Annotated in this window: 112 protein-coding genes, 1 tRNA gene and 1 pseudogene (2 of these 114 cut by a window edge); 60 read left to right on the top strand and 54 right to left on the bottom strand. The window is 63.3% G+C overall.

Annotation, left to right across the window (positions count from 1 at the left end):
- Positions 1-752, bottom strand: partial view of a LysR family transcriptional regulator gene (locus L6637_RS27705; protein WP_237872609.1) — the 5' portion only. The gene continues 232 nt to the left of window position 1, outside the view; the window shows 752 of its 984 coding nt (coding positions 1-752); its start codon is at positions 750-752; the stop codon falls past the left edge of the window.
- A gap of 127 nt (positions 753-879) precedes the next feature.
- Here L6637_RS27705 and L6637_RS27700 point away from each other — a divergent pair, with 127 nt between their 5' ends.
- Both L6637_RS27700 and dctA read left to right on the top strand, forming a co-directional pair.
- Positions 880-1,953 carry a 4-oxalomesaconate tautomerase gene (locus L6637_RS27700; RefSeq protein ID WP_237872606.1) on the top strand — a complete coding sequence of 358 codons (1,074 nt, stop codon included), beginning with the start codon at positions 880-882 and terminating at the stop codon, positions 1,951-1,953.
- A 52-nt stretch (positions 1,954-2,005) separates the two neighbouring features.
- Positions 2,006-3,391, top strand: coding sequence for a C4-dicarboxylate transporter DctA (gene dctA, locus L6637_RS27695; protein WP_237862912.1), 1,386 nt, complete (start codon positions 2,006-2,008; stop codon positions 3,389-3,391).
- 67 nt (positions 3,392-3,458) lie between these two features.
- Here the strand turns inward: dctA and L6637_RS27690 are convergent, their stop codons facing one another.
- Positions 3,459-5,348, bottom strand: coding sequence for an AsmA family protein (locus L6637_RS27690; RefSeq protein ID WP_237863343.1), 1,890 nt, complete (start codon positions 5,346-5,348; stop codon positions 3,459-3,461).
- Positions 5,349-5,641: 293 nt separating this feature from the next.
- Between L6637_RS27690 and L6637_RS27685 the strand changes: the two genes are divergently transcribed.
- From L6637_RS27685 to L6637_RS27675, 3 genes are read left to right on the top strand one after another with little or no spacing between them, the layout of a single operon-like run.
- Complete coding sequence (locus tag L6637_RS27685; RefSeq protein ID WP_237862911.1) at positions 5,642-6,379, top strand: CoA transferase subunit A; 738 nt, start codon at positions 5,642-5,644, stop codon at positions 6,377-6,379.
- The gene (locus tag L6637_RS27680; RefSeq protein WP_212298191.1) at positions 6,379-7,029 is read left to right on the top strand and encodes a CoA transferase subunit B; all 651 of its coding nucleotides are present in this window, start codon (positions 6,379-6,381) and stop codon (positions 7,027-7,029) included. Before L6637_RS27685 ends, L6637_RS27680 begins: the two co-directional genes overlap by 1 nt.
- Positions 7,030-7,051: 22 nt before the next feature.
- A complete protein-coding gene (locus L6637_RS27675) occupies positions 7,052-7,687 on the top strand; it encodes a GNAT family N-acetyltransferase (protein WP_237862910.1) in 636 nt (211 codons plus the stop codon).
- Positions 7,688-7,716: 29 nt separating this feature from the next.
- Here L6637_RS27675 and L6637_RS27670 read toward each other — a convergent pair whose 3' ends face one another.
- The 3 genes from L6637_RS27670 to L6637_RS27660 all read right to left on the bottom strand — a co-directional run bounded on the left by L6637_RS27670 (position 7,717) and on the right by L6637_RS27660 (position 10,098).
- Positions 7,717-8,592, bottom strand: coding sequence for a formylglycine-generating enzyme family protein (locus L6637_RS27670; protein ID WP_237862909.1), 876 nt, complete (start codon positions 8,590-8,592; stop codon positions 7,717-7,719).
- Between the two features lie 51 nt (positions 8,593-8,643).
- Positions 8,644-9,741 carry a copper-containing nitrite reductase gene (nirK, locus tag L6637_RS27665; protein ID WP_237862908.1) on the bottom strand — a complete coding sequence of 366 codons (1,098 nt, stop codon included), beginning with the start codon at positions 9,739-9,741 and terminating at the stop codon, positions 8,644-8,646.
- Positions 9,742-9,891: 150 nt separating this feature from the next.
- Positions 9,892-10,098, bottom strand: a complete 207-nt coding sequence (locus L6637_RS27660; protein WP_237862907.1) for a hypothetical protein — start codon at positions 10,096-10,098, stop codon at positions 9,892-9,894.
- 160 nt (positions 10,099-10,258) lie between these two features.
- Between L6637_RS27660 and hemN the strand changes: the two genes are divergently transcribed.
- Entirely contained in the window at positions 10,259-11,611 is a 1,353-nt protein-coding gene (gene hemN, locus L6637_RS27655) for an oxygen-independent coproporphyrinogen III oxidase (protein ID WP_237872604.1), read from the top strand.
- Between the two features lie 73 nt (positions 11,612-11,684).
- The gene (locus L6637_RS27650) at positions 11,685-11,882 is read left to right on the top strand and encodes a DUF1858 domain-containing protein (RefSeq protein ID WP_237862904.1); all 198 of its coding nucleotides are present in this window, start codon (positions 11,685-11,687) and stop codon (positions 11,880-11,882) included.
- An 84-nt stretch (positions 11,883-11,966) separates the two neighbouring features.
- Here the strand turns inward: L6637_RS27650 and L6637_RS27645 are convergent, their stop codons facing one another.
- On the bottom strand, positions 11,967-12,677 hold the full coding sequence (locus L6637_RS27645; protein WP_237872602.1) for a Crp/Fnr family transcriptional regulator: 711 nt from the start codon (positions 12,675-12,677) through the stop codon (positions 11,967-11,969).
- A 130-nt stretch (positions 12,678-12,807) separates the two neighbouring features.
- Between L6637_RS27645 and L6637_RS27640 the strand changes: the two genes are divergently transcribed.
- Both L6637_RS27640 and L6637_RS27635 read left to right on the top strand, forming a co-directional pair.
- Entirely contained in the window at positions 12,808-14,019 is a 1,212-nt protein-coding gene (locus L6637_RS27640) for an NnrS family protein (protein ID WP_237862902.1), read from the top strand.
- 106 nt (positions 14,020-14,125) lie between these two features.
- Positions 14,126-14,443, top strand: a complete 318-nt coding sequence (locus L6637_RS27635) for an antibiotic biosynthesis monooxygenase family protein (protein ID WP_041953739.1) — start codon at positions 14,126-14,128, stop codon at positions 14,441-14,443.
- A 13-nt stretch (positions 14,444-14,456) separates the two neighbouring features.
- Here L6637_RS27635 and L6637_RS27630 read toward each other — a convergent pair whose 3' ends face one another.
- Positions 14,457-15,494 carry an AraC family transcriptional regulator gene (locus tag L6637_RS27630; RefSeq protein WP_237872600.1) on the bottom strand — a complete coding sequence of 346 codons (1,038 nt, stop codon included), beginning with the start codon at positions 15,492-15,494 and terminating at the stop codon, positions 14,457-14,459.
- Between the two features lie 200 nt (positions 15,495-15,694).
- Here L6637_RS27630 and L6637_RS27625 point away from each other — a divergent pair, with 200 nt between their 5' ends.
- On the top strand, positions 15,695-16,315 hold the full coding sequence (locus L6637_RS27625; RefSeq protein WP_237872598.1) for a response regulator transcription factor: 621 nt from the start codon (positions 15,695-15,697) through the stop codon (positions 16,313-16,315).
- Between the two features lie 189 nt (positions 16,316-16,504).
- Positions 16,505-18,184: a mucoidy inhibitor MuiA family protein gene (locus tag L6637_RS27620; protein WP_237872596.1), complete on the top strand. Its 1,680-nt coding sequence runs from the start codon at positions 16,505-16,507 to the stop codon at positions 18,182-18,184.
- Between the two features lie 245 nt (positions 18,185-18,429).
- Here the strand turns inward: L6637_RS27620 and L6637_RS27615 are convergent, their stop codons facing one another.
- The 5 genes from L6637_RS27615 to L6637_RS27595 form a co-directional block, all read right to left on the bottom strand.
- Positions 18,430-19,401 (bottom strand): MBL fold metallo-hydrolase, encoded by a 972-nt coding sequence (locus tag L6637_RS27615; RefSeq protein WP_237872594.1) that lies wholly within the window; start codon positions 19,399-19,401, stop codon positions 18,430-18,432.
- Between the two features lie 131 nt (positions 19,402-19,532).
- A complete protein-coding gene (locus L6637_RS27610; protein ID WP_237863342.1) occupies positions 19,533-20,375 on the bottom strand; it encodes a carbohydrate ABC transporter permease in 843 nt (280 codons plus the stop codon).
- A gap of 52 nt (positions 20,376-20,427) precedes the next feature.
- Positions 20,428-21,384 carry a carbohydrate ABC transporter permease gene (locus tag L6637_RS27605; protein ID WP_237862897.1) on the bottom strand — a complete coding sequence of 319 codons (957 nt, stop codon included), beginning with the start codon at positions 21,382-21,384 and terminating at the stop codon, positions 20,428-20,430.
- A gap of 130 nt (positions 21,385-21,514) precedes the next feature.
- Positions 21,515-22,858, bottom strand: a complete 1,344-nt coding sequence (locus L6637_RS27600; protein ID WP_237872592.1) for an ABC transporter substrate-binding protein — start codon at positions 22,856-22,858, stop codon at positions 21,515-21,517.
- An 89-nt stretch (positions 22,859-22,947) separates the two neighbouring features.
- Positions 22,948-23,991 (bottom strand): C-terminal binding protein, encoded by a 1,044-nt coding sequence (locus L6637_RS27595; RefSeq protein WP_237872590.1) that lies wholly within the window; start codon positions 23,989-23,991, stop codon positions 22,948-22,950.
- Positions 23,992-24,252: 261 nt separating this feature from the next.
- Between L6637_RS27595 and L6637_RS27590 the strand changes: the two genes are divergently transcribed.
- Entirely contained in the window at positions 24,253-25,938 is a 1,686-nt protein-coding gene (locus tag L6637_RS27590) for a methyl-accepting chemotaxis protein (protein WP_237862894.1), read from the top strand.
- 76 nt (positions 25,939-26,014) lie between these two features.
- Here L6637_RS27590 and L6637_RS27585 read toward each other — a convergent pair whose 3' ends face one another.
- Positions 26,015-26,950 (bottom strand): DMT family transporter, encoded by a 936-nt coding sequence (locus L6637_RS27585; RefSeq protein WP_237872588.1) that lies wholly within the window; start codon positions 26,948-26,950, stop codon positions 26,015-26,017.
- 93 nt (positions 26,951-27,043) lie between these two features.
- Between L6637_RS27585 and L6637_RS27580 the strand changes: the two genes are divergently transcribed.
- Positions 27,044-27,445: a DUF1330 domain-containing protein gene (locus tag L6637_RS27580; protein ID WP_237862892.1), complete on the top strand. Its 402-nt coding sequence runs from the start codon at positions 27,044-27,046 to the stop codon at positions 27,443-27,445.
- Here L6637_RS27580 and L6637_RS27575 read toward each other — a convergent pair.
- Both L6637_RS27575 and mgtA read right to left on the bottom strand, forming a co-directional pair.
- Positions 27,432-28,373, bottom strand: a complete 942-nt coding sequence (locus L6637_RS27575; RefSeq protein ID WP_237872586.1) for a DMT family transporter — start codon at positions 28,371-28,373, stop codon at positions 27,432-27,434. The two genes, L6637_RS27580 and L6637_RS27575, sit on opposite strands and share 14 nt — an antisense overlap.
- 130 nt (positions 28,374-28,503) lie before the next feature.
- Positions 28,504-31,002, bottom strand: a complete 2,499-nt coding sequence (gene mgtA, locus L6637_RS27570) for a magnesium-translocating P-type ATPase (protein WP_377803183.1) — start codon at positions 31,000-31,002, stop codon at positions 28,504-28,506.
- 193 nt (positions 31,003-31,195) lie between these two features.
- On the opposite strand from mgtA, the gene L6637_RS27565 reads away from it, so the two are divergent.
- The 5 genes from L6637_RS27565 (at position 31,196) to L6637_RS27545 (ending at position 37,519) form a co-directional block, all read left to right on the top strand.
- Complete coding sequence (locus L6637_RS27565) at positions 31,196-32,464, top strand: efflux RND transporter periplasmic adaptor subunit (protein WP_237862890.1); 1,269 nt, start codon at positions 31,196-31,198, stop codon at positions 32,462-32,464.
- Positions 32,461-33,687 (top strand): ABC transporter permease, encoded by a 1,227-nt coding sequence (locus L6637_RS27560; RefSeq protein WP_237872585.1) that lies wholly within the window; start codon positions 32,461-32,463, stop codon positions 33,685-33,687. Before L6637_RS27565 ends, L6637_RS27560 begins: the two co-directional genes overlap by 4 nt.
- The gene (locus L6637_RS27555) at positions 33,680-34,363 is read left to right on the top strand and encodes an ABC transporter ATP-binding protein (RefSeq protein ID WP_237862888.1); all 684 of its coding nucleotides are present in this window, start codon (positions 33,680-33,682) and stop codon (positions 34,361-34,363) included. Before L6637_RS27560 ends, L6637_RS27555 begins: the two co-directional genes overlap by 8 nt.
- Positions 34,364-34,617: 254 nt before the next feature.
- Positions 34,618-35,910, top strand: a complete 1,293-nt coding sequence (locus tag L6637_RS27550) for an adenylosuccinate synthase (protein ID WP_237862887.1) — start codon at positions 34,618-34,620, stop codon at positions 35,908-35,910.
- A gap of 37 nt (positions 35,911-35,947) precedes the next feature.
- On the top strand, positions 35,948-37,519 hold the full coding sequence (locus tag L6637_RS27545; RefSeq protein WP_237872583.1) for a hypothetical protein: 1,572 nt from the start codon (positions 35,948-35,950) through the stop codon (positions 37,517-37,519).
- Positions 37,520-37,595: 76 nt separating this feature from the next.
- Here L6637_RS27545 and L6637_RS27540 read toward each other — a convergent pair whose 3' ends face one another.
- On the bottom strand, positions 37,596-37,868 hold the full coding sequence (locus L6637_RS27540; RefSeq protein ID WP_237862885.1) for a hypothetical protein: 273 nt from the start codon (positions 37,866-37,868) through the stop codon (positions 37,596-37,598).
- A 270-nt stretch (positions 37,869-38,138) separates the two neighbouring features.
- Positions 38,139-38,375 (bottom strand): hypothetical protein, encoded by a 237-nt coding sequence (locus L6637_RS27535; protein WP_237862884.1) that lies wholly within the window; start codon positions 38,373-38,375, stop codon positions 38,139-38,141.
- 144 nt (positions 38,376-38,519) lie between these two features.
- Between L6637_RS27535 and L6637_RS27530 the strand changes: the two genes are divergently transcribed.
- Positions 38,520-38,945 (top strand): DUF5413 family protein, encoded by a 426-nt coding sequence (locus tag L6637_RS27530; protein WP_237862883.1) that lies wholly within the window; start codon positions 38,520-38,522, stop codon positions 38,943-38,945.
- A gap of 60 nt (positions 38,946-39,005) precedes the next feature.
- Positions 39,006-39,545, top strand: coding sequence for a DUF4112 domain-containing protein (locus L6637_RS27525; protein WP_237862882.1), 540 nt, complete (start codon positions 39,006-39,008; stop codon positions 39,543-39,545).
- 117 nt (positions 39,546-39,662) lie between these two features.
- Here the strand turns inward: L6637_RS27525 and L6637_RS27520 are convergent, their stop codons facing one another.
- From L6637_RS27520 to msrA, 4 genes are all read right to left on the bottom strand, one after another.
- Complete coding sequence (locus L6637_RS27520) at positions 39,663-39,956, bottom strand: hypothetical protein (protein WP_027560969.1); 294 nt, start codon at positions 39,954-39,956, stop codon at positions 39,663-39,665.
- Between the two features lie 212 nt (positions 39,957-40,168).
- A complete protein-coding gene (locus L6637_RS27515) occupies positions 40,169-40,333 on the bottom strand; it encodes a DUF3309 family protein (RefSeq protein WP_035731827.1) in 165 nt (54 codons plus the stop codon).
- A 105-nt stretch (positions 40,334-40,438) separates the two neighbouring features.
- A complete protein-coding gene (gene msrB / locus L6637_RS27510; RefSeq protein WP_237862881.1) occupies positions 40,439-40,858 on the bottom strand; it encodes a peptide-methionine (R)-S-oxide reductase MsrB in 420 nt (139 codons plus the stop codon).
- Positions 40,859-40,888: 30 nt separating this feature from the next.
- Positions 40,889-41,590, bottom strand: a complete 702-nt coding sequence (gene msrA, locus L6637_RS27505) for a peptide-methionine (S)-S-oxide reductase MsrA (RefSeq protein ID WP_237862880.1) — start codon at positions 41,588-41,590, stop codon at positions 40,889-40,891.
- A 246-nt stretch (positions 41,591-41,836) separates the two neighbouring features.
- On the opposite strand from msrA, the gene L6637_RS27500 reads away from it, so the two are divergent.
- On the top strand, positions 41,837-43,519 hold the full coding sequence (locus L6637_RS27500; protein WP_237872582.1) for a caspase family protein: 1,683 nt from the start codon (positions 41,837-41,839) through the stop codon (positions 43,517-43,519).
- 135 nt (positions 43,520-43,654) lie between these two features.
- On the opposite strand, the gene L6637_RS27495 is transcribed toward L6637_RS27500, so the two are convergent.
- The 6 genes from L6637_RS27495 to napE all read right to left on the bottom strand — a co-directional run bounded on the left by L6637_RS27495 (position 43,655) and on the right by napE (position 49,024).
- Complete coding sequence (locus tag L6637_RS27495; protein WP_220003245.1) at positions 43,655-44,770, bottom strand: ATP-dependent DNA helicase; 1,116 nt, start codon at positions 44,768-44,770, stop codon at positions 43,655-43,657.
- Between the two features lie 89 nt (positions 44,771-44,859).
- Positions 44,860-45,501: a NapC/NirT family cytochrome c gene (locus tag L6637_RS27490; protein ID WP_237862878.1), complete on the bottom strand. Its 642-nt coding sequence runs from the start codon at positions 45,499-45,501 to the stop codon at positions 44,860-44,862.
- Positions 45,498-45,968: a nitrate reductase cytochrome c-type subunit gene (locus L6637_RS27485; protein WP_237862877.1), complete on the bottom strand. Its 471-nt coding sequence runs from the start codon at positions 45,966-45,968 to the stop codon at positions 45,498-45,500. Before L6637_RS27485 ends, L6637_RS27490 begins: the two co-directional genes overlap by 4 nt.
- Positions 45,965-48,478, bottom strand: coding sequence for a nitrate reductase catalytic subunit NapA (napA, locus tag L6637_RS27480; RefSeq protein WP_237872580.1), 2,514 nt, complete (start codon positions 48,476-48,478; stop codon positions 45,965-45,967). Before napA ends, L6637_RS27485 begins: the two co-directional genes overlap by 4 nt.
- 19 nt (positions 48,479-48,497) lie before the next feature.
- On the bottom strand, positions 48,498-48,812 hold the full coding sequence (locus L6637_RS27475; protein ID WP_237872578.1) for a chaperone NapD: 315 nt from the start codon (positions 48,810-48,812) through the stop codon (positions 48,498-48,500).
- Positions 48,813-48,838: 26 nt separating this feature from the next.
- The gene (gene napE / locus L6637_RS27470) at positions 48,839-49,024 is read right to left on the bottom strand and encodes a periplasmic nitrate reductase, NapE protein (protein ID WP_027532529.1); all 186 of its coding nucleotides are present in this window, start codon (positions 49,022-49,024) and stop codon (positions 48,839-48,841) included.
- 213 nt (positions 49,025-49,237) lie between these two features.
- On the opposite strand from napE, the gene L6637_RS27465 reads away from it, so the two are divergent.
- From L6637_RS27465 to L6637_RS27445, 5 genes are all read left to right on the top strand, one after another.
- Complete coding sequence (locus tag L6637_RS27465; protein ID WP_237872576.1) at positions 49,238-50,347, top strand: AraC family transcriptional regulator; 1,110 nt, start codon at positions 49,238-49,240, stop codon at positions 50,345-50,347.
- A gap of 80 nt (positions 50,348-50,427) precedes the next feature.
- Entirely contained in the window at positions 50,428-51,666 is a 1,239-nt protein-coding gene (locus tag L6637_RS27460; protein ID WP_237872574.1) for an acyltransferase family protein, read from the top strand.
- 69 nt (positions 51,667-51,735) lie between these two features.
- Positions 51,736-52,941, top strand: coding sequence for an LLM class flavin-dependent oxidoreductase (locus tag L6637_RS27455; protein WP_237872572.1), 1,206 nt, complete (start codon positions 51,736-51,738; stop codon positions 52,939-52,941).
- 83 nt (positions 52,942-53,024) lie between these two features.
- Complete coding sequence (locus L6637_RS27450; RefSeq protein WP_237872570.1) at positions 53,025-53,807, top strand: helix-turn-helix transcriptional regulator; 783 nt, start codon at positions 53,025-53,027, stop codon at positions 53,805-53,807.
- A gap of 202 nt (positions 53,808-54,009) precedes the next feature.
- The gene (locus L6637_RS27445) at positions 54,010-54,720 is read left to right on the top strand and encodes a hypothetical protein (RefSeq protein ID WP_237862870.1); all 711 of its coding nucleotides are present in this window, start codon (positions 54,010-54,012) and stop codon (positions 54,718-54,720) included.
- Positions 54,721-54,838: 118 nt separating this feature from the next.
- Here L6637_RS27445 and L6637_RS27440 read toward each other — a convergent pair whose 3' ends face one another.
- Positions 54,839-55,075, bottom strand: coding sequence for a DUF6894 family protein (locus L6637_RS27440; protein ID WP_237862869.1), 237 nt, complete (start codon positions 55,073-55,075; stop codon positions 54,839-54,841).
- Positions 55,076-55,198: 123 nt separating this feature from the next.
- A complete protein-coding gene (gene rpsU, locus L6637_RS27435) occupies positions 55,199-55,492 on the bottom strand; it encodes a 30S ribosomal protein S21 (protein ID WP_237872568.1) in 294 nt (97 codons plus the stop codon).
- A 438-nt stretch (positions 55,493-55,930) separates the two neighbouring features.
- Here rpsU and L6637_RS27430 point away from each other — a divergent pair, with 438 nt between their 5' ends.
- From L6637_RS27430 to L6637_RS27420, 3 genes are all read left to right on the top strand, one after another.
- Complete coding sequence (locus L6637_RS27430) at positions 55,931-56,140, top strand: cold-shock protein (RefSeq protein ID WP_237862867.1); 210 nt, start codon at positions 55,931-55,933, stop codon at positions 56,138-56,140.
- A 97-nt stretch (positions 56,141-56,237) separates the two neighbouring features.
- Positions 56,238-56,480, top strand: a complete 243-nt coding sequence (locus L6637_RS27425) for a transcriptional regulator (protein WP_237862866.1) — start codon at positions 56,238-56,240, stop codon at positions 56,478-56,480.
- Between the two features lie 37 nt (positions 56,481-56,517).
- Positions 56,518-56,733: a hypothetical protein gene (locus tag L6637_RS27420; RefSeq protein ID WP_377803182.1), complete on the top strand. Its 216-nt coding sequence runs from the start codon at positions 56,518-56,520 to the stop codon at positions 56,731-56,733.
- Between the two features lie 39 nt (positions 56,734-56,772).
- Here the strand turns inward: L6637_RS27420 and L6637_RS27415 are convergent, their stop codons facing one another.
- Positions 56,773-56,955, bottom strand: coding sequence for a hypothetical protein (locus L6637_RS27415; protein ID WP_237862864.1), 183 nt, complete (start codon positions 56,953-56,955; stop codon positions 56,773-56,775).
- Entirely contained in the window at positions 56,952-57,197 is a 246-nt protein-coding gene (locus tag L6637_RS27410; RefSeq protein ID WP_237862863.1) for a hypothetical protein, read from the bottom strand. The genes L6637_RS27415 and L6637_RS27410 overlap by 4 nt, the downstream gene beginning before the upstream one ends.
- An 848-nt stretch (positions 57,198-58,045) precedes the next feature.
- Between L6637_RS27410 and L6637_RS27405 the strand changes: the two genes are divergently transcribed.
- The 4 genes from L6637_RS27405 (at position 58,046) to L6637_RS27390 (ending at position 61,462) form a co-directional block, all read left to right on the top strand.
- Positions 58,046-58,219 carry a DUF3606 domain-containing protein gene (locus tag L6637_RS27405; RefSeq protein ID WP_237862862.1) on the top strand — a complete coding sequence of 58 codons (174 nt, stop codon included), beginning with the start codon at positions 58,046-58,048 and terminating at the stop codon, positions 58,217-58,219.
- Between the two features lie 78 nt (positions 58,220-58,297).
- Positions 58,298-59,104 (top strand): transglutaminase-like domain-containing protein, encoded by an 807-nt coding sequence (locus tag L6637_RS27400; RefSeq protein WP_237862861.1) that lies wholly within the window; start codon positions 58,298-58,300, stop codon positions 59,102-59,104.
- A gap of 1,484 nt (positions 59,105-60,588) precedes the next feature.
- The gene (locus tag L6637_RS27395; RefSeq protein WP_237872566.1) at positions 60,589-60,789 is read left to right on the top strand and encodes a hypothetical protein; all 201 of its coding nucleotides are present in this window, start codon (positions 60,589-60,591) and stop codon (positions 60,787-60,789) included.
- A gap of 436 nt (positions 60,790-61,225) precedes the next feature.
- Positions 61,226-61,462, top strand: a complete 237-nt coding sequence (locus tag L6637_RS27390; protein ID WP_237872564.1) for a hypothetical protein — start codon at positions 61,226-61,228, stop codon at positions 61,460-61,462.
- A 10-nt stretch (positions 61,463-61,472) separates the two neighbouring features.
- On the opposite strand, the gene L6637_RS27385 is transcribed toward L6637_RS27390, so the two are convergent.
- Positions 61,473-62,528, bottom strand: a complete 1,056-nt coding sequence (locus tag L6637_RS27385) for a LacI family DNA-binding transcriptional regulator (protein WP_237872562.1) — start codon at positions 62,526-62,528, stop codon at positions 61,473-61,475.
- Between the two features lie 148 nt (positions 62,529-62,676).
- Here L6637_RS27385 and L6637_RS27380 point away from each other — a divergent pair, with 148 nt between their 5' ends.
- The 13 genes from L6637_RS27380 to L6637_RS27320 all read left to right on the top strand — a co-directional run bounded on the left by L6637_RS27380 (position 62,677) and on the right by L6637_RS27320 (position 76,767).
- Complete coding sequence (locus L6637_RS27380) at positions 62,677-63,918, top strand: ABC transporter substrate-binding protein (RefSeq protein ID WP_237872560.1); 1,242 nt, start codon at positions 62,677-62,679, stop codon at positions 63,916-63,918.
- A gap of 76 nt (positions 63,919-63,994) precedes the next feature.
- The gene (locus L6637_RS27375; protein WP_237872558.1) at positions 63,995-64,873 is read left to right on the top strand and encodes a carbohydrate ABC transporter permease; all 879 of its coding nucleotides are present in this window, start codon (positions 63,995-63,997) and stop codon (positions 64,871-64,873) included.
- Positions 64,870-65,754, top strand: a complete 885-nt coding sequence (locus L6637_RS27370; protein ID WP_237862855.1) for a carbohydrate ABC transporter permease — start codon at positions 64,870-64,872, stop codon at positions 65,752-65,754. The genes L6637_RS27375 and L6637_RS27370 overlap by 4 nt, the downstream gene beginning before the upstream one ends.
- Before the next feature lie 6 nt (positions 65,755-65,760).
- The gene (locus L6637_RS27365) at positions 65,761-66,846 is read left to right on the top strand and encodes an ABC transporter ATP-binding protein (protein WP_237872556.1); all 1,086 of its coding nucleotides are present in this window, start codon (positions 65,761-65,763) and stop codon (positions 66,844-66,846) included.
- A gap of 31 nt (positions 66,847-66,877) precedes the next feature.
- Complete coding sequence (locus tag L6637_RS27360; RefSeq protein ID WP_237872554.1) at positions 66,878-67,639, top strand: sugar phosphate isomerase/epimerase family protein; 762 nt, start codon at positions 66,878-66,880, stop codon at positions 67,637-67,639.
- A 20-nt stretch (positions 67,640-67,659) separates the two neighbouring features.
- Entirely contained in the window at positions 67,660-68,829 is a 1,170-nt protein-coding gene (locus L6637_RS27355; protein WP_333909354.1) for a Gfo/Idh/MocA family protein, read from the top strand.
- A 75-nt stretch (positions 68,830-68,904) separates the two neighbouring features.
- Positions 68,905-69,960: a sugar phosphate isomerase/epimerase family protein gene (locus L6637_RS27350; RefSeq protein WP_237872552.1), complete on the top strand. Its 1,056-nt coding sequence runs from the start codon at positions 68,905-68,907 to the stop codon at positions 69,958-69,960.
- Between the two features lie 13 nt (positions 69,961-69,973).
- Positions 69,974-71,149, top strand: coding sequence for a Gfo/Idh/MocA family protein (locus tag L6637_RS27345; protein WP_237872550.1), 1,176 nt, complete (start codon positions 69,974-69,976; stop codon positions 71,147-71,149).
- Positions 71,150-71,346: 197 nt separating this feature from the next.
- A complete protein-coding gene (locus L6637_RS27340; RefSeq protein WP_237872548.1) occupies positions 71,347-72,822 on the top strand; it encodes an ABC transporter substrate-binding protein in 1,476 nt (491 codons plus the stop codon).
- A 9-nt stretch (positions 72,823-72,831) separates the two neighbouring features.
- Positions 72,832-73,989 carry a carbohydrate ABC transporter permease gene (locus L6637_RS27335; protein WP_237862849.1) on the top strand — a complete coding sequence of 386 codons (1,158 nt, stop codon included), beginning with the start codon at positions 72,832-72,834 and terminating at the stop codon, positions 73,987-73,989.
- A complete protein-coding gene (locus L6637_RS27330) occupies positions 73,986-75,170 on the top strand; it encodes a carbohydrate ABC transporter permease (protein ID WP_237872547.1) in 1,185 nt (394 codons plus the stop codon). The genes L6637_RS27335 and L6637_RS27330 overlap by 4 nt, the downstream gene beginning before the upstream one ends.
- A gap of 4 nt (positions 75,171-75,174) precedes the next feature.
- Complete coding sequence (locus tag L6637_RS27325) at positions 75,175-76,257, top strand: ABC transporter ATP-binding protein (protein WP_237872545.1); 1,083 nt, start codon at positions 75,175-75,177, stop codon at positions 76,255-76,257.
- Positions 76,258-76,386: 129 nt separating this feature from the next.
- The gene (locus tag L6637_RS27320) at positions 76,387-76,767 is read left to right on the top strand and encodes a GNAT family N-acetyltransferase (protein WP_237872543.1); all 381 of its coding nucleotides are present in this window, start codon (positions 76,387-76,389) and stop codon (positions 76,765-76,767) included.
- A gap of 17 nt (positions 76,768-76,784) precedes the next feature.
- Here the strand turns inward: L6637_RS27320 and L6637_RS27315 are convergent, their stop codons facing one another.
- From L6637_RS27315 to L6637_RS27305, 3 genes are all read right to left on the bottom strand, one after another.
- Complete coding sequence (locus L6637_RS27315; protein ID WP_237872540.1) at positions 76,785-77,348, bottom strand: ATP-binding protein; 564 nt, start codon at positions 77,346-77,348, stop codon at positions 76,785-76,787.
- Positions 77,345-79,078 carry a serine hydrolase gene (locus tag L6637_RS27310; protein WP_237872538.1) on the bottom strand — a complete coding sequence of 578 codons (1,734 nt, stop codon included), beginning with the start codon at positions 79,076-79,078 and terminating at the stop codon, positions 77,345-77,347. The genes L6637_RS27315 and L6637_RS27310 overlap by 4 nt, the downstream gene beginning before the upstream one ends.
- 390 nt (positions 79,079-79,468) lie before the next feature.
- Positions 79,469-80,359 (bottom strand): alpha/beta fold hydrolase, encoded by an 891-nt coding sequence (locus L6637_RS27305; protein WP_237872536.1) that lies wholly within the window; start codon positions 80,357-80,359, stop codon positions 79,469-79,471.
- A 493-nt stretch (positions 80,360-80,852) separates the two neighbouring features.
- Here L6637_RS27305 and L6637_RS27300 point away from each other — a divergent pair, with 493 nt between their 5' ends.
- A complete protein-coding gene (locus tag L6637_RS27300; RefSeq protein WP_237872534.1) occupies positions 80,853-81,836 on the top strand; it encodes a transglycosylase SLT domain-containing protein in 984 nt (327 codons plus the stop codon).
- Between the two features lie 12 nt (positions 81,837-81,848).
- Here the strand turns inward: L6637_RS27300 and L6637_RS27295 are convergent, their stop codons facing one another.
- Together L6637_RS27295 and L6637_RS27290 are read right to left on the bottom strand one after the other, a co-directional pair.
- Positions 81,849-82,970, bottom strand: coding sequence for a tetratricopeptide repeat protein (locus tag L6637_RS27295; protein ID WP_237872531.1), 1,122 nt, complete (start codon positions 82,968-82,970; stop codon positions 81,849-81,851).
- Positions 82,971-83,003: 33 nt separating this feature from the next.
- Positions 83,004-83,324, bottom strand: coding sequence for a hypothetical protein (locus tag L6637_RS27290; protein WP_237872529.1), 321 nt, complete (start codon positions 83,322-83,324; stop codon positions 83,004-83,006).
- A gap of 227 nt (positions 83,325-83,551) precedes the next feature.
- Here L6637_RS27290 and L6637_RS27285 point away from each other — a divergent pair, with 227 nt between their 5' ends.
- Together L6637_RS27285 and L6637_RS27280 are read left to right on the top strand one after the other, a co-directional pair.
- On the top strand, positions 83,552-84,718 hold the full coding sequence (locus tag L6637_RS27285; protein ID WP_237872527.1) for a cytochrome P450: 1,167 nt from the start codon (positions 83,552-83,554) through the stop codon (positions 84,716-84,718).
- 245 nt (positions 84,719-84,963) lie between these two features.
- Complete coding sequence (locus tag L6637_RS27280) at positions 84,964-85,545, top strand: flavin reductase family protein (protein WP_237872525.1); 582 nt, start codon at positions 84,964-84,966, stop codon at positions 85,543-85,545.
- 13 nt (positions 85,546-85,558) lie between these two features.
- Here L6637_RS27280 and L6637_RS27275 read toward each other — a convergent pair whose 3' ends face one another.
- Positions 85,559-85,942, bottom strand: coding sequence for a hypothetical protein (locus tag L6637_RS27275; RefSeq protein ID WP_128949975.1), 384 nt, complete (start codon positions 85,940-85,942; stop codon positions 85,559-85,561).
- A gap of 201 nt (positions 85,943-86,143) precedes the next feature.
- Between L6637_RS27275 and L6637_RS27270 the strand changes: the two genes are divergently transcribed.
- Positions 86,144-86,302 (top strand): hypothetical protein, encoded by a 159-nt coding sequence (locus L6637_RS27270; protein WP_237863369.1) that lies wholly within the window; start codon positions 86,144-86,146, stop codon positions 86,300-86,302.
- A gap of 133 nt (positions 86,303-86,435) precedes the next feature.
- On the opposite strand, the gene L6637_RS27265 is transcribed toward L6637_RS27270, so the two are convergent.
- The 9 genes from L6637_RS27265 to L6637_RS27225 all read right to left on the bottom strand — a co-directional run bounded on the left by L6637_RS27265 (position 86,436) and on the right by L6637_RS27225 (position 96,159).
- Positions 86,436-87,584: a M20 family metallopeptidase gene (locus L6637_RS27265; RefSeq protein ID WP_237872523.1), complete on the bottom strand. Its 1,149-nt coding sequence runs from the start codon at positions 87,582-87,584 to the stop codon at positions 86,436-86,438.
- Positions 87,585-87,809: 225 nt separating this feature from the next.
- Positions 87,810-89,195, bottom strand: coding sequence for a sigma-54-dependent transcriptional regulator FlbD (gene flbD, locus L6637_RS27260; RefSeq protein ID WP_237862834.1), 1,386 nt, complete (start codon positions 89,193-89,195; stop codon positions 87,810-87,812).
- Positions 89,196-89,246: 51 nt separating this feature from the next.
- Positions 89,247-89,597, bottom strand: a complete 351-nt coding sequence (fliN, locus tag L6637_RS27255) for a flagellar motor switch protein FliN (RefSeq protein WP_237862833.1) — start codon at positions 89,595-89,597, stop codon at positions 89,247-89,249.
- 3 nt (positions 89,598-89,600) lie between these two features.
- Positions 89,601-90,221, bottom strand: coding sequence for a FliH/SctL family protein (locus tag L6637_RS27250; protein ID WP_237862831.1), 621 nt, complete (start codon positions 90,219-90,221; stop codon positions 89,601-89,603).
- Positions 90,221-91,315, bottom strand: a complete 1,095-nt coding sequence (fliG, locus tag L6637_RS27245) for a flagellar motor switch protein FliG (protein ID WP_237862829.1) — start codon at positions 91,313-91,315, stop codon at positions 90,221-90,223. Before fliG ends, L6637_RS27250 begins: the two co-directional genes overlap by 1 nt.
- 14 nt (positions 91,316-91,329) lie before the next feature.
- Entirely contained in the window at positions 91,330-92,943 is a 1,614-nt protein-coding gene (fliF, locus tag L6637_RS27240; protein WP_237862828.1) for a flagellar basal-body MS-ring/collar protein FliF, read from the bottom strand.
- A 192-nt stretch (positions 92,944-93,135) separates the two neighbouring features.
- Positions 93,136-93,411, bottom strand: coding sequence for a CtrA inhibitor SciP (gene sciP / locus L6637_RS27235; RefSeq protein WP_002714638.1), 276 nt, complete (start codon positions 93,409-93,411; stop codon positions 93,136-93,138).
- Between the two features lie 377 nt (positions 93,412-93,788).
- Positions 93,789-94,508 (bottom strand): flagellar hook assembly protein FlgD, encoded by a 720-nt coding sequence (locus L6637_RS27230; protein ID WP_237872520.1) that lies wholly within the window; start codon positions 94,506-94,508, stop codon positions 93,789-93,791.
- A gap of 13 nt (positions 94,509-94,521) precedes the next feature.
- Positions 94,522-96,159 (bottom strand): flagellar hook-length control protein FliK, encoded by a 1,638-nt coding sequence (locus L6637_RS27225; RefSeq protein WP_237872518.1) that lies wholly within the window; start codon positions 96,157-96,159, stop codon positions 94,522-94,524.
- A gap of 362 nt (positions 96,160-96,521) precedes the next feature.
- Between L6637_RS27225 and mnmA the strand changes: the two genes are divergently transcribed.
- The 6 genes and pseudogenes from mnmA (at position 96,522) to L6637_RS27195 (ending at position 100,711) form a co-directional block, all read left to right on the top strand.
- The gene (gene mnmA, locus L6637_RS27220) at positions 96,522-97,703 is read left to right on the top strand and encodes a tRNA 2-thiouridine(34) synthase MnmA (RefSeq protein ID WP_237862824.1); all 1,182 of its coding nucleotides are present in this window, start codon (positions 96,522-96,524) and stop codon (positions 97,701-97,703) included.
- 21 nt (positions 97,704-97,724) lie between these two features.
- Positions 97,725-98,363 (top strand): class I SAM-dependent methyltransferase, encoded by a 639-nt coding sequence (locus L6637_RS27215; RefSeq protein ID WP_237872515.1) that lies wholly within the window; start codon positions 97,725-97,727, stop codon positions 98,361-98,363.
- Between the two features lie 128 nt (positions 98,364-98,491).
- Positions 98,492-98,854 (top strand): hypothetical protein, encoded by a 363-nt coding sequence (locus L6637_RS27210; protein ID WP_237863339.1) that lies wholly within the window; start codon positions 98,492-98,494, stop codon positions 98,852-98,854.
- Positions 98,855-99,084: 230 nt separating this feature from the next.
- Positions 99,085-99,161 (top strand) — tRNA-Met (locus L6637_RS27205).
- A 117-nt stretch (positions 99,162-99,278) separates the two neighbouring features.
- Positions 99,279-99,477, top strand: a pseudogene (locus L6637_RS27200) (VOC family protein); the annotation flags it as partial.
- A gap of 112 nt (positions 99,478-99,589) precedes the next feature.
- Complete coding sequence (locus L6637_RS27195) at positions 99,590-100,711, top strand: metallophosphoesterase (protein ID WP_237872653.1); 1,122 nt, start codon at positions 99,590-99,592, stop codon at positions 100,709-100,711.
- Positions 100,712-100,800: 89 nt separating this feature from the next.
- Here the strand turns inward: L6637_RS27195 and L6637_RS27190 are convergent, their stop codons facing one another.
- The 7 genes from L6637_RS27190 to L6637_RS27160 form a co-directional block, all read right to left on the bottom strand.
- The gene (locus L6637_RS27190; protein ID WP_237872513.1) at positions 100,801-101,436 is read right to left on the bottom strand and encodes a response regulator; all 636 of its coding nucleotides are present in this window, start codon (positions 101,434-101,436) and stop codon (positions 100,801-100,803) included.
- A gap of 166 nt (positions 101,437-101,602) precedes the next feature.
- Complete coding sequence (locus tag L6637_RS27185) at positions 101,603-102,232, bottom strand: response regulator (protein WP_237863337.1); 630 nt, start codon at positions 102,230-102,232, stop codon at positions 101,603-101,605.
- Between the two features lie 48 nt (positions 102,233-102,280).
- On the bottom strand, positions 102,281-103,525 hold the full coding sequence (locus L6637_RS27180) for a sensor histidine kinase (protein ID WP_237872511.1): 1,245 nt from the start codon (positions 103,523-103,525) through the stop codon (positions 102,281-102,283).
- Positions 103,526-103,882: 357 nt separating this feature from the next.
- Positions 103,883-105,145: an arginine deiminase gene (gene arcA, locus L6637_RS27175; RefSeq protein WP_237872509.1), complete on the bottom strand. Its 1,263-nt coding sequence runs from the start codon at positions 105,143-105,145 to the stop codon at positions 103,883-103,885.
- Positions 105,146-105,170: 25 nt separating this feature from the next.
- Complete coding sequence (locus tag L6637_RS27170; RefSeq protein ID WP_237872507.1) at positions 105,171-106,604, bottom strand: basic amino acid/polyamine antiporter; 1,434 nt, start codon at positions 106,602-106,604, stop codon at positions 105,171-105,173.
- A 143-nt stretch (positions 106,605-106,747) separates the two neighbouring features.
- The gene (locus L6637_RS27165; protein WP_237872504.1) at positions 106,748-109,810 is read right to left on the bottom strand and encodes an efflux RND transporter permease subunit; all 3,063 of its coding nucleotides are present in this window, start codon (positions 109,808-109,810) and stop codon (positions 106,748-106,750) included.
- The gene (locus tag L6637_RS27160; protein WP_377803180.1) at positions 109,807-110,862 is read right to left on the bottom strand and encodes an efflux RND transporter periplasmic adaptor subunit; all 1,056 of its coding nucleotides are present in this window, start codon (positions 110,860-110,862) and stop codon (positions 109,807-109,809) included. The genes L6637_RS27165 and L6637_RS27160 overlap by 4 nt, the downstream gene beginning before the upstream one ends.
- Positions 110,863-111,222: 360 nt before the next feature.
- Between L6637_RS27160 and L6637_RS27155 the strand changes: the two genes are divergently transcribed.
- The 4 genes in view from L6637_RS27155 to L6637_RS27140 are tightly spaced (each overlapping or abutting the next) and all read left to right on the top strand, a layout consistent with a single transcriptional unit that may run on beyond the window.
- Positions 111,223-111,708: a Na+/H+ antiporter subunit E gene (locus L6637_RS27155; RefSeq protein WP_237872502.1), complete on the top strand. Its 486-nt coding sequence runs from the start codon at positions 111,223-111,225 to the stop codon at positions 111,706-111,708.
- A complete protein-coding gene (locus L6637_RS27150; RefSeq protein WP_237872500.1) occupies positions 111,701-111,991 on the top strand; it encodes an MrpF/PhaF family protein in 291 nt (96 codons plus the stop codon). The genes L6637_RS27155 and L6637_RS27150 overlap by 8 nt, the downstream gene beginning before the upstream one ends.
- On the top strand, positions 111,988-112,281 hold the full coding sequence (locus tag L6637_RS27145) for a monovalent cation/H(+) antiporter subunit G (RefSeq protein WP_237872498.1): 294 nt from the start codon (positions 111,988-111,990) through the stop codon (positions 112,279-112,281). The genes L6637_RS27150 and L6637_RS27145 overlap by 4 nt, the downstream gene beginning before the upstream one ends.
- Positions 112,278-112,501, top strand: partial view of an MnhB domain-containing protein gene (locus L6637_RS27140; RefSeq protein WP_237872496.1) — the 5' end (the start) only. It continues 730 nt past the right edge of the window; 224 of the gene's 954 nt are visible here — the first part of the coding sequence; its start codon is at positions 112,278-112,280; its stop codon lies off the right edge, out of view. Before L6637_RS27145 ends, L6637_RS27140 begins: the two co-directional genes overlap by 4 nt.

Here is a 112,501-nt window from a genome sequence, read left to right as displayed (position 1 = left end):
CCGGCGGCCGGCGTCGCCAGCTTGGGGAGCACGGCGATGCCGAGGCCCGCTTCGACCAGACCGAGCGAACCGGAGAGGTGCGCGACTTCATAGGACCAGTTCAACTGGAGGCCATGTCGCGCCAGCGCATTGTCGATCAACGCGCGATTGCCGCTGTTGCGGCCGACGGTGATAACTCGGTGCGGCGCGATTTCGGGCCAGCTTACCTGTTTGCGCGATGCCAGCGGATGGTCATGGCGGCAGGCGAGGACGAAAGGATCCTCAACGAGCTTCTCGAATTCAATCTCGGCATGTGAGGCACCGATGAAATTGATGCCGAAGTCAACTTCTCCGCGCGCGACCGCTTCCAATCCCTCGTTGGCACCAATGTCCAGAATGCGAACGCGAATGCGCGGATACGCATCGGCGAACCGGCCGATTGCACGCGGCAGGAAGTAGAACACCGCGGTCGGCACCGCGGCGACCGAGACCAGGCCTGAACTCCGCGCTCCGATATCCTGGATGGCGAGCACCGAGGTCTCGAATTCGTCGATGAGCCGGCGCACCTTCGGCAGGAAGTCGCGGCCTGTCATGGTGAGATTGACGTGGCGGGTGGAGCGCTCGAGCAGTGGCGCACCCAGGCTTTCCTCCAGCTTCTGAATGCGTCGGCTGAGCGCGGGCTGCGACAGGTTCAGCGCCCTGGCGGTCCGCACGAAGCTTCCCGTCTCTGCAACGGTGATGAACGCCTTGAGGTCGAGCAGTTCAGCGTTCATGAGCAGGCTCCATTATCTCCATTATACCGATATACGGAATAATACCTCAGATATTTGCATTTCACAAAAGAGTTCTGGCGGAGGATGTTCGGGTTCGAACGAAGATGTCGCCGAACGGAACAATGCCATGAACGATCAGATTGCCATTCCTTGTGTGGTCATGCGCGGAGGGACCTCACGGGGCCCGTTTTTCCTGGCCCGCGATCTTCCGGCCGACCCCGGCCTGCGCGACGCGCTCCTGTTGTCCGTGATGGGAAGCGGGCACGATCTCGGGATCGATGGAATCGGCGGCGGCAATGCGGTTGTCAACAAGGTCGCGATCATTGGGCCGGCATCCGTGCCAGGCGCCGATGTCGACTACCTGTTCGTCCAGGTGCGCGTTCGTGAAGGGATCGTCGATACGTCCCCGAACTGCGGAAACATGCTGGCTGCCGTGGGGCCGTTCGCAATCGAAGCCGGCCTGGTCGCCGCGACCGCAGATCGCACGCATGTGCGTATCCACAATGTCAACACCGGCAAGCTGATCGATGCGACGGTCGCCACCCCCGGTGGGCGGGTCACTTACGAGGGCGAAGCGCGAATCGATGGCGTACCGGGGACCGCCGCGCCCGTCGAACTGTCGTTCCCCAACGCGGCGGGCGCGCGCACTGGCCGCCTGCTGCCGACCGGACGGCCGGTCGACAGCATCGGAGGGATCGATGTGACCTGCATCGACGCTGCGATGCCGGTCATGCTGGTCCGCGCGGCGGATCTGGGATGGACCGGTCGCGAGGCGCCCTCCGACTTCGCCGACAGCAGCTTCCGCGCGCGTCTCGAAAGACTGCGTATCGAGGCCGGGCGTCTGATGGGTTTTCCAGATTCCGCGAACATGGTGATTCCGAAGCCGGTTCTGATTGCGTCTGCCGGCGCCGCGACCCTGAACACCCGGTACTTCATGCCCCATGACTGTCATAGCGCGCTGGCGGTGACCGGCGCTGTCGCGATCGCGACTGCATGCGTGACACCCGGAACGATCGCCGCAGAGATGGTCGGACCGCTGGCGCCGCCGGTGCCGATCACGCTCGGCCATCCCTCCGGCCAGCTCGTGGTTCGGCTGGAGCCCGGGCCGGTCGCCCGGGTGCAGCGGACAGCCCGGCGGATCTTTGAAGGGCACGTCTTTGCCCGCCGGTCGCACGTGCCTCATGCGGTGCTGGCGGCCTGAAACCTGCCGCCTGCGAAGCCATCAAGAAAATCAGAACATGGGAGAAACGAGAATGCAGATGCAAGCAATGGTTGGGCCCGGGCACAGCGAGGCACGAAAGCCATTCTATCGCATACTCTACGTTCAGGTGTTGATTGGCGTCATGCTGGGCGTCCTCACTGGTCATTTCTGGCCGGAATTTGGCGCCGCGCTGAAGCCCCTCGGAGACGGCTTCGTCAAGCTCGTCAAGATGATGATCGCACCGATCGTGTTCTGCACCATCGTCAGCGGCATCAACAGCATCAGCGATTCCCGCGAGGTCGGTCGCACCCTGGTGAAATCCATGGCGCTGTTCTATCTGCTGACCGTGCTCGCCCTGCTGGCCGGACTGATGGCTGTCTCGTTGATCCAGCCGGGTGTGGGCATGCATGTTTCCGTCAGTACGCTGGATCCGTCGGTGGCTGCGAAGTTCACCAAGCAGGCAGCTGCGACCGGATTTGCGGACTTCATGCTGCACATCATCCCGCATTCGTTCTTCGGAGCGTTTGCGGATGGCGAGGTGCTGCCGGTCCTGCTGATCTCCATCCTGATCGCCTTTGGCTTAAGCCGTGCGGGCGACGGAGGTGCTGCGGTGACAAAGGCGGTCGCCTCGTTCTCGCACGTGCTGTTTGTGTCCTTCGGCTTCATCATGAAGCTTGCGCCGCTCGGGGCCTTCGGCGCCATGGCATTCACGGTGGGCCGTTACGGCGTCCGTTCGATTGGCTCGCTCGGACTGCTGATCTTGACGTTCTATGTCGCCTGCTCCGTCTTTGTGGTCGTCGTGCTCGGGACGCTGGCGCGGCTGAACGGCTTCAGCCTGTGGAAGACGATCCGCTACTTCAGGGAAGAGTTGCTGATCGTGCTCGGCACGTCCTCGTCGGAGCCGGCGCTGCCTGGCGCGCTGCGCAAGCTGGAGCAGCTCGGATGCCGGAAAGGCGTGTCAGGGCTCGTGCTGCCGATGGGCTACTCCTTCAATCTGGACGGCAGCGCCATCTATCTCACCCTGGCCTCCATCTTCATCGCGCAAGCCTGCGACATTCACCTGTCATGGGGGCAGATCGCGGCGATGCTCGGACTGATGCTGCTGACGTCGAAAGGAGCGGCCGGTGTCACCGGCAGCGGCTTCGTCGCGCTTGTGGCGACCCTCTCCGTCATGCCCGATTTGCCTGTGACCGGCGTGGCCCTGCTGGTCGGTATCGACCGCTTCATGTCGGAAGCGCGGGCGCTGACCAGCATGATCAGCAATTGCGTCGCAGCCATCACCGTTTCGCTGTGGGAGGACGCCTGTGACCGCGAGGTGTTGGCTCGTGAACTGGGGCAGAGCGGCAGTGTGGAGATTGCGGCCGGGACGAAGATCGCCGGGGCAACAGTGATCCGGGACCACAAGAGCTGGATTTCGACGACGCAATCGGCGGCCTGACGGCGCCTTTGGATCAAGTCGGACGCAGTACGCGATCTGGCCCCTCAGGACCAGGACCTCGATCACTCTAGTTAGACTTGGCGTTGTCCTTCGCGTTCTCCGCCGTCGGCGATCCCTCGGGCGCCTGCCGCTTGCCGCCGGTGATGCGTTGCTTCAGGAGGTCGAGGAAGGGTGATGCCGCTGGCGACTGGCGGATCAGGGCTTCGGGGTCGGGGAAGATCAGCGGATCGTCCCAGGGACCCTGCACCATGAAAGGCAGCTGAAAGCCGGACGTTGTGTTCAGGCTCGCCACACCTTTCATGTCGTATTCGCGCGTCGGCACCGACGCGGTGCCGGTCAGCGTGATCTTTGCCGCAGGCCCTTCGATGCGGATGTCCTCGGCGGTGGCGATGCCGTCGGCGAATTTCACCGAGATGGTGAGGTTGTCGTACGGCGTCGTACCGCTGCGGAAATTGCCGCCGCCGGACAGCGGCCGGCGCTCGAGCCGTTTCAGGAGCTGCTCGGCATTGAAGCCGGAGATGGCGCCGTCGTGCCCGATCACGCTGGCGGTGCCGTCGAGCGATTGCACGAGGCCAAACGGGCTCGAGCCGGAGGCCATGAGGGACACGTTGATGTTGCCGCGGCCAGACAGCTTGTTGAGGCCGAACAGCTCGGTAGCGCAGGCCTGAAGGTCAACGTCGGCGAACTGGAATTGCGCCTTGATGTCGGCGACCGTGTCGGAGCGCGAGATGCCGAACGAGCCCTTGGCGATGCCGCCATAGACCTGGGCCTCGCCGACCGAGAGCGCCAGCGTGCCGTTGCGCAAATTGGCGCCGATCGCGGTGCGGCCGAGCTTGGTCGGGCCGACCGTCAGCCTGGCTGCCGAGAGGCGCATGTCGAGGTCGGTGCTCGACAATCCGTTGAGATCGAACAGCTGCCTGTTCCAGTCGCGCGCGCCGCTCGCGAGCAGACGGAAGGTGGAGATATAAGGCGTGAAGTCGAGTGCGTCGGCGGCCAGCGTCGCCTGCAGAGTCTGCCGGCCGTTATTGGCATAGGTCATGACGCCCTCGGCGGTGTTGCCGTCGAGCTCGACATTGACGTTGGTCAGCGCGATCGAGGCGCCAACGACATTGGCGCGCGCCTTCAGCGCGAAGCGGCCGAAGCCGCCGCTGCCGGGCGGCGGCTGGCCGGTCCAGCGCAGCGCGTTGCGCAAGGACGGGCTGTCGATGGTGAGCGTGCCCTCCATCATCGGGCTAGTGCGGTTGGCGACGCTGCCGTCAAAGGCGAGTTTGAGCGGTGCACTGGCGATCCGCGCCTTCAGGCCGGAGCGCTCGCCCGAGAGCGCCGCGACGAAATCGGCAAAACTGATCGAGCCGTCGACGCGTTCGCCGCGCCAGTCGAACTGCCCGGTTGCGGCGAAGGAGCGCGAGATCGAGGGCCAGGCCAGCGACAGGTCGATGTCCTCGAACTTCTCCGTGGCATTCGTGGCGACGTCCATATAGTCGAGCAAGCCGTCCTGGATCCTGATCTCGGAGAATGAGACCTGGTTGTCGGCGCCGGGCTTCATCGTTCGCGCAATGGTCTGGATGAACGGTGTCCAGTTGCTCTCGCCGTCCGGCTTCAGGCTGACATGGATGTGCGGCCGCAGCAGTGTCAGGTCGGCGATTTCGAACCGTTGCAGCAGCAGCGGCAGTAGCCGAAGATTGGCGGTGAGCACGTCGACATGGAGCGCGGGGTCGGCGGTGCCGCCGCCCTTGAGACCGACGTCATGGAAGGAGATGTAGCTCGCCGGCAATACGGAAATGTCGATATTGCCCGCCACGCTGAGCTCGAGTCCGGTGACGTCGCGGATCTGCGCTTCGACTGCCTTGCGCAACGCGTCGCGGTTGATGAGCCAGGAGGTCGCGATCAGGGCGATCAGCACGACGCCGAGCAGCGCCGCAATCGGCGTCCCGAGGCGCTTCATTCCTTGGGCCATGGTCAATGGCATGTCCTGATCGGGTTGGTCGCTTGAGCCGGAAAGGCGGGCCGGGAAACCTGCGCGCCCCCGCCAAGATCCTGTCCAAGTCCTGTTATGTTAAGTGCCGCAACTTGATGGGTTTTCTTGTCGCTTTCAAGGCCGCGGACGGTTCTGCCCACGGCGTGGGCAGCTTCTAGCACCGCCCCTCGGAACGGAGAACCCCGTATCATTGACGGCTTCGGACGATTTCGCCTAATAATCGCCGCCAATAAGGGCGCTGCGCCTCTCAGGTTTAAGTCGAGGGTTTTTGCATGAACAAGGTCTATCCCGACGCCAAGTCGGCGCTCGAGGGCGTTCTGAAGGACAACATGATGATCATGTCGGGTGGCTTCGGCCTCTGCGGCATCGCCGAATCGCTGTCCGATGCGATCCGCGACTCCGGCGTGAAGGGTCTGACGGTCGTCTCGAACAATGCCGGCGTCGACGGCATCGGGCTCTCGCGCCTCCTGGAAACCCGCCAGATCAAGAAGATGATCTCGTCCTATGTCGGCGAGAACAAGCTGTTCGCCCAGCAATTCCTCGCCGGCGAGCTGGAACTCGAATTCAACCCGCAGGGCACGCTGGCTGAGCGCATCCGCGCCGGCGGCGCCGGCATCCCGGCCTTCTACACCAAGACCGGTGTCGGCACGCTGATCGCCGAAGGCAAGGAAGTGAAGGAGTTCGACGGCGAGAAGTACCTGATGGAGCGCGGCCTGTTCGCCGACCTCGCCATCGTGCACGCCTGGAAGGGCGACACCGCCGGCAACCTGATCTACCGCAAGACCGCGCGCAACTTTAACCCGATGATGGCGACCGCCGCGAAGATCACCGTGGCCGAGGTCGAGCACCTGGTTCCCGCCGGTGAACTCAACCCTGATCACATCCACACGCCCGGCATTTTCGTGAAGCGCATCGTCGAGGTCGGCACGGCCAAGAAGCGCATCGAATTCCGCAACACCCGCCCGCGCCCGTCGAGCGCGCCCGCGGCCGGAACAGGAGTAGAAATCTGATGGCCTGGACCCGCGAACAGATGGCCGCGCGCGCCGCGAAGGAATTGCGTGACGGCTATTACGTCAATCTCGGCATCGGTATCCCGACGCTGGTCTCGAACTACATCCCCGATGGCGTCGACGTCAGCCTGCAGAGCGAGAACGGCATGCTCGGCATGGGCCCGTTCCCCTATGAGGGCGAGGAAGATGCCGATCTCATCAACGCCGGCAAGCAGACCGTGAGCGAGCTGCCGTCGACCTCTTATTTCTCCAGCGCGGATTCCTTCGGCATGATCCGCGGCGGCCACATGGATCTGTCGATCCTCGGCGCCATGCAGGTGGCCCAGAACGGCGACCTCGCCAACTGGATGATCCCCGGCAAGATGGTCAAGGGCATGGGCGGCGCGATGGACCTCGTCGCCGGCGTCAAGCGCGTCGTCGTCGTGATGGAGCATTCGGCCAAGGACGGCGCCAAGCTCCTGAAGAAGTGCAATCTGCCGCTGACCGGCGAGCGCGTCGTCGACATGGTCGTGACCGATCTCGCCGTCTTCACCATCGACAAGCACGGGGACGGCGGCATGGCTCTGATCGAGCTCGCCGACGGCGTCACGCTCGATGAGGTCAAGGCCAAGACCGAAGCCGAATTCCGCGTCGCGCTGAAGAACACGTAAGGTCCTGGCAAAGGGGGCGCGCATGACGATACGGTCTGCGCGTCCCGACGATGCCGATTTCATCGCCAGAACCATCCTGCCATCGCAGCGCGGCCACCGGCCGCGCGGCTGGTTCGACATTGCGCTGGGCTGGCCGGAACAGCAGTGCCGCGATTTCATCGCGCGTATCGCGACCGCACAGGCCGTGTCGATGTGGCATTATCAGAACTTCCTGATCGCGGAATGCGATGACAAACCCGCCGCTGCGCTCTGTGCCGTGCCTGCGGCCGGCACCGGCCCGGCGGCGTGGGCTGCGATCGCGGAGGTCGGCGCAGCGACTGGGTTGACTGCGTCCGAGCTGGAGGCCATCCGCCGACGCGGCGCCTATGTCCGGGACTGCTGGGTTCAAGGCGGCGAGGGTGACTGGATGATCGAGCATGTCGCGACCGATCCCGCCTATCGCGGCCGCGGCCTCGTGCAGGCACTGATCGCGCAGGCGCTCGAGAAGGGGCGGACGGCTGGATTTAATCGCGCAACGATCTCGTTCCTGATCGGCAACGAGCCCGCAGAGCGGGCTTATGCCAAGGCCGGTTTTGCCTTTGCGGAAGAGAAGCGAGACCCCGCCTTCGAGGCGATCATCGGAGCGCCCGGATTTCGCATGTTCGCGCGCGCAATTTGACCTCGCTGCGCTCCATCCGGGCTAGGCGGCTACGACCTCGCCCACACTTTGCCCCACCGCGCCGACACGTTCGCCACCCATGACCGCTCCTCGCGGACCAAACGAAAACCGAGATTGGCGGGCGGCACGCCCTGTGCGCAGCCGCCGGCGCGTGCGTCGCGGATGAAGTCGGTGACGTAGGCGCGGTGCGCGCCTTCGGCGATGCGTACGCCGCAATTCACCGTCGGGCGGCCGGCGTTACCTGATGCATCGACGCGCGAGCGCACGAAGCAGGTTGAAGTCCACTCCCAGACATTGCCGGCGACGTCGGACACGCCACGCTCGTTGAGGCCGAACTTGCCGAACGGATAGGCCGTGGTGTCGGAAAGGTCGCGCTCGGATTCGCGCTCGTAGCGGCTGATCCAGCGCTTTGCCGGATTGTCCGCGTCCGCGGGCGCGCCATCGTCCTTGAAGCGCGAGCCCGCCGCAAAAGCCCATTCGGCGTCGCTCGGCAGGCGGTAATGGTGGCCGGTCTTGCGCGACAGCCAGCTCGCATATGCCTGCGCATCGTGCCAGCTCACCTGTACCGCAGGACGGTCGGGCGCAATCGCGACGCCGCGATCAAGCGCGCGGCATTCGCCATCCTGCACGCAAAGCTGGTAGTCGGCCGAGGAGACCTGCTCGCGCATGACATGGAGCGGCTTCGTGAATTGCAATGTGTGCAGCGGTGCCTCGGCCTGCTGCCCGGCGCGGGTGAAATCGCCGGCCTCGCGGTAGGCGAAGCTGCCCGCGGCAATCTCGACGATCGCAGGCTCGCCTTGCGCGTCGTGCGTTGTCATCTCGGAAACCAGTGGCGCAACGGCCAGCGGTCCTGCGAAGCCGGCCGCGCAGGCGAGCAGCAATTTGAGCTTGAATGCAATCAGCATGGTCGTTCCCCGAACGAGGAGGGGCCGGTAACGGCCGGCCCCTTGTCGCCTCTAGTTGGTGCTGGCGGGCGGTATCTCCGCAGGCGCCTTCACCTGGGTCATCAGATCGTCGTTCCACTTGCCCTCGATCTTGAAGTGGGCGGTGGCGCCGAGGTCGGCAGCTTCGATCAGATTATGCGTGACATAGGCGTAGATGCCGGGTTGCAGGAACTTGTACATCGCCGCTCCCGCGGAGCCGCCGCGGATGAACCAGGTCTCGAGCCCGGTCTCCGGCGCATTGGAGAATTTTCCGGTCTCCCAGACATAATCGCCGTGGCCGCCGATCAGGTGCGGACGGCTGTCGCGGTTGGCCTGCGAATGCACGATCAGGACGTTCTCGCCGACATTCGCCGTCAGCGCGTTCTTGCCGGTGAGGGCGCCGACCTTGCCGTTGAACACGACGTGGGACGGGATGAGCTTCTTCATCACCTCTTCAGTGTCGGTGAAGGCTTCGCCCGGCGAGTCGTAGGATTTGAAATTGCCCTTCTCGTCGCGCGGCACGTACATGTCCTGCTCGCCGATATAATAGACCTTGTCGTATTTCAGCGCGTGGCCCTTGCCGTCGTTCAGTCCGTCGCGCGGCAGCACCATCACGGCGCCGTTCATGCCGGAGACGACGTGCCAGGGAATCATCGGGCCGCCGGGAGCGCAGTGATAGACGAACACGCCGGTCCGCGTGGCCTTCCAGCGCAATACGACCTGCTCACCGGGATTGATCAAAGTGAGCGCGGCGCCGCCGAGCGCGCCAGTCGCGGAGTGGAAGTCGATATTGTGCGGCATGGAGTTGGTCGAGGGATTGACCAGCGTCACTTCGACATAGTCGCCCTCATGCACGACCATCAGCGGGCCCGGCATCGAGCCGTTGAACGTCATGGCCTGGAAGGTGGTGCCCTTCTCGTCGATGACGACCTTCTTCTCCTCGATGGTGAGCGTGAACTCCATGATCTTGGGGCCCTGCTTGGTCGCCTGCTCGTGCGCATGCACGAAGGGCGGGGCGACCAGCTCCACCTTCTGCCGCGGCAGGTTGAGGTCGTTGGCGGCGAAAGCGGGCGCTGCCAGCATCAGCGCGGTCGCGGCGGCGCTGATCAATGCGGCTCTGCGGGTAAACATCGGAAGCATCCTTCATCTGAAAAGCGTTTGATGACGGATGCAGTCTGCGCCTGTTGCGGCAATCGTGTTTGCGCTGCGACAAGCTTTTGCCGGATTCGCCTCCGGTGAATCCCTTAAGGGTGGACCGAAGCGCGTAGCTGGATGCGCCGATTAGAGAATCTCGATCGCAATCCAGACGGTACCCCAGACCGCGAGCGACAGCATGGCGAGCACGGCAGCCACGATGACCAGCGTGTGCACGAGACGATTTGCGCCGGCGGTGGGCGCGACGGGGACGGGACGGAAGTCGTCGAAGCGCGGGATGTGGCCACGGATACCGGCTAGCCAGAGAACGAGGTCGAGCGCAAACGACGCCATCGGCTATCTCCCAAGGGGATGATGATTAAACGCCACACTGGTCGCGATCCGGCGCCCGCACTTTGCGCAAGCGCAAGGTCGTCTGGTGGAAAACGGGTCATTCTCTGTATCCAGGGTTGCTGCGGCTGCATGCAGCGTCAATTTTACGAATGGGTAAGATATGAGGACCGACCTCGCGGCGAGCTATGGCGAAGAGAGATTGCCGCGCTACACGAGCTATCCGACCGCCCCGCACTTCTCGCCGGAGATCGGTGCCGACACCTACTCACGCTGGCTGTCCGAGCTTCCCTCAGGCGCCAGTGCATCGCTCTATCTGCACGTGCCGTTCTGCCGCGAGATGTGCTGGTACTGCGGCTGCCATACCCAGATCGTCCGCCGCGATGAGCTTGTCGCTGCCTATCAGCGGACCCTCCTCAGCGAGGTCACGCTGGTCGCTGATACCATCGGCCGCCGCATCAAGGTCGAGCATATCCATTTCGGCGGCGGTACGCCGACGATCATGGCGCCGGAGGCCTTTGCGGAAGTGATGGCAGCGATGCGCCAAGCCTTCTTCGTGCTGCCCTCGGCTGAGATCGCGGTCGAGATCGACCCGCGCACATTGACCGCAGAGATGGTCGAGGCCATGCGGCTCTCCGGCGTCAACCGCGCCAGCCTCGGCGTGCAGAGTTTCGATCCCCTCGTGCAGCGCGCGATCAACCGTGTCCAAAGTTATGAGCAGACCGCCTCCGTCGTCGATATGCTCCGGCAGGCCGGTATCGGGGGAATCAATTTCGATCTGATCTACGGTCTGCCGCACCAGACCATCGCATCCTGCCTGGATACGGTGCGACGCTCGCTCGAACTCGCGCCCGATCGATTCTCCGTGTTCGGCTACGCACATGTGCCAAGTTTCAAGCGGCACCAGCGCATGATCAACGAGGCCCATTTGCCGGACGGTCTCGCACGCCACGACCAGGCCTGCGCCATCGCCAACGCGCTGAAGGAGGCCGGCTACGTGCAGATTGGCCTCGACCATTTCGCAAGACCTGAGGACGCTATGGCCGTGGCCTACGAGCAGGGGACGCTGCGGCGCAACTTCCAAGGCTATACCACCGACAAGGGCGAGGTCCTGCTCGGCTTCGGCGCCAGCGCCATCGGACACCTGCCGCAGGGCTACGTCCAGAACGAGGTGCAGATCGGCGCCTATCAGCAGAGCATCGCAGCGGGTCGCCTCGCCACCGCGAAGGGCTATGGGCTTACGGACGACGACCGGCTGCGCGCTGACATCATCGAACGGATCATGTGCGAGTTCGGCGTCGATCTCGGCGACATCTGCGCGCGCCATGGCGCCGAGCCAAAGGAGATGCTGCAATCGGCGTCGCGGCTCAAGTCGCTGATCTCGGACGGCGTGGTGAGACTGGACGGCGACCGTCTTGCGGTCGCCAACGACTCGCGCTTCCTGGTCCGCAGCGTCGCCGCCGCATTCGACGCGCATCTGGATCCGGGCAAGCAGCTGCACAGCCGGGCTGTGTAGTCGCCAGCAGCTTGCGCTTCAACAAAGAACCTCCGGCCAACCCCGCTATCTTCATGTCGGAACGGAGTTGTCCATGCCCTTCGGATCCGACGATTTGGTCGATGACATCATGCGCACGGCGCCGCACACGATTCGGGTGTTCCTCGCCTTCAGGATGGCCTGTGTCGGCTGTCCGATCGCGACCTTCCACACCGTGGACGACGCTTGCCGCGAGCATGGCATCGACCGCGACAAATTCCTGACCGCGCTGAGCGATTGTGTGCCGGCGTGAAGTGGGTCGAAATCTGCGCCGGGCGCGCGGATGTCGGGTGAGGCAGCGCTTTCGCCGTAAGCGGAAGCGCCCTCACTCCTATTGTCAGGCGGCGCCGCTGTCCGGGCTCCGCTCCGCCAGCACGACAATCTTGTGCGGCTCGCGCAGGATGATGCGCTGCCGGCCGCTCTCGACGAGACCCTGGCTCTCCCAGCCGCTGAGGATGCGGCTGACCGTATGCAACGTAGTGCCGGTCATCTGAGCAATGTCCTGGCGACTGATCGGGAAGTCGATCTCAATGCCATGGTCGAGCTTCTTGCCGGATTGATTGGCGAGCCGCAGCAGCGCATGTGCGACGCGTTGCTCGACCTGCTGGGTCGACATTTCCAGGATACGGGTGTGGCTCTCCTGCAGCCGCTTGCCGACGGTCTGCATTGTGTTGGCGGCAAGCGCGGGAAACCGCTCGACCAGACGCGGCCAGGCAGACGTGGGCCAGATCAGGACGACGCTGTCGTCGACAGCGAGCGCGGTTGCCGGATAGTGCGCAGCTCCGATCGCCATCGCCAGCCCAAAGGTCTCGCCAGGCGCGACATAGCGCACCACGATCTGCTCGCCGGTCGGCGTGGTCTTGGCCGCGCGGACATGGCCATGCAGCAGCAGGAAGAACGACTGTGCGTCTGCGCCCTGCTCGAATATGGCGGTGTTCCTAGGATAGCGCGCAGAGCGGGCCTCGCGCAGGATCTCGTCGAGGTCATCAGGCTTGACGCCCGCAAACATCGGCAAATGCGCAACCAGCGATGTGTCGACTTTGGCCATTCTGCCTCCTTGGCATCAGGGAGTGTGATGGCACCTGCAATCATCAGGCAGTTTGCGATAGCGCAAAAACGCGCCGGCTGCGCAGCAGTATTTTTCCAGACAACGGTCTGAATCTGCTGGAGTTGTCCCCATGGCTGGCGCTCGATCCCGTAATTTCCAGGGCTTTCAGCTGTTTGCGAACAGCTTTCGGCCCTTCTTCCTGTTTGCCGCCATTCAGGCCGCGCTGTCGATCCTGGTCTGGTTGCCCATGTTCTATGGCGAGCTGTCGGTGACGTCAGCCTTCGCGCCGCGGGACTGGCACGTCCATGAGATGCTCTATGGCTTCCTGCCGGCCGTCATCACCGGGTTCCTGTTCACCGCGATCCCGAACTGGACCGGGCGGCTGCCGATCCAGGGCACGTCGCTAGGCGCGTTGGTGGTGGTCTGGCTCGCCGGACGTGCGGCGGTCGTGCTGTCTGCCGAGATCGGCTGGGCGTTTGCGCTTGCCGTCGATGCCGCCTTCCTGGCGCTGGTCGTTGCGGCTGCAACGCGCGAGATCATCGCCGGCGGCAATTGGCGGAATCTGCCTGTCGTGGGACTCGTGATGGTGCTGCTGTCAGGCAATTTCGCCTTCCATCTCGAAGCGCATTTCAGGGGTGCGGCCGATATCAGCATCCGAATCGGCGTCAGTGTGGTCGTGCTGCTGATCTCGCTGATCGGCGGTCGCATCATTCCGAGCTTCACCCGCAACTGGCTGGTCAAGTTCAATCCCGGCCGCGTGCCGGTGCCGTTCGGACGGTTTGACGGCGTGGTGATCGGATTGAGCGCGCTGGCGCTGATGACGTGGATCGTGATGCCGCTGAACACGATAACAGGCGTAGTCATGGCGCTTGCCTGTATGCTGCATCTGGTACGGCTGGCGCGATGGGCCGGTGATCGCACCGCACGTGAACGGCTGCTTGTGATCCTGCATGTCGGCTACGCCTTCGTGCCATCGGGCTTCCTTCTCGGCGCCCTTGCCGGCTTTGGCGTGCTGCCGCCGAGCGCGGGCATTCACGCCTGGATGACGGGGGCGGCCGGAATCATGACCCTCGCGGTGATGACGCGCGCGAGCCTCGGCCATACCGGGCAGGCGCTGACGGCGTCGCCGGCAACACAAGTGATCTATGTCGCGATCATCGTCGCGGCACTGGCGCGCGTCGCTGCCGTGGTTCTGCCCGCACATGGCGACGCGTTGCTGCACATCGCTGCCTGCGGCTGGATCGTCGCCTTCCTGGGCTTTGCCATTGCGTTCGGCCCGCTGCTCGCCGGTGTTCCCCGGCGCGCACTGGCCATCATGGGCGCGGCCGCCCCGGCACGCTGAAATTTGCGCTGCGGCGTAACAAACGCCGTCGTCGATCCGAAGCTTTCATTCGAGTTGCGTCGGCTGTTAGGTTGGCGCGGAAACGCGATTGAGGGATGGACCGAAAATGATCGGCGAAGTCGTTGTGATTGGCGGCCTGAATCTGCGGGATGGCGTTCAGATCGAGGAGTATGATCGACTGGGCGAGCGCATGTACAATATTGTCAGCGGCCTTCCAGGCTTTCTGTCGGTCAAATCGTTCAAGGCCGACGACGGCGAGGAGCTGACCGTGTTTCGCTTTGCTTCGGAGGAGGCGCTTGAGGCCTGGCGCACGCATCCGGAACATATCGAGGCGATGAAACGAGGGCATGCCGAGTTCTACGCCAGCGGCCGCTTGCAGATTTGCAAGGTCATCCGCGAAGTCGGCCCCTTCGAGCATGCCTGATTTGAGTGTGGGCTTAGGCCGCGGACGCTGATGGTGCGTCGGCCGGCCCGGCCGGCGGCCGCATGCCCCTACGCCACTCGGTGATGGTGCAGCCGAAGCGGCCGCGGAACCAGCGGGCCATGGCGCTCTGCGCGGAGAAGCCGAGTTGCGTGGCGATATCCGCCAGCGGCCGGCCGGGGTCCTCGATCAACTGGATCACGAGATCGGCGCGTTGCGCGTCGAGGATCGCCGAGAAGCTGGTGCCTGATGCGGCGAGGTGACGGTGGATGGTGCGGCGGGTGCAGGCCAGATGCTCGGCGACGCGTTCGACCGTGCACTCGCCGTTCGCGAGCAGGCTGCGCACGACCTCGTCGACCTTCTCCTCCCAGCTTGCGGGGCGGTTTTCGATCGCCTCGATTCGCTTGCGTAAGTAGCTCGCGATCAGGGGATGCGCGCTCGGAATCCGGCGCTCCATGTCGTATGCCGACATCAGGATCGCGTCCTCGTCCGCGTTGAAGATCACGCGGCAGCCGAAGAAGTCGCGGTAGCGCTTGCGGTCGTGCGGCGGCGGGTAGTGCAGGTGCACCTCCTGCGGCCGCCAATCGCTGCCGAACAGCGACTGGATGATGCGGTGGACGCTGCCGAGCGCCATGTCGATCGACTGGCGGGGCGCGGTCGGTTGCCGACCGCGCAGGTGCAAGATGATGGTCACGGTCTGCTTGTCTCGGACGATTTCGAGCTTCATGCCGTCGTGATGGACATGGATGAAGCGGGAGAAAGCCTCGATCGCCTCGCCGACCGTCGCCTGTTCGCGTACGATCAGGCCGACCGCGCCGAAATTGGTAAGGCCGCCGCGCTCGGCGAGCCGCAAGCCGAAATCTTCGGCACCGGACTCCGCTGCCGATATCTCAAGCAGACGACGTAGGGCCGGGACCGCAATGGGTGTATCGGGCTTGTCCAGGATGGCCAACGGCAGCCTGACCTTGCGCATCATCTGCCTGGGGTCGAGCCCGACCGACCGGGCGACCTCCGGATAACAGCTCAAGCCTGCGCTGCGAATGAGGTCGGTCATGCGACCCGTTCCTGTCAGCCATTCCCGCAGATGTCCCGAATTGTAAAGTTTCTGTCCCGATCCGTCAAATCCGGGAACCGGGTGGAACATACATAAGGGAAAGCGAAGCACCGGCGTGAATGCCGTGCCGATGCGGCGGGGCGCGATGAGGCCCCCGGCCGTCGCTGACCATTTGACCAAGACATTGCTGGATCGGGATTATGCCGGGGAACATGCTTTCCAAGGGTGAGGTATTCGTCATTGAAACCGACGCCGCCTCTCGCGAACAATTGTCCAACGCACTTCAACAGAGTGCCTATGACGTGATCTGCTTCGCCGACGGCGCGTCGCTGCTGTCGGAAGCAAAGGAGCGGATGCCGGCCTGCGTGCTGCTGGAGATGCCGCCAGATCGCTCCGCGCTCGACGTGCTCAAGCGCCTGCGCGAGGAAAATTGCATGGCGCCGGTGCTGATGACCTCGGCGAACGGCAGCATCGCCATGGCGGTCGATGCCATCAAGAGCGGCGCGGCCGACTTCATCGAGAAGCCCTTCCGTACCCACGATATCGTCGGCCGGATTGACGCCGCGATCGACGAGTCCGCGCAGCCCGATCTGGGCCGGCAGCGTTGGTTGCCCGGGTGCGAACCTCTGACCGCACGCGAAGGCGACGTGCTTGCGCATCTTGCCGGCGGCCTCACCAACAAGGAGGTCGCGCGCCGCATGCATCTGAGCGCGCGCACGGTGGAGGGCTATCGCGCCAGCATTTTGAAGAAGGCGGGCGCCAAGAATGTGACTGATCTGCTTCGCCGCATCTTCGGCCAGGGTTCGCCCAGCCAGGTCTGAAGCTTAATTCCTTAAGCGACGTTGTGCCGCGGCGCGGTGACGCGTTCCGCGGCCACGATGCCGCCGCAGCGGCGCCCAACGGAAACCCCAATCGAACCAGTTCCTTCCCTGCCGCGTCTCACCACGATGGCGTGGCATATTTTCGCGCGTCCGGCTGGCGACGCGGCGATATCGGCAGGGAGAATTGTGATGCGCATCACCGCAAAATGTTTGGCAACGACGAGCCTGGTCCTGGTGACCGCAGCGCTCGCCTCGCCCTCATGGGCCGCCGATGTGGACGCCACATCGGCCATCGACACCGTCACCGTCTATCCTGATGGCGCGACGGTCACGCGCGTGATCGCGCTCGACCTCGCCCCCGGAGACTCGACGCTGGTCGCCAAGGACTTTCCGCTTTCGCTCGATCCGTCCTCCCTCCGCGTCGAGGGCGAGGCTGGCGCCAAGCTCACCATCGGCACCATCGACGCGCGGCCGCCGCGCGCGGCGCCGCCGGTCAATCTGTCCGAACTCGATAAGCGCATTGAGGCGCTCAAGGACGAGCGCGCTGACCTGCAAGGTGCGATCGATGCGGCGGCCGCCCGGCGCAAATTTGCACAGCGCTTTGCCGAAGCCTCTCCCGCCGGCCTCGGCGAGAAAGGCGAGGCGCGCCCGATCACTGAATGGCGCGCGGCGTTCACTGCGGTCGCCGAGGAAGTCGCGGCCGCTGAAACGGCGATCCGTGATGCCGCGCGAAAGCAGCGCGAGATCGATCGTCAGATCGCGCAGCTCGAAGCCGACCGATCGGCCAAGCCGCCGAACAAGCTCGAGGTGCGCATCGACGTCGCCTCGGCTACCGCAACCAAGGCGACGTTGCGCGTGACTTACAACGTCCGCAATGCGCGCTGGCTGCCGCTCTATGATGCCCGGCTCGACACCGGCGCCAAGGACCGCAAGCCGCAGCTCGAGCTGGTCCGCCGCGCCGAAGTGACGCAGTCGACCGGCGAGGATTGGTCAAATGTGACGCTCGGCGTCTCCACCGTCCGTATTGCCCGCGGCGGCAGCGCACCGGAGCTGGGCTCGCTGGTGGCGCAATATCCGCAGGTGCCAAAGCCGCGCGCGCTGGGCTCGGTCGCGGATACCGCCATGCCCGCGGCGGCGCCGATGTTGAGGAAGATGGAGGCGGCACAAGACAAGGAGCAATTTGATCTGCCGGCCCAACGTGCCGACGAACAGCAAGCGGTTGCGGAGATCGGTGACTTCCAGGCGACCTTCAAAATCCCCGGCCGCGTCAGCCTTGGTGCTGCGGAAGGAGCCAAGAGCTTGCGCATCGCCTCGATGAGCGTGCCCGCTGATCTTGCGGTCCGCGCTGCACCGGTGCAGGACCCCACCGCCTTCCTCGAAGCGAGCTTCAAGCAAACCGACGATACGACGCTGTTGCCGGGTAAGGTCGCGATCTACCGTGACGGCATCTTCGTCGGCCGCGGCAAGCTTGCGGGCTCAGCCAAGGACGACATCGTGCGGCTGGGCTTCGGCGCCGATGACAAGGTCAAGGTCGAGCGCGCGGTGCTCAAGCGCAATGAAGGCTCGGCAGGCCTCCTGGTCACGACGTCGAAGACCGACGAGCGCGCGTTCAAGACCACGGTCCGCAACGGCCACGATTTCCCGATTCACGTCGCGATCGAGGACCAGCTGCCGGTCAGCGAGAATGACGAGATCGTGGTGGAGATGCTGCCCGCGACCACGCCGCCGACGGCAAAGGACATACGCGACAAGCGCGGCGTGCTGGAATGGTCGTTTGACGCCAAGCCCGGCGAAGTCCGCGACATCAACTTCGCCTGGCGCGTCCGCTGGCCGAAGGACAAGAGCATGGTGATTGTGCCGTCGGGCTAGGATCTCTTCACCTCGCCCCGCACTCTCATTTGTCACGCCCCGGCTTGATGTTTAGCCCGGAGACATGGCTGACACCTGTTCGGACACATCACTGACAGGTTGGCCATTGGTCAAGCCGGGCGATGACAGCGTGATTGTGCGACGGCTTTCTCACGTCGCCTTCAGGAAATCCGCGACCTCGAGCAGCATGAACTCGTCGTCATCAGCCTCGTTAGGATCGCGCAGGCGCAATCGCGCGCCGCGTCTCACACGCCTTCGTAGACCAAGCGGGTGAAGTAGCCGGGGTCGACGAGGAACTGGCCCCATCTCGCGTCAAACGCAGCCGTCGGCTTGGCGGCGACCGTCTCGTCGCGCGTCTTGCCCTGCTTCTTCAGATTGCCGACATTGTCCCGGATCGCGACGAGCATGTCGCGGAAGTCCTGGAGCTCGGCCTTGTTGCTGACGGGCTTGCCGTGACCGGGGATGATGATGGTTTCATTGTTGGCCATGGCGAGATTGGCATCGGACGCCGCGATCATGCCGTTGATGCTGCCGCCAGTCGAATAGTCGATGAAGGGATAGATGTTGTTCCAATAGGTGTCGCCGGCGTGGAGGACATTGGCTTCAGTGAACATCACCGAGATATCGCCGTCAGTGTGCGCGGGCCCGTAATATTTCAGGGCGATGGAAGCGCCGTTGACCTTGAGGTGATGATCTTTGGAAAAAACCTGGGCCGGGACAGCGTTGGCGGGCAGGGCGAGGAAATTGTAGTCCCAATCCTCGACCCGCTGGACGACGGAAAGGTGCTTGCGGGTATTCTCGTGCGCGATGATGTTCGCGCCTGCCTTGTGCAGCCATTCATTGCCGTCGGCATGGTCGAAGTGCCAGTGCGTGTTGATCAGATGCTTGATCGGCTCATTGCCGAGCTCGCTCAACGCTTTGCTAAGCCGAGGTTGAGAGACGCCGATGCCGGCATCGACCAGAAGCTTGCCGTCGGATCCGGTCAGGACGGCAATGTTGCCGCCGGATCCTTCGAGCACGCTGATATTGTTGCGCAGCTTGTAGGTTTTGATCGGTGACGTCGCCGCGCTGTCCTTGATCAGGCTGACCAGGCCGCGCGCTTCGGCGTAGGCCTGCCGCGGGCTGAGCCATCCCCCGGTTGCCGCGAACGCGGCGCCGCCGAGGCAGCACAGGCAAAAGCCGCGTCGGGACATTGAATGGAGCTTTGGCGATCCCATGCGATGCTCGCTTGCTTGTGCGACGATCTACGGTGCCAAAGATCGACCCCGCCGTATGCGCGGCAAGGTGCGACGAAAGACGTGAGTGGTCTATCAGGATTGCACGGTCGTACGCGATCGCCCGCTGCTCATCATTCCTTCACCGCGCCTGTCAGCGACGACACGTAATAGTCCACAAACAGCGAGTAGAAGATCGCAACCGGCAGGGAGCCGAGCAGCGAGCCCGCCATCAGCGCGCCCCACTGGTAGACGTCGCCGGTGACGAGCTCGGTGAGGATCGCGACTGGCACGGTCTTGTTGGCGCCGCTCTGGATGAAGGCGAGCGCATAGATGAACTCGTTCCAGGACAGCGTGAAGGAGAAGATGCCGGCGGAGATCAGCCCGGGTACGGCAAGCGGCAGCGTGATCCGTCGCAAGATCTGCAGCCGCGTCGCGCCGTCGACCAGCGCGCATTCCTCGAGCTCATAGGGGATCGATTTGAAATAGCCGATCAAGAGCCAGGTACAGAACGGCACCAGGAAGGTCGGATAGACCAGGATCAGCGCGAGCGGAGAATCGAACAGGCCGAACTGCACCACCACGGTGGCGAGCGGGATGAACAGGATCGACGGCGGCACCAGATAGGCGAGATAGATGCCGAGGCCGACATAGGGACTGCCGCGGAAGCGCAGCCGCTCGATCGCGTAGGCTGCCAGCGTGCTCGCGACCAGCGACAGCGTCGTCGCCCCGATCGCAACCATCATCGTGGTCCACAGCCAGCGCGGATAGGCGGTGTCAAACAAGAGATGCTTGACGTGAGCCAATGTCGGCGAGGAGATCCAGAACGGGTTGTGCTCCTTGTAGTTCATTAGCTCCGCGTTCGGTTTGAACGAGGTGATCGCCATCCAGTAGAACGGAAACAGCAGGATCAGCACGAAGCAGCCGAGCGGCAGGTAGATCATCATTAGTCGCCGCAGCCCGGAATCCCAGGCCATGGTCTCTGGGGCTGCTTTCGCGTCGGCGACGGAGGAGGCTGGGGCGACGGCGTCAGTCATTGGCCTCTCCCTGCTGCCATTTGCGGCGCGCCAGGCCGAAATAGGAAAACAGCGTCGCGAACACCAGGAACGGGATCATCGACACCGCGATCGCCGCGCCTTCGCCGAGCTCGCCGCCGGCGATGCCGCGCTGGAACGCCAGCGTCGCGAGCAGATGCGTCGAGTTGCCGGGGCCGCCGCGGGTGATGGCGTAGACCAGCTGGAAGTCGGTGAAGGTGAAGATGATCGAGAACGTCATGACGATGGCGAGGATCGGCATCATCATCGGGAAGGTGATGTAGCGAAAGCGCTGCCAGGCGCTGGCGCCGTCGAGCATCGCGGCCTCATAGAGCGAGGGCGAGATGGTTTGCAAGCCCGCCAACAGCGAGATCGCGACGAAGGGAATGCCGCGCCAGATATTGGCGGCGATCAGCGAGAACCGCGCCGGCCAGGGCGAGCCGAGGAAGTCGATATTGCTGGTGCGCCAGTGCAGCACGTCGACCAGCAGATAGGAGATGATCGAGAATTGCGGATCGTAGATCCACCAGAACGCCAGCGCCGACAGCACCGTCGGCACGATCCAGGGCAACAGGATGATCGCGCGCAACAGGCTCTTGAACGGAAAATGGTTGTTGAGCAACAGCGCCAGCCAGAAGCCGAGCGCGAACTTCCCGAAGGTCGCAATGCCCGTGTAGACCACGCTGTAGAACACCGCGTTCCACCACAGCGGATCGCTGAGCAGATACTGGAAATTATCGAGACCGACGAAGATGCCTTTCTGGCCGATCGTGGTGTCGGTGAAGGCGAGCCAGATGCCGAGTCCAAGCGGATAGGTCAGAAACACCGCGAGCAACCCGATCGCGGGCGCGAGGCACATCACGATCAGGAACGGCTTGTAGTCGAACAGGCGCACCAGCCAGTTCGCCTGCCGCTGGGCCAGCACGGGAGAGGAGAGGGTGGTCACGGACATCAGGGCGTTGTCCTGTTCTTAGGAGTCACTCCGCCGTCATTGCGAGCGAAGCGAAGCAATCCAGTCTGTCTCCGCGGTGAAAGTCTGGATTGCTTCGCAATTTTGTCACGGGCTCCTCGCAATGACGGCCTTACCTCTGCCGCCTAAAATACCGCTTGCAGCGCTGCTCGGCCTCTGCGGCTGCGGCCTCCGGCGTGGCTGCGCCGGTCGCGACCGATGCGCACATCTGGATCAGCACGTAGTCGGCGCTGACCGCACCTGTCGCCGTCGAAATCGGACCCGCATAGCCATCGTAATAAGTGCTGTTCATGGTGTCCTTGAAGATCTTCACCTTGGGGTCCTGCGACCACACGGCGGCGTCGGCATAGGCGGCGAGCGGCTGCGCCCAATAGCCCGAGTTGGCGTTGAGCCAAGGCTCGTACTGATCCTTCTCCAGCATGTATTGCAGGAAGGCCTTCGCCGCATTGGGGTACTGGCTGTGCTTGAACACCATGGCGTTCAGCGTCAGGCCCGCCATTGGGGAGATCTTGGCAACGCCCTTCGGCAGCAATTGATGTTCGGTATCGTCGGCGATTGCCTTGGTCGCCGGATCGTTCTTCAGGGAGAAATAGAGCGAGACGCCGTTGGCGGTCAGCGCGATCTCCTGCGCGGCATAGGCACGGTTGTTGCTGACATCGTTCCACGACGTCGTGCCGGCGATGAAGGTGGGATAAAGCTGCTTGACCCAGTTCAGCGCGGCGATCGTCTCCTTGCTGTTGATGATGACGTTGCCCTCTTCGTCGAGCAGGGCGGCGTTGTGCGACCACAGCGCCCAGCTGGCAAAGCCGTTGCCGTCGCCCTTGGCGTTGCCGAGCGCGAAGCCCGCGGGCTTGCCGGCCTTTTGCAGCTTCTGGCAGAGATCGACGATGCCGGCATGGTCTTCCGGCACCTTGTCGAAGCCGACCGATTGCAGGATCGACTTGCGGTAGACCAGGGGACCTGCGGTGGCGCCGAACGGCAATCCGATCCAGGTGTCGCTCTTGTTCTTCTTGCCGTAACGCTGTGCCAGCGGCAGCCAGCCGCCATATTTCTTGCCGGCATAATCGGCGACGTCGGTCAGCTCGACCAGCTTGTCGATATAGATGTGCGGCGCGTCGGAGAAGCCGATGATGATATCGGGGCCGGCGCCGGAATTGGCTGTGACCGCGGTCTGCTGGGCGATGTCCTCCCAGCCGACGAAATCGACCTTGACCTCGACGCCGGTCTCCTTGGTGAATTTGGCCGCATTGGCGCGGAACACGTCCTCGTCGGCCTGGACGAAGCGGACCGGCCGCAGCATGCGCAGGCTTGCGCCCTTCTCGATCGGCAGTTTCGGAGCGGGGATGTCCGCGGCCTTGATCGCGGATTGAGCGTGCGCTGCAACACCAGTGGCAGCGACCGTTGCAGCGGATAGGCCCAGCGCCAAGGCATCACGACGTGTGATGTCGTTCCTCATCAGTTCCTCCCTGTCATGTTTCCCTTCCCGGCGTTGATCGCCGGTGAAGGGCCGTTTCGGACTTTCGGCGCAATTTCGCGCCGGCCGTCTTAGCTGTTCGGTCCGCGATCCATGCCGACGGGTTGCCAGCGGCGGAGTGCGGTATCTTGCAGCACCGACGGATTGACACAGCTTACCGGCCACATGCCCTGAAGCACCAGTGACAATTCGTAGCCTACGCGGCGCTTGCGCGCCTCGTCGAACCGTGCCGAGGCCGAGGCGACGTGGGCGGTCAGGGTCACGTTCTCCATGCTCAGGATCGGGTTGTTGTGCGAAGGCGGTTCCCTCTCCAGCACGTCGAGGGCGGCGTGCGCGATCCAGCCCTCCTGCAGCGCCTTGATCAGGCTTTCCTCGTCGACCGTGGCGCCGCGCCCGGTGTTGATGAAGATCGAGCCCTTCTTCATCTGCCGGAAATGCTTCTCGGTCAGCATGTGATGCACTTCGGGCCGGGCGGGGGCGTGCATCGAGACGAAGTCGGATTGCGACAGCACCTCGTTCAGCGTCGCCGGGATGACGCCGTGGTCCCACATCAGGGTTTCCTGGATGAAAGGATCGTAAGCCATCATGCGCAGGCCGAACGGAGCTGCGCGCTTCGCAACCGCACGCGCGACGCGGCCGAACGAGATGAAGCCGAGCGTTTGGCCCATCAGTCGTGGAACCTTCAGCAGCGCGGGCCGGCCCTCGGCCCAGCGCCCGGAGCGCACCATCTTGTCCTGCTCGACCAGGCGGCGGAAACCTGACAGCAGCAGCATCATGGCGTGGTCGGCGACTTCCTCGATGAAGGTGTCGGGAATGTTGGTGACGGGAATGCCGCGGGCGGTCGCCGCCTTGACGTCAACGCTGTCGACGCCGACAGAGCCGAGCGTGATGACCTTGCAGCTCTCCAGCGCGTCGATGATGGTCTTGGTGATCGGCATGCCCTTCGCGTAGATCGCGTCGGCATTCTTCGCGGCGGCGATGAACTCGGCCTCGTTGGCCGGTGCCTCGACGATCTCGGCATCGATCGGATCGAGCGCCTCGCGCTCGTACGAATAGTCGCTGCCGGCGACCGTGAAGCTCGCGCCCTTCGGCGTCACCACCCTGTATTTCGGCATTTTCTGCTCCCGATTTTGTTTGTCGGTTCTTGTTGCGACCCGCACCTTCTGGGGGGGCCTTTGCGTCTTTTACGCGAAATCGACGGGAGTGCGTACAATTCCCGGTTGTCGCTCCAGCGATTATTTGCCGTTTTTGCCGGCGTCGTCCGGGCTTCTACGGAGGCCTGTAAGGAACTTGCTAAGGGGTCGCCCCCTAAAGATTGATTCAAATCGATCGATTCACTCGCGCGCCCGCATCCCTTTTTCTCCGGAGCCCATCCCGTGAAGTTGAGCAATTTGAAGATCGTCCCCAAGCTTGGCATCCTTGTCGGCGTCACCTTGTTCGGCCTGTGCATCTCCGGAGTCCTGGCCGGCTACCTGATGAAGCAGGAGATGGTGAGCGCCCGTATCGATCAGACCAAGGCGATCGTCGATCTCGGCCGCAACTACGCGGCTGCGCTGAAGAAGCGTGTCGACGCCGGCGAGCTGACGAAGGACGCGGCCATGGCCGAGCTCCGTCGCTACGGCAATGCGATGACCTACGATAACGGTTCGGGCTATCTGTTCGGTACGTCCTATGACGGCATCACCCAGCTCGCGCCCGATCCGAAGCAGATCGGCACCAACCGCATGGACGTCGTGACCAACGGCCGCAAGCTGTCGGTCGAGCTGATGGAGGGCGTCAAGGCCAACGGCTCGATCCTGCTGTACTATGAATATGTGAAGCCCGGCCAGCCAACGCCGATCCGCAAGATCGGCTACGCGGTGGCCGTTCCCGGCTTCGACATGTATCTCGGCACCGGCGCCTATCTTGAGGACATCGACGCCAAGATGGGCCCGGTCTACTGGCTGCTCGGCCTTGCCGTGCTCGGCATCGTCATCGTTGCCGGTAGCGTCGCCTGGTTGCTCGGTCGCAGCATCAGCCGTCCGCTCGCCTTGCTTGGTGCCCGCATGAAGGATCTCGCCGACGGCAAGCTTGACGGCGACATTCCCGGCGTCGGCCGCGGTGATGAGGTCGGCGCGATGGCTTCGACCGTCCAGATCTTCAAGGACAACGCAGTCCGCATCCGCGAGATCGAGAAGAGCGAGCAGGACGCCAAGGATCGCTCCGCGGCGGACCGTCGTCGCGCGATGGAAGATATCGCCAGCGACTTCGAACGCAGCGTCAACGGCATCGTCCGCTCGGTCTCCTCGGCCGCAGCCGGCATGCAGTCGACGGCGCAGTCGATGACCGCGACCGCCAGCGACGCCTCCTCGCGCGCCGCGACGGTCGGCGCCGCCTCGCAAAAGGCCTCCGGCAATGTCGGCACGGTCGCGGCCGCCGCCGAAGAGCTGTCGAGCTCGGTGACAGAAATCTCCCGCCAGGTGACGCGCTCGACCGAGGTCGCGAGCCGGGCCGTCAGCGACGCCGAGCGCACCAATGCCACGGTGCAGGAGCTCTCGACCGGCGCCGAAAAGATCGGTGAGGTCGTCAAGCTCATTCACTCGATCGCAGCGCAGACCAACCTGCTTGCGCTCAACGCCACCATCGAGGCGGCGCGCGCCGGCGAATCCGGCCGCGGCTTCGCCGTCGTCGCCTCCGAGGTGAAGGCGCTGGCCAACCAGACCGCCAAGGCGACCGAGGAAATCTCCGCCCAGGTCGCGGCGATGCAGACCTCGACCAGCGATGCGGTCGCGGCGATCGGCGGCATCACCCAGACCATCGCCGAGATGAGCGAAATCACCGCCGGCATTTCGGCCTCGATCGAGCAGCAGGGCGAAGCGACCCGCGAGATCGCGCGCAACATCCAGTCGGTCGCGGCCGGCTCGAGCGAGATCAACGCCCATATCGGCAGCGTCACCTCGGCCGCGGAAGCGACCGGCACCGCCGCCGGCGACGTGCTGACCAACGCCCGCGAGCTGGATCACCAGTCCGGCGCGCTGCGCAGCGCGGTGGACGGTTTCCTCGCCAAGGTTCGCGCGGCGTAAGCTTTTCGCGTTGGGTTGTGTTGGGTGGGCAAAGACGCGAAGCGTCGTGCCCACCTTTTCCTTTTGAGGCGCGAAATTACTTCACCGCCGAACCCTGGCGCGAGGCGATGACGACGCCGGCGAGCACCAGCGCGTAGCCGATCAGGTGAAACGGCTGGAGCTTTTCGCCGAGCAGCAGGATCGCCATCGCCGAGCCGAACACCGGCACCAGATGGAAGAACGGCGCGGCGCGGTTCGGCCCGATCAATGCGACGCCGCGGTTGAAGAAGAGATAGGCGAGCGTCGAGGGGAAGATCAGGATCCAGCCGAGCGTCATCAGCGTCACGGTGTCGAACTGCAGCACCCGGCCGCTCCATCCCTCCCAGATCGCCGTCGGCAGCAGTATGAAAGCGCCGCAGCAGGTGGTGAATGACAGGAAAGAGAGCTGATGAACCTTCGGCCGCCGCGGGATGAAGGCGGAGTAGAGCCCGAACGCGACCAGCGAAGAGGCGAACATGATGTCGCCCCGGTTGAACGAGATGCTCGCCAGCGCCGCCAGATCGCCGCGCAGGATGATGATGAGCACGCCGGCCAGCGAGATCGCGATGCCGGCGAGTTGCCCAGCCGTCAGCCGCACGCCAAACAACACCAGCGACCACAGCGCCACGAACAGGGGACCTGCCGACTGGATCAGCAGCGCGTTCAGCGCCTCGGTATATTGCAGCGCCCAGTACGAGATCGCGTTGTTGAAGGCGAAGCCGACCAGCGACAGGAACAGCATCAGCGGCAGGCTCTTGCGCAACGCCGGCCAGTCGCGCTTCAGATGCGGCCAGGAGAACGGCAGCAGGAGAAGGAACACGCCGAACCAGCGGATCGTCGTCACCGTCAGTGGCGGCACATGCGCGCCGACATGGCGGGCGATCACGATGTTGCCGGCCCAGAACAGCGAGCTCAGGCTGAGCAGCAGATAAGGCTGGTTGTTGAGCCAGCTGGCCGGATTGGCGGCGGTTGGCGCGGGCGATGCAATCGTCATTGGCGTCACGCACAACCATGCGCCGGATGGTCGTCATGACACAAGGCCCGCCGCCGCAATGCTACAATGCAGTCAAATCCTGAGGAGGTGCCATTGGCGGTCAATATGTTGAACATCCAGGGCCTGGAAGGGCTCGACCAGCACGCGCCGGTGGTGATGCTGAATCTGATGCGTTTCCACGCCCGTTCGCGCGATGGCGACGGGTCCGGCTGGGATGCCTATTTGCGCTACAGCGCGATCACCGTGCCCATGATCAAGGCGCGAGGCGGCACGCTGCTGTGGACCGGCGAGGCCAAGGCGATCGCGCTCGGCCCGCACGCGGGCAACAAATGGGATTTCGTCGCGCTGGTCTCCTATCCGTCCGTCGCGGCGTTCCTCGACATGATGACGTCGCAAGCCTACGAGCGTGATGCCGATCCGCATCGCGTCAACGGCTGTGCCGAGCATGTGATCATCGCCACGAGCGAGGCGTACAGCAAGTTCAAGGTGAGCTAGTCGCCTGCTTCCGCGATGCCACGAAAACGCCGGACAGCACCAGCGCGAAGCCGATGAAGTGGAAGGCCTGCGGCAGTTCACCGAGGAAGACCATGGCCATGATCGAGCCGAACACCGGCACGACATGGAAGAACGGCGCGGCGCGGTTGGCGCCGATCAGGCGGACGCCGCGGTTGAAGCAGAGATAGGCGAGCGTCGAGGGAAACACCGAGACGTAGAACAGCGTGAGCAGGTTCGGCCCGTCGAGCTTCATGACCGGGCGCGCGGACAATTCCCAGATCTCCAGCGGAATGAGACACGCGGCACCGGCGCCGAAAGTGAAGGCGAGGAACGACAGCCCGTGGATCGGCGGCCGCTTGAGGGTCAGCACCGAATAGAGCGCGAAGATGATCAGCGCGACGATGAAGATCAGGTCCCCCTTGTTGAAGGCGATGTTCGACAGCGTGGTGAGATCGCCGTGCAGCAGGATGATCAGCACGCCGCACATCGAGAGCAGCACGCCGAAGGCCTGCGCGCCCGTGAGCCGGATTCCGAGGATGACCAGCGACCAGAGCGCCACGATCAGGGGTGCAGCTGACTGCAACAGAAGTGTATTGAGCGCCTGGGTATGCTCCAGCGCCCAATATTGCAGGGTATTGAAGGCGCCGATGCCGGTGATCGACAGCACGATCATCAGACCGAGCTTGTCGCGGATGGCCGGCCAGTCCTGGGCGAGGTGCTTCCAGGCGAACGGCAGCACCAGCAGGAAGGCGAAGCTCCAGCGCAGGAAGGACAGCGTCACCGGCGGGATGTGGCCGGCGGCGAGCCGCCCCACAACCGCATTGCCCGCCCAGCACATCGCGGTGATGCTGAGCAGGAGATAAGGCTGGTTGGCGATCCAGCTGTGGCCCGATGATTCGGCGCTCGTGGTCTGGCCGGTAGCGGACATTGTAATTGTTATGGCCCCGCGTCATGCACCGAGGCTCCCGGCCCGGCCCTGCCCAAAGACACGGAAACGAGCCCGATATCAATGGCGCGCGGCGCATCGCCATCATGCGCAGGGCGGTGCAACAGGAACCTCAGCCGGTCGGTCCCGTGCGGATCGCGAACGGCTTTAGCAGCTCGGCGCAGCCGAGATAGACGACGACGAGAAGGGCGATGCCGGCCATCATGATCGGCGGCGGCGCGACGAAGCCGAACCAGGTCCCGAGCGGCGTGAACGGCAGAGCGATCGCGGCGAGCAGGGCGATCAGCGAAGACGCCGCAAGCACGGGATCGGGCCAGTTGCGCCAGGGCCGTCCATAGGTGCGGATGACGAAGATCACCAGGATCTGCGTCGCCATGGATTCAACGAACCAGGCGGTGCGAAATTCGTCCGGCGAGGCCTTGAACAAATAAAGCAGCGCGCCAAAGGTGAGAAAGTCGAACACCGACGACAGCGGCCCCATGATCGCGGCAAAGCGCACCAGCCGCGACATGCTCCACACCTGCGGCTTCGCCGTTGCCTGCGTCGAGACCCGGTCGAAGGGAATGCCGAGCTCGGAGAGGTCGTAGAGCAGGTTGTTGAGCAGGATCTGCGTCGGCAGCATCGGCAGGAACGGCAGCGCGATCGAGGCCGCCGCCATCGACAGCATGTTGCCGAAATTCGAGCTCGCGCCCATGCGGACATATTTGAGGATGTTGGCGAAGGTGCGCCGACCTTCCTCGACGCCGTCGGCGACGACTTCGAGATCCGACGCCAGCAGGATCATGTCGGCAGCGGCCTGCGCCACACCGGTGGCGCCGTCGACCGAAAGGCCGACATCGGCAACCTTCAGGGCCGGTGCGTCGTTGATGCCGTCGCCGAGGAAGCCGACCACATCGCCGCCGGCCTGAAGCGCCTTCACGATGCGCGATTTCTGGTCCGGCGCGAGCCGGCCGAACGCATCGGCGGAGCGCACCTGCACCGCAAGCGCCTCGTCGCTGAGCTCGGCAATGTCGGCTCCCGACAGCACGCGCTCGGCGTTGAGCCCGACCAGACCGGCGAGCCGCTTCACCACCACCGGATGGTCCCCCGAGAGGATCTTCAAGCTCACGCCGCCCGCCGCGAGCCGGGCGATCGCGGCCGCGGCCGTCGGCTTCGGCGGATCGGCGAAGGCGCAGAGACCTTCGAAGACGAGGTCGGTTTCGTCGTCGGTCTCGACCTCGCGCAGCGCGCCGCTCCAGGCCCGCGAGGCGATGGCCACGGTGCGCAGGCCCTCGGTTGCGAGCGCGTGGACGCGGGCCATTGCCGCGTCGCGCGCATGTTGGTCCATCGTGCACAATTCCAGCACGGCCTCCGGCGCGCCCTTGACGATCAGTCGCGCCCCTTCGGGGCCGGTTGCGAGCACCGATCCCAGCCGGCGTGAAAAATCGAAAGCCTGACGTCCGGCGAGCGTCCAGCCTTGAGCAGCCTCCGGTCGGCCGGCGACGAGGGCGGCATCGAGCGCGCCACGGTCGCCGCCGAGCGAGGCAGCGATGGCGCCGAGCCGCGCGGCGCGTGCGTCGTCCTTGCCGGCGGCATCGAGGCTTCTGGCGAGCGTGATCTCGGCCGATGTCAGCGTACCCGTCTTGTCCGTGCACAGAACGTTCATGGCGCCGAGGTCGTGGATGGCGGCGAGCCGCTTCACGATCACCTTGCGCCCGGCCATGCGCAGCGCACCGCGCGACAGCGTCACCGTCGTGATCATCGGCAGCAGTTCCGGCGTTAGTCCGACCGCAAGCGCGACGGCGAACAGGAGGGAATCGAGCACGGGGCGGCCGAACACGACGCGGATGGTGAGCACGACCAGCACCAGCGCCAGCGTGGCGCGCGCGATTACGAGGCCGAATTCGCGTAGATCGCGTTCGAAGGGAGAGGGCGCCTGTGTCTCGGCGAGCGCGGAGGCCGCCGCGCCGAACACGGTGTCGCGGCCGGTCCTGACCACGAGCGCGATCGCTTCGCCGGTTTGCGCAACGGCGCCGCGGAACAGCGCATTCGAGGTGTCGTCGGGGCTGGCGCATGGCCCGGCCCGTTTCTGCACCGGATAGGGCTCGCCGGTGAGCGCGGCTTCTCCTGCGGTAAAGGCGGTGCTTTCCAGGATCAGCGCATCGGCAGGGATGATGTCGCCGGCGCGGACGCGCAGCAAATCGCCGGGCACGACGTGCTCGACATCGATATCGACAAACGCGCCGTCGCGGCTGACCTCGGCCTTCAGGGCCACCGAGCGGCGGAGAATCTCGGCGGCCCGGACCGCGTGTCCCTCCTGGATGGTGTCGAGGCCGATCGAGAGCGCGAGGATCAGGACGATGATGAGGCCGCCGATCTCGTCGCCGGTCAGCATCGAGATGATGCCGGCCACCAGAAGGATCAGCGACAACGGTTCGAGCAGCCGGCGCAGGATCGCGCGCGCCGCGCCCTCGATGCGCGGCGGTGCGTCGGTGTTCAGCCCGAAACGGTCGAGGCGTTCGTCGGCTTCCGTCGCAGACAGACCGGTGAGCCCGCAGCCCAGTCGACTGCAAAGCTCAGGGGGTGACAGACGCCAGAAATTGGCGTCGGCGCGGGTTGAACTGTCCAGCAAGCGAAGCTCCCGGTTTCAGGGCGTCTTGTGGCGGCCAGATGCCTCTAAATTCGGCGTAACCTATTGACCTAAAGCAATCTCGATTTCCCACGACACGTTAGCGTCGCGAATAGTCACCCCGGCTTTGCCGGGCCAGCAATCGAAATCGAGACGTGAATCCCCGCTAGCGCGGCGCGATTCGCATGGCGTTGTCATGGTCGAGCAAACAATCACCCTGCCGCAGCATAAGAGCCGGCTTTCCGTCGCGGCGCTATGGTCGGGGTTCCTCGCTCACAAATGGTTCATCCTCGCGGTCGCAGTCCTGCTGGCTCTCGGGGCCTGGCAAAGCGTGCGCATGATTCTGGGACCGGCGGTCGTCGTCGATGAGGCGAGGCGCGGCCGCCTGATCGAGACGGTGGTGGCGAGCGGCCATGTCGAGACACCGTACCGGGTCGAGATCGGCAGCCAGATCACCGGCACGGTGCAAGAGGTACTGGTGCAGGAAGGCGAGAAGGTCAGCAAGGGCCAGCCGCTGATTTCGCTGGAGTCGCGCGAATTGAACGCAGCCGTGGTGCAGGCGCACGGCGCGGTGGCGCAGGCCGAGGCCCGCATCAGGCAGCTCGAGGAACTGACGCTGCCCTCGGCGAGGGAAGCGCTGACGCAGGCGAATGCGACCTTGCGAAACGCGCAGCAGACTTACGACCGCACGGCGCAGCTCGAGCACAACGGCTATGCGACGCGCGCGGCGCTCGACGATGCGCAGAAGACACTCGATGTCGCCAGCGCGGCGAAGCGCTCGGCCGAGTTTCAGGTCTATACTGCCAGCCCCGGCGGCAGCGATTACGTGATGGCGCAGACGCAGGCCAATCAGGCGCGCGCCAATCTCGACACGGCGGAATCCCGGCTCGGCTATGCCACGATCGCAGCGCCCCGTGACGGCGTCCTGATCACGCGCAGCGTCGAGCGCGGCACCGTGGTGCAGCCTGGCAAGGCGCTGCTCGTGCTCGCGCCCGTCGGCGACGCGCAGCTCGTGCTGCAGATCGATGAACGCAATCTGGGCAAGATCGCGCTCGGGCAGAAGGCGCTCGCCTCGGCGGACGCCTATCCGGACCGGCGCTTCGCCGCAGCGATCACCTACATCAATCCCGGCGTCGACATTTCGCGCGCCTCGGTCGAGGTGAAGCTGACGGTCGCCGACGCACCGGACTATCTGCGGCAGGACATGACTGTCTCGGTCGATATCGAAGTGGCTGCACGCGACGATGCGCTGATCCTGCCGCTGCGCTCGGTGCACGACGTCTTGTCGGGAAATCCCTGGGTGCTCGGCATCAAGGACGGGCGCGCGGCCCAAAGGCCCGTGAAGATCGGCCTGCACGGCAACAGCCAGGTCGAGATCACCGACGGACTCGCTGCCGGCGATGTCGCGATCCCGCAAAGCTCCGGCGTTCTGACCGGCCAGCGCGTGCGGCCCGTACGGCAATGAACCGCTGGCTGCCGTTCGAATGGACCATGGCCGTGCGCTTTTTGCGCGAAGGCCGGCTCCAGACCATCTTCATCATCGGCGGCATCTCGATCGGCGTCGGTGTCATCGTCTTCATGTCGGCGATGCTTGCGGGGCTGCAGGCAAACTTCATCAAGCGCGTGCTGACCTCGCAGCCGCAAATCCAGTTGCTCACGCCCGATCAGGTTGCGCGTCCGCTGCGCAACGGCGCAGGCGAGATCGAGGACGCGGTGGTGCAACGTCCGAGCCAGCGGGTGATCTCGATCGACCAATGGCCGAAGATCAGGGCCCGGATGCAGGCGATGCCCGAGGTCGTCGCGGTGTCGCCGACGATCCTCGGCTCGGTGCTCGCGGTGCGCGGCGATGCCAGCCGCTCCGTGAATCTGTCGGGCGTCGAACCGGATTCCTATTTCAAGATCGTCAAGGTGCCGGACTATATCGTTGCCGGCGAGCCGCGCCTGACCAGCGAGGACATCATCATTGGCATCGAGCTGGCGAAGGACCTGGGCGCCGCAGTCGGCGACAAGATCAATGTCCGCGCCGCCTCCGGCGCGACCCGCGTGCTCACGATTTCCGGCCTCGTCGATCTCGGCAACAAGAGCGTCAACCAGCGCGTCTGCTACGCCGCGCTCCGCACCGCGCAATCACTGCTCGGCATGATCGGGGGCATCACCACGATCGACATCACGGTCGGCGACATCTACGCAGCCGAAGACATAGCCCAGCGCATCCAGGCTGCCAACGTCGTCGAGGCCGACAGCTGGATCAAGACCAATGCGCAGTTCTTCACCGCGGTTCAGGCCCAGCAGAACACCAACACCCTGATTCGATTGTTCGTCGGACTTTCGGTCGCGTTCGGCATCGCCGCCGTGCTGGTGGTTTCGGTGATTCAGCGCTCCAAGGATATCGGCATCCTGCGCGCGATGGGGACGTCGCGCGGCCAGATCCTGCGTGTGTTCCTGGTGCAGGGCGGCCTGCTCGGCTTCGTCGGTTCGCTGTTCGGCGCGGCGTTGGGCGCGTTCGCGCTGGTCTATTGGCACTCGGTCGCGCGCCAGGCCGACGGCACCGAATTGTTTCCGCTGATCCTGGAGCGGAGCCTGTTCGCCTACACGGCGCTGCTTGCCACCGTCACCGGCCTTCTGGCTGCGATGGCGCCTGCGGTCCGCGCCGCGAAACTCGATCCCGTGGTGGCGATCCGTGGCTAGCGAAATCCTCCGCCTCGAGAACGTATGCAAGGCCTACAATGTCGGCCTGCCGACCGAAACAGAGGTGCTGCATGGCATCGACCTCGAACTCGACCATGGCGAGTTCCTGGCGCTGATCGGCCCTTCGGGCTCGGGCAAGAGCACGCTGCTCAACATCGTCGGCCTGCTCGACCAGCCGACATCGGGCCGGCTGCTGATCAAGGGCCGGGACATCGCTGATCTCGGGGACACCGAGATCACCCATCTGCGCGGGCACACCATCGGCTTCGTCTTCCAATACCATCTCCTGATCTCGGCCTTCACCGCGCGGGAGAACGTCATGATGCCGATGCTGGCCGATCGCGGCTTTGCATCGGCGGACATCGAGGCGCGGGCCGACCGGCTGCTGGCTCAGGTCGGGCTGGAGAAATTCGCCGGCAACCTCGCCAACAACATGTCGGGCGGACAGCAGCAGCGGGTGGCCGTGGCGCGGGCCCTGGCGATGAGCCCGGATCTCGTGCTTGCGGACGAGCCGACCGGCAATCTCGACACCAAATCGGCCGACGCCGTGTTCGAGCTGATGCGGCAGGTCAACCGCGAGAGCGGTACGAGCTTCCTGCTCGTCACCCACAATATGGATCTGGCCCGGCGCTGCGACCGCATCATCGAAGTGGTCGACGGCCGCATCCGCGCCTAACGTCGTAGAAGGCGCCCGATAAGGCGGATTTTTAGGGGATATCAAGGGCTTGGATCGCACCTTGGGCCCGAAAAAAGCCCCGTTCTTGCTTGCCTAGAGAGGCTGCTTCCTTTATCCGGTGGGGCTGCCTCGCGTGCGAACGGCCTTGGGCCGGGACTTCGGCTGGGCGCAGGCATGATTCCGGAAGAGTGGGTCCCGGTTTTCCGTTTGGATCGTGCCTTTTACAGAGAAATTCTTCGAAGGATTACCCGCGAATGGCCAATGTTGTCGTCGTCGGCGCCCAGTGGGGCGACGAAGGAAAGGGCAAGATCGTCGACTGGTTGTCGGAACAGGCGGACATCGTCGCGCGCTTTCAGGGCGGCCATAACGCCGGCCACACGCTGGTCATCAATGGCGAGACCTACAAGCTCGCGCTGTTGCCCTCGGGCGTGCTGCGCCCGTCGAAGCTGGCGGTGATCGGCAACGGCGTGGTGTTCGATGCGCAGGCCTTCCTCGACGAGGTCACCAAGCTGCGCGGCCAGGGCGTTGCGGTCGGCCCGGAGAATCTGCGCGTTGCCGAGAACGTGACCCTGATCCTGCCGCTCCATCGCGAGCTCGATGCGCTTCGTGAATCGTCCAATTCGGCGACCGCGATCGGCACCACGCGGCGCGGCATCGGCCCGGCCTATGAGGACAAGGTTGGCCGCCGCGCGATCCGTCTGATGGACCTCGCCGACCTCGACACGCTCCCACACAAGATCGATCGTCTCCTCGCGCACCACAACGCGCTGCGTCGCGGCCTCAACCTGCCGGAGTTCGACGGCAACGAGATCCTGAAGGAACTCAGCGCGCTGGCGCCGCAGCTGCTGCCTTATGCGGAGACCGTCTGGCGCCTGCTCGATACCGAGCGGCGTGCCGGCAAGCGGATCCTGTTCGAAGGCGCGCAGGGCGCGCTGCTCGACGTCGACCACGGCACCTACCCTTACGTCACCTCGTCCAACACGGTGGCGGCGCAGGCCGCGACCGGAACGGGGCTCGGCCCGAACGCGGTCGGCTACGTGCTCGGCATCTGCAAGGCCTATACGACCCGCGTCGGCCAGGGGCCGTTCCCGACCGAGCTCTTGAACGAGATCGGCGAGGAGATCGGCCGCAGAGGTCGCGAGTTCGGGGTCAATACCGGACGCAAGCGCCGCTGCGGCTGGTTCGATGCCGTGCTGGTCCGCCAGACCGTGCGGACCTGCGGCATCACCGGCCTGGCGCTGACCAAGCTCGACATTCTCGATGGCTTCGACACGATCGAGGTCTGCGTCGGCTACAAGCTCGACGGCAAGGAGATCGATTATTTCCCGGCCGGTGAAGGCGCGCAGGCCCGGGTCGAGCCGATCTACGAGACCATCGAGGGCTGGAAGGAGCCGACCGCGGGCGCGCGGTCCTGGGCGCAGCTGCCGGCCCAGGCCATCAAATACGTCCGCCGTATCGAGGAATTGGTGGGATGCCCGGTCGCTCTGCTTTCCACCAGCCCCGAACGCGAGGATACTATCCTGGTGCAAAACCCGTTTGAGGCTTAACGATCTCTTACCAGGACGCGGGTATAGTTGAGTAGAAATGGCTGATTACTATCCGCTGATCGCCCGCGCTATTGCGGCCCTGGACCCCAACGCTCCCGGCGAGAGCCGGCGCGCGCTCTATGAACGGGCGCGCACGGCGCTGATCGCGCAACTGCGCAGCGTGCAGCCGCCGCTCTCCGAATCCGAGATCACCCGCGAGCGGCTGTCGCTGGAAGAGGCCGTCCGCAAGGTCGAATCGGAGGCCGCCCAGCGTGCCCGCGAGGCCTCACGCCCCGCCGGCGGTGCTGCCCGCAGTGGCGGCAGCGGCGATGCGTTCCGCCGGGCCAGCGCCCGCGCGACTGAAAACAACCCGCCCCCATCCGCTCAGCCGGCTGCGCCGCCGCGCGCGCGTCCGGCCGCGCCGTCGCCGCGGCCGCCGATCGGCGACGACCAGGGCGATGCCCCGCGTCCGCCGCGCGCCCCGCGTTTTGATGCGCCGCGCCAGCCGGAGCCGCCGCCTGGGCGCTCCTCTCCGCGACGCCCGCCGGAGGGCGGTCCGCCGCCACCGCTGCCGCCGGCCCCTGGCGTGCGCGGCTTCCGCGACATCACGGCTGACGTCAACGACCTCGGCGGCGCTGCCGCGCAGGCCAACCGGGCCGCGCGCCGCACCTACGCCAACGTGCCTTCGCCCTCGCCGGAATTCGACCGGCTCGAGCCGAGCCTGGAAAACCGCGCCGGCGAAGGCGATGCGCCCTATTCCTATGACGAGTCGATCGAGGAGGCCGAGCGCTACACGCCGCAGCCGCCGTCGCCGCGTCCGCGCATCTCGCCCGACCGCGACGTCAAGAAGCGCGCCGGCAGGGGCTCGGTCTTCCCGTTCAAGAGCGCGATCGCCATCGGCATCGTGCTGATCCTGGTCGGCGCCGGCATCCTCTGGGGCAAGCAGCTGGTGCAGACCGCGACCAATCTGTTCAAGCCATCGCCCACCCAGGTGGTGGAGGCGCCGAAGGATACGTCGCAGCCGCAGACCAAGCCCAAGATTCCGGATCGCGTCGGCCAGCCCTCGGCGAGCGACCAGCCCGCCGCACCGGTGGCGCAGAAGGTTGTGCTCTATGACGAGGATCCGTCCGACCCGAAGGGCAAGCAATATGTCGGCTCGGTGGTGTGGCGGCTCGAGCCGATCAAGGCGTCGGGCAACCAGAAGGCCGACGTCGCCGTCCGCGCCGACATCGAGATCCCAGACCGCAAGTTCAAGATGACGATGTCCTTCCGCCGCAACACCGACTCGTCGCTGCCGGCGAGCCACACGGCCGAGCTGACCTTCATCCTGCCGCCGGACTTTCCGAGCGGCAGCGTCTCCAACGTGCCGGGCATCTTGATGAAGTCGAACGAGCAGGCGCGCGGCACGCCGCTCGCAGGGCTCGCGGTCAAGGTCACCGACGGCTTCTTCCTGGTCGGCCTCTCCAATGTCGATGCCGATCGCGCCCGCAACGTCCAGCTCCTGAAGGAGCGCTCCTGGTTCGACGTCCCGCTGGTCTACGCCAACCAGCGCCGCGCCATCATCGCCATCGAGAAGGGCGCTCCCGGCGAGCGCGCCTTCAACGACGCTTTCGCGCAGTGGGGCGACTGAGCTCTTCACCTCTCCCCAGCGGCGAGAGGTGACGGCCCAACCGGGGGAGCAGCTGCCTACTTGGAATTTGCCGGCACTACTGCGCGGCGGCTTCCCGCTTGCGGGTTGCTGCTGCGGCGGCTTCGCGGTCCATCACGGCGCGGCAGCCGGGGCTGACATGCGACTTGTTCCGCACCATGCAGGCGGTGATCCGCGGGATATCAGGGATTTCACTGGAGCACAGCCGCATCGCATCGTCCGAGCACATCTGCTGCGCTTCGGGCGAGAAGGCGAGGCCGGGCGATGTCTGGAGGGCGATGGCGGTGGCGGCGAAGGTGAAGAGCGTGGCGATAGTCCGATAGCGTGTCATGAAAAATGCGTCCCCGAGTTGCGCGGATTTGAGCCGCTTGATTGTTGGGACGCCGCACGCGGCTTGATCTGCCGCATGTCACAGCCTTCATGCCGGGTGTTCATTCCCGGATGTGGTCGCTCGATTTTTTCTGATATTCGAATCGAAAAGTGCTGCGCCGCCCGACCTGAGTATGCGCGATTGCCGTGAAGCTTCAATGGGAGGCGCGAAGGAATTCGCAGCTGTTGCGCCTCCGTCACGCAAAAGGCGGCGCGAGCTCACATGCCGATCTTACATTCCATGGCTCGCGAACACCTTGCTGCACGATCGCGACAGTTTTGCCCGGTTGGCTTGCAGGCAGCCTTGCACCGCACCGTCATTGCCGAGATCCTTGCGACACAGTCGCGAGGCGTCGCGCGAGCACGCGTTCTGCTCCTGCGGCGTGCCCATATGGCCTTGCGCAAAGGCGGGTGCGCTCGACAGGGCGGAGAGGGTGATCGTCGCCAGCAACAACAGTTTACGGGACATCGGCGGCTCCAAATCTGACGGGTCAATTTCGGCTCCAGTCTGAACCCGCCGGCTTGCCACTTGTTCCCCCAAACAGCCCGCAACCCCGCTATCCAAGGTTCCCGGCCCGCTGCTATAAATGCCCTCGCGTATGAGGAGTCCTTGATGAAACGCTATCTGGTGTTCGCGCTCGTCGGTCCGTTCGTGGGCGGATTCCTGCTGCTGATGACGACGACCTACCAGTCCGGCTATTGGGCCGAGGCGCATCTCGGCGAGGTCGGCAAGCTGATCGTCGTGTTCTTCAAGACCCTGCAATACAGCTATCTGTTCGGCTTCCTGCCGTCGCTGATGATCGGTGCAATCGACGACATCCTGCTCCATGTCAGGCGGATCGGGCCGGTGTTGCGGATGCTGCTGGTCGGCCTGCTCGCTTTCGTCCTCGCCGCATTCACCTATGGCTCGCGCGGGTCGGATTCGGGCGCGGTGCAGTTGATCCTGTACGGCCTGGTCGGTCTCGTGCCCGCGATGCTTTCATCCTGGCTCGTGCATCATTACGTCGAGGAGCCGCGGCCGGCGACGGCGGCGAGCTAAGCCCGCGACCATCGGACGCGATGCAGCAACCTCTGCTGCGCTCGTGAGTTCACAACGGCCATGACCATGCAAGACGACGACATTCTCGCGCCGCGCAGGTCCCGTTCCGGGACGCATGCGCGCGGTCCGATCATCGACCAGGAGGGCCACGAGATCCGGCCTGAAACACTGGAGCAGGGGTTTCGCGAGTTCCGTGTCGAGTTCGGCCAAGGATTTGGCAATGGATTTGGCAATGGCAATCCGTTCGGCAATCTGACGCGGGAACAGCGGCTCGCGCGGCTCGAGGCGATCGCCAAGCTGCTCGATGTCGCCTTCGTCCTGCCCGGCACCAACATCCGCTACGGCATCGACGGACTGATCGGGCTGATCCCAGTGATCGGCGACATCATCACCACCGCGATCTCGCTGTGGTTGGTGCGCGAGGCCCGCGCGCTCGGCGCGCCCTGGTACATCACCGCGCGCATGCTCGGCAATGTCGCGGTCGACGGCGTGGTCGGCATGGTGCCGTTTGCGGGCGATGCCTTCGACGTCATGTTCCGCGCCAACATGCGCAATGTGCGCCTCTTGCGCCGCTGGCTCGACAAGCAGCCACGGATGTAGGTCTTCGCCACTCCCCGCAAGCGGGGAGAGGGGAAAGAGAGAGTGTCGCCAAACGCAAAAAGCGCGACAGCCTTTCGGCCATCGCGCTTTCTCCGCACATCGGAGTTTTGCTAAATCTTACGCCGCGTCGGCGTCGGTCTCGGCGGCCGGGGCCGGCTTGGGACGGCGCGGCAGCGGGAAGGCTTCGCTCTCGTAGAGCGAGCGGATGCCGTTCTGGTCGAAACGGGCTTCCTCGACCTGGAGATAGGCGCCGTTCAGCGAATCCGTCGGCAACTGCTCCATCGCGAACTGCACGGCTTCGGCCGCGGTGCCAAACCGGCGGTACGTGAAGCCCGCGCGCTTCTTCTTGCGGATGGCGGCGGGGAAAAGCTCGGCGGAAGTGTTGAAGTTGAACGGACGCAGTGGACGCATGGTCAAAGACCTCGTGATCTTCTCTGGGGCTTTAAGCGCGTGGGGTTTGGGAGGGCAGGGGCCGCAATCGAGCGGGCCCGCCGCATGTCATTTTCGACCCCTAATATAAGCCGATTTGACAAAATTGCGACCCCTGCGATGGGAGATGATGAATCCACGCATGGCAGGTCCGCAGAAGCGGAAATATAAGCAAATTCAGTGGCTTGTATGGTTTATAGTTTACCAAGAAGCAGCAGGACGAGCAGCACCACCAGAACGACGCCGCCGATGCCCATGCCGGAATGGCCCATGCCGTAGCCATAGCCGCCGATCCGGCCGGACCAGCCGCCCAGCAGATAAATAATCACCAGGATGATCAGGATGGTCCCGAGTGTCATGGCGTCCTCCCTGGCGGCCGCCGGAATGCACGCATCGGCTGCACCGCTGGAAGAGAAAAGCACATCGCGCCGCCGGGTTCCATCGGGGAACCCGGCGGCGCAATCTTATTTCGGCTCGAGCTTCAGCGCCGCCGAATTGATGCAGTAACGCAGGCCAGTCGGCCCCGGTCCGTCGGGGAAGACATGGCCGAGATGGCCGCTGCATTTGGAGCAGAGGACCTCGGTGCGGATCATGCCGTGCGTCGTGTCCCGCTCCTCGTCGATATGGCTCTCGACCGCAGGCGCGGTGAAGCTAGGCCAGCCGCAGCCGGAATCGAACTTGGCGTCGGATTCGAACAGGACGTTGCCGCAGCCGGCGCAGACATAGGTGCCGGCACGGTGGTCGTGCTCATATTCGCCGGAGAAGGGACGCTCGGTCGCCTTCTCGCGCAGCACTGCGTACTGCATCGGCGTCAACTCGCTTCGCCACTGCTCTTCGCTCTTCATGACCTTGTCGTCGGTGGTTTTCGTCTTGGTGTCGGGCATGGGTCTCCCGTATTTCTGATGATCTCGAGATCAGTTGGTGGCCTTGCTGGCACTCACCAGCGTCGGCTTCTCAATGTAGTTATCCGCGAACAGCTTTTTCAGGTTCTCGACCTTCGGAATGTCGTTGAAGGCGATGTAGGGCTGGTTCGGGTGCAACGTCAGATAGTCCTGGTGGTAGGCCTCCGCCGGGTAGAAGCCCTCGAGCGTACCGACCTTGGTCACGATCGGCTTGCTGAACACCTTGGCGGAGTTGAGCTGGGCGATATAGGCCTCCGCGACCTTCTTCTGCTCGTCCGAGGTGGTGAAGATCGCCGAGCGATATTGCGTGCCGGTGTCGGGCCCCTGGCGGTTGAGCTGGGTCGGGTCGTGCGCCACCGAGAAGTAGATCTGCAGGATCTTGCCGTAGGAGATTTTCTTCGGGTCGAACTTGATCTCGACCGACTCGGCATGGCCGGTTCGTCCGGTCGAGACCGTCTCGTAGTCCGCAGTCGCCTTGGTGCCGCCGGCATAGCCGGACACGGCGTTGACGACACCGGCAGTGTGCTGGAACACGCCCTGCACGCCCCAGAAGCATCCGCCGGCAATGACAGCGGTCTGGATGCCGCTCGCGGGGGCTGCGTCCATGGCGGGGGCGGGGATCACGATGGCGTCTTCGGCGGCCCAGGTCGGTGCGGCAAAGCCGAGCGACAAGGCGGCGGTGGCGGCGAGCAGGGACAGGACGGAGCGGCGCATGGCGGATCCTCTTTCGGAAGGCCTGACAGTTTAGGGCGGTTGAGGGCTGGCGAACAGCCTGCCCGGCGTTTTCAGACACCTCAGATACGGACCGAGCGGGCGATTGTTACAGCCGGCGTGACACGAGTCCGTGAAAAAAAGCCGCTAACCCCGGTCCGGCTTGGCGGGTTGGGGAACTCCGGGCTAGATGAACCGGCACGATCGCCGATCGACTTAAATTGTGGTGGCTGGAGCTGATCTGACAACATGCTGCGCGTCGTTCTCTTGAGCCTTGTCATACTCCTCGCGGGCATCGCGACCGCCGCGGCGGATCCGCAAGCCGGCGACGACCTCGCCACCTGCAGGGATCGCCAGGCCGAGACCCAGGCGCGGACGACGGCCTGCGAGAACCTGCTCAACGCCAACCGCGTCACCGGCAAGGATAAATCGCTCGCGCTCGTCATTCACGCCCAGGCGCTGATCAGCAAGCGCGATTATGACCACGCGATCGAGGCGCTGACTTCAGCCATCGAGCTGGATCCGGACAATGTCGGCGCCATCAACGTGCGGGGCATCGCCCATGAGCACAAGGGCGAGGACGACCTCGCAATGGCCGATTACAATCTGGCCATCCAGAAGCGGCCGAATTTCGGCTATGCCTACAACAATCGCGGCACCATTCAGCTGCGCCGGGCCGCGCTGCAGAGCGCGCTCGACGATTTCAACCTGTCGATCAAATACACGCCGAAATTCCTGCTCGGCTGGACCAATCGTGCCCGTGTGCGCACGGTGATGAAGGACTATGACGGCGCCATTGCCGATTTCGCCGAGGCGGAGAAGATCGATCCGACCGCGCAGCAGATCGCGGCCAATCGCTGCACCACCTACGGCCTGATGGGCAAATACGATCTGGCCTTCGCCGATTGCAACGGTCTGATCGAGAAGCAGCCGAGGAATGTCTACGCGATCAACAATCGTGCTGATGTCAGCATGTTGAAGGGCGATCTCGACGCTGCGCTGAAGGACTACACCACGGTGATCCAGATCAACCCGAACAATGTCCGCGCGCATTCCGGCCGCGGCCAGCTCTACGAGCGCAAGAAAGACCTCGCCCAGGCCCGCGCCGACTACCGCGCGGCCGCCTATTCGCTGACGAAATTCGACGAGTACGACGTCGCCCGCGCCACCGCGCAGCAGCGGCTCGCAGCGCTGACGCCGCAAACGCCGGGAGGCGCGCCCACCGGGCGCCGCGTCGCGCTGGTCGTCGGCAACGGCGCCTACAAGAACGTCCACGCCCTGCCAAATCCGCCGCGCGACGCCAAACTGATCGCGGGCGTGCTGCACGATGTCGGCTTCCAGACCGTGATCTCCGTCAGCGACCTGACCCGCGACAAGTTCTTCGACGCTTTGAAGACCTTTGCCGACGAAGCGGAGAAGGCCGACTGGGCGGTGGTTTATTACGCCGGCCACGGCTTCGAGATCGGCGGGGTGAACTACCTCGTTCCTGTCGATGCCAAGCTCGCGGTCGACCGGGACGCCGAGACGCAAGCCGTCGCGCTGGAGCAGGTGATTGCAGCGGTGGGAGCTGCGCGAAAAGTGCGCCTGGTGATCCTGGATGCCTGCCGCGACAACCCGTTCGCGCCGACCATGCAGCATACGCTGTCGCTGAAGCTGGTCGACAAGGGCTTTTCCAACATCGAGCCCGGCGCCGGCTTCATGGTGGTCTATGCAGCCAAGCACGGCGAGACCGCGATCGACGGCGACAACGGCGCCGACAGTCCGTTCTCCACCGCACTCGCCCGCGAGCTCAAGGAGCCGAAGGTCGAGATCCGGAAATTGTTCGACATCGTCCGCGACGATGTCTGGTCTGCCACCAAGCACGTGCAGCAGCCGTTCACCTACGGCTCGCCGCCGGGCAGGGAGGATTTTTATTTCGTTGCGGGGAAGTGAACGGCGCGATATCGGCGCCACATTCACGGTGCCGTAGGGTGGGCAAAGCGAAGCGTGCCCACGCGTTCATTGCTTGTGGAGAGAGATCGTGGGCACGGCGCATTGCGCCTTTGCCCACCCTACGGCAGCGGCGCTCTAAACCACGATACTCAATCGTTTCGCCGCCCGGGTGATGCCCGTATACAGCCACCGCGCCCGGCTCTCCTGAAACGCAAAGCTCTCGTCGAACAGCACGACGTCGTCCCATTGCGAGCCCTGCGACTTGTGCACGGTCAGCACGTAGCCGTAGTCGAACTCGTCATAGGGCTTGCGCTGCTCCCAGGCGATCTGCTCGATGCCGCCCTCGAAGCAATCGGCGCGCACCGAGACTTTTGTGACCTTGTGGCCAAACTCTTCATCCGGCGACAGCCGCATCGAGAGGATGCGCGATTTCGAGCGCGAGGTGTTGCGCGACTTGACGCGCCACAGGCCGCCGTTGAACAGGCCCTTCTTGCGGTTGTTGCGCAGGCACACCAGCTTGTCGCCGGCGACCGGAAAGACGTCCTCGATGTTCTGCCGTTGCCGCACCCGCATATTGTAGGCGCGCCTTGTGTTGTTGCGGCCGACCAGCACCTGGTCGGCGCCCATGACGCGATCGGGATCCAGTTCTTTCCGCGACACCACCTCGCTTTCGCCGTAACGACCGATGTCGAGCTCGCGGCCCTCGCGGACGTCCATCGACATCCGCACGATCGGGTCGTCCTGGGCCTGGCGGTGCACCTCGGTCAGCATCGCGTCCGGCTCGGAATTGGTGAAGAAGCCGCCGCCCTGGATCGGCGGCAGCTGCGCAGGGTCGCCCAGCACCAGCAGCGGGCAGTCGAACGACATCAGGTCGCGGCCGAGTTCGGCATCGACCATCGAGCATTCGTCGATCACGATCAGCTTGGCTTTTGAGGCCGGCGCATCGTCCCACAATTCGAAGCTGGGCTGCTCCTCGCCGGATTCGCGGGCGCGGTAGATCAGCGAATGGATGGTGGAGGCGTCATCGCAGCCCTTGTTGCGCATGACGAGGGCGGCCTTGCCGGTGAAGGCGGCAAACTTCACCTCGCCGTCGACGCCCTCGGCGATATGCCGCGCCAGCGTGGTTTTGCCGGTGCCGGCAAAGCCGAACAGCCGAAACACCGGCGGCGTGCCGTTGCGGCCCGGTTTGGCTTTAAGCCAATCGCCGACGGCCTTGAGCGCGGCATCCTGATGCGGGGTGAAAGTGGCCATATCTGTCTTGAGGAGAGGCGAAACGATGCGATTCGCCGGATCTCAAAACTAACCATTCGCACCGCAGGTTCAAGCGGCCCGGATCGGCCCTATTGCCAGCCGGGAACGCCGCGCATGTCGGGCAGATGGTGGGCGATGCCCTTGTGGCAGTCGATGCAGGTCTTTTCGCCCGTGAACAGGAAGCGCTGATGCGCCACTGAAGCCCGCGGCGATTGTTTGGTGATGTCCATGGAATCGGCGCTGTGGCAGTTGCGGCATTCCAGGGAATCATTGGCCTTGAAGCGCGCCCATTCATGCGCCGCCAGCTCGAGGCGCTTGTCCTGGAATTTCTCCCTCGTATCGATCGTGCCGAAGATCTTGCCCCAGACCTCCTTGGACGCTTGCATCTTGCGCGCGATCTTGTCGGTCCAGTTATGCGGCACGTGGCAGTCGGGGCAGGTCGCGCGCACGCCGGAGCGGTTGCTGAAGTGGATGGTCGACTTCAGCTCGGCATAGACATTGTCCTTCATCTCGTGGCAGCCGGTGCAGAATTTTTCGGTGTTGGTCAATTCCAGCGCGGTGTTGAAGCCGCCCCAGAAGATCACGCCGGCGGCAAAGCCTGCGAGCACGAGCGTGCCGAGCGCGAACACCGTGCTCGGCCGCGACAGCACGCCCCACAGCTCGAGCGCGAAATCCCACGCGCGCGCGATGAAGCCGCGTTTGGCTTTGGATTCATCAGCGGTCGTCGTCATCGCCGGCCACCGGGGCTTGCGCGCGACAGCAAGGTGTCGATGTCGGTAAAGTCGTTGCTGACCGGCGGTGTCGCAGTATTCTGCGGCACGTGACATTCGGTGCAGAAGAAGCGCCGCGGCGAGATCGACCCCAGGAACTGGCCCTCGCGGTCCATGAAGTGCGTGATCGAGACCATCGGCGCCTGCGATTCCGCAATGCGTGCCCGCGCATGGCAGGACAGGCATTTGTTGCCGTTGAGGTCGATCTGGTAGCCGTCGATCGTGTGCGGGATGACCGGCGGCTGCTCCGGATAGTTGCGCACCTCCCGCTCCGACGTGTTGCGGTTCGGCAGCATCGGCGGCGCCGGTCCCTCGTCATTGAGCGGGGTCGGGCCGCGCAGGCCGGACGTCACCGTCTGCGCGGTCAGCGAGCTGGCGCCGGCGGCGATCGCGCAGGCGAGCAGGGCGATACCAAATCGCTTCATCATGACACGTTCACCCGCTCGATGCGCACGGCGCATTTCTTGTAGTCGGTTTGCAGCGAGATCGGATCGGTGGCGTCCAGCGTCACCTTGTTGATCAGCTTGGATTCGTCGAACCACGGCACGAACACCAGGCCGCGCGGTGGCCGGTCGCGGCCCCGCGTCTCGACGCGGGCGCGGATGAAGCCGCGGCGCGAGACGACCTTCACTTCATCGCCGCGGCGCAGCTTCATGTCCTGCGCGTCATCCGGGTGCATGAAGCAGACGGCTTCCGGAAAAGCCTTGTAGAGCTCGGGCACGCGGCGCGTCATGGTGCCGGAGTGCCAGTGCTCCAGCACGCGGCCAGTCGAGAGCCAGAACGGATAGTCGTTGTCGGGCGATTCCGCCGGCGGCTCGTAAGGCAGTGCGAAGATGCGCGCCTTGCCATCGGGGTAGCCATAGAACTGCACGTCCGCGCCCTGCTTGACGTAGGGGTCGCTGCCCTCGCGGAAGCGCCATTTGGTCTCCTGGCCGTTGACGACAGGCCAGCGCAGGCCGCGTTCGCGGTGATAGGTGTCGAACGGCGCGAGGTCGTGGCCGTGGCCGCGACCGAACGAGGCATATTCCTCGAACAGGCCCTTGTGCACGTAGAAGCCGAACGCCTTGGACTCGTCGTTGAGATAGCCCTGCTCGATGTCGGTCACGGGGAATTTGTCGACCTGTCCGTTCTTGTAGAGCACGTCGAACAGCGTCTTGCCGCGAACCTCCGGTTTCTTGGCGACCAGCTCCTCGGGCCAGACCTCCTCGATCTTGAAGCGCTTTGAAAACTCCATGAGCTGCCAGAGGTCGGACTTGGCCTCGCCGGGCGCCTGGACGAGCTGGTGCCAGAACTGCGTGCGCCGCTCGGCATTGCCGTAGGCGCCTTCCTTCTCGACCCACATCGCGGTCGGCAGGATCAGATCGGCGGCGAGTGCCGTCACGCTCGGATAGGCGTCCGAGACCACGATGAAATTGTCGGGGTTGCGAAACCCGGGATAAGTCTCTTCGTTGGCGTTCGGGCCGGCTTGCAGATTGTTGTTGACCTGCACCCAATAGGCGTTGATGAGGCCGTCCTTCAGCATCCGGCTTTGCAGCACCGCGTGCGCGCCGGGCTTGTCGGGAATGGTGCCCTCGGGCAGCAGCCAGAGATGCTCCGCCTTGTCGCGATGCTCCTTGTTGGTCACCACCATGTCGGCGGGCAGGCGGTGCGAGAAGGTGCCGACCTCGCGCGCGGTGCCGCAGGCCGAGGGCTGGCCGGTCAGCGAGAACGGGCTGTTGCCGGGCGAGGAGATCTTCCCCGTGAGGAGATGGATGTTGTAGACGAGGTTGTTGCACCAGACGCCGCGGGTGTGCTGGTTGAACCCCATGGTCCAGAACGAGACCACTTTTGTCTTCGGATCAGCGTAGAGCTCGGCGAGCGCTTCCAGCCGGTTCAGCGGCACACCGGACATTTGCGCCGCCTTCTCCAGCGTGTACTCAGAGACGAACTTGACGTATTCGTCGTAGGTCATGTCGGTGGAGTCGTTGGCCTTGGCCGCGCCGGTGGCCTTCTTCTGCAGCGGATGCTCCGGCCGCAGGCCATAGCCGATGTCGGTCTGCCCGCGCCTGAACACGGTATGCGCGGCCACAAAATCCTTGTTGACCCGGCCCGTCTTGATGATGTGGTTGGCGATGGCGTTGAGCAAATAAAGGTCGGTCTGCGGCTTGAACACCATGCCGATGTCGGCGAGGTCGAACGAGCGGTGCTCGAAGGTCGAGAGCACGGCGACGCGGACATGCGGCGCAGAGAGCCGTCGGTCGGCCACGCGCGTCCACAGGATGGGGTGCATCTCCGCCATGTTGGAGCCCCACAGCACGAAGGCATCGGTGGCCTCGATGTCGTCATAGCAGCCGGCCGGCTCGTCGATGCCGAAGGTGCGCATCATCCCCGCGACGGCGGAGGCCATGCAGTGGCGTGCGTTGGGGTCGATGTTGTTGGTGCGGAAGCCGGCCTTGAACAGCTTTGACGCCGCATAGCCTTCCCAGATCGTCCATTGCCCGGAGCCGAACATGGCGACGCCGTTTGGGCCGCGCTTCTTCATCGCCTCCTTCCACTTCGCCTCCATGATGTCGAAGGCTTCGGTCCAGGACACGGGCGTGAACTCGCCGTTCTTGTCGTACTTGCCATCAGTCTTGCGCAGCATCGGCTGGGTCAGGCGGTCGTGGCCGTACATGATCTTGGAGAGGAAGTAGCCCTTGACGCAGTTGAGGCCGCGGTTGACCTCGGCCTTGGTATCGCCGTGGGTGGCGACGACGCGATTGTCCTTGGTCGCGACCATCACCGAGCAGCCGGTGCCGCAGAAGCGGCAGGCGGCCTTGTCCCATTTCAGTTCGGCGACGTCGCGCTCAGCGACGAGATTGGCGGCGAGCGACGGCACCGGCATGCCCGCGGCAGCGGCCGCAATTGCGGCGGCCTCGAGCTTCAGCATCTGGCGGCGGTCGAGCTTTGGCGATGTCATGGGATGGCTCTCCCGTCCCTTAGGCGGTTTCAATGGCGTGGAAGACGAGCGCTGCGGAATAGACGTCCGGCAATGACTGGATCGTGTTGAGCAGGGTGCCGAGGCTGCCTGCGTCAGGTGCTTCGGTCACGACGATGAGCTTGCCGCGTGGATCGCGGCCGTGGATCTCGCAGCCGGGAAGGGCGGTGATCGCGGCGTCCAGCTCGGCGAGACGCTCAGGGCGCGCCTGCACGATGATGCTGGCGATCTCGCAGCCCGGCGGCGGGATGATGCGCTCGGCGCTGAGCACCCGACCGGTGATCAATGCGCGGCGGTTGAGTGTGGCGTGAGCCATGATGCCTGTCTTTCGCTGTGAGGGGATCAATGCGGGGAGGGCGGCGGGCCGGGAGGGCCGGCGAACATCTGGTAGATCCAGACACCTAAGCCGTAAGAGCCGACCGTTCCGACCGCGAGGACGGGCATCACAACCGCGGTCAGGAACAAGAACGCAAAGATCTCCATGCGCTTACGGCGCACGCGCGAGGTCGTGTCGTCAGGGGCCGACATATTCGGTCTCTTCGGGGTGTCCGGGGAATCGGGACGGCATCCGGGCCGTTGCCTTGCTGCATTTTTGATGCAGCAGGCCGGCTGACGCGTTGATCTGGATCAACCGTTCAAGTTGCGGATGTCGCAGTCGGCGCGACCGCAAGCGCAATTTTGGATTGTGCACGCGCGAAGGCGATGCGAAAATTGAGCTTCTGATGGAGACGGCAGGGTGTGATGGGGCTCACGGCCATCGATCTCGGGCTTCGCGGCGCGGCCAGCGGCGTGTTCCTGTTGATCATTCTTGCGGCGCTGCTGCGTCGGGCCACCAGCCAGCAGGCTTTGCTGGGCATGGCCATGTCGGCGGGCGGCGTGTTTTATGCCATCGCGACGGCTCCGTTCTTTCCCAAATCGTCATGGTGGTGGGTGTTGCCGATCATGTCGGCACAACCGGCCTTGTTCTGGCTATGGGCACGTGCGGCGTTTGACGACGATTTCGTGCTGAGGCGATGGCACGGCGCCATGTGGCTGGGCATCGTGGCCTTCGGCTTTGTGCTCACGCTGGGCTGGGCTTACTCGCCCGCTTTGGCCGGAGCCGGCGGCAGAGGCCTGGCGTTGGTCAATCTGGCGCTGGCGCTCGCGGCCGCGGTGCAGACCGTCAAGACCTGGCGTGCCGATCTGGTGGCGCGGCGCCGCCGGCTGCGGTTGGCGATGCTGGCGATCAATGTCGGGCTCATCGTGGTCTTCGCCAGTGCCGGCTTCGCCGCCATTCCCGTCGCTGTCCCCGGCGCGCCCGGCAGCCTTCCCACCGCGCTCGTCCTGTTCGTGGTGGCGATGATGGCCGGGGTAGGTACTCTCGCCACGCCGCCGGCCGTGCCCGCCAACGATGCCACGGCGGCCATCGCGTCCGGCGATGCGCGCGGCACCGATCGTGCTCCGACGGCTCGGGTCGTGGTTGACCCGATCCTGTTGCGGCGCCTCGACCACCTGATGAGCGTGGAGCGAACCTATCGGCAGGAAGGTCTCGCGATCGGGGCGCTGGCGGCCCGGTTAGCGGTTCCCGAGCATCGGCTGCGCCAGGCCATCAACGAGGGGCTGGGCTATCGGAACTTCAATGCGTTCCTCAACCGCTATCGCATCGAGGATGCCAGGCTGGCCCTCTCCGATGTGACGCAACGGGAGGTCCCGGTGCTGACCATCGCCATGGATGCGGGCTTCCAGTCGATCGGACCTTTCAACCGCGCCTTCAAGGCTGAGACCGGCGTCACACCGACCGAATTCCGGCGCGAGGCGCTGAGCCGGCCGGTCATCGCTGACATCGGCGAGCCGCAACGAGAAATCGGCTAGCCGATTCTTGGATCGGGCGAGAGAGACGTACCCCGGTTGGGCAGAGTGTACGAAAGCCCTGTCCAGCCAGCGAGAGCCCCATGTTACATGCGAGCGCCGTCACCTCCGCACCCGAACGGCTCCACGCGCTCGATGCGCTCAGGGGGATCGCGCTGCTGCTCGGCATTGTCCTGCACGCGACATTGTCGTTCGTGCCGGCCTCGCCCCGGTTCTGGCTGATACAGGACACCCATCCAAGCCTCATGCTCAGCCTGCTGTCTTTCGCCATCCATGTGTTCCGGATGACGACGTTCTTCCTGATGGCCGGCTTCTTTGCCCGCATGAACTTTCATCGCCGCGGCGCCTTCGGCTTCGTCACGGACCGGTTGCAGCGGATCGCCCTGCCGCTGGTGATCGGCTGGCCGCTGCTGTTCGTGCCGATCGCCCTGGTGATCACCTGGGCGGCGGACTTTCCGAATGGCGGTTCGATCCAATGGGCGTCCCGCTGGCTGCCGTCCTTGCCGAATTTCCGCCTGACCCATCTCTGGTTTCTCTATGTGCTGCTGCAGCTCTATGCCGCCATGCTGCTGCTGCGCGGCGCGATCGTCCGGCTCGATACGTCGGGCTCGCTGCGGGCGGTTGTTGACCGCCTCTTCGCTGGGATCATCCGCAATCCGCTGGCGCCGCTGGTTCTGGCGATCCCCATCGGCATCGCCTTCTGCCTCGATCCACGATGGGTCAATGTGATGGGTGTGCAGACGCCGGATCACTCGCTCATCACCAATGCGCAGGCCTGGATCGGCTTCGGCAGCGCCTTCGGCGTCGGTTGGCTGTTGCATCGGCAGATCGGTCTGCTGCGGATCCTCGAGCGGCGCTGGCTTGCTTATCTCCTGCTCGCGCTCTGCCTGATCCTGATCAGCTTCGTCTTGTCCGGCGTGATGTTGTCTGCTCCGGGTGCGCCAAAACTGCCCTACAGCTTCGCCACGCTCCGGCTGGCCTCCGCCATCCTCTATGCGCCCGCGATCTGGATAACGACCTTCGCGGCCCTCGGCCTTGCGCTCCGTTTCATGTCCGGCTTCAGCCCGACCCGGCGCTATCTCGCTGATGCCTCCTACTGGCTCTATCTGATCCATCTGCCGATCGTGATGGCATTGCAGGTCGCGCTGTCGCAGTTCGACTGGCCCGCTTTGGTCAAGTTCGCAATCATTCCCGTCGTCGCGATTCCGTTGATGCTCGCGAGCTATCACCTGATGGTGCGCTTCACCTTCATCGGCGTGGCGCTGAATGGCCGCCGCGTGATGAGGCCCGTTCTCCCGCAAGGCGGAATTGCGACTGCGTAGACAGCGCCGCCTCACGCATTAAGATGCCCGCAACAAGAATAAGCGGGCAAGAAAACTGGGAGAGGCGTCATGAAGTTCGGCATCTTCTATGAGCTGCAACTGCCGCGGCCCTGGGTGGCCGGCGACGAGCTCGCCCTTTACCAGAACGCGCTCTCTCAGATGGAACTGGCCGATCGTCTCGGCTACGACCATGCCTGGGTGGTCGAGCATCACTTCCTTGAAGAATATTCGCACTCGCCTTCGCCGGAATCGTTTCTTGCCGCCGCGAGCCAGCGCACGAAAAACATCCGGCTCGGCCACGGTATCCTCCAGCTCACCACCAACCATCCGGCGCGCGTCGCCGAGCGCGTCGCGGTGCTCGACCTCTTGTCCAACGGCCGCTGCGAGTTCGGCATGGGCGAGAGCGCGTCCATCACCGAGCTCACGCCGTTTGGCCGCGATATGGAGACCAAGAAGGAAGTGTTCGAGGAGGCCGTTGCCGCGATCTTCCCGATGTTCAGGGATGCCGGCTCCGAACATCACGGCAAGTATTTCGATATCCCGTTGCGCAATGTCGTGCCGAAGCCCGTGCAGAAGCCGCATCCGCCGCTATGGATGGCCTGCTCGCAGCTGCCGACCATCGAGCGTGCCGGCCGCCACGGCTTTGGCGCGCTCGGCTTCCAGTTCGTCAGCGCCGATGCCGCGCATGCCTGGGTGCACGCTTACTACAACGCCATGACCAAGCGTCTCGCAAAGCTCGCTGACTACGAGATCAATCCGAACATGGCGCTAGTGTCGTTCTTCATGTGCGCCAAGACGGATGAAGAGGCGCGTGCGCGCGCCGACGGCGCCACCTTCTTCCAGTTCGCGCTGCGCTTCTACGGCGCCTCGCAGAACCGCCAGCGGCCGGCGCCCTACACCGTCAACATGTGGGACGAATACAACAAGTGGAAGCGCGAGAACCCTGAGGCGCAGGAGGCCGCGCTGCGCGGCGGCCTGATCGGCTCGCCCGAGACGATCCGCAGGAAGCTGAAGCGCTTCCAATCCTCGCATATCGACCAGGTCATTCTGCTCAATCAGGCCGGCAAGAACAGCCACGAGCACATCTGCGAATCGCTCGAGCTGTTCGGCCGCGAAGTGATGCCGGAGTTCCAGAACGACCCGGCCCAGGCCGAATGGAAGCAGGGCGTCATGAGCGGCGAGATCAAGTTGGAAGAGATCGACACCGAGGCCTTCACTGACCGCTACGGCAAGCTCGCGATCAATGTCGCGCCAGTGAAGGCGGCGGCAGGGTAGGGGGCGCACAATCGGGACGGCGCCTTCCGACGATCCCCCCTTGCTGCTATCTTCCGCCAAAAGAACTTTTGCGGAGGAACCCCATGCGGCCCCACACGATGGCCCAAACTCCTGCGGCGGGCGATGTCACGCCCGCGGTGCTCGCCATCGGTCGTCCCGACTTTCCAAGCATCCTGATCGACACGTTGCGAAGGCAGGCTGGCGTCGGTCATTGCATGGTGTTCGCGCTGACGCGCGCGGGTGCGGCGCGCTGCCTGCTCGATGCCGGCAATATCCCGACCGGCAGCGATCTCGGCGCCGCCTATGCCGGGCAATTTCACCAATCCGATCCCAACCGTGATGCGCTTTTCGAAGGCGAGGGCGGTGCACCGATCATGCTGCCGTCCTTCGCCCCGCGCATGTACGGCGCGCGCTACCGGAAAATCTTCTTCAACGATTCCGATATCGTCGACAAATGTGCCACCGCGATCTGGGCCGGCGACACCTGCTTCTACGTTAATTTCTATCGGATCACCGCCCAGGGGCGCTTTGCCGATGCCGAGCGTGCACGGCTGCAGGCCATCGCGCCTGTCATCGGCGCCAGCGTCGCCCGTCACTTCCAGCCGGCTGCAACGCCCGACCAGAATCTCGCCGCGTTGTTCGCGACACGCGCGCCGCTTGCCGCGCTGACACCGCGCGAGCAGGAGGTCTGCCGCCGCATACTCTCCGGCCTCAGCTCGGAGGCGATCTCGCAAGAGCTCGGCATCAGCCTGCATTCGACCCTGACCTATCGCAAGCGCGCCTATGAGCGGCTCGGCATCTCCTCGCAGAGCGAATTGTTCGGGATTGTATTGCGACTGCTGGCTGGGCCTGATCGCTTGAACTGAAATGGTAAGCGAAGTCCACGGCTCCCTGCTTCCGAAGGCAAAGTGGAAACCTGGTCCGCGCTCGCGAGCTTGAATTGTCCGGCTATCGGGATAGACCGGAATCGATTGGCCGAGCGCGAAATCGCGTCTGATCCGTTGCAGATATTTCCTGGTAACGCTACCGTTCACTCCGGTCAAACGCATAGGGCGAAGAGCCGAGGGAATGCCTACAGAAGTCGTCGGAGGACGGTTCTTTTGCAAAGCGTCCGGCGTCCGTCTGTCGGATTTCACCGCCGTCGATTGCGAGTTCAGTGGGTGCGTCGCCCGCCGTGGTGAGGGGGCGCCGCTTAACCTGTTTGAGCGGATAGACCTTGAGCGGGCTTCGCAGATGAATTGCTCGATATACGAGGGGGTGTTCCGTGACGTGTCTCTGCGAGGTCTCAAGCGACTCGGAGACGCCCCGCTATTTCTTTGGGGATGCGTTTTCGAGCGGGTTGTGCTTTCCGGTCGCATCAGTGCCGCGAAGATAAACGGAAGCCTGCTCTCGCGTTCCAAGGCGACCACTGAAGAAAATCAACGACGTCGGGAAGCTCACGATCTCTTTGTGAAGGAATTCTATGCCACGTCCGACTGGGCGCTCGACATCGCTCAGGCCGAATTTCCAGGTGGGATCAGCTTCGAAGCCATCCCGGGGGACAAGATAAAGCTCGATCCCGAGCGACACGTGTTGGTAACGCGGAACGCTCTGGCCGCATCGAACTGGCAGGCCCTGGACTTCGATGGCACCGCTCTGAATATCGGGCTGGGACGGTTCGAACGATCCTCGATGTTTGATAGTATCGTGCTCGCCGCGCGATCAGACCGGAAATGGTTTAAGCGTGACCTTGCGGTCCTTGCCCGTTTGCGAGACGCGGGCATAGCCAGCCTGGCATAGATCGCGGTCCTGGCCGCGGGCGATGTGGGAGTTCATGATCCTAGGCTTCGAAAAAGCCGGCCAATTCATGAGCAGTTTGCGTCGCCCGGGAACTGATCAGGCTGAAGCTCCGCCAGCCCTACTGTGTTGTTCTGTTGCCGCTGAAGATGAACGCCGCCTGAAACAGGCTCCCGCTGTCGGTTCGCACCTCGACTGCAACGTCTTGACGTTCATCCAGGCTCGCGAGATCGCGCGCCAGGCCTGCCAGCGTCTCGGCTGCTTCTACCTCAGCTTCACGCTGAGTTGGAAACTCCAGCCCTTCCTCGTCGGGATAGAGCCCGGTGCTGTCCCTGATGTCGAAATAATAGCGCGTCACCGCATCACCCTTTGATGTGGTCCTGCTTCAACACGAGCGTCAACGGGGCGTTCCTGATCGAGGAGGGTGCCGCCAGGCTCAATCCGAGGCTGATAGGGACAGCGCATCTGTCGCTTCTCGCCCTTAGGAAATCAGAGCTTTCTGGGTGGCGGACGCCGAAGTCTGCGGAAGGGGTGGCTTGCGTTCGGGGAGCTTCTTCTTCGGAGGTGCCGGCAATAAGCCTTCCCTGATGGCCTGCTTACGGGCGAGCTTGCGGGCTCGCCGAATGGCTTCGGACTTCTCGCGCGTCTTTCGCTCGGAAGGCTTCTCATAGGCACGCCGCTGCTTCATTTCGCGGAAGACGCCTTCCCGCTGCATCTTCTTCTTCAGAACGCGAAGCGCCTGATCGACATTGTTGTCGCGAACAAGAACCTGCATTGAAACTCCTCGCTGGGCTGCGAAATGAGGTGATCCTGCACGCAGCCGATTGCGCAGGAGACTTGTTACAAATGGGAGAATGAGAGTGACCGCGGATGCCTTCGCCGGCCTCGAACGAGCAGGTTTGCACGTTACGGCGATGCGGTTCAGTGGCAACGACGAGACCACCCTCGCGCGGCCAAGTCAATCGATAAAGGCCTCTCGCGCGCGCCGGCGTTCTGCCTGGAACTAGGCCCGCGCAGCGTCAAAACCGCAGGATTGAAAACAAATTGGCTGCCTTCCTTGTAAAAGCGCAGATGATGTGTATATTGACGTCATTCGATTAGCCGCTGTGCCTTGTTGAACGTGCCCGCGGGCTCCTTTTCCAAAGACATCGACGAAGTTGAAACGTCCGCGTGATTGTCGCGCGGCGCGCGCGTGCGCGCTTTGGAGAAGAACATGACGACAGGTACCGTGAAGTGGTTTAACGGCCAAAAAGGCTTTGGATTCATCCAGCCGGACGATGGCAGCAACGATGTGTTCGTTCACATCAGCGCGGTCGAACGTGCTGGCCTTGCGGGCCTCGCCGAGGGCCAGAAGGTCAATTTCGAAGCCAAGACCGACAAGATGCGGGGCAAAGTCAGCGCAGAGAACCTCTCGCTGGCCTGATTTCGTAGCGCCGTTTCACGGATGTACTGAAACGGCCGTGGTACCCGCTCGATCCCTGGATTGAGCGGGTTTTGCCCATTGCATGACAGGGTGAAGGATGAGCGCCAGGAAATCGGCAGTACCGTCGCCCGAAGCAATTGCACGCTCCCAGCGTCAGCGTCTGGCCGCGGAAGAAGGTGTACGGGCGATCGCGGATGTCGAGCGCCAGGGCCTCGAGGTTCGCAAGAACATGGCGCGACTGCGCGAGTTGCGGCAGGCCAAGGAAGCCGCTGACGCCGCTGCAGCGGAAGCGATGCCGGCGCCGGCGCCCAAGAAGCGCGCAAGGAAGTCGCCAAAATAACCCGCTTCAATGACCGTCCCAAGCCGGAGTGCTGATCGTGCCCAGAGCCAAGTCGGACGGTGGTGGAACCATTACCTTTACTCTCGCGCACGGGGCGGCGCGACAGATATGCAGACTGACGACGACATTTCAGACCGACAAGCAGGCCTTCAGCTATCTCCACAAATATCGCACGGAGTTCGAGCAGATCGCGCGGGCGCGCCTTGCTTCCGGAGAGCTTGAAGACGGGATCGTCGTTCTCTCGATGCTTTAGACCCGGACCAGGGTGACACGAGGCCATCTGCAGAAGAGGCTATTTCGAAGCATCCTTTGCGTGGGCTTCCCTTGCCAGACGCTCCGCCTTCAGGCGTTCGCGATTTTCCTGAAAGGATTGCTCCGCTTTCGCATAGTCGGTCTGTGGCTTGGCCTTGCTGGTCGCCTTGAATGATTTGTTGGCTTCCCGCACGTGGCGGGCATTCGCTTCGTTCCTGATCATTGTCCCTCCAGGAGCTCGAGTATCCTCCCCCTGAACGCCGGAATCCTCGCGACCTGCGCGCGGTAGGCTGAAATCGCCCTGTTGGCGAGCATGAGCTTCCTTCGCTCGCCCTTGCGCAGCTGCTGCTCGATCGAATTCAGAAGGATGTCCTCGGACTCCGCCGCTCCTCTCAACTCGCCGGACTTCTCAAGAAAGCTCCAGGCGATGTCGAACGACTCCTCGAGAGCGCTGACAAGTGTCATGGTTGTCAACTCCGCCGCATGACGCCCGTTCCCTACCCTCATGAGCAGGGATTCACAGCCCTGGGGCCGGTCTGCACCGACGGTCACGCCGGAAGCGGCTCTTTCTAACGCTAACACCTGAGTTCAAGATGGTGGCTGTAAGCCAGGCGACGTCAGCCACTTGTTGACCTCGCCGGCAACGTCAAGCTGCCGCGCTTTTTGCAAAAGCTCCGTGCGGCGAACGCCAGAGGGCATTTCCTTGGCCTGTTGGCGCAAACTGATCGCTTCTTGCGCCAGGCGGTCTTCGAACGTGCTCGATTGCTCCGGAGATCGTCGAGTTGACATGCTCATGCTCCGCTGTAGGGGGTGAGCGGGAGCGCGACTTGCGTTCACATCGCCGATAGATGCTAAGGGGCCGCTCGATGGTCGTCGGACTGTGCGCTGTTATCAGCCGGATAGCGAGCGCTTTGTTTTGGTTCCAGCCAGGAACCATCCGCGATTGCTGCCGTGCCGGGTGAACGGGAATCCGAAGCGCGATCGCTCGCCGGTTGAACCTTGCGTCATCCCGTCAGACAAACCTACATCGGGATTTTACAATCTCCCTCCCGGGGCTGGAGAGCCGCCGCCTGCGCTTCATTTAAGCGGGCGGCGTTTTTGTTGCATGCGACCTTCCGGGGTTCTTCCGGTTGCCCTCCAATTCGTCCAAGGACGAGATAATTATCAAGGCAGTGGAACACGGGTTCCTTGAGAAGGTTGGCTTCGTGGCGACAGAATCTTCGCGAGCAGCGGGACAGTCACCATCGCGGCCGGAGCGGCGTAATGCCCGCTTGGTCGCGATCCGGTCTACTCCTTCATCGCGAGAGATTCACATGTACAGGCGCAAGCCGACATACTTCCGCAATTCGCTGGATTTGAGAGACAAAGTGCAGGTCAAGCTCCTGCGCAAGCGGCTCAAGCTATCGGATGAGCAGTTTATCAGCGTCGTTCGCAAGTCTGGCAGTTCGATCTCGGCCATCACCAAGGAAGCCTCTACCTTGAAGTGACGGCCGGAGGTCACCCTTGTCAGCGCGATCATCCACGCAGCCAATTCGAGTCGATGCAATCGGGGTCAGGCCAAAAGCATGAAGATCGGTGTTGGCTTCGAAATAATCTACGACTTCGAGCAGGTCACGCCGTTGATTGCCGTGGTCGGGATGCACTTTACCCGGGCATCCGACATCATTGTGCCGGATTACCTCACCACCGAGCCTGCCGTGCCGATCACGCCCTACCGCGATGGCTTCGGAAACTGGTGCAACCGGCTCGTTGCGCCCGCCGGTCGCATGCGCCTTGCTGCCGAAGGGACGGTGCGCGATAGCGGATTGCCCGACATGATCGCGCCGTCCGCCACGCAACACGCGGTGGAGGATCTTCCATCTGATACCATCGTCTATCTGCTCGGCAGCCGCTACTGCGAAACCGATCGGCTCTCCGACATCGCATGGAAGCTGTTCGAGCAAGTGGCGCCGGGTTGGCCACGGGTCCAGGCGATCTGCGATTTCGTGCATGATCGCATCGCGTTCGGCTACGAGCACGCGCGGCCCACCATGACCGCTTGGGAAGTATTCAACGAGCGCAAAGGCGTCTGCCGCGACTATGCGCATCTTGCGATCGCATTGTGCCGCTGCATGAACATTCCGGCGCGCTATTGTACCGGCTATCTCGGCGACATCGGCATCCCGCCGCCCCACGCTGTCGGGGATTTCGCAGGCTGGTTCGAAGCCTATCTCGGCGGTCGCTGGTACACTTTCGATCCACGCAACAACACTCCGCGAATCGGCCGCGTGCTGATTGCTCAGGGCCGCGATGCCGCAGATGTTCCGATTACCCAGACCTTCGGGCCCAACACACTCGTCAGCTTCAAGGTGTGGACGGATGAGCTTGCGTAAGGCGCGCACCTTGGACAATCGGCGAACCATCGGTTGAGATTGATCTCGCTTGCTGTCGAGAACGCTGCTAGACTGTTGGTATCACCGCGCGCTACGTGGCTGTTATCGGTGACTGAGAGCGTCGCGCTCCCGCCTTGACCCGATAAAAGGCGGTCAGATGTCAAATCCCGAAAAATCCGACATTCGTGAGTGGCCCGTACCACCGTTGCTGGTGCCCGTCTTCCCTGCGCTGCTGATTACGATCGCGGCCATTTTACAGCGGTAAGCTCGTTCGATCACCATGCGTCAAAATGCAGGCGCTGGAGCCAGTTCAAGCCAAGCGGGAGCCGAAGATGGCAAACACAGCAATCATCAGGGATGCTTACGGAGTTCCAGCAATCTTCGTTGGCTCGAAAACGGGCCGGGACGATGCGCCCTTTGTTTTCGTGAGGGTCGGAGGTGAGGAGCGCCGGATGCGTTGGTCCGAGTGGGATGCTCTTCCGGCTTGGACCGGCGAGCGTCCGTCCTGGGCCAGCAAGAGCAAATAGCGATGGGATATTCGGCATGAAGAAGGCTCGACCAGTCACTTGGACGGCAGCGCTGTTGCTCGCATCGGCAATCGGCGCATCGGCGTTAGCGGCTTCCGTCAAGGAGCCGAGTTGCCGAGCGATCGAGAGCACCAGTGCGCGCCTCTCCTGTTACGATGCGGCGTTTCCGCCAAAGACTGCGAAACCTGCCGAAAACGGCATCGCCGGGTCGTCGGGAGACAAGGATCCATTCCTTGCGGAAGAGGCCCGAACAGCTGCAAAGCTGAAGAATATTTGCCGCGGCTGCTGAGTCTCGTCGATCGCGCGGGCGAGCCCGATCGGCTGCGCTCCAATTCAGAGGCCCGATTGAATGACGGAAGAAGATGCGGGAGGTCGCAGGGTCGTCCGCCAACGAAGGCGGGCCCTTCGCTTGGCCACCGCGACATTGGAGGACAAGGCAGACAGCTCGGCGAGTCCCAAGGAACGGCAGATACGAAAGCATCGCCTGCTTGACGGGCCTGCGGAGTTTAGAGCTGTCCGCGTCGATCGTTCAAACAAGACTTCAAGCAATGATGATTGACCGGACATAGTCGCGGCAGACGGGTTGATTCGACACAGAGCTGTGATAGCGCATGCAATATCAGGGTATTGAATACACGGTCGTCCAGACGCTCAATCCATCGGGCTGGAAATGGTCGTTTGAGCGACATGGTCGATCCCCCAAAACAGGGATCGCCTTCAACCGAGCGGAGGCTATCGTCGCGGCTCAACGTGCGATCGGCCAATTGCTCAGGGCTCAGCGGGTCCGCGGCTAGCACTCGGCAATTCGCGCATGGTTCCTGCTCGGACCCAAACAATGCGCTCGCTATCCGGCAGGTAAAGGCGCATTGTCCCGCTACCACCGCGCCGCCCTTAGCATCTATCGGTGATGTGGACGCAAGTTGCGCTCCCGCTCAACCCCGCAGCGGAGCGTCAAATATGTCGGCTCATCGATCCCCAGGACAATCCTCGACATTCGAATATCGCCTCGCGCAAGAGGCGATCAATCTCCGCCTGCAGGCCAAGGGGATGCCGGTCGGCATTCGCCGCACGGAGCTCTTGCGAAAGGCCAGGCAGATCGATGTTGCTGGAGAGATCAACGAGTGGTTGACCTCGCCGGGACTTCGGGCGCCGTCCTAGATTTGGACTGGTCCTGCCCGAGGTGATGGACTTCAGCCCGCCGTGTCGAAGCCGACCTTTACCTGGTCAGGTGCGGTCTGCGTCTCATTTTTTGCAGCTTCAGGGAACGCGGCTGGAAGAGCGGCTTTAAGCTTGATCACCTTTTCGGATATCTAGGCGACTATCGGTGACTGAGCTTGTTGCTCCCGCCTCCAAGCCGCGGGACGTCCATGTGCAACGAGTGCGACCGAATCGACAACGAGATTGAACAGTTCCGCAGGTTGATAGCCCCGGGAATGGACTCGCTTAGCCTGGCGATGATCCGATGCGCCATCGAAATGCTCGAGGCTGATAAGGCGGCCGCGAAATGCGAGGGCAGCCCACCGAAGTGACGCTGCAACGAGTGGAGTCGGGCAACCAGGCTCATGCATGACGCGAGAGCCGCCTGGACCGGGCCATGAAGCAGAAGATGGACTCACCGTGTGTAGCGGCGCATAGTCGTGGCATGAAAACCTATTTCACGCCGCGGCTTCTGGAAGTCACCGTGATCCATCAGGAGCCTGCGCTATGGAAATGGCACGTTTCCGAGGCAAACGTCGAGTTGGCGCACGGGTATGCGACAAGCCAACAGGTAGCTCAGAGCAGCGGTGATCGCGCTCTGTTTGCGATACTTTCTGTAGCGCTTTCAAAATGACCGTTGGCAGCTAGGTGCTGCGAGTCGATGGTGGACACGTGCTGTCGCGCAATGCCAACTTCGCGGGAAGCTCGATATCCTTGCGTACCGCTGACTTCTCCGTCGTCATCAGTGCAATCAGCTCGGCGGCGGCGCTGGCGCCGAGCTCCCGGCGCGGCTGGACAATGGTGGTCAACGTCGGTTCGCAATAATCGGCATAGGGAATGCCATCAAAACCGACGACAGAAAGGTCGCGCGGGACCCGCAGTCCCCCCGCGTGCACGGTCTTGATCAGGCCGATCGCCATCTCGTCATTGGCGGCGAACAATGCGGTCGGACGGACCTCCGGGCTGAGCGCAAGCAGTGCGCGCCCGGCCTCGACACCGGTTCGAAACGTGAAATCGCCGGGCATGATCAAGCCGTCGACGGCAGCAATGCCGGCCTCTTTCAGGGCCTGCCTGTAACCTTCGAGGCGCTGTCGTTCCAGGATCGTCGATTGCGGTCCCGACAGATAGGCGATGCTGGTATGCCCGAGTTTGATCAGATGCCGCACCGCCTCGCGCGCGGCACCGACATTGTCGATGCAAATCTGCGGGAAGCTCGCCCCGGGAATATACTCGCAGGCTCCCACCAGCGGCACGTGCGCATCGCGCAAGTCGCGGTCGCGACTCCGCATCACGTGACCGCACAGCAGCAGCACACCGTCGGCCTGACCGGCACACACCAGATCGACGTAGCGCGCCTCCTTCTCCGGCGGACCGGCCAGATTGGCAATGACGAGACCGTAACCGGCGGCCGACAGCGTATCGTCGATGCCCTGCAGAATCTCGGCGAAGAACGGATTGGCGATGTCGGGCACCGCCACGAGCACCACCATGGTCTTGCGGACGCGTAGATTCCTCGCCGAGATGTTCGGCGTATAGGACGTGTCGCGGACCGCGGCGAGCACGCGGTTGCGGGTATCCTCGCTCACGACCGCCGGCCGCGCCAGCGTCCGGCTCACTGTCGCAACAGAAACGCCCGCGAGCCGCGCAACATCGGCGATCTTCGCGGGCGGCCGACGTGTCTCCTTGGTGCGCTTGGCCATCTGCTGATCCAGATCTAGGCGGCTTGGACATGCTGTGCCATCGCCGCGCTTGCAAAATCCTGCGGTTGTGATACGATCATATGTAATCGATTACATAAGCCTGTAAAGGGTAATCGGCCCGCAAATGGGCCTACACGGGAGGGAAGTCATGAAGCGCACACTGCTTGCCGCGGTGGCTGTTGCCACGACGGCGCTTGTCTCGTTGCCTGCCAACGCCCAGGAGATGAAGGCGGAGGTGATCCACTGGTGGACCTCCGGCGGTGAGGCCGCCGCCGTGAAGGTGTTCGCCGACCAGTTCACCAAGGCAGGCGGCACCTGGATCGATAGCGCGGTCGCCGGCGCGGCGAACGCACGAAACGCAGCGATCACCCGCACCGTGTCCGGCAATCCGCCGACTGCCATGCAGCTCAACACCGGCAAGCAGTTCGACGAATTGGTGGAAGGCGACTTGCTCGCCGATGTCGATGCGATCGCCACCGAAGGCAACTGGAAAAATGTGATGCCGGCCGCGATCATTGCCGCGGCGACCCGCAACGGCAAGATGTATGCGGTGCCGATCAACATCCACGGCCAGAACTGGCTCTGGTACAACAAGGCGGTGCTCGCCTCCGTCGGCGCCGACGAGCCGAAGAGCTGGAACGACGCGCTTGCCGTTCTCGAGAAGCTCAAGGCCGACGGCAAGGTGATCCCGCTGGCCTTCTCGGGCCAGAAGAACTGGGAACAGAATCTGTTCAACGCGGTCATGATCGGTGTCGGCGGCGCGCAGATGTGGACCGGCATCCTTGGCAAGCGCGACGCGGCGCTGGCGCAGAGCGCCGAGTTCAAGACGGTCGCCGTCACCTACAAGAAGCTCAAGGACTATGTCGATCCTGGCGCGCCCGGCCGCAATTGGAATGACGCAACCAACATGGTCATCCAGGGCAAGGCCGGAATGCAGATCATGGGCGACTGGGCCAAGGGCGAGTTCGTCGCCGCCGGCAAGGTCCCCGAGAAGGATTACGGCTGCACCGTGCTATCCAATGGCAACGGCGGTTATGTGATGGGCGGCGATGTGTTCGTCTTCCCGAAGGCAAAGGATCCTGCCACCACCAAGGCGCAGATGACCTTGGCGAGGCTGATGCTGACGCCGGAGACGCAGATTCAGTTCGCGCTGAAGAAGGGCTCGATCCCGGTGCGGAGCGATGTCGACACGTCAGCCCTGGACGCTTGCGCCCAGAAGGGCATGCGCTATGTCGCAGACAAGGCCCAGCAAATGCCGTCCGGCGACATGTTGGCGCCGCCCTCTCTGACCGGTGCGCTGCAGGATGCCATCTCGCAATATTGGAACACCAATATGAGCGCCGATGAATTCTCCGCCAAGGTTGCTGCGGTGCTGAAATCCGCCGAGTGATGCATCGCAAGGGGCGGCCGGCATATGGTCGGCCGCCGCTCCCGGTCCGTCGATCCCTCTCCAATCCGGCGATACGATGCGTCTTTCGCTGACCTCCAAACTGTCCGTCATCTCGGCGCTCCTGCCGGCGCTGATGGTGATGCTCGTCGTCTATATCGGTGCCACGAGCTGGACGGCGTGGATGTCGCTGACCAATTCGCGGATGCTTCCGAACAACAATTTCGTCGGCTTCCGGCAATATCAACTGCTGTTCACCAACGATCGCTGGATCACCTCGGTCCACAACATCATCATCTACGGCGTGCTGTTCGTCTCGCTGGCGCTGCTGATCGGGATCCTGCTGGCGGTCGCGATCGACCAGCGGGTGCGGGCCGAGGACACCATCCGCTCGATCTACCTCTATCCCTATTCGATGTCCTTCGTGGTCACGGGGCTGGTGTGGCAGTGGCTTCTGAACCCGACCCTCGGCGTCCAGTATGTGCTGCGCAGCTGGGGTTTCGCGGGCGCAACCTTCGACTGGATCGTGCGGCCGGAGACGGCGATCTACTGCCTGGTGATCGCCGGCGTCTGGCAGGCCTCGGGCCTCGTGATGGCGATCATGCTGGCCGGTCTTCGCGGCGTCGACGATGAAATCTGGAAGGCGGCAAGGGTTGATGGCCTGCCGAAATGGCGGGTCTACATATCCATCATCATCCCGATGATGGGCGCGAGCTTTGCGACCGCCACGGTGCTGCTCTCGACCGCCGTCGTGCGCCTCTACGACCTGTCGGTGTCGATGACCAATGGCGGCCCCGGCATCGCTTCCGAAGTGCCGGCCAAGTTCGTCATGGACCATCTGTTCGAGCGGGCCAATATCGGGCTCGCAACCGCGGCCGCCACCACCATGCTGGTGACCGTGATCGCAGTCGTCGCGCCCTATCTTTATTGGCGCGCGCGGAAGGGAGAGGTGCGATGAGCGCGATCGCTCTCAGCTCTGTCAGGCCGAGGCGCGTCAACCCGGCGCGTTGGGGTCTCTATGCGTTCATCCTGATCACTGCACTGTACTTCCTGCTCCCGCTTTACGTCATGATCGTCACGTCCCTGAAACCGATGGCCGAGATCCGGCAGGGCCATCTGCTCGCGCTGCCGGCCTCGCCGAGCCTTGCGGCATGGGTCAGGGCCTGGACGTCGGCCTGCACCGGGCTCACCTGCGAGGGCATCAGGACCGGGTTCTTCAATTCGCTGCGGATATTGGTGCCGTCGGTGGTGATCTCGATCGTCGTGGGATCGTTGACCGGCTACGCGCTGTCGCTGTGGCGCGTGCGCGGCGCCAACATCCTGTTCGGCGCGATGATGGTCGTCGCCTTCATCCCTTATCAGGTGTTCATCTATCCGCTGGTGCGGGTGTTCTCGTTTACGGGGCTCGGCCAGTCGCTTGCCACCATCGTGACCATTCACACGATCTTCGGCCTTCCGACCATGACGCTGCTGTTCCGCAACTATTTTAGCTCGCTGCCGATCGAACTGTTCAAGGCCGCGCGCATCGACGGCGCCGGCTTCTATCAGATCTATGCCCGCATCATGATGCCGATGGCGACGCCGATGATCGTCGTCGCGGTGATCCTGCAGACCACCGGCATCTGGAACGATTTCATCCTGGGGCTGGTGTTCGCCGGCCGCGATAATCTACCGATGACCGTGCAGCTCAACAACATCGTCAACTCGACGCAAGGCGAGCGCGCCTACAATGTCGACATGGCCGCCACGCTGCTCACCGCATTGTTGCCGCTCGTGATCTATTTCGGCTCCGGCCGCTGGTTCGTTCGCGGCATCGCTGCGGGCGCTGTGAAGGGCTGAGGCAACATGGAACGCTCCAACGTCGATATCACGAAGCTGCAGATCGGCTTTGGCGGGTTGAAGGTTCTGGAGAATCTCGACCTTCACGTCGACGCCTCCGAATTCCTCGTCCTGCTCGGCCCCTCCGGCTGCGGAAAGTCGACGCTTCTGAACGCCATCGCGGGACTGATCGAGGTCAAGGGCGGCCAGATCCGGATCGGCGATCGCGACGTGACCTGGGCCGAGCCGAAGGATCGCGGCATCGCCATGGTGTTCCAGAGCTACGCGCTCTATCCGCGCATGAGCGTGCGCAAGAACCTGTCGTTCGGACTGAAGGTTGCCCGCACGCCGCAGGGCGAGATCGATAGCCGCGTCGGCGAGGCCGCAAAGATGCTGCGGCTGACCGAACTGCTCGACCGGCGTCCGTCCGAACTGTCCGGGGGACAGCGCCAGCGCGTCGCGATCGGCCGCGCGCTGGTGCGCCATGCCGGCGTCTACCTGTTCGACGAGCCGCTCTCCAATCTCGACGCCCAATTGCGCGCCGAGCTCAGGGTCGAGATCAAGCGGCTGCACGCGCGCCTCGGCGCCACCATGATCTACGTGACGCACGACCAGATCGAGGCGCTCACCCTTGCCGACCGTATCGCCGTCATGCAGGGCGGCGTCATTCAGCAGCTCGATACGCCGAAAAAGATCTATCGCGAGCCGGCCAACCGCTTCGTGGCCTCCTTCGTCGGCTCGCCCGCGATGAATTTCCTTCGCGGCCGGATTGTCCGTAATGGCGGCCCGGCGTTCATCGCCGGAGATGTCAGGTTCGACCTGAACGGCTACGCGTTCCGTTCGCCGCTATCAGATGCCCCCGCCGTCCTCGGCATCCGTCCCGAGCACATCGAGATCATCGGCTCCGATCATCCGTCCGCCGTGACGGCACGAGTCGAGATGGTGGAACCAATGGGCGCCGATGCGCTGATCTGGTGCCGCCTTGCCGACGGGACCGCGTTCTCCTTCCGCGCCGATGCCGATGCAAAGGCAGGCGCGGGCGATGTCCTAGGCTTGCGGTTTCCAGCCGAAGCTTTCTCGCTGTTCGACGACCAGAGCGGACAGCGTCTTTAACTCCGTACCCCACCTCGCACGAGAATCCAGCATGATCACGCCGATAGACCGACTGTCCTTCCAGCTCTATTCCGCCCGTTCGATCGAACCGCTCGAGGCGCAGTTCAAACTGCTCGCCGGCCTCGGCTACAGGATGGTCGAGCCCTGGGGCGCGCTGTTCAACGATACCGATACGTTGAAGCGGCTGCTTCAACACCATGGCATGACCGCGCCGAGCGCGCATGTCGGCCTCGACCGGCTGCGCACCGACGCGGCCGGCACCGCGAAGCTCTGCAAGGGATTGGGTATCGATACGATCTTTGCCCCGGCGCCGCCGCCTGGCGAACGCGAGGGTGGCGAGAAGGAGTGGCGCGGCATCGGGCGCGAGCTGGCCGCGATCGGCAAGGCGGTGACAGGCGAAGGGCTGCGCTTCGGCTGGCACAACCACCATTGGGAATATGGCCGCACCGCCAGCGGCGTGACCTATCTCGAATGCCTGTTCGAGGAAGCGCCCGAACTCGTCTGGGAGGCGGACCTCGCCTGGATCGTACGCGGCAACGGCGATCCCGTCGCCGAAATCAAGAAGCACGCGGGGCGCCTTGTCGCCTGCCACATCAAGGACCTCGCACCGTCAGGGCAATGCGCGGACGAGGATGGCTGGGCCGATCCCGGCCACGGCACCATGGACTGGCCTGCGCTTCGGGCCGCGATGAAGGAAGCGAGCGTGTCGCTGTTCGTCGCCGAACATGACAAGCCGAACGATGTCGCTCGCTTCGCGCGCCGGGCGCACGAGACCGTGACCGCTTGGACTTGAAGGACTTGGAGCTGAAAGACATGAGTGACATGAACAAGCTCGGCGTCGGCGTCGTTGGATGCGGCAACATTTCGACGATCTACCTGCGGAACATTCCGAACTTCCGCGATCTCAGGCTGGTCGCCTGCGCCGACCTGCGCCCCGAGGTCGCACGCGACCAGGCCGGGCTATTCGGCATCGAGGCCTTGACGATCGAGGCGCTGCTGGCGCGTCCCGATATCCAGATCGTCGTCAATCTCACGACACCCAACGCGCATTTCGCGGTCAGCCACGCCGCGCTGACCGCCGGCAAGCATGTGTTCGGCGAGAAGCCGATCACGGTCGAGGCCGCCGATGCGGCTGCGCTGGTCAGCGAAGCGGCGCAGCGCGGCCTCAAGCTCGGCTGCGCGCCCGACACGTTCCTCGGCGGCGGTGGCCGGACCGCGCGCGAGCTCATCGATGCGGGCAGGATCGGCAAGGTGCTCTACGGGACCTGCTTTCTGATGTCGCACGGGATGGAGCACTGGCATCCCGACCCCACTTTCTTCTTCAAACCCGGCGGCGGACCCATCCTCGACATGGGGCCCTATTACCTTGCGGCCCTGATCAATCTCCTGGGATCGGTGACGCATGTGCAGGGACGCGCGAGTTCCGGCTTCGCCACGCGGCTTGTCTCCTCGAAGGGGCCGATGAACGGCAAGACGATCGCTGTGGAGACGCCGACGACGGTGATGGCGCTGCTTCACTTCGAGACGGGCGCCGACATCGTCTTCACGATGAGCTGGGACGTCTGGAAGCACGGACATGCGCCGATCGAGCTGTACGGCACCGAGGGATCGCTGCGCGTGCCGGATCCGAACTTTTTCGGCGGCGTGGTACAATATACCGAGAAGGGCAGCGACTGGATTTCGCTCGCAGCCGACGACCGCGCGTTCGGCAAGCCCAATTGGCGCTCGCCGAATTGGGCCGATCACATGCCGAGCCAGGCCAATTATCGCTGTCTCGGCGTCGCCGAACTCGCAAGCTCGGTGTTGCACGGTACGCCGCACCGCGCCTCCGGAGCGCTGGCAAGCCATGCGCTTGAGGTGATGCACGCCACCCTGAAGGCGGGTGTCGAGGGCGGCGAGATCGCCGTACAGTCGCGTGTCGATCGGCCCGCAGCAATGTCCGAGACCGACGCGTTGGCGCTGTGGGCGGCGGAGACGTTCTGACGCACGGCCGACGTCGCGGCCTCGCCGTACCGTCGCTCAGGCCGCCACGCGAAACAAGTAAGAAGGAATCATTCGATGAAGATGATCAAGGGACCGGCAATTTTCCTCGCTCAGTTCGCATCCGACACCGCGCCGTTCAATTCCTTCAATTCGATCTGCAAATGGGCCGCCTCGCTGGGCTACAAGGGCGTCCAGATCCCGAGCTGGGATGGACGGCTGTTCGACCTCAAGAGGGCGGCGGAGTCGCAAGGCTACGCCGACGAGGTGAAGGGGGTCGCCGCCGGTCACGGCCTCGCGATCACTGAGCTTTCGACCCATCTCCAGGGCCAGCTGGTCGCCGTTCATCCGGCCTATGACGCCGTGTTCGACGGCTTCGCCGTGCCTGAAGTGCGCGGCAATCCGAAAGCGCGCACCGAATGGGCCGTCGACCAGGTCAAGTCAGCGATCCGCGCTTCAAAGCGCCTTGGGCTCACGGCGCATGCGACCTTTTCCGGCGCACTGGCCTGGCCCTACATTTATCCGTGGCCGCAACGTCCGCCGGGCCTCGTCGAGGAGGCGTTCGACGAGCTCGCCAGGCGATGGCGGCCGATCCTCGACGATGCCGACGCGCATGGCGTCGATATCGCCTACGAGATTCACCCCGGCGAAGATCTCCACGATGGCGTCTCCTACGAGATGTTCCTCGAAAGGGTGAACAACCATCGCCGGGCCAACCTGCTCTACGATCCCTCGCACTTCGTGCTGCAGCAGCTCGACTATCTCGATTACATCGACATCTACCACGACCGCATCAAGGCCTTTCACGTCAAGGACGCCGAGTTCAACCCGACCGGCCGACAGGGCGTCTATGGCGGCTTCCAGAGCTGGGTGAACCGAGCCGGCCGCTTCCGCTCGCCGGGCGACGGGCAGATCGATTTCGGCGCGGTGTTCTCCAAGCTGACGCAGTATGATTACGACAGCTGGGCGGTGCTCGAATGGGAATGCGCGCTGAAGCATCCCGAGGACGGTGCGCGCGAGGGCGCCGAATTCATCAGGAACCATATCATCCGCGTCACCGAAAAGGCCTTCGACGATTTCGCCGGTGCCGGCACCGACGTCGAGATGGTCCGCAAGATGCTTGGCATCTCCTAGAGCGAGGCAACAGATGGCAATCGAGGCAGGCAACAAGGCCGGGGGTCACCGCCGTATCCGGCTCGGCATGGTCGGCGGCGGGCAGGGGGCTTTCATCGGAGCGGTGCATCGCATCGCTTTCAGGATCGATGACCAGTTCGAGCTCGTGGCCGGTGCGCTCGCTTCGGATCCCGCCCGCGCCAAAGCTTCGGCAAAGGAGCTCGGGATTGCCGCGGACCGCGCCTATGGCAGCTTTGAGGAGATGGCAAGATCGGAAGCCGCCCGCGCCGACGGCATCGAGGCGGTCTCGATCGTCACCCCCAATCACATGCATGGCCCGGTGGCAAAGGCGTTCCTCGAAGCCGGCATCCATGTGATCTGCGACAAGCCGCTGACGACGACGGTCGCGGAGGCCGAGGAACTGGCAGCGCTGGTGGAAAAGACCGGCAAGGTCTTCGTCGTCACGCATAATTATGCGGGCTATCCGATGATCCGCCAGGCCCGCGCCATGGTGGCATCAGGCGATCTCGGCGAGATCAGGCTGGTCCAGGCCGAATATCTGCAGGACTGGTTGACGGAGCGGCTGGAGGCCACGGGCCAGAAACAGGCGGCGTGGCGCACCGATCCGGCCCGCTCCGGTGCCGGCGGCTGCATCGGCGACATCGGCACCCATGCCTATCATCTCGCCTGCTTCGTCAGCGGGCTCGAGCTCGACGCGCTGCTGGCGCAGCTCTCGACCTTCGTGCCGGGCCGGCTGCTCGACGACGACGTCCAGATCCTGCTGAGGTGGAAGGGCGGCGCCAAGGGCATGCTTTGGGCGAGCCAGGTCGCGGTCGGCAATGAGAACGGATTGAAGCTGCGCGTCCACGGCACCAAGGGCGGCCTCGAATGGGCGCAGTCCGATCCGAACTATCTCTGGTTCACGCCCTATGGCCAGCCGAAGCAGCTGCTGACCCGCGGAGGCGCCGGCGCGCTACCGGACGCCGGCCGCGTCACCCGCATTCCGTCAGGTCACCCCGAAGGCTACCTCGAAGGATTTGCAACGATCTATGCTGAAGCCGCGCGCGCAATTCGCGCCGCCACATCAGGCGTCAAACCCGATCCGGCGGTGATTTATCCGACGGTGCATGATGGGCTCGCCGGCATGAAGTTCATCGACGCCGCGGTGAGATCATCGGCGGCCGATGGCGCCTGGGTCCGCGTCGGTTGATAAACTGCGCCGCTGCACGTGGTCTTGCTGCGCTTGCACACCGGGTCGAGGCCTGAAGGACGGCGCGCCATCAAGCAAATAAAGGCCATCCAGCAAATAAAGAATGCGCCGGCTTTCCCGGGCGGCGAAATGCTGTAGGCTGCGGGTTGTGCGGGCTCAGGCCTGCACTTCAATAAAAATGTACACGGGAGGGACCTATGGACATTCGGAAGCTTGCGACAGCTGCCGCGTCGGCCGTCGCCTTGTGTGGATGGTCGGGCATCGCCGCTGCCGGCCAATATGACGGCATTACGATCAACATCCTGACGCGCCCGGGACCGGTCATCGCCGGTGCAGTGTCCCAGCGGGGCAAGGAATTCGAGAAGCTGACGGGCGCCAAGATCATCGTCAACGAAGTGCCTTATGCCGAGATCTTCCCGAAGGTTCAGCAAGACTGGTCCACGGGCACGAACTCCATTGATGTCGCGGTCTTCGCCGCCGGCTGGGGCGTCGAGCTCGCGGCGGCAGGGTTGCTCGAAAACCTCGATCCCTACATTGCGAAGGACGGCAAGATCGACGTCCAGGACATCGCTCCCTATTTCCGCGAGTTTGCCCAGAAGATCGGCGGGCATACGATGGTGATCCAGGTCGATGGCGACTTCCAGATGGTCTATTATCGCAAGGACATCCTGGAAAAGAACAATCTGCAGCCGCCCAAGACCTGGGACGACTATCTCGCCATTGCCAAGGCGATCAACGGCCAGGACATGAGCGGTGACGGCAAGCCGGGCTACGGCTCCTGCATCTTCAAGAAGCGGAATGCGCAGAGCTATTTCGCCATTCAGACGATCGCTTCGACGATCGTTCAGACCCAGGGTACGGCCCAGGGCTTTCAGTTCGACAACGCCACGATGAAGCCCCTCGTCAACAATGCCGGCTGGAAGAAGGCCTTTGAACTCTACAAGGAGACGAGCAAATACGGACCGCCTGAAGAGCTGAACATGGACATCGGCGACACCCGTGCCTTGTTCAAGTCGGGCCGCTGCGGCCTCCTGATCGAATGGGGCGATCCGGGTCCGCTCCAGCTCGAGGACGACGCAAAGGGGATCAAGAACAAGCTCTACGCCACCAATGTCGGTTCGAAGGAAGTCTTGGACCGCAAGACCGGCAAGCTTGTTCCCGTCAGCAAGGAGTCTGCACCGAATGCGATCGACGGCATCAACTATGCGCCGTTCTCGGCCTTTGGCGGTTGGGGTGGCGCGATCAACGCCAAGTCGGATCCCAAGGTCAAGCAGGCGGCTTACGACTTCCTGTCCTACATCAGTCAGAAAGAGCAATCCAACGTCGACGTGACCATGGGCTGGACCGGCTTCAACCCTTATCGCCTGAGCCAGCTCAAGAGCACGGACCTCTGGGTGAAATCGGGCATGGATGAGGGCCTTGCCAAGAACTACATGGGCGCCATCAACGACGCCCTCAACAATCCCAATATGGCCTCGGACCTCAAGATTCCCGGTGCGCAGCAGTACACCGGCGTCGTGCTCGACACGGAGCTGGCGCGCTACATGGCCGGCGAGATCACCGTGGACGAAGCCTTGAAGAACATCGACGCGGGCTGGGAAAAAATCACCAAAGACTTCGGCCGCGACGAGCAGATCAAGCAGATGGCACTCGCTGTCGGACCTGCAAAGTGAGCGAGCCCGATGTCTGAGGTTACAGTTACGAGCCAGCCGGGGATTTCCCCGGCTGGACTTTCTCGGGGTGAAAGCTGGGGCGAATGGTTTGACCGCCATTCGAGAACGTTTTTCATTGCCCCGGCCGTTACGCTCGTCCTGCTCTTTGCGATTTTCCCGACCTTCTACACGATCGTCTTCGCGATCAGTCATGTCAGGTTCTCGGCCACCGGTCTCAAATTCCGGATGGTCTGGTTCGAGAACTTCGCGGCCCAATTTGCCGGCAACCAGCAGGTTCACTTCCTTGGCCGCTTCACCACCATGAGCTTGACCGGCTGGGTCTTCAGCCTGCTGATGGCCGGCGCTCTCTTGTGGTGGCTCTATCGCGCTGTTGTCAGCGGAGTAAGCTGGGTCGGCCTCGCCGGGCGGTTGATCAGTGCGGCCATGGCCATGTTCATCGCGCTTCTATTCGCCGCCACGCTGCTGTCAGGCAATCAATGGGGCACGCTGCTCAACACCCTGTTCTATGTCGTCGTCGGCTGCTCCATCCAATTCGTCATCGGCTTGATGCTGGCCTTCCTGTGTTCGCAGCCCGTGAGCGGCAAGAATTTCTTCCGGGTCCTGTTCTTCATCCCCCTCATGATCACCCCTCTCGGGGTCGGCTACGCCTTCAAGATGATCCTCGACGTGACCAAAGGTCCGTTCCAGCCCTTCTGGCAATTTGTCGGTCTCGGGAATTGGGCATGGTCGACCGATGCCTGGGCCGCTCGCTGGTTCGTTATCCTGGGCGATTCCTGGCAATGGATCCCCTTCATCTTCATCGTCCTGCTGGCCGCACTGGAGAACGTGCCCAAGGATCATGTCGAGGCCGCTCAGGTCGATGGTGCCTCCAGCTTCCAGATTTTCCGCGAAATCACCTGGCCGCAGATTCTTCCGGTCGCGGCAACCGTCATGCTTATTCGCATGATCGAGGCGTTCAAGATCGTGGATCTGCCGAACATCATGACGGCAGGAGGGCCCGGGATCGCGACCGAGTCGATGACACTGCATTCGCTGTTTCTCTGGCGTGCGAACAACATGGGTGATTCCGCCGCCGTGGCCTATCTTCTCCTGATATTGACCGTGGTCGTCTGCTCCTCGTTCTTCAACTATGTGGTCCTCAAACGATTGCGCAGGGCGCGGGCATGAGTGGGGCGACTTACGGAATCTCCAAGCCGGCGCGGTCGCTCAGACAACGGCTGTTCGAGCCGCCCGCCGTGGGCAAGATGTCCCTGATGGCCAACCTTGTGGCCGGGGCCATCCTGTTGTTCTGGTCGCTGTTCGTGCTCTTTCCGATCTATTGGGTGGTCATTACGGCCTTCAAGGATGCCTGGACCGTCAACAACGGGCCGTTCTTTATCCCCTTCGTCGATTTCCAGCCGACGTTGAAAGGTTGGACTGCGCAATTCGCAACAGACCCCTATTGCGATGCCTATTCCGTCGGCCGCCAGCTTGTCCTGCTGGTCCACAATCTGTTCGCCTTCATTGTTTCGCCTGTTATCGCGATCGAAAGAATGGAGCCGCAGATTTGCAAGGTCTACCTCGCTTATACGAATTCCTTTGTGATCAGTTTCGGCGCCACCGCGCTTTGCATTGCGGTCGGGTCCATGGCTGCCTACGCATTGGCGCGTATCAGCTACAAGCCGAAGTTCGGCAACGTCGTGGTGTTCGTGCTGCTGGCCCTGTCGGCCATCGTCGCGTCCAATTATTTCGACGTTCATTGGGCGATCTCGGGCTCCGTTGGCCTCGCTTTGTTTTTCCTTCTGGCCCGCAGCCTGGGGCGCCGTTTCAAGACCACGCTCGGAAATAACGACATCCTGTTCTGGATCGTATCTCAGCGCATATTGCCGCCGATCGTCGTCATCATCCCGGTCTACATGATGTTTCAGTCGGTCCGCATGATCGACACCCACCTCGCGCTGATCATCGTCTACGCGGTCGCCAATCTGCCGATCGTGGTCTGGCTCATGCATGACTTCTTCGCCAATCTTCCCGTTGAATTGGAGGAATCGGCACAGCTCGACGGCTCGTCGCGCTTCGAAATCTTTTGGGACATCGTGTTGCCCCTGACCCGTCCGGGGCTCGCTGCAACCACCCTGCTGACGCTCATTCTCAATTGGAACGAGTATCTCTTTGCGATCTTCCTGACGACCGCTCGCGCCCTGACCATGCCGATCATGGTTGCCGCCAAGAACACGGGGGAGCGCGGCATTCTCTGGTGGGAGATGTGCGCCATCATCATGATCATGATCCTTCCGGTCATCATCATGGCCATTGTGTTGCAGCGCTATATCGCCAAGGGCGTCCTGCTTGGCGCGGTCAAGGGATGAGCGGATGAACAGTGTCATTTCGGCCGCTGCTCGTCAGGTCCCGGTCCGTTTCGAAAAGGTACGGAAATATTTCGGTAGCGTGAAGGTGCTCGAGGACTTCAACCTGGACATCGCGCCAGGCGAATTCCTGGTGCTGCTCGGCGCGTCCGGCTCGGGAAAGACAACTGCGCTGCGCATCCTCTCCGGCCTCGAGACCGCCAGCGCCGGCCGCGTCTTGATCGGAGACCGCGATGTCACCGACATCCTGCCGAAATACCGCGATATCTCGATGGTGTTTCAATCCTACGCGCTTTACCCGCACAAGACCGTGGCCGAGAATATCGGCTTTCCGCTCAAGGTTCGCCGCATTCCCGAAGCCGAGCGTGCCGCCGCGATCAAGGAGGCTGCAGCTCAAGTCCAACTCCAGACCCTGCTCGATCGCTATCCAAGGGAGCTATCCGGAGGCCAGCGTCAGCGGGTTGCGCTGGCGCGGGCCATCATCCGCCGCCCGTCGGTGTTTCTCATGGATGAGCCGCTTTCAAATCTCGATGCCAAGCTTCGCGGTCACATGCGCGCCGAGCTGAAGCACATGCAGCAGTCGCTGGGCATCACGACGATCTATGTGACTCACGACCAGATCGAAGCCATGACCCTGGCCCACCGGGTCGCGATCCTGGAAAAGGGCGTTTTGCAGCAGCTCGATACGCCGGCGAACACGTACAACGATCCTGCCAATCTGTTTGTCGCCCAATTCATCGGTTCGCCGCCGATGAATATCATCCACGGGGCTCTGGACGGCACGGCCTTCATGGGCCACGGAGCCCGGCTGACGTCACCGGTGGCAGGCAAGATCGCCAAGGCCGTCCTCGGCGTGCGGCCTGAGGACTGCACCATCGTCGAACACGACAAGGGCGATCTGAAGGGCGAAATCTACGCCAACGAATTGATCGGCGACCATACGCTTGTGACGGTCAAGGTCGAAAATGACTTCATCGCCGTGAAGGCCCCCAAGCAGTTTGCCGGCAGGCAAGGCGAGCGCATCGGCGTCTCGCTGACGCCGCCACGCACGTTCGTTTTCGATGCCGAAAGCGGCGCGCGCGTGCGCTAAGAGACATTGGTGGCGCGATGTGTTATGCGACGCCAATCGATCGGAGCTGGCCTCGTGTCGTGTGTTCTCAGACCGCCCCTGCTTGAAGAGCTGCCGGCACTCTCTGCTTTGTGCCTCCGGTCAAAAGCTGTGTGGGGCTACGACAAGGACTTCATCGAAGCCTGCCGCAGCGAGCTCACCATCGAACCCGGTGACATGCGGTCGAGTGCGATTGCCGTGGCGGAAGAGGACCGCCAGATTGTCGGGATTACCCAAATTAAGGTGACCGGCGACGAAGCAGACTTGTTGAAGTTGTTCGTCGAACCGACGATGCTTCGCGGCGGTGTAGGAACGAAGCTGTTCCACTGGGCTATCAGCGAAGCGGCTCGAATGGGTGCCGAGCGCATGTCGATCGAAGCCGACCCGGATGCCGCGCCGTTCTATCGACGAATGGGCGCCAAAGACTGTGGCCTCGCCCCCTCAGGCTCGATACCTGGTAGAATGCTTCCCAAGCTGGTCAGGGAGTTGTGATCGGCCAGAGTTGCGTGTTATGCCCGACGGCCAGTCGAAACAGTTGCTGATCCGCCAGATCGCCCGATCCCGAGACGCTCGCAAACGTATTCAACGCTGTCTTCGATCGAAATTTTCGACGTGTCCAGCACCTCGAATCCACCCGCCTCAGCCTCACCGCGCAGAAATCTTGCCCAGTTCATCATATCGGGATTGGCCAAGTCAGGCTGGTTGCGTTCGTTAACGAGGCGATGCGTTCGGCTTTCATCGTCACAATGCACCAGGACGATGCGAGCCCTTGCAATCCCGGCAGCTGTCAACCCGTCCGTGATGAACGACAGCCGCATCTGGCCTTCAAATAGAACAGGGAGAGTATCAATTTCTCGCGCAATCCGGGCCAGCCACTCGATGGTCATCGCGCGCTGCCAACCGCCTCCCGGCCGCGATTCTGCGCCCCATCTCGCAATGCGTTCCTCCGGAGACGGAACTCCGATGCTGTCAAACCGGAACACGCGAGTAAGCCTCGGATGTTGCCGCTCGATCCTTTCTGCAATCGTCGTCTTGCCCGAACCCGACGCTCCTGTAAGGATGACCAGCCTCATTGCGCTGACTTCGAACCGATCGGATCGAGCGAGGTCTTGTCGAATCGCAGCTGCTTGACGCGGCCGTCGTCGATCGACATTGCATTGCACTTGCCATCGTCTGCGCACACGAACTTCAGGTTTCCGATCGGAAAGCCCGTCGAGAACGCGTCAACCCCGACAGGCTGCAGATCGAGGTCTCCCCGCGGGGTGTGCACAATCAGCACGTCCTCGCGAAGGAACACGTCATAGATGACGCCGAGCTCTGCGCTGTAGTAGTGGCCCTCGTACGCTTTGAGTCGGTCTGCTGCTGGCTTGCTGATCGTGATCCGCTTCAGAGGTAGATTGGCGCCGTTCTGGTGCAGGACGGCGTTCTGAGCCGTTCCGCCTGACGCGACTTCGTCAAAGACGATTTCGGCGGGAACGACCCTCAGTCGGAAGGCGGTGTTGGAGACCGCGTACATCGGAAAGGATGGCTGGCCGGTCGCGCGTGTGACGAGATGGTCATTGTCCTTGCTGATGGAAATGATGAACCCCGGCCTGAGTTCATAGTCGCCAACGTAGGCATCGAGAATCTTGGGGTCGACCGCAACTTCCGGCTTGTCGTCAAGGGTCGGCTTGTCGGGAGCAGGCTCGAGCAACTCCTTGAGATAGAGGTCGGCGATCTTGAATGAGAGCGCTGCCGGGTTCAGATCTCCCGCGTTTGCCAGGATCACGACCGAGAAATGCTGGTCCGGGAATCTGAGAATATTGGTCCGGTATGCGGCATCGCCGCCGGCATGCTCAACCGTTCTGAGCCCGCGATACTTTCCGATAGATAGGCCCGATGCGTAATTGATGTTCTTGCCGTTGTTGAGTTTGCCCTTCTGCTGCATCTCGGCGAGCAGCGTCACGCCGCCGACGTCTCCGGTGTAGAAGTTCTCGTCCCAGCGCGCCAGGTCGCCGACCGTGGAAAACAGGCTCGAAGGTCCGACCGTCGAATAGGTGAGCGCGATGTATTGGTATTTGCCGTCCGGCTGCCGGGCGTAGGAATAGGCCCGGTCCTTGACGATCATGCTGTACTTGTCCTGGAAGTGTGTGTGAGACATGCCGAGAGGTTCGAAGATGCGCTCCTTCGCGAACTCCGGCAGCGTTTGGCCGGACACTTGCTTCACCACCATCGCGAGCAACGTGTAACCGCTGTTGCTGTAGAGGAACTGATCGCCGGGCGCGAAGTTCAACTCGGTTTGCTGAAACAGCAGGCGCGCAACATCGTCGTCCGTGATCTCGTCGTCCAGCCGCCACCCCGCGAGCGCCAGAAGATTCCACTGGTCGCGAACGCCGCTGGTGTGGTGAAGCAGTTGGCGAATCGTTATCAACTTACCGAAGTCGTGCAGCTTCGGAACGTATTTGCGAACATCGTCGTCCAGAGACAGTTTTCCTTCGTGAGCGAGGAGATGGATCGCGAAGGCCGTGAACTGCTTGGAGACCGATGCGAGGTGGAATACGGTTGCTGGCGTGTTGGGCACGCCATACTCCAGATTGGCCGCGCCATAGCCCTGGCTGTAAATGATCTTGCCGTCTTGCAGGACAGCGACGACAGCGCCGGGTGAGTTCGGTTCAGCCCATCGCGCGAACAGCTGATCGACGGCCCGCTCCAAGGGCCCATTGCTTGATGTGGCGGCGGGCGAGGGGACCGATTGAGCGGCGACGACAGCAGGTGTTGAAAGATACAGCGCCGCAAAGGCCGCCGTAACAATCCTGGAGAGCATGACGGTTTCCCTGATTGACGCTCAGAAATCTTCGCGGCATGAACACAGCGCTCAAGCGCGCAATGTTGGAAATTGGTGCGCTGCTGAAGGGCCTCTCGACCATTGTCATGTCAGTGCAGCACGGCGGATGCCGCTCGGTCCAGTCGTGATGAGCCATCGGCTATTGCGAGTTTTCATTCGATGATTATGAATGGAATCGACGCAAAAAACATCCATAAGATGCGGTGACGGGCTGGAAATTGACATCGGGCATGCTCTCCATTGAGGACCGGAGCGCGAACCGGGAGTTAGGCTGCCGGTTCGGTTTGAATTTGCCTACCTCTTTCAGATCAACCCAAGGCGTCGTTCGTTGTTGTGGAAGATGCCTATCGCAAGATAGAGCCCATGATCCTAGACCTCGAAGAAGCCGGCTAATTCCTTGGCAGTTTCCGACGGAAACTCTTCAGGGAAGAAGTGACCACCAGCCACGGCATGTCCTTCCACATTTTCGCACCATCCGCGCCAGATCGCCAATGGACCGCCTTCTCCACCATACCACGTCGCCAGTCCGCCGCCGCCGCTCCAAAGCGCCAGGGTTGGGCAGACAATTTTGTTTCCGGCAGCGCGATCGGCGACATCGTGATCACGGTCGAGCGTTGCTGCTGCACGGTATTCTTCGCAAATGGCATGGAGATGTTCGCGATCTCTGAGCATTGCCGCGTAGCTTGCGCGAACCGCTTGTGGGAAGATCGAAGACGGCGAGCCCCAGCCCGATAGCGCGCCTTGAATAACGGCATCTGCCGCGACGCCGATGGTGTCCTCTGGGAGAGGAGCCGGTTGAGCAAGCAAGCTCCACGGCCAGAAGCTTAGCGCAAAGCGAGCGTCGGCCCGACTCCACGCATCCGCCGTCGGTATGATGTCGAGCACCGCAAGTTTTTGGACGATTGACGGACAATCAAGCGCCATTCGATAGGCAACGCGTCCTCCGCGGTCGTGCCCGGCAACCATGAAGCGGTCATGCCCAATCCGCTTCATGAGCTTGATCATGTCGTTAGCCATCGCACGCTTTGCGTAAGGGGCGTGATCGGGAGCCGATGCCGGAGTGCCGCTCTGCCCATAGCCGCGGAGATCAGCGCAGACCACCGTAAATTTTTGTGCCAGGATTGGCGCAATGTCCCGCCACATCAGATGGGTTTCAGGGAAACCGTGCAGCAGGAGTAGCGGCGGGCCATCTCCCGCGATCCTTGCAAAGATTGGCGTCGCTTCAAGGTTTACCAGACGGGATTCAAAGCCGACGAACATGGAGCGCCTCCTTGTTCATGTCATGCATTCTCTTCGATCGAACCGGCTGACTTGTTACAGGAACCGACGCGTATGTTCAGCGTCATGGCCGGCCACGGCCGGCAACATCCGACCAGCAGCAGCGGAATCTCGGCGCGGCGCATGCCGGCAGTTCCACGAATCCGATCCTATCAGCGATGCGCTGTTCGACGCCGACGGCAGCGCGCTGAACCGAGGCGGCACGCCGGGCGGCTGGCCTTTGACCCAAAGTGGGACACGTTCCATGATTCGCGAGGCAGAAAATCTGCCCCTGTTCACCACATTTAAACCTTAAGATTCTACGAAGGGGACTCACCATGGGCCGCAGGAACATGCCAACAGCCTTCGTACGGAAGCCATCCGTGGACTTCGGGCAATGAAGGTTTGGCAGACCAGCTGCATCGTGGCTGTCATCGCCGCCGTGGGACTTTATCTGGCTGGCGGAAACAGATCGGCCGCGACGGCGCCTGAGGTCATGCTGGAAGCGGCAGCGAACTTTGCAGCTTCTGCGAACATGGCGGCTCCCGCGAACATGGCGGCTCCCGCCAACATTATGACTCCTGCGAACATGGTGACGCCTGCGCTATACGCAGAGGCATCCGCCAGACTCGCGGCCGCGCTTCGGGCAGAACGACCAGAGCTGGGCGCCGCGACGTCAGCAGGTTCCGCGCCGTCGAGCACCGGGGCCGACATCGCCGATCGTCCGGCCGGGCCGAAGCTGGCGTCGTTGGGAGATGATATCGTCCAGTCGCTACCGGCAGCTCGCGAAGCGTCCGACGGTGCCCCCAAAGCGGCGTCGACGCCGGATTTCCGCTATCTGACCTATTACATCTGGTCCGAAGTACCGCCCGCCGAGAAACCGGCGGAGACCGTCTTGCGTGCGTTCAAGGACATCCCGCTCGGAACGCCGGCCGAAGAGATCAAGCGCGTTTCCGATGCGTTTGGTCTCGATGTCAATTTCATGATGGCGGTTGCCAAGATCGAATCCGGTTTCAACCCCAATCAACGCACCGGCTCGTATATCGGCCTGTTTCAGCTGAGCAAATATGAGTTCGGCAAGTTCGGCTCCGGGCAGATTCTCAACCCGCGGGACAACGCCGTAGCGGCCGCCTACAAGATCATTACCGAAGGCGTGCAGTTCGAGTGGATCACGCATCGGAAGCCGGACATGAGCGACCTTTACCTGATCCATCAGCAAGGCTGGGAAGGCGCCGCTGAGCACATCAGCCGGCCTGCTCGCACCGCCTGGAAATCCATGTGCGCCACCGGCGAAGGCAAGGAGAAGGGCGAGAGGTGGTGCAAGCGCGCGATCTGGGGCAATGCACTTCCGGCATTCAAGCGAAGCTGGAAATCGGTGGACAACGTGACGTCAGAAGCGTTCGTCGGCATGTGGCGCGGCCGGGTCGCCGAATTCTACACCAAATATGTGGCGACCGCCGCTGCGGCGGCGAACCCGTAAGTCCGTTGTAGATCACCGGACGGCTCCACCGCTACCCGGCGAATGCTTCTCCAAGGCGAGCGCGATCTTTTCCAGGGAGGCGTTCTTGCCCTGGATTTCGACGAGTTCCCGTTCGAACATCTCGATCATCTTCGGCCTGGACAACCACCCGCGCGCATGCGTGCCTGTTCGGGAGCAGAGCCAGGTCGCCACCGCTAGCAAGACAACAACAATCGCGATCCATGAGAGTACCTGCTCCGGAGCGAAGTCTGCGATAGAGCGACGAATATCGCCCTTGAGCAGGTACGCCGTGGCGCGGCCGTTGCGGGCGTCGCTGTCGTTTGGATCGAGCGCGATCATCTGATCGTAGTCGGCGATGGCGCGGTCGAGGTCACCTTTGGCTCGATAGGCATAGCTGCGGTTGGCGTAGGCGTCCCTGTATCTCGGATAGAGCGCGATTGCCTGACTGCTGTCGGCGATGACGCGATCGAGGTCACCTTTCTCCCTGTATGCAACGGAGCGGTTGTAGTAGGGCAGTGCATAGCTTGGATCGAGTGCGATCGCCTTGTCGTAGTCGGCGATGGCGCTATCGGGATCTCCCTTGATGAGGTAGGCGTAGCCTCGAGCGCAAAGTACGCTGGCGTTGTTCGCATCGAGCTGGAGACTGTCGGTGTAGTCCGTGATGGCGCGGTCGAGGTCACCTTTGGCTTGATAGGCGTAGCCGCGCTCGCCGTATCCGACCCGCTTTCCATAGTTCGACAGGCCGCCTTCGAACGCCCGGTCGACGTCCGCTATCGCCCGGTCGTAGTCGTGCCGCTGGTTGTAGATTCCCGCCCGGTTGAGCAGTGAGCTGACCGCCTTCGGGTCAATCCGGATCGCCTCGGCGTAGTCGTCGAAGGCGCGGTCGACGCGATCGGCGTAGCTTGTCCATGACCAGGAATAGCCGCGGTGATGATACAGGTCGGAGAGGTCCTGGTCGTCGTAGACTCCGCTCTGGATCGCGCGTGTACAAGCGGCGATCGCCGCGGTAGCAGTGTCCTTCGACGTTTTCAGGCACTCCTGTCGATCGTCGGCTGCCGCTGGCTGGCTGACAGAAACGGCTGTCGCGAACGTCAAGACAATCAGCCAGATGTGCGCGGAAATCCCTAAGCGCATATCTCTTCTCCCCGTGATGCGCCGCTGTTCGAGCTAACCCGGGGACGGCTTTTCCAGAGCGGCCGCGATTCTCTCCAGCAATGCGTTGGTGCGCTTGTTTTCGGCGACCTGCTGCTCATAGAGATCCACCCAGCTCGTGCCGGATGATGAGCGTCGGCTCGTGCGCGCGTACCATAGCCAAACGCCCACCAGCGCCAGGAACGGCAACCAGGACACAATCACGCTAGCGATCCAGGGTGGCGAACCACCGTGTGGTGCGTTGATGAACGTAAAGCCAACGAAGAGAGCAACGACGAGAGCGATCCATATCGCGACAAACAGAAGCCGAACTCGAGGCTTGGTCTTTCCAGTCACGGAGGTTCCCTTGGGTTGGTCTAGGCGAGTAAATACTATCATTGGTTGATCGACCTTCCCATGCCCCCGCTGATGCGGTCGCTGCGCGTGGTTAGCCGTTTCTTTGCGGGATGCCCCGTCTTGTGAACGCACGCTCCGATGCCATCCGTCCCTATCACTAGGGACAGACGGGCGCCGCGGATTTCGCTAGTCTGACCTCAATCAAACGAGAATCCAGGGAGCCCGCCTTGAGCACCGCGCCGCGCGTCGATATCGACCCCACTTCGTTCTGGGCCGATCCTTATCCGATGCTGGCAAGAATGCGCAAGGAGGCGCCGATCGCCTTCGTGCCCCAGCTCGGCTCGACGCTGCTGACCAGCCGCGACGACATCTCGATCTCGGAGAAGCAGATCGACGTGTTCTCCTCGCACCAGCCCGCCGGCCTGATGAACCGTCTGATGGGCCACAACATGATGCGCAAGGATGGCGAGGCGCATCAGGTCGAGCGCCGGGCGATGTTTCCGACGGTGTCGCCGAAGACGGTGAAGGCGCACTGGACCGCGCTGTTTCAGGCCCATGCCGATCGCATCATGAACGCGATCGAGCCGGGCCGGATCGATTTCATGCGCGACTTCGCGCTGCCGTTTTCCGGCGAGTGCCTGAAGTCGATCACGGGCCTCACCAATATCGGCTTTGCGGACATGGATGCCTGGTCGCAGGGCATGATCGAGGGCATCGCCAATTACGGCGGCGATCCCGCAGTCGAGGCGCGCTGCCACGCTGCGACGTCGGGCATCGATGCTGCGATCGACGACATCCTGCCGGTCATGCGCAAGCATCCTGATCAGAGCATTCTCGGCGTGCTGCTCGCCTCCGGCATGCCGATGGAGAGCGTGCGCGCCAACGTCAAGCTCGCAATCTCGGGCGGCCAGAACGAGCCGCGCAAGGCGATTGCCGGCACGGTATGGGCTCTGCTCACCCATCCCGAACAGCTCGACCTCGTGCGCAAGGGCGAGGTGTCGTGGCTGCAGGCGTTCGAGGAATATGCCCGCTGGATCTCGCCGATCGGCATGTCGCCGCGGCGCATCGCGAGGCCATGGAGCATTCGCGATGTGTCCTTCGAGACGGACGAGCGCGTGTTCCTGATGTTCGGCTCGGCCAATCGCGACGAGAAGCATTTCGAGCGCCCCGACGCGTTCGACGTGCGGCGCGACACCTCGAAGAGCGTTGCCTTCGGCGCCGGTCCGCATTTCTGCGCCGGCGCTTTCGCCTCGCGCGCCATGATCGCCGACGTCGCTCTGCCGACCGTGTTCGCGCGCGCCCATGGAATCGAGCTCGCCGATGACGAGCCGGTGCGAATCGGCGGCTGGGCGTTCCGGGGCTTGCAGAACTTGCCGGTTCGGTGGCAGCACTAGTCTAGCCGGGCAGGGCCATCCAGCCGAATGCCGCCATCATGCCACCCTACTCCTGTTTTGCCCGACGGGTCAAATCGATTTCGGATAATTCGTAGTCTGTCGCATTCGGACGCCCGCCTACTGTGCATGGGGTTGTTTTCGCGTTTCTTGAGCTTGCCGGTCTCGAAGGCTCGATCCTGAACCATCTTTTGTCGGCGGACGATCGTACCTAAATAGAGGGAAACCCCGCTTTGGGGACCATGCCCATGAACATAGTGCCCCGCGATCTCATGACCGAAATTCCCGTCTCGTCCGCCGATTTCCGCGGCGCCATGCGTCACCTCACCGGCGGCGTCAGTGTCATCACCGCCGGGCGGGGCAAGGACATCACCGGCATGACGGTGACTTCAGTGACCTCGCTCTCGGTCGATCCGCCGACGCTGCTGGTCAGCATCAACCGCGATGCCTCGTCCTTCCCGCTGATCCGGCGCCACGGCGCCTTCGGCGTGAACATCCTCGCGGCCGACCAGCTCGACATCGCCGAGCGCTTTGCCGGCAAGGGTGGACTGAAGGGGGCCGATCGTTTTGCAGGCAGCCAGTGGGTCACGGCCATATCAGGCGTGCCGTTGCTGGTCGGCGCTTTATCGGCCGTCGATTGCGAGGTCGAGGACATCATCGAGCGCCATTCGCACGGCATCGTCATCGGCCGCGTCAGGGATGTCAGGAATTCGACGCGCAACGCCGCGCTCGCTTACTGGCACGGCCAATATGTGGCGATCGACCATGAGGAGGACGCAGCCCGGCTCGTCGAGGTCAGCGTCCCCGGCCCACACGTCCACGCCAGGTGAGCAAGCTCTATGACTAGATCGTCAGCACGGTCAGCGTGGCCGGCGTATCGATGATGACCTTGCTGTTGCGGACGCTTTGCCAGACAGCCGTGACCGGCTGTGGGGTTTGGACCAGGGGCACGCCGACGACGAGCGTGGTGGGGATGCGCCCGGTGGATTGCGGCTGGGCCTCGTTGTAGGTGAAGGTCGCCGTTACGGCCTGCACGGTGTTGCCCACCTGGATGCCAAAAGTCCCGCCGGGAAAATCATTGCCCTGTGCGTAGGGGTTTGGGACGTTCAGGATGACGATCGCGGTGATGCCGACGCCGCCGGGAAGGGTGACGGTCAGGCCTGGAATGGCCGACCACGAGCCGGAGCTGGTCGAGTGAGTCCCGCTGCTCTGCGCATAGAGAGTCATGAAGTCGTCCTCCCGTTGTTTCAGCGATCCTATCAACAACAGGTTGCGCGCGGCAATCGATTTTGCCCGCGTTGCGTGTGAAGAGTGCGTGACGCCGCGGTGCGGCAGAAGGTCTTGCCCGGTGGCAATTTGCCTGCTCGCGGCCTAAAAGGCCCGCCTGAGCGGGGGTCGCTCCGTCTCTCCGCAATGTGGTGTCAGGATTTGATCAAGCGTCTTGCAGTCTGGGTCTTCTACGCCGTCGGCGCGCTGGCGATCGCCTATCTGGCGCTCTACGCCTATGCGATGTCTCGCGGCCAGCCGTTCGTGCCCGGCGATCCCATCCACATTTTTCGCAAGCCCGACGCGCCGAGTTATTCGTGACGGTCTCGCAGGGTGGGTTAGCCCCGCGGCTGCGCGAAGCGCAGACGCTGAGCGTAACCCACCATGCTTCAGCGAATGCCGGACGAAGTTGTTGGATTAGGCCTTCGGTTAACTAATCCACCCTACGGCACCTTCACCCCCGCAGAATCGCCAGTGCCAGCGTCTGCGCGCGTGGCACGATGCTGTCGAGCTCGAGATATTCCTCCGGCGAATGGGCGAGGCCGCCGACTGGTCCGACGCCGCAAATCGTCGGCGTCCCCACTGCGGCGGTGAAGCCGGAATCGGCACAGCCGCCGGAGAACTCGCCTTGCAATGTGGTGAGCCCCGCCTGCCTCGCCGCAGCCTGGTAATTTTCGAACAGTGCCTTCGAGCTTTCGCTCTGCACGACGGGCACGAACTCGCCCTTGATCGTCAGCGTCGCGGTGGTGCCGGGCACGTAAGGCGTCGCGATGATCCGTTCGATCTCGGCCATGACAGTGGCGCGATCCCTGGGGTCGACGTAGCGCATGTCGATCTGGCCCTCGGCATAAGGCGCCGTCGTGTTGACCGACTGGCCGCCCGAGATGAGACCGACATTGAGCGTGATGCCCTTGGTGAGGTCGGTCAGCGCGTGGATTTGCGTGATCTTATGCGCGAGCTCGCCGATCGCGCTGATGCCCGCCGCGAAATTGGCGCCGGAATGCGCTGCCTTCCCGGTGATGGCCATATGCATGAAGATGCCGCCCTTGCGGCTGGTGACGACGTTGCCGGTCGGGCGGCCCGGTTCGGAGTTGAACACGGCGCGCGCTGAGCGCCCCTCGCGTTCGATCACCGGCCGCGAGGAGGGCGAGCCGATCTCCTCGTCCGAGGTGATCAGCAGCTTGATCGGATGCGGGTTGCCGCCGAATTTGTGGAAGGCGGTGGCCACGAAGATGTTCATCACAACGCCGGCCTTCATGTCGGCGACGCCGGGCCCATAGGCGCGCTTGTCCTTGATCGTGAACGGGCGCTTGCCGGCCTCGCCCTTGCCGAACACGGTGTCGCGATGCCCCATCAACAGCACCGGCTTCTCGTTGCTTCCGGGCTTGGCCACTTCGGCATGGATGGCATCGCCAAACGTGCCGTGGCTCTCGCGCCGGAACGGAATGCCGTGCTCGGCAAGGTGCCGCTCGAACCGCGCACCGACCGCATCGACGCCTTCCTTGTCATAGGATCCGGAATCGATGTTCACGACGTCGCGCAACAGATCGATCATCGCCTGCCGCTGCGACGCCAGCCAATCGGTGATTTGAGCTTCAGACATGTGTTTCCTCGCGTGGTTCTCGCGAGCGTTATAGGGCCTCGCGCGGCGATGACCTAGTCGCCGGATGCGGTGCGGCCATGTCGCGTGCTGCGAGTTGAGACCCTCGATGTCGTCCTGGCGAAAGCCAGGACGACATCGAGGGTGTGGCGGGCGGGTGAGCCTCCAAAAGAAAATGCCCGGGACTGACCCGGGCATTCGTTCGTCAGCTTTATGTTCTAAGGGGCCCTACGCCCCGATCATCGGCATCCGCGGATACTCACCCGGCGTGCCGGCCGGCGTGACCGGGATGCCGCCGTCGGCATATTCGTTGAGCTTGTTGCGCAGCGTGCGGATCGAGATGCCGAGGATGTTGGCGGCATGGGTCCGATTGCCGAGGCAGTGCTTGAGCGTCTCCAGGATCAAATCGCGCTCGACGTCGGCGACGGTGCGGCCCACCAGCGCGCGCGTCACCTGCTCGGCGGCCATGGTGGCATGCGCCACGGCGGGCGGCGTCTTGGCGAGGTCGAGGCGGTCGCCATCCGGGGTGAGGATCGCATCGGGGCCGATCTCGTCGCCCTGCGCCATCAGCACCGCACGGTGCATGGTGTTTTCCAGCTCGCGAACGTTGCCCTGCCAGCGGTTGGTGGAGAGCACGCGTTTGGCTTCGGCCGAGATGGGGCGCATCGGCACGCCGTTGGCCTCGGCGTATTTCTTCACGAAATGCTGGGCGAGCTCCATGATGTCGGCGGGACGCTCGCGCAGCGGCGGGATCTTCAGGTTCACGACGTTGAGGCGGAACAGCAGGTCCTCGCGGAACGTGCCTTCGCGCACCGCGTCGGCGAGGTTGCGGTTCGAGGTCGCGATGATGCGGATGTCCACCGGCACCGGCTTGGTGCCGCCGACGCGGTCAATCACGCGTTCCTGGATGGCGCGCAGCAGTTTCGATTGCAGGCGGACGTCCATCTCGGAGATTTCGTCCAGCAGCAGCGTGCCGCCGGTCGCTTCCTCGAACTTGCCGATGCGGCGGGCGATCGCCCCGGTGAAGGCGCCCTTCTCGTGGCCGAACAGCTCGGACTCCAGGAGATGCTCGGGGATCGCGGCGCAGTTGATCGAGATGAACGGACGCTTGGCGCGGGCCGAGCGGGTGTGGACGTAGCGCGCCAGCACTTCCTTGCCGGTGCCGGATTCGCCGGTGATCATCACCGAGGCATCGGAGCCTGCGATCTGTTGGGCGAGCTTGATCACCCGCGCCATCGCGTCGTCGCGATAGACCAGTTCGCGGGAATCGTTGGCGACGGCGGCCAGCACCGCTGCGATCAGCTCCGGATCCGGCGGCAGAGGGATGTATTCCTTGGCGCCGGCGTGGATCGCGGCGACCGCGGCGCGGGCATCGTTGGTGATGCCGCAGGCGACGATCGGAGCGTGGATATGCTCGGCCTCGAGCCGCATCACGAGGTCGCGAATGTCGAGGGCGACATCGACCAGCAGGAGGTCTGCGCCCTTGCCGCCGCGCAGCACGCGCATCGCCTGCTCGTGATCCTCGGCATGGGTCACGGTGGCGCCATTCTCCATCGCGATCTTGGTGGCGGTGGTGAGCTGGCCCTTCAATGTGCCAACGATGAGAAGCCGCATGTCAGTCTCCTGTCCGTCTGGTCGCGCTGCCGCGCGTCCATTCTTGCGCTACTAGCTGCGTTCGGTCTTGATGATTTCGGTCATGGTCACGCCGAGCTTGTCCTCGACGAGGACGACTTCGCCGCGGGCGACCAGCTTGTTGTTGACGTAGATGTCGATCGCCTCGCCGACGCGGCGGTCGAGCTCGAGCACGGTGCCCGGTCCGAGCTTGAGCAACTCGCCGACATCCATCTTGGAGCGGCCGAGCACGGCCGAGACCTGCACCGGCACGTCGAAGACGGCTTCGAGATCGGCGGCGACGCGCGAGGCATATTCGTCCTCGTTGTAGCCGACGTCAGCGCCGGCAGGCGGCAACGGGCCGTTGAGATCGGGCAGCGGGACCTGTCCGTCGTTCTCGCTCATGGCTTAGTTCCCCTTGCGGGACGCGATATAGCGTCCGACCATGTCGTCGATCTTGGCCGCGATTGCGCTGCGTTCCAGCACGACGCCGCCATCGGCCCATTCGATCCGGCAGTCGCCGGTGGCAATTTCGGGCTCCGCCAGGATCACCAGCCGGCCTTCGAAGCCGCTCTGCTTGGCGAGCCGCTCCATCTTCTCGCGAGCGACGTCGTAGAGCGCGTCGTTGATGCGGACCACGAGATGCGGAGTCGCGACCAGGTGCGAGAAGCAGTCCTTCACCAGCGCCATGATCTCGCCAAGCGGCTCGGCGGCAACCAGGTCGGCGCACAGCTTTCGCGCCACCGCGACCGCGACGTCGACCGCCTCGGTCTCCATCTTGCTCTCGATGTTGCCGATGCCTGCGGCAATGCCACGGACCGCAATGTTGATCTCTTCCATGGCGAGGGCGACGCGGCGGTCGCTTTCCGCCTTGGCCTCGCGCTGGCCCGCCGCAAAACCGTCCTGATAGGCGCGCGCTTCGGCTTCCGCGACCTTTTGCGCGATCTCTGCCGCGGTTGCGGCCTTTTCGCGCGTCCGGTCGGGCGCGGCGAAGTCGGTATCGAACAGGAATTTGGCCGGGGCGCCCATCAGTATACCAGCTCGTCGTCAGCGCGGTTCTTGGTCAGCATGATCTCGCCCTTGGCGGCGAGGTCCTTGGCGAGGTTGACCAACAGCGCCTGGGCCTCGTCGACGTCGCGCAGGCGGACCGGTCCCATTGCCGCCATGTCGTCCTGCAGCATCTTGGCGGCGCGCGAGGACATGTTGCCGAAGAAGAAGTTGCGGACGTCCTCGTTGGCGCTCTTCAGCGCCACGCCGAGCTTGTCCTTGTCAACGTTGCGCATCAACGTCTGGGCCGAACCGGAATCGAGCTTCACGAGGTCGTCGAAGGTGAACATCAGCGCCTTGATGCGCTCGGCGGATTCGCGGTTGTCCTCTTCGAGCGAGGTGATGAAGCGGGTTTCGGTCTGGCGATCGAAATTGTTGAAGATTTCCGCCATCACCTCGTGGGCGTCGCGGCGGCGGGTCTGCGACAGGTTCGACATGAACTCGGTGCGCAGCGTCTTCTCCACGCTCTCGATCACCTCCTTCTGCACCGCTTCCATCTTCAGCATGCGGTTGACGACGTCGAGCGCGAGGTCTTCGGGGAAGATGCCGAGCACGCGCGCGGCATGCTCCGGCTTCAGCTTCGACAGCACCACCGCGATGGTTTGCGGGTATTCGTTCTTGAGGTAGTTGGCGAGAACCTCTTCCTGTACGTTGGAGAGCTTCTCCCACATGTTGCGCCCCGCAGGGCCGCGGATCTCGTCCATGATGCCGTTGACGCGCTCGGGCGCAAGATATTGCTGCAGCAGTCGCTCGGTGGCGTCGAAATTGCCCATCAGCGCGCCGGAGGCCGACATGCGCGAGACGAATTCGAGCAGCATGTCCTCGACCGTGTCGACCTCGACGGTGCCGAGCGTCGACATTTCCAGCGAGAGCTGGCGTACCTCGTCATCGTCGAGCAGCGACCAGATCTTGCCGCCATATTGCTCGCCGAGCGCCAGCATCAGGATCGCGGCGCGCTTCGGCCCTGCCACGACCTCGGTCTTGCCGCTGCTCGCCCGGCTGCCCGCGCGCTGGCCAAGCGTGGAGATCACGCTGGTGATGTCGTTCGAGTTGGCGTTTTGCAGATTGCCGGCCATGTCAGTTCACTCGATCATTTCGCGGGTTCGGTCAGCCATTGACGGATGATGGCGACGGTTTCGTTGGGGTTGCGCTCGGCGAGCTCGCCGACGCGATGAACGGACTGGGCATGGACCTGGCCCTGGACGGTGGCGACGTCGATCGCGCTCGCGGTGCCGCTCGGTATCAGCGCCTGGCCGCCGGCCGGTGCAGCCTCTTCGGAAGCTGCGGGGCCCGCCAGGACGCCGCTGATGGCGGCCGCGACCTCGTCGGAGGCGAGGATGCGCTTTACCAGCGGACGGATCACCATGAACATCACGACCAGGCCGAGCATCATCATCACGCCGAGCTCGACGAAGTACATGATGTCGTCCTTGGTGAACTGCAGCATGCCGAGGAAGCCAGACGGTTCGGCGATCGGGGTGGTGGAGGGGGCGTCGGCAAAGCGCAGATTGACGACCTCGACCTGGTCGCCCCGCTTCTGATCGAAGCCGATCGCCGAGCGAACCAGGGTGGCGATGCGGTCGAGCTGCTCCTTGGTGCGGTCCGTGTAGGCGAGTTCGCCCTTGTCGTTCTTGGTGTAGATGCCATCGACCAGCACCGCGACCGAGATGCGATTGACTCTTCCGGCCTCGGTCACCTCGGTCTTGGTGGTGCGGGAGATCTCGTAATTGTTGGTTTCTTCGCTCTTCTTGCTTTGGTCCTTCGCTGCCACGCCGCTGTTCTGCTGCTGGCCGGGGAGCTCGTTGTTGACCGTGACCTGGCCGTTGTTGTCGGCGGTCATGCTCTGCTCTTCGCGGGTCTGGGTCGAGCGCAGCACGCGGCCTTCGGGATCGAACTTGTCCGAGGTCTGGGTGATCTTGTTGAAGTCGAAATCCGCGGAGAGCTGGACGCGGGCGCGGCCGGAGCCGACCACGGAGGAGACGATGTCCTCGACCTGCTTGCGCAGCCGCTTTTCGAAGGCGACGCGCCGGTCGTCGCCTGCAGCCTGCTCCGGATCGGTCTGGGCACCGTCGGCGAGCAGCTGGCCGGCCTCATCCACGATGGAGACCCGCTGCGGCTTCAGGCCGTTGACGGCGGAGGCGACGAGGTGGCGGATGGCGCGGATCTGCTGGGCTTCGAGCGAGCCTCGGACCCGCACCACGATCGAGGCCGACGGCTCCGGCGCCTCGCGCGCGAACAGTGGGCGCTCGGGTAGTACTAGATGGACGCGGGCGGCCTGGATCCGGTCGATGGCGCGGATGGTGCGGGCGAGCTCGCCCTCGAGCGCGCGCAGATGATTGATGTTCTGGACGAAAGAGGTGGTGCCGAGCGCATCCGACTTGTCGAAGACCTCGTAGCCGACGCCGCCGCCCTTGGGGAGGCCGCCCTCGGCGAGCTTCATGCGCAGGCGAGTGACCTTGTCCTTCGGCACCATGATGATGGTACCCTCATTGCGCAGCTCGAACTGGATGCCCTGGCGTTCCAGGTCTTTGATAATGCTGGAAGAATCTTCGACGCTGAGGTCGGTGAACAGCGTCGTCATTTGCGGCGTGGTGACGCGCATGATGACGAAGGCAAAGAAGCCGACGAGCGCGGCGGTGACCGCGATCATCGCCCCGAACCGGGCGGCGCCAATACCCTTTAAGAAGTCCGCAAGACCTTGCAAGCAACCGCCCCGACAGATTCGGCTGCTTTCACTGGAAAGGCCGACTGGGCAATTATTGCCTAGGTGATGGTTTCGATATGGTTAACGAAGGTTAAGAGCTCGGACAAAAGTCGCGCCAAACGCAAATATGAAAAAAATCGACCTCGCGGGGCGAGGCCGATTTTCGTCAAAAGCAGCAGATTTCCGGATCGCTTACTGGCGATATTGCTGGATGCGGGTGGTGCGAAGACCCGCCAGACCGTGCTGGTCGATGGAAAACTGCCAGGAGAGGAATTCGTCGACCGTCAGGGTATAACGGCTGCAGGCCTCCTCGAGCGAGAGAAGTCCGCCACGAACCGCGGCTACGACTTCGGCCTTGCGTCGGATGACCCAGCGTTTGGTGCCGGGTGCGGGCAGATCTGCAATCGTCAGCGGACTGCCGTCCGGCCCGATGACGTATTTTACCCTCGGGCGATGGGGTTCTGTCATGGCGTACTCACAAACTCTCAACCACTGAACTCACGCCGTAACCCTACGCGTGCCGGCTTAAAAATCCGCTAAGCCTAAGGCTTCAATACAATTCTCGTTGAATCCGGCTGGAACGAAGCCGGCCCGGCGGGCTGAGAACGCGCTTTCAGCCGGCTGAGCGGGGTCTTCGTAAATACTTTACTAACGAACGGGGCCTGCGTTGACGTCGCAAGGGCCTCAATTGTCGTCCTGACGAGAGTCAGGACCCATGACCCCAAGGAGAAGTTTGACGAAGACGTGGGGTTACATCCTCGCCTTGAAACGATCTTCGGTGGCTATGGATCCTGGCTTTCGCCAGGACGACACCAAGTTTGTAGAAGCACTATTCAGCCTCTGCCTCAGCTGCCGCTGCTGCTGCTGGCCGCCACCACGCTCTTCACCTGGCTCAGCGTGTAGCTGTTGCCGTCGATCGAGAGCAGCGGTGGCGATTGGGTCAGGTCGACGGAACTCACCGTGCCCTGCACCTGCGCGGCGACGCCGACAGAATTGCCCGACGCGTCCTTGCCGGTCGCCGTGATGGTGTACTTGCCGTCAGGCCATTGTGTGCCGTCGTTGCCCTGGCCGTTCCAGGTGAAGGGAATGTCGCTGCCTTGGCCGGCGGTATATTGGCCGGTGAAGACGGTCTGGCCGGTGGAATTGGCGATGGAGATATTAACCGTGGCGCTGGAGGGCACGTTGAGGTGCCAGGTCACCGAGGACTGCGACATCGTCGCGGTGGTGCCGTCGACCACCGCGGTCTTGCCGACGAAATCCAGCGCCTGCGTCGCCTGCGTGGTCTGTTGCAAGGTGACGAGCTGCGACAGCGAGTCGTTGGTCTTCAGTTGTTGCTCGACGCCGGCGAACTGCACCAGCTGCTGGGTGAACTGGTTGGTGTCGAGCGGATCGAGCGGATTCTGGTTCTGCAGCTGCGTGGTCAGCAGCGTCAGGAAGGTCTGGAAGTTGCCGGCGAGCGTTGCGCCCGTGGACGAGCTCAGGCTCGAGCTCGACGAGGATGATGACGAGGTCGGCGTCGTACCGGAGACGACTGACGGTGCGGTGGCGGCATTCGTGGTGGTCATTGCCTGATACTCCTCACACTCTGATATCGACGCCGCTGCTCGATCCGAGCATGCGGCCATAGCTGCGGCCGACGGGGGCGCTCGCGGCCTGATCGTCTTCGCTGATGATCAGCCGGCGCGAATTGCTGCCATTGTCGTTGTTCTGGCCGGCGTTCTGGCCCGACGAGTTCTGGTCGCGCAGGCTGAAGGAGAGCCCGTTGCTGCCGGTCTTGAGGCCGGCATCGTCGAGCGCCCGCTGCAATTGCGGCGCGTCCTGCCGCAGCATCTGCAGCGTCTCCGGCTTCTCGACGGTGAGATGCGAAGTGACCTGGCCGTTGCGGTCGACATTGATGCGGACGTCGATACGGCCGAGATCGACAGGATCGAGGCTGATGTCGAAGCGAGTCTTTCCGGCGCGCGCGGCAGCGGCGATCTCGACCGGGATGCCGGCGATCGGCACGGCGTTCGGATTGGCCGCGGTCGCGGTGAGTGTCGCGGTGGAAGCGGTGGCCATCGATGTCGTCGTGGTCAGCGGCGTCTGCACGGCGTTCGCTGCCTGCGTGCTGACGTCGGTGGTCGCAGCGGCAACCGCTTGCGTATCGGCATGCGCATGTGTGGTGGGCGCGGCCGGCACGGCGTCAGCGGTGCGATTGGCCGCATCGGCCTTCGCGTCGGTCGCGGCCGCGTCAGTCTGCGGCTTTGAGCCTTGCGGATGCGCGGCGGCGTTGGTCGCCGCGATCGTCGCGGTTGCGGGATTTTGGGCCGTGGTCGCGGCCTGTGCGGTGTTGCCGGCGTCCTGGCCGATATTGGAGACGTCGGTCTGGCCTTGCGCAGTCGCGACCGCCTTGAACGAGGTCTTCGGCGTGCCCTGGTCGACCGCGGTGACCTGCGCGGCCTTCGCCGTGACATCGGTTGCGGTGCCGTCGGTGTTCGCAACCGCCACCTCGGTGAGTGCGGCCTTCGCATCGGTGGTCTTGCCATCGCCGGTCTTGGCGATCTTGCCGGACGCGTCCGTCTTGGTGCCGGCGATCTGCGCCGTGGTCGAGGCGCTGGCGGCGATGCCGGCAGCTGCAATCGTCAGCGGCGAAGAAACAGCGTTGGCGGCCTGGTTCGCCGCGGCATTCGGGTCGACCGGCACCGCGGGCGCGGCAACCGGAACGGCGGTCGGATCGGGCGTTGCGGCCGGCGTCGCGGTCTGCGCGGCGGCCGAGGCGTCCACCGCGGCGGCGAGGCCGTCGGTGCTGTCGGTCTTGGTGTCCTTGGTGCCGTCCTTGGTGTCGCCCGACTTATCGCCCGACTTGGCGGTGGAAGCGTCGGCCTTGTCCTTGGCCTTGCCATCGGCCTTGGCCGGAGCGGCCGACGTGTCGCTGGCGGCCGTCGTTGCCTGGGAATTCGTGTCGTCGCTCGCCTTGCTCTGCGAGGATTGGTCGGTCGAGGAGCTGTTGCTCCGGTCCGACGAGGAGGACGACGACGTGGAGGACGCGTCGCTGTGCCGCGGCGCGTTGTCCTGGCTGGAGGATTGGGCGCTGTTGCTGATGGCCTGGGTGTTGCTGTCGACCAGGTCGCCGAAGGAGGAACTCGGCGCCTGGTCCTTGGTCTGCGGCCGGGCAGGCTTCTGCTGCACGCTGGAGACCTGCGCACTTGCCGCTACGTCTGATGTACTACCGACCACAGGCGACCCCTTGAAAACATCTTCGGGTCAGGAGATCAGCAAGGAGCGGGCCAATCCCTCTCGCTGAAAAATTACATAGTAGAATCAATTATTTGCTCAATTATCCCGGCCGCCGCCACCCCGCCTCTGGCCCCGTCATTTCTGCCGCCCCGGCAAGAATTGCCTGAAAGCGCGGGGCCGGCATGATTGCTTCACCGGAAGGCCGCCTATATTAAAGGGTGCTCTCAGCCGCTTTCGACCGGGCCAGCCAGTGCCCCCGAGGGAACCAAGGGGTTCCCGGGGACCGCTGCCGTCCCGGTCCAAGCGATCGGGAAGCGCAACAGGAATCGCGGGAAACGCCGCCGTCACGTCAGCTTAAGCCCATGCTCAACAGTCTGGATCTCGAAGGCCGTCCTGAGGATACCAGGGTCGTCGTTGCCATGTCGGGCGGCGTCGACTCCTCGACGACGGCTGCGCTGCTCAAGGCCGAGGGTTACGACGTCGTCGGCATCACGCTCCAGCTCTACGATCATGGTGCGGCCACCCACCGCAAGGGCGCCTGCTGCGCAGGCCAGGACATCCACGACGCCCGCGACGTCGCGGCCAAGCTCGGCATTCCCCATTACGTGCTCGATTACGAAGACCGCTTTCGCGAGTCCGTCATCGACAACTTTGCCGACTCTTACGCGCTCGGCGAGACGCCGGTGCCGTGCATCGAGTGCAACCGATCAGTCAAATTCCGCGACCTCCTCAAGACAGCGCGCGAGCTCGGCGCCCAGGCGCTCGCCACCGGCCATTACGTCGCCTCGCGCCGCCGCGAGGACGGCTCGCGCGCGCTGGTCTGCGCTGCTGATGCCGATCGCGACCAGAGCTATTTCCTGTTCGCGACCACGCAGGAGCAGCTCGACTTCCTGCGCTTCCCGCTCGGCGACATGACCAAGCCCGAGACGCGCGAGCTCGCGCGCCGCTTTGGTCTGTCCGTCGCCGACAAGCACGACAGCCAGGACATCTGCTTCGTGCCGACGGGCCGCTACACCGACATCATCACGCGCCTGCGTCCGAACGCGATGGACCCTGGTGACATCGTCGATCTCGACGGCCGCGTGCTCGGCCAGCATCACGGCATCGCCAATTTCACCATCGGCCAGCGCCGCGGCCTCGGGATCGCGGCCGCCGCGCCGTTTTACGTGGTGCGGCTCGATGCCGCCAATCGCCGCGTCGTCGTCGGCCCGCGTGAGGCTCTGAAGATGCATCGCATCACCTTGCGCGACGTCAACTGGATCGGCGGCGGCGATATCGACAGCGCCATCGGAGCCGGCCTCGAGCTGTTCGTCCGCGTGCGATCCACTCGCGCGCCGCAGCCGGCGTGGCTGCGCGGTGCAAACGGCCATTACGAGGTCGAGCTCGTCGCCGGCGAAGAGGGCGTCTCGCCGGGACAAGCCTGCGTGTTCTACGACGCAGCCAGCGGGCAGGCGCGCGTGCTCGGCGGCGGCTTCATCCAGAGCGCTGCCGCAAAGGTCGCTACGAGCACGGCGAGGCCGCTCGTCGAGGCGGTCCGCGGCTAAAAAAATTCCGGGGCAGGGGGCATGGCAGCAGACATCTCGCGGGCCGGGGTCGAGAAGGCCTATGGCCGCTGGGCGCCGGTCTATGATCTCGTATTCGGCAAGGTGTTCGATGCCGGAAGGCAGTCGACCATCGCGGAGGCCGACCGCATCGGCGGCCGCATCCTCGACGTCGGCGTCGGCACCGGTCTTTCGCTGTCGGATTATTCGCGCACCACGAAGATCTGCGGCGTCGACATCTCCGAGCCGATGCTGCGCAAGGCGCAACAACGCGTGCGGAGCATGCGCCTCTCCAATGTCGAAGTGCTCTCGGTGATGGACGCGAAGAACCTTGCGTTTCCCGACGCCTCCTTCGACGCCGTGGTGGCGCAATATGTCATCACCGCCGTGCCCGATCCCGAAGGCACGCTCGACGAATTCGTGCGCGTGCTCAAGCCCGGCGGCGAGCTGATCCTGGTCAACCACATCGGCGCGGAAAAGGGCCTGCGCAAGCTCTCCGAGCTCGCCTTCGCGCCGCTCGCCCGTCGCCTCGGGTGGCGCCCGGAATTCCCGTGGGCCCGCCTGGTGAACTGGGCCGCCAAGCACGGCGGCGTCACCCTGGCAGAGCGCCGCCCCATGCCGCCGATGGGGCACTTCTCGCTGATCCGCTACCACAAATCGTAATGTCGAGCATGATCCGGAAAAGTGTGAAGCGGTTTTCCGATCAGATCATGCTCAAAACGAAGACGAAAGCGCGATCACATCGCGCTTTTGGGTGGGAACAGCGCGCGGGCTCCGCGCGTTTCCCTCCCATGCGCACGACAGCAAACATCATCCTGGCAAGCCTCGTGATCGCAGCCTTTGGGCCTGCGATCGCGCAGGCCCCGCCCGCCCCGGCGACGCCGCCGCAAATGACCGCGCCGCCATCCCCGCAACACGTCGCCGACTGCGCCCCGCAGGACCGCCCGAACCGCGCCACCGCGCCGGACGGCACCACCACCGGCCAGTCCCGGGAACCGCTCGGCGACAAGCTCGCAAAATCCGACGGCGTGCTCTGCCCACCCGCCGGCGTGGACCCCGAAATGCACGCTCCGGCGCCGAGCACCGACGGCAGCATGCCCGTCGTCCCGCCCCCCGGCAGCCCCGGCGGCGACCAGACGGTCCGGCCGAAATAGGGGATTTCTTCCTTCGCCTCTCCCCGCCCGCGGGGAGAGGCCGGAATCCGCGCAAGGCGCGGATTCCGGGTGAGGGGGACTCTCCACGAGTCCGGTGGCCAAAGGTCGGATTCCGCTGCCAAATCAGCCAAGTCACATCTCAAGCGACCTTGGCTTGACTTCCCACCGCCCCCCTCATTATATGCCGCGCGTTCGCGAGATCGGCCGTTTTCGGCCTCCGCGATCCCTGTGGCGGGGTAGCTCAGCTGGTTAGAGCACGGGAATCATAATCCTGGGGTCGGGGGTTCGAGTCCCTCTCCCGCTACCAATCATCTCCCCAAGTTCCGACTTGATAACTTGATAGGCCTTACCCGAACCTGATGCAGGGCACCGGGTCTGTTTGCATGGAGCGTCGGTTCTGACGTTGACGCACGAACGCGCCGCATCCCGCGCACCTCCGCTCGTCGCGCCGTTGCCGGTTAGGCCGTCGTCCACAGGGCCACGCGTGCTGTTGACCATCAGCGGTCACTGATATCGATGCGGCGTGCTCCGCGCTTCGGGAAATCGGTGTCGATCTGCTCACTGGCCCGATCGATCGTCCATGGGGACGGCGAACCGCATGCTTCGCCGACCCTTCAGGATGAGGCGTGCACTTGCGAAACCCATCATCCCTCGTCCGCGGACAGACCCTTGTTGGGCTTCGCTTCGCTCTACCAATCCTACATACTACACACTGATCAAATCCGGAGCGAACCGATTCCCCAGCTCATCTTCGGCCTGGCCTACCTGCTGATCCTGACGCGCTTTATTTGGCCGCTACAATTGCCGCTCTCGATCAAGATCGTGGCGGCGGCGCTCATCTTGGTCGCGTTGCAGTTTCACCGGTGGAGCAAGCTCTCGTCGGGTTCAGTGTTCTCTCCGGAGTTTCCGCGTCCAGTGGTCGCTCTCTTCAATTGGGCGTTCGGCGCGATCGTCCTGCTGGCGCTGCTGCAATTGCTGCTCGATGCCGGACTTCTGGTCGGAATGCTGATCCATGGCGGCATCGTGAGCGCGCCTGATGGCGTCCGCTACGGATTGGCGGGGCTGGCCGGCATCGCAGCGGCAATCGGCGTCCATCAGGCGATGCGGATTCCGCCGCTGAAAGACATCGAAGTCGGTATCCGCGGACTTCCGCGGCAATTCGACGGATACACAATTCTGCAATTGACCGATCTCCACATCAGCCGGCTGTTTCCCGCCTCATGGGCGCGCGCCGTCGTCGAGCGGTCGAACAAGCTCGGCGTCGATCTGATCGCGATCACAGGGGACCTGATCGACGGCACTCTCGATGCGCGACGCGCCGACATTGAGCCACTGCGGGATCTGAAGGCGACCGACGGCGTCTATGTGATCTCGGGCAATCACGAGTACATCTTTGGCTACGGCCCATGGATGGCGCGCTTCGCCGAACTGGGACTGCTGTCGCTCGAAAACACGAGCATCATTCTGGATCGCGACGGTGGCCAACTGGCTGTTGCAGGGATCACCGACCGGGCGTCGCGCCACAGAGGGCCTGTCAGGGATCATGCTGCCGCTCTCGAGGATGTTCCCAACGGCGTCCCCGTCATCCTGCTCGATCACCAGCCGAGCGACGCGCGGCACGCTGCGAAGCTCGGCGTGGCTCTGCAACTGTCCGGACACACGCACGGCGGATTGATCCTCGGGATCGACCGGCTGGCCGCACGCGCCAACGCCGGCTTCGTATCGGGTCGTTACGATGTCGACGGGATGACGCTTTATGTGAACAACGGCACCGGCTTGTGGCCGGGCTTTGCGCTGCGGCTCGGTCGCCCCTCCGAGTTGACCCGGATCACGCTGCGCCCAGCGGGCGCCACCTGACCGTAGACGTTCGGCCACTGCAATCTTGGTTCGTCGGGCAAAACACCCGCCACCCTGTCAATCGTCTCAACGACGGGCAGATCTGATAGTCACGGCACAACCAGCTTCTTGCGGATGGCATACCGGACCAGTTCGGCCGTTGACGACATCCCGAGCTTGCGCATTGCCGAGGCACGATGAGTCTCGACCGTCTTCACGCTCAGCTTCAGAATGACGCTTATGGATCTGTTGGTATGCCCTTCCGCAATCAATTGGACGATGCTTTGCTCGCGCGACGTTAGCAGCATGCCCGACTTGCCCTGCTTGTTGAGCTGGTAGTCGTGCAGGAGTTTCTCCACAAGGGCGCTGGTAAAATAGGGTCTCCCGTCGAGCAGCGCCTCGATTGCGAAAATGAGGTGCTTCTTGGCATCCGACTTGAACAGAAAGCCACGTACGCCGGCCAGAACCGCTTCCGTCAGCAGTTCCTCGTCTTCATGCATCGTCAAGATCAAGACTTCCGTACGCTGATGAAGCGCCCTGAGACGGCGACTGACCTCCAGTCCGTTGATGAGGGGCATCGAATAGTCGACGATCACGATGTCGGGCCTCGCCTCCAAAGCCAACGCAATGGCCTGCTCTCCATTGCTGGCTTCGCCCGCAACAATCCAGTTCGACTGCATTTCAACGATTGCGCGAAGCCCGGAGCGCACGACTTCATGATCATCCGCAATCAAGATGCGTTTCACGGGCGTCGTTCTTTCCAGTCACAATCGAGCAGATGACCGGCGGCGGCAAAGTCGAACGATCCTATCGATCGTCCGCCGCAGGGTTATCCTACAAAACCCTGAAATGCCTCTGCGAATGTACTCAGCTGGCGCGTTTGCCCCTGACATCTCCGGGGCCAATGCGCCCTCACGCCTCGACGAGTGACGCCCGTACGGCGTATCGGACCAGGCCGGCAGTTGAATTCACGTCCAGCTTGCGCATAGCCGCCGCCCGATGCGCCTCTGTCGTCTTGACACTGAGGTTCAGGATCGCGCTGATGCTCTTGTTGCTGTAACCCTCGGCGACCAGCTTGACGACGAGCTGCTCGCGCGGAGTGAGCCCGTGATACTTGTCGGCATTGCCGCAGGATGCCCGGTTCGCCCCATTCGGGCAACTCACGCTGCAAAACCGCCTGTGCACCAGAAGCGATTCGACGGCCGCCAGCAGCAATCTGTTCGCATCCGATTTGACCAGGAACGCGCGTGCACCGGCCTCGAATGCCTGCTCTGCAAGCAGGCCGGAGTTGTGCACCGTGAAGATCAAGACTTCCGTCTGCAACGGATATTCTCTGATCCGCCTCGCGACCTCCACGCCGGTCATTCGCGGCATTGAGAAATCCACGATCGCGACATGCGGCTGACTTTCGATTGCGGCGCTCAACACCTTGCCGCCGTCGTTCACCTCGGCGACCACTTCCCAGTCCGTTCGTTGTTCGAGCACCGCTCGCAAGCCCGATCGCACGGCATCGTGATCATCAGCGATAAGAAAACGCTTCATGTCAGAGGACCCCAGGGTCATTCACACGGCGGCCCGGCTTGAACTGCTCTATTTTCGCTTGCCGCCGGTGTTCAGTGTTCTTCTTCCCTCATAGCGTTCTTGTGGTTCTCGTATGCCAGTGCTGGCCTTTCGCTTGTTGCGCCTGTTCGTCGTCAGTCCATGTGGAAACACCGCGCGAAGTATCGTGCCGGAGCGGCGCGCTGTCGTATCGGAGCAAATGTCGAGCGAACCTCCGATTTGCTGGAGTCTCGCTCTCATTGCGGGAATTCCAACGCCGATCGATATCGCCTTCGCGCCCGGCTTGGCGTGGTCCGCGTGAAGCCCGCACCCGTTGTCGCTGATCGTCAGCCGAAGTTCGCTCTCGGCCACATCAAGGACGATACCCACTTCCGTCGCCTTCGCATGACGAAACACGTTCGTGAGGGCCTCCTGAACGACTCGCAGGATCGAGCGCTGCTTTTCGTAAGGCAACAGATCGACGTCTGACGCGATTCTGGTCGTGACCCGCAGCGACGTGCGCGCCGCGAAACCATCTGCGTAGTGCTCGATCGTGGCCTTCAGCCTCTCGAGCGTCAGATCCTGCGGATGCAGCAGATAGGCAAAGGCGCGAATTTCCCTCAGCGCTTCGTCGATCGATGCGTCGATCTCCTGGCAAAGCCGCTCGGCCCTCACCGGATCGCCCAGGCTCCGCCGGATTCGCATCAGGCCCAGGCTCGCAGCGATCAAATGCTGGCATGTCGAATCGTGCAGATCGGAAGCAATCCGCTGCTGGATATCCTCCTGAATGGACGCCAAATTGAAACTCGACGGCGTGCCCTCCACGCGTCCGGTCGCGTTTTCGAAGGCGCCATTGCGCACGAGGCGATGGCTGCCGATCAACCGGGTGGCCGTAGACCCGGTCAGGGGATCCGTGACCGGAACGATGGTCGTCTCCATATTCTGCCGCTGACTGCCGAATCCAAGACGATGACAAGTCCTGACCTCCGTTCCTTCTGCGAGACAGGTGCGAAGGGTTTTGCAAACCGTTCTGGCGTCTTCCTTGCTCAGGCAATCGGAGACGTCCATCTCCCGGATGGCTTCCGACGAAATACCGAGCTGAGCCTCAAACGCCGGATTGATCCCCTCATACACGAAGCCGCCTCCAGGCGAGGGACGTACTGCAAAGAGAAGATCGGCTGAGGACATCCAGTACAGGCGGTCGCTGGTATGTTCCGACCCAAGCCGCAGCCACTCCCTGACGCCCGGACGATCGATCTCGCTGGAGGAAGAGCTATGTGGCTTCACGGCACGCACTCACGTCCCCGGCGACGTTCGACACTGAATCTCAATATCGAGCGTCTCCTACCTGCCCAATTGGGCGAAGCGAACGAATGCGCGCCCGTGGGGCAACCGCTGTTATACACCGTTAGGTTGAAGATACAAATAAAGTTGCACTGCTGCAGGACCGAGTTCTCGAATCTGTGACATCCGTCAGGTTCGAGTATGCAGTTTGTGCCGCAGTCCGACAGTGAAATTCAAATGCGATGAAATAGACGCGCAAGTGCTGCAAATGGTCTTCGCGAACGATACGCGGAGATGGTGCGCTCCGCTGTATGCCGAAGCGGCGCGCGGCCGTAACACCCCAGCCGCGGCCGATCCCACGCGATCCGCCTAATAGTCCACCGCGTCCCTGGTAATCGGACAGGTCATGCAGTGTCCCCCTCCGCGGCCCCGCCCCAATTCGGCGCCGACGATGGTGATCACCTCGATCCCCTCCTTGCGCAACAGCGTGTTGGTATAGGTGTTGCGGTCATAGGCGAACACGACACCCGGCGACGCGCAAACCAGGTTGGCTCCGCTGTCCCACTGCGTTCGCTCGCGCATATAGGCGTTGCCGCCCGTCTCGACAACGCGCAGCTTCTTCAGGCCGAGCGATTCGGCTACGACGTCCACGAACGGCTTTTCGTCCTTCCGCAGTTCGATGCCGGTGGCATTGTTGGCCGGCCGATAGGAGTACGCCGTGATGTTGTTGACGATATCAGGATAGAGCAGCACGCAGTCGCGGTCGGCGAAGGTGAACACGGTGTCGAGATGCATCGCGGCGCGCAACTTCGGCATGGCAGCCACGATGATGCGCTCGGCTGCCTTCTGCTTGAACAGAGCCGCAGCGAGCTGGCTGATCGCCTGACGCGAGGTGCGTTCGCTCAACCCGATCAGCACATTGCCCTTGCCGATCGGCATCACGTCGCCTCCTTCGAGTGTGGCCAGTCCGTGATCCCTGGTCGGATCGCCCCACCAGACATTCACCTTCCCGGCGAAGTCCGGGTGGAACTTGTAGATCGCCGTCGTCAGGATCGGCTCTTCGTGGCGCGCAGGCCAATACAGCGAGTTGAGCGTGACCCCGCCGTAGATCCAGCAGGTCGTATCCCGCGTGTACAGCGTGTTCGGCAATGGCGGCAGCAGATACTCGGTCATGCCCGCGGCCTCGCGGACCAGCTTGAGCGTCTCGCCGCCATGTGCGTCCGGGAAATCATGGGTTGACACGCCGCCGATCAGCGTTTCCGCAAGGTCACGCGGCTTGAGGCCTTCGAGGTAGGAGCGAAGCTCGTCGACGAGACCAAGACCGACCTGGTCGGGAACGACCTGGTTGTCGAGAATCCACTTCCTGGCCTCGGGGATCGCGACCGTTTCGGCCAGCAGGTTGTGCATCTCGACGACGTCGACGCCGCGGTCGCGCATCTTCTGCACAAAGTCGAAGTGATCGCGCTTCGCGTTTTCGACCCACAGCACGTCGTCAAACAGCAGGGTGTCGCAATTCGACGGCGTGAGGCGCTGATGGGCGCGGCCGGGCGAGCAGACCATCACCTTCCTCAACTGGCCGACCTCTGAATGGACCCCGAACCGAGCCGAGGTGTCCGATGTCTGCTTTGCCATGGGGAGTCTCCCGGGTGTTGCCTGCTCAAATGGTGATGTAGCCAGTGACCAATCCGTGGATCCCAACAGCAGCGCCGGCTGCGACTGCGACGAAGATGCCCCACTCGACGGCGGTAAAGACCTTCGCCTTCTGCTCGAAGCGTGCCCAGAAATACAGTGCCGTGCCGGGGGCGTAGAGAATGGCGGCCAGCAGCAGGTATTTCATTCCGGCTGCATAGATCAGGAACAGCGTGTAGATAACGGCAATGCCGGTGAAGATCATGTCGCGTCGGCGCTGGTCAGGACGCTTCTCGTAGGTCTCGCCCCGCCTGACCAGCAGGAGACCGTAGGCGGCGACCAGAAAAAACGGGATCAGGTTCATGACGCTCGTCAAATTGAGCATCAGCGCAAAAGCGTCCCGGGACCAGTAGGTGCTGATGACGAAGAGCTGGACGATCACATTCGTCAGCCACAGTGCCGCGGCCGGGACCTTGTTCGCATTCTCGGTGCCGAACAGGGCAGGCATGTCCCTGGTCCGGCCGGCCGCCGAGAGCACCTCGGCGCAGATCAGGGACCATGCAAGATAGGCCCCGAGCACCGAGACAAGCAGCCCGATGCTGACGAAGACCGCGCCCCAATGCCCGACCACCGCCTCGAGCACCGTCGCCATGGACGGCTGCCGCATCTCGGCGATTTCCGCGCGGGGAAGCACCGCGTAAGGCAGCATGGTGACGAGCACCATGAGACTGGTGACGATCACAAAGCCCAAAATCGTCGCCGCGCCAACGTGGGATCGTTCCTTGGCGTAGCGTGAATAGACGCTGGCGCCTTCGATCCCGAGGAACACGAACACCGTGACCAGCATGGTCGCGCGGATCTGGTCGAAGAGACCCTTGTCAGGCATGCCTTCGCCGCCCCAGAAATTGGCGCGGAACATGTCGCCTTTGAACGCAAACACGAGAATGACGATGAAGACCAGGATCGGCACGATCTTGGCGACCGTGACGACGGTGTTGATTGCCGCGGCTTGCTGCACACCGCGCAGGATCATGAAGTGAAACAGCCAGATCCCGACCGATGCCACGATGATCGCGACGACGGTATTGCCGTCGCCAAACACCGGAAAGAACGCGCCCAGCGTCGATTTGATCAGGACCCAATAGGAGACGTTGCCAATGCAGCTTCCCGTCCAGTAGCCGAGCACGGACAGGAATCCCGGATAATTGCCGAATCCTGCCTTCGCATAGGCATAGACACCGGCGTCGAGATCGGGTTTTCGTTCCGCCAGCGACTGGAAGACGCGGGCCATTGTGTACATGCCCCCGCCGGCAATGCACCAGGCGAAGATGGCGCCGAACGGGCCGGTGGCGATGCCGAAGGTGCGGGGCAACGAGAAGATGCCCGAGCCGACCATCGAGCCGACCACCATCGCGGTCAACGCGAACAGAGAGAGCTTTTGGATTGACGGCGTCCCAGTCATGGGAAGACCTCGCGACACGCGGGTGCGCTACATCCTGGCCGATAGACTAGCCCGGTCGCTGCACCATGCGCCTTGGGGGGAGCCCGGAATATCGGGTGATCACCTAGTCGAGGGCCGGGATTTCCCTCGCCGGAAACAACGGTTCAAGACGGCGACGCTGCAGGTGCCCCGGCGCGTTCCTTCTCGCCGAAACAGGCCACGTACATTGTCGGCAGCAGGACCAAGGTCAGGACGGTCGCAACCAGCAGGCCGCCCATGATGGCAACGGCCATCGGTCCCCAGAATACGGTTGGAGCAATCGGGATCATGCCGAGAACCGTCGATACCGCCGTCAGCATGATAGGACGGAAGCGGGAACTACTGGCATCCACCGCCGCTTCCCAGGGACTCTTGCCCTGCGCGCGCTCCGCATCGATCTGGCCAATCAGGATCACAGCGTTCTTGCAGATCATGCCAAGCAAGGCGAGAACGCCCAGAATCGTGACAAAGCCCATCGGTCTGCCGGAGAGCAACAAGGCGGCGACGACGCCGATCATGCCGAGTGGCGCCACGCTTGCGACCATCAATAGCCGCGGAAAGCTCTGCAACTGGACCATCAGAACCGTGAACATGACGAACAGCATCATGGGCACCACGGCGAGTACGGACGCCTGCGATCTCCGGCTTTCTTCCACGGTCCCGCCGACGACCACTTCGTAAAAAGCGGGTAGCGTCTTTCTCAACCGTTCGATGGCTGGCGATAGAGCATCCACCACCGAATTCGGCAGCGATCCTCCGTTGATGTCGGCACGCACTGTCAACGTCGGAACGCGGTCGCGTCGCCAGATCAGCGGATTTTGCTGTTGAAATTCGAACGTCGCAAACTGGCTGAGCGACACGGTCCTTCCACCAGGCAGCGGCACTTGAAGCGTCCGCAGATTGGACAGCGAGATGCGCTGTTCGTCGACTGCGCGGGCCACCACGTCGACCAGATAGACGTCGTCGCGAACCTGGGTGACGATTGCGCCTGAAATCACGGTGTTCAGCACGGTCGATATCGCCTGCGAGCTCAGTCCGAGACGACGCGCTTCATCCTGATCGACGCGAATGCGCAGCTCGCGCGCCGGCTCCATCCAATCGAAATTGATGCTCTTGGTCCGGGGATCGGAAGCGAGGATCTGCCCTACCTTGAGAGCGAACTCACGTACCTGCTCGACATCGGGTCCGCTCACGCGATATTGCAAGGGCCATCCGACCGGCGGGCCGAGGCCGAGCGGCGAAACCGACGCGACCGCAGCCGGAAATTCCTCCGCGAGCAGACGCTCCAGTTTCACATGCAGGCGCTCGCGCGCTGCAACGTCCTTTGCCACGACGACCGCCTGTGTGAAGAAATCGTTCGGAAGCTCTGCGTTGAGTGGAAGATAGAAGCGGATTGCACCACGTCCCACATTGGTGCTCCAGTGATGCACGTCCGGGTCGCCGGCCAGAGCCGCGTCCAGACGCTTCGCTGCGGCTTCGCTGGCAAAGATCGATGCATTCTGGGGCAGGCTGAGATCCACAAGCAATTCAGGCCGGTCGGACGACGGAAAAAACTGTTGCGGTATCAACGGAAGCGCGAGAACGGAGGCGACGAAGAGCGCCAGCGAGACCGCGATCGTCAACCATTTGGCGCGCATCGCCAGCGTGAGACAGCTCCGATAAAGGCGGAATATCCTGCCGGGCTCAGCGGAGTTCTTCTGCTTCGGTGGAACAAGAATGAGCACGCCCAGCAACGGCGTGAAGATCACGGCAACGAACCACGACACGAGGAGCGCGATCGCGACGACGGCAAACAGCGAGAACGTATATTCGCCGGCCGAACTCGCCGCAAAGCCAACCGGAATGAAGCCCGCGATTGTCACCAGCGTTCCAGCGAGCATGGCAAAGGCGTGGCTGCGATAGGCGAACGTCGCGGCGTCGACCTTGCTGTCGCCTTGCGCCAGCCGAGTGAGCGTTGCATCGGTCGTCGTCATCGCATCGTCGACCAACAGTGCGAGCGCGATGATCAGCGCTCCCAGCGATATCCGCTGCATGTCGATGCGGGCCATCTCCATGATTGGAAATACGATGGCCAGCGTCAACGGGATGGCAAGCGCGATGATAAGGCCGGGACGGATTCCGAGGCTGATGAAGCTCACGACCATGATGATGGCGATGGCCTGCAACAGCGACGTCATGAATTCGCCGATCGCGCCTTCGACTACAACGGCCTGATCGGCGACGAGACTCGGCTCGATTCCAATCGGGAGGTCGGCGGTGATCTGCTCCATCACCTTCTTGATGTTCCTGCCGAGTGCTAGAATATCGCCGCCATCGCGCATGGCGATGGCCAGCCCGATAGCGGGTTGGCCATTGACCCGGAACATCGGTTGCGGCGGGTCGACATATCCCCGCCGCACCTGCGCGATGTCGCTCAGGCGAATGGTGCGACCGCCCGCGACGAAGTTGACGGCGGCAATGTCCTGCTCCGACTGAAAGCTGCCTGAAACCCGAACGGAGATGCTTTCCTTGCTGGTCTGGATCATCCCGGCCGGATGGACGATATTTTGCGCTTGTAGCGCGGCGAGCAGGGCCGTCCGATCAATGCCCAGGGTGGCAAGTTCCTGCTTGGGGAATTCGACGAAGATCACCTCATCCTGTGCGCCCATCAACTCGATCTTCGACACGTCCGGGATGCGAAGCAATCGGGAGCGGATATCCTCGACACGGTCGCGCAACTCCCGCTGGGTGAAGCCATCGCTGGTAAAGCCGTAGACGATACCAAACGTGTCACCGAAATCGTCATTGAAGCCTGGGCCGATGACCCCTGAGGGTAGGGTATGGCGCATATCCCCGACGCTCTTCCTCACCTCGTACCAGGCATCGGAAACCTGCCTTGCGTTCGCGCTTCCTTCCAGGTTGACGAAGATCGTGACCAGTCCTGCCCGGGTGGAGCTGCGCAGGAAGTCCAGATGGGGGGTCTGCTGCAACTGACGCTCGAGCCGTTCCGTCACCTGCTTCATTGTTTCTTCAGCCGTTGCCCCCGGCCAGGCCGCCTGAACGACCATGGTCTTGATGATGAACGAAGGATCCTCGTTTCGACCAAGCCGGAAATACGCCAGGGCCCCCGTGATCACGGCAACCATCATGACATAGACGACGAGCGAGCGATGCTTGAGCGCCCATTCGGAGAGGTTGAGTCCGGTCATGGCTCTGACCCGAGCACGCGCACCCTCTGGCCCGGATGCAGGGCCTGAACGCCCGCGGTGACGATAATCTCTCCGGCATCCAATCCTTGCGAGACAGTCACCTGTGCTTGGTCGAAGCGCAGGATTTCAACGTTGCGTGCAGCCACGACGTTCGTCGACGGGTCGAGAATCCACACGGCCGGCTGTTGGTTGATCCGCGTCAACGCGGTTGCCGGTATGTCGATCGTCGGCCCGGAATTGATTTCGACTCGGCCGTTGACTGTCGCGCCGAGCCGCATCGCCGCCGGCGGATCCGTCAAACCGACCTTGACCTCAAACGTGCGGGTAACGGCATCGGCTTGCGCTGCGATCTGACGAATACGGCCTTGTGCCGTAACGTTGGGATCATCCGTCAGGCTGACCGTGACCTGCACGCCTGCCGGCGCCGATCTCACCATCTGAGCGGGAATGTCGAAGACGGCGTCGCGGCCGTCCTGTCTGGCGATCCTTGCGATCATCTGCCCGGCTTGAACGACCTCGCCGGCGGGTGGCCCGGTCGCGATGATCTTGCCTGCCGCGTCGGCTCGCAGTTCGGTGAAGCTGACGAGATCGTGCGCAGAACTTAACTGTGCCTCCGCCGCCTCGACCTGCGACTGGGCCGTTTGCCGCGCCTGCGTTGCCGCCTCGAAATTGGCGCGCGTGGTCCATCCCTGCGCCAACAGTGTCTCCTGGCGTTCGTAATGGTTGCGCGCCTGCGTCAACTGGCCCTGCGCGGCGGAAAGAGCAGCCTTCGCCTGCCGCAATCCGCTCAGCTCGTTTTGCGGCTCCAGTTCGGCCAGCAATTGCCCGGCCTCAACCCTGTCACCAACCTTGATGTCGTTCGCAAGCAGGCGTCCCGAAATCCGGAAGGCGACGCTGACTTCGTCCTCAGCCTCCACGCGGCCTGTGAAGGTCAATGGCACGAGGCTCTCGCGCTTCTCGATCGTCGTGGTCCGGACCGGACGCGGCGGCGATTCCTTGGTTTCCGTATCGCGTCCACACGCTGCCAGGATCAGCGCGGAGGCCGCAACCATCAGGATTGGTGCAAAGACTTGCCGAGATGTCGTTCGGCGGTTGCACATGATCATCAGCCCCTCAACTTGCGGAAATGTTGCCGACCAGGCTTTCCCGAGGTTGGGGATTCCGCGGGCTCTCCCGTTGGTAGCTTTGCCCAAGGGATCGGTCGCACACATCGGTAAATCTACCCGGTGTGGCTGGATGCAATCGCGGCTAACAAGACGCAGACAAATGACGGCGCGCGCGCGTGAACAACGCGCTCCGGCGACGTTTTAGGGAATTCCCGACACCCAGTCAGGCGATCACCCGATATCGCAGGTGCGATCAAGAGCGCAACGTTTCGCGCGCAATGGTAGGATCCTCAGGGGAGACGAGAAGTGCGTGCGCACGTCGCAGCCCGAGTCAGCGTGGCGTCCCGCGCGGCATGGTTTCTTTGCCTTTGGCTCGTCCTTGCCGGCGCCACCCTCGATGACGTTCCCGCTGCAGCGACCGCTGTCGGCGCGGCAACCTGGACGAGCCTGCGTTTCCTGGCGCCTGGCAGCTCGCGGCTCTCGCCTCGCGCGCTCGGCCGGCTGGTGTTGCTCTTTCTGTATCACTCCATCGTTGCCGGAGCGGACGTCGCAAGGCGCGCGCTCGATCCGCGGCTGCCGCTGCGCCCCGGATTTGTCGCCTATCCAACCGGCCTGCCGCCTGGTCCGCGTCGCAATGTGTTCGCAACGCTCACCAGCCTGCTTCCTGGCACCGTGCCTGCGGGAGATCAGAACGCGCAGATCTTCTATCACTGCCTCGACGTCGAACGGCCCGTGATTGCGGAGCTTGCTGCGGAGGAGGAGGCCTTGGTTCGAGCGCTTTACAATGACTGAGTTTCTGACCGCCGCGGTCGGCTTCATCCTGGCCATGTTGGCGCTTGGGCTGGTGTCGATCCTGCGGGGCCCAGGAGACGCCGACCGTGTGATGGCGACGCAGTTGATCGGAACCGGAGGTATTGCGGCGCTGCTACTGCTCGGCACTGTCGCGGGCGTCCCTGCGGCAGTCGACGTGGCGCTGACTTTGGCGCTCTTGGCAACCTTCGCTTCCATCGCGTTCGTCAAGAAGGGGCTTTCCCGGTTCGAAGCCGACGGGACCGCATCAACGGAGAACGAATGAGCCTTGTGCGCGACATGATAAGCATTGCGGCCGTGTCGGCGGGTGCGTTCTTCTTTCTGGCCGGTACCGTCGGTCTACTTCGCTTTCCCGATACGCTGACGCGCCTGCACGCGCTCACCAAGGCGGACAATCTTGGCCTGGGTCTCGTCGTGCTCGGATTGCTTCCGCAAGCAGATAGTCTTCGAGACGCGCTGAAGCTGGTCAGTATCTGGCTGCTCGGGCTGCTCGCAGGCGCGACGGTCTCGCAACTGATTGCGCGCGCCGCGCGCCAAGGCGGATCGATCAGATGAGCATCGCGACGGCTTTCGAAATCATGCTCGCTGCGGTCTTGCTGGGCCTCGGCATCTGGACGATTGTGGTTCGCGAGACCTTTTCGGCGACGGTCGGTTTCGTTGCCTATGGACTGCTGGTCGCGCTCATCTGGGTACGTCTCGATGCTGCTGACGTCGCACTGACCGAAGCGGCGATCGGCGGAGGGCTCAGCGGCGTCTTGCTGTTGGGTGCGGCCGC

This window comes from Bradyrhizobium zhengyangense (assembly GCF_022012435.1).
Taxonomy (GTDB): domain Bacteria; phylum Pseudomonadota; class Alphaproteobacteria; order Rhizobiales; family Xanthobacteraceae; genus Bradyrhizobium; species Bradyrhizobium zhengyangense.
The sequence above is the reverse complement of the archived record's forward strand: the minus strand, read 5'-3'. Positions and strand labels throughout refer to the sequence as shown.

Bases quoted from the DNA above. Each gene is read 5' to 3' on its own strand.
- arcA (WP_237872509.1), bottom strand. From the start codon at position 105,145: ATGGCAAAGCAGACATCGGACACCTCGGCTCGGTTCGGGGTCCATTCA.
- nirK (WP_237862908.1), bottom strand. From the start codon at position 9,741: ATGTTTACCCGCAGAGCCGCATTGATCAGCGCCGCCGCGACCGCGCTG.
- L6637_RS27495 (WP_220003245.1), bottom strand. From the start codon at position 44,770: ATGGCCACTTTCACCCCGCATCAGGATGCCGCGCTCAAGGCCGTCGGC.
- L6637_RS27405 (WP_237862862.1), top strand. From the start codon at position 58,046: ATGTACAGGCGCAAGCCGACATACTTCCGCAATTCGCTGGATTTGAGA.
- L6637_RS27680 (WP_212298191.1), top strand. From the start codon at position 6,379: ATGGCCTGGACCCGCGAACAGATGGCCGCGCGCGCCGCGAAGGAATTG.
- L6637_RS27265 (WP_237872523.1), bottom strand. From the start codon at position 87,584: ATGTCTGAAGCTCAAATCACCGATTGGCTGGCGTCGCAGCGGCAGGCG.
- L6637_RS27490 (WP_237862878.1), bottom strand. From the start codon at position 45,501: ATGACGACGACCGCTGATGAATCCAAAGCCAAACGCGGCTTCATCGCG.
- L6637_RS27485 (WP_237862877.1), bottom strand. From the start codon at position 45,968: ATGATGAAGCGATTTGGTATCGCCCTGCTCGCCTGCGCGATCGCCGCC.
- L6637_RS27350 (WP_237872552.1), top strand. From the start codon at position 68,905: ATGAAGATGATCAAGGGACCGGCAATTTTCCTCGCTCAGTTCGCATCC.
- L6637_RS27640 (WP_237862902.1), top strand. From the start codon at position 12,808: ATGGCTGGCGCTCGATCCCGTAATTTCCAGGGCTTTCAGCTGTTTGCG.
- L6637_RS27575 (WP_237872586.1), bottom strand. From the start codon at position 28,373: ATGTCCGCTACCGGCCAGACCACGAGCGCCGAATCATCGGGCCACAGC.
- L6637_RS27465 (WP_237872576.1), top strand. From the start codon at position 49,238: ATGGGGCTCACGGCCATCGATCTCGGGCTTCGCGGCGCGGCCAGCGGC.
- L6637_RS27300 (WP_237872534.1), top strand. From the start codon at position 80,853: ATGCTGGAAGCGGCAGCGAACTTTGCAGCTTCTGCGAACATGGCGGCT.
- L6637_RS27475 (WP_237872578.1), bottom strand. From the start codon at position 48,812: ATGGCTCACGCCACACTCAACCGCCGCGCATTGATCACCGGTCGGGTG.
- L6637_RS27685 (WP_237862911.1), top strand. From the start codon at position 5,642: ATGAACAAGGTCTATCCCGACGCCAAGTCGGCGCTCGAGGGCGTTCTG.
- L6637_RS27145 (WP_237872498.1), top strand. From the start codon at position 111,988: ATGAGCCTTGTGCGCGACATGATAAGCATTGCGGCCGTGTCGGCGGGT.
- L6637_RS27210 (WP_237863339.1), top strand. From the start codon at position 98,492: ATGCGCACGACAGCAAACATCATCCTGGCAAGCCTCGTGATCGCAGCC.
- L6637_RS27410 (WP_237862863.1), bottom strand. From the start codon at position 57,197: ATGACACTTGTCAGCGCTCTCGAGGAGTCGTTCGACATCGCCTGGAGC.
- fliN (WP_237862833.1), bottom strand. From the start codon at position 89,597: ATGAGCGAGAACGACGGACAGGTCCCGCTGCCCGATCTCAACGGCCCG.
- L6637_RS27325 (WP_237872545.1), top strand. From the start codon at position 75,175: ATGAACAGTGTCATTTCGGCCGCTGCTCGTCAGGTCCCGGTCCGTTTC.
- L6637_RS27645 (WP_237872602.1), bottom strand. From the start codon at position 12,677: ATGGCCAAAGTCGACACATCGCTGGTTGCGCATTTGCCGATGTTTGCG.
- L6637_RS27250 (WP_237862831.1), bottom strand. From the start codon at position 90,221: ATGGGCGCCCCGGCCAAATTCCTGTTCGATACCGACTTCGCCGCGCCC.
- L6637_RS27395 (WP_237872566.1), top strand. From the start codon at position 60,589: ATGTCGGCTCATCGATCCCCAGGACAATCCTCGACATTCGAATATCGC.
- L6637_RS27610 (WP_237863342.1), bottom strand. From the start codon at position 20,375: ATGGCCTGGGATTCCGGGCTGCGGCGACTAATGATGATCTACCTGCCG.
- L6637_RS27415 (WP_237862864.1), bottom strand. From the start codon at position 56,955: ATGATCAGGAACGAAGCGAATGCCCGCCACGTGCGGGAAGCCAACAAA.
- L6637_RS27520 (WP_027560969.1), bottom strand. From the start codon at position 39,956: ATGCGTCCACTGCGTCCGTTCAACTTCAACACTTCCGCCGAGCTTTTC.
- L6637_RS27295 (WP_237872531.1), bottom strand. From the start codon at position 82,970: ATGCGCTTAGGGATTTCCGCGCACATCTGGCTGATTGTCTTGACGTTC.
- L6637_RS27275 (WP_128949975.1), bottom strand. From the start codon at position 85,942: ATGACTCTCTATGCGCAGAGCAGCGGGACTCACTCGACCAGCTCCGGC.
- L6637_RS27620 (WP_237872596.1), top strand. From the start codon at position 16,505: ATGCGCATCACCGCAAAATGTTTGGCAACGACGAGCCTGGTCCTGGTG.
- napA (WP_237872580.1), bottom strand. From the start codon at position 48,478: ATGACATCGCCAAAGCTCGACCGCCGCCAGATGCTGAAGCTCGAGGCC.
- L6637_RS27445 (WP_237862870.1), top strand. From the start codon at position 54,010: ATGCCTACAGAAGTCGTCGGAGGACGGTTCTTTTGCAAAGCGTCCGGC.
- L6637_RS27545 (WP_237872583.1), top strand. From the start codon at position 35,948: ATGGCTGATTACTATCCGCTGATCGCCCGCGCTATTGCGGCCCTGGAC.
- L6637_RS27335 (WP_237862849.1), top strand. From the start codon at position 72,832: ATGTCTGAGGTTACAGTTACGAGCCAGCCGGGGATTTCCCCGGCTGGA.
- dctA (WP_237862912.1), top strand. From the start codon at position 2,006: ATGCAGATGCAAGCAATGGTTGGGCCCGGGCACAGCGAGGCACGAAAG.
- L6637_RS27540 (WP_237862885.1), bottom strand. From the start codon at position 37,868: ATGACACGCTATCGGACTATCGCCACGCTCTTCACCTTCGCCGCCACC.
- L6637_RS27380 (WP_237872560.1), top strand. From the start codon at position 62,677: ATGAAGCGCACACTGCTTGCCGCGGTGGCTGTTGCCACGACGGCGCTT.
- L6637_RS27390 (WP_237872564.1), top strand. From the start codon at position 61,226: ATGAAGCAGAAGATGGACTCACCGTGTGTAGCGGCGCATAGTCGTGGC.
- L6637_RS27650 (WP_237862904.1), top strand. From the start codon at position 11,685: ATGCCCTTCGGATCCGACGATTTGGTCGATGACATCATGCGCACGGCG.
- L6637_RS27375 (WP_237872558.1), top strand. From the start codon at position 63,995: ATGCGTCTTTCGCTGACCTCCAAACTGTCCGTCATCTCGGCGCTCCTG.
- L6637_RS27700 (WP_237872606.1), top strand. From the start codon at position 880: ATGAACGATCAGATTGCCATTCCTTGTGTGGTCATGCGCGGAGGGACC.
- L6637_RS27430 (WP_237862867.1), top strand. From the start codon at position 55,931: ATGACGACAGGTACCGTGAAGTGGTTTAACGGCCAAAAAGGCTTTGGA.
- L6637_RS27360 (WP_237872554.1), top strand. From the start codon at position 66,878: ATGATCACGCCGATAGACCGACTGTCCTTCCAGCTCTATTCCGCCCGT.
- L6637_RS27460 (WP_237872574.1), top strand. From the start codon at position 50,428: ATGTTACATGCGAGCGCCGTCACCTCCGCACCCGAACGGCTCCACGCG.
- L6637_RS27615 (WP_237872594.1), bottom strand. From the start codon at position 19,401: ATGGGATCGCCAAAGCTCCATTCAATGTCCCGACGCGGCTTTTGCCTG.
- L6637_RS27585 (WP_237872588.1), bottom strand. From the start codon at position 26,950: ATGACGATTGCATCGCCCGCGCCAACCGCCGCCAATCCGGCCAGCTGG.
- L6637_RS27455 (WP_237872572.1), top strand. From the start codon at position 51,736: ATGAAGTTCGGCATCTTCTATGAGCTGCAACTGCCGCGGCCCTGGGTG.
- L6637_RS27535 (WP_237862884.1), bottom strand. From the start codon at position 38,375: ATGTCCCGTAAACTGTTGTTGCTGGCGACGATCACCCTCTCCGCCCTG.
- L6637_RS27340 (WP_237872548.1), top strand. From the start codon at position 71,347: ATGGACATTCGGAAGCTTGCGACAGCTGCCGCGTCGGCCGTCGCCTTG.
- sciP (WP_002714638.1), bottom strand. From the start codon at position 93,411: ATGACAGAACCCCATCGCCCGAGGGTAAAATACGTCATCGGGCCGGAC.
- L6637_RS27595 (WP_237872590.1), bottom strand. From the start codon at position 23,991: ATGCCGAAATACAGGGTGGTGACGCCGAAGGGCGCGAGCTTCACGGTC.
- L6637_RS27365 (WP_237872556.1), top strand. From the start codon at position 65,761: ATGGAACGCTCCAACGTCGATATCACGAAGCTGCAGATCGGCTTTGGC.
- L6637_RS27425 (WP_237862866.1), top strand. From the start codon at position 56,238: ATGAGCGCCAGGAAATCGGCAGTACCGTCGCCCGAAGCAATTGCACGC.
- L6637_RS27690 (WP_237863343.1), bottom strand. From the start codon at position 5,348: ATGGCCCAAGGAATGAAGCGCCTCGGGACGCCGATTGCGGCGCTGCTC.
- L6637_RS27625 (WP_237872598.1), top strand. From the start codon at position 15,695: ATGCCGGGGAACATGCTTTCCAAGGGTGAGGTATTCGTCATTGAAACC.
- L6637_RS27165 (WP_237872504.1), bottom strand. From the start codon at position 109,810: ATGACCGGACTCAACCTCTCCGAATGGGCGCTCAAGCATCGCTCGCTC.
- L6637_RS27385 (WP_237872562.1), bottom strand. From the start codon at position 62,528: ATGGCCAAGCGCACCAAGGAGACACGTCGGCCGCCCGCGAAGATCGCC.
- L6637_RS27450 (WP_237872570.1), top strand. From the start codon at position 53,025: ATGCGGCCCCACACGATGGCCCAAACTCCTGCGGCGGGCGATGTCACG.
- L6637_RS27600 (WP_237872592.1), bottom strand. From the start codon at position 22,858: ATGAGGAACGACATCACACGTCGTGATGCCTTGGCGCTGGGCCTATCC.
- L6637_RS27330 (WP_237872547.1), top strand. From the start codon at position 73,986: ATGAGTGGGGCGACTTACGGAATCTCCAAGCCGGCGCGGTCGCTCAGA.
- L6637_RS27310 (WP_237872538.1), bottom strand. From the start codon at position 79,078: ATGCTCTCCAGGATTGTTACGGCGGCCTTTGCGGCGCTGTATCTTTCA.
- fliG (WP_237862829.1), bottom strand. From the start codon at position 91,315: ATGGCCGGCAATCTGCAAAACGCCAACTCGAACGACATCACCAGCGTG.
- L6637_RS27400 (WP_237862861.1), top strand. From the start codon at position 58,298: ATGAAGATCGGTGTTGGCTTCGAAATAATCTACGACTTCGAGCAGGTC.
- msrA (WP_237862880.1), bottom strand. From the start codon at position 41,590: ATGCGCCGCTCCGTCCTGTCCCTGCTCGCCGCCACCGCCGCCTTGTCG.
- L6637_RS27305 (WP_237872536.1), bottom strand. From the start codon at position 80,359: ATGTTCGTCGGCTTTGAATCCCGTCTGGTAAACCTTGAAGCGACGCCA.
- L6637_RS27560 (WP_237872585.1), top strand. From the start codon at position 32,461: ATGAACCGCTGGCTGCCGTTCGAATGGACCATGGCCGTGCGCTTTTTG.
- L6637_RS27675 (WP_237862910.1), top strand. From the start codon at position 7,052: ATGACGATACGGTCTGCGCGTCCCGACGATGCCGATTTCATCGCCAGA.
- L6637_RS27525 (WP_237862882.1), top strand. From the start codon at position 39,006: ATGACCATGCAAGACGACGACATTCTCGCGCCGCGCAGGTCCCGTTCC.
- L6637_RS27515 (WP_035731827.1), bottom strand. From the start codon at position 40,333: ATGACACTCGGGACCATCCTGATCATCCTGGTGATTATTTATCTGCTG.
- L6637_RS27170 (WP_237872507.1), bottom strand. From the start codon at position 106,604: ATGACTGGGACGCCGTCAATCCAAAAGCTCTCTCTGTTCGCGTTGACC.
- L6637_RS27500 (WP_237872582.1), top strand. From the start codon at position 41,837: ATGCTGCGCGTCGTTCTCTTGAGCCTTGTCATACTCCTCGCGGGCATC.
- napE (WP_027532529.1), bottom strand. From the start codon at position 49,024: ATGTCGGCCCCTGACGACACGACCTCGCGCGTGCGCCGTAAGCGCATG.
- L6637_RS27635 (WP_041953739.1), top strand. From the start codon at position 14,126: ATGATCGGCGAAGTCGTTGTGATTGGCGGCCTGAATCTGCGGGATGGC.
- L6637_RS27355 (WP_333909354.1), top strand. From the start codon at position 67,660: ATGAGTGACATGAACAAGCTCGGCGTCGGCGTCGTTGGATGCGGCAAC.
- L6637_RS27565 (WP_237862890.1), top strand. From the start codon at position 31,196: ATGGTCGAGCAAACAATCACCCTGCCGCAGCATAAGAGCCGGCTTTCC.
- L6637_RS27670 (WP_237862909.1), bottom strand. From the start codon at position 8,592: ATGCTGATTGCATTCAAGCTCAAATTGCTGCTCGCCTGCGCGGCCGGC.
- L6637_RS27215 (WP_237872515.1), top strand. From the start codon at position 97,725: ATGGCAGCAGACATCTCGCGGGCCGGGGTCGAGAAGGCCTATGGCCGC.
- L6637_RS27150 (WP_237872500.1), top strand. From the start codon at position 111,701: ATGACTGAGTTTCTGACCGCCGCGGTCGGCTTCATCCTGGCCATGTTG.
- mnmA (WP_237862824.1), top strand. From the start codon at position 96,522: ATGCTCAACAGTCTGGATCTCGAAGGCCGTCCTGAGGATACCAGGGTC.
- L6637_RS27280 (WP_237872525.1), top strand. From the start codon at position 84,964: ATGAACATAGTGCCCCGCGATCTCATGACCGAAATTCCCGTCTCGTCC.
- L6637_RS27345 (WP_237872550.1), top strand. From the start codon at position 69,974: ATGGCAATCGAGGCAGGCAACAAGGCCGGGGGTCACCGCCGTATCCGG.
- L6637_RS27630 (WP_237872600.1), bottom strand. From the start codon at position 15,494: ATGACCGACCTCATTCGCAGCGCAGGCTTGAGCTGTTATCCGGAGGTC.
- L6637_RS27605 (WP_237862897.1), bottom strand. From the start codon at position 21,384: ATGTCCGTGACCACCCTCTCCTCTCCCGTGCTGGCCCAGCGGCAGGCG.
- L6637_RS27185 (WP_237863337.1), bottom strand. From the start codon at position 102,232: ATGAAGCGTTTTCTTATCGCTGATGATCACGATGCCGTGCGATCGGGC.
- L6637_RS27550 (WP_237862887.1), top strand. From the start codon at position 34,618: ATGGCCAATGTTGTCGTCGTCGGCGCCCAGTGGGGCGACGAAGGAAAG.
- rpsU (WP_237872568.1), bottom strand. From the start codon at position 55,492: ATGCAGGTTCTTGTTCGCGACAACAATGTCGATCAGGCGCTTCGCGTT.
- L6637_RS27370 (WP_237862855.1), top strand. From the start codon at position 64,870: ATGAGCGCGATCGCTCTCAGCTCTGTCAGGCCGAGGCGCGTCAACCCG.
- L6637_RS27160 (WP_377803180.1), bottom strand. From the start codon at position 110,862: ATGGTTGCGGCCTCCGCGCTGATCCTGGCAGCGTGTGGACGCGATACG.
- flbD (WP_237862834.1), bottom strand. From the start codon at position 89,195: ATGCGGCTTCTCATCGTTGGCACATTGAAGGGCCAGCTCACCACCGCC.
- L6637_RS27530 (WP_237862883.1), top strand. From the start codon at position 38,520: ATGAAACGCTATCTGGTGTTCGCGCTCGTCGGTCCGTTCGTGGGCGGA.
- L6637_RS27230 (WP_237872520.1), bottom strand. From the start codon at position 94,508: ATGACCACCACGAATGCCGCCACCGCACCGTCAGTCGTCTCCGGTACG.
- hemN (WP_237872604.1), top strand. From the start codon at position 10,259: ATGAGGACCGACCTCGCGGCGAGCTATGGCGAAGAGAGATTGCCGCGC.
- L6637_RS27315 (WP_237872540.1), bottom strand. From the start codon at position 77,348: ATGAGGCTGGTCATCCTTACAGGAGCGTCGGGTTCGGGCAAGACGACG.
- msrB (WP_237862881.1), bottom strand. From the start codon at position 40,858: ATGCCCGACACCAAGACGAAAACCACCGACGACAAGGTCATGAAGAGC.
- L6637_RS27660 (WP_237862907.1), bottom strand. From the start codon at position 10,098: ATGGCGTCGTTTGCGCTCGACCTCGTTCTCTGGCTAGCCGGTATCCGT.